Annotated in this window: 117 protein-coding genes and 1 pseudogene (2 of these 118 cut by a window edge); 56 read left to right on the top strand and 62 right to left on the bottom strand. The window is 66.0% G+C overall.

Annotation, left to right across the window (positions count from 1 at the left end; all coding sequences use genetic code 11):
• Together AC6UUM_RS05470 and arfB are read right to left on the bottom strand one after the other, a co-directional pair.
• Positions 1 to 192, bottom strand: the 5' end (the start) of a protein-coding gene (locus tag AC6UUM_RS05470) for an ElaB/YgaM/YqjD family protein (protein WP_500804326.1). Its footprint begins 195 nt before the window's first position; the window shows 192 of its 387 coding nt (coding positions 1-192); it begins with the start codon at positions 190 to 192; the stop codon falls past the left edge of the window.
• An 82-nt stretch (positions 193 to 274) separates the two neighbouring features.
• A complete protein-coding gene (arfB, locus tag AC6UUM_RS05465; RefSeq protein ID WP_500804325.1) occupies positions 275 to 682 on the bottom strand; it encodes an alternative ribosome rescue aminoacyl-tRNA hydrolase ArfB in 408 nt (135 codons plus the stop codon).
• A gap of 51 nt (positions 683 to 733) precedes the next feature.
• Between arfB and AC6UUM_RS05460 the strand changes: the two genes are divergently transcribed.
• Positions 734 to 1366, top strand: coding sequence for a glutathione S-transferase family protein (locus tag AC6UUM_RS05460; protein WP_500804324.1), 633 nt, complete (start codon positions 734 to 736; stop codon positions 1364 to 1366).
• Positions 1367 to 1369: 3 nt separating this feature from the next.
• Here the strand turns inward: AC6UUM_RS05460 and AC6UUM_RS05455 are convergent, their stop codons facing one another.
• From AC6UUM_RS05455 to AC6UUM_RS05425, 7 genes are all read right to left on the bottom strand, one after another.
• Positions 1370 to 2245: an EamA family transporter gene (locus tag AC6UUM_RS05455; protein WP_500804323.1), complete on the bottom strand. Its 876-nt coding sequence runs from the start codon at positions 2243 to 2245 to the stop codon at positions 1370 to 1372.
• Positions 2242 to 3471: a multidrug effflux MFS transporter gene (locus AC6UUM_RS05450; RefSeq protein WP_500804322.1), complete on the bottom strand. Its 1230-nt coding sequence runs from the start codon at positions 3469 to 3471 to the stop codon at positions 2242 to 2244. The genes AC6UUM_RS05455 and AC6UUM_RS05450 overlap by 4 nt, the downstream gene beginning before the upstream one ends.
• 55 nt (positions 3472 to 3526) lie before the next feature.
• Positions 3527 to 3919, bottom strand: a complete 393-nt coding sequence (locus tag AC6UUM_RS05445; protein ID WP_500804321.1) for a PIN domain-containing protein — start codon at positions 3917 to 3919, stop codon at positions 3527 to 3529.
• The gene (locus tag AC6UUM_RS05440) at positions 3916 to 4164 is read right to left on the bottom strand and encodes an AbrB/MazE/SpoVT family DNA-binding domain-containing protein (RefSeq protein ID WP_500804320.1); all 249 of its coding nucleotides are present in this window, start codon (positions 4162 to 4164) and stop codon (positions 3916 to 3918) included. The genes AC6UUM_RS05445 and AC6UUM_RS05440 overlap by 4 nt, the downstream gene beginning before the upstream one ends.
• 175 nt (positions 4165 to 4339) lie before the next feature.
• Positions 4340 to 6265 carry a 1-deoxy-D-xylulose-5-phosphate synthase gene (gene dxs / locus AC6UUM_RS05435; protein ID WP_500804319.1) on the bottom strand — a complete coding sequence of 642 codons (1926 nt, stop codon included), beginning with the start codon at positions 6263 to 6265 and terminating at the stop codon, positions 4340 to 4342.
• Between the two features lie 72 nt (positions 6266 to 6337).
• Positions 6338 to 6802 (bottom strand): Fur family transcriptional regulator, encoded by a 465-nt coding sequence (locus tag AC6UUM_RS05430; protein WP_500804318.1) that lies wholly within the window; start codon positions 6800 to 6802, stop codon positions 6338 to 6340.
• A 67-nt stretch (positions 6803 to 6869) separates the two neighbouring features.
• Complete coding sequence (locus AC6UUM_RS05425; protein WP_500804317.1) at positions 6870 to 7238, bottom strand: MerC domain-containing protein; 369 nt, start codon at positions 7236 to 7238, stop codon at positions 6870 to 6872.
• A 99-nt stretch (positions 7239 to 7337) separates the two neighbouring features.
• Between AC6UUM_RS05425 and AC6UUM_RS05420 the strand changes: the two genes are divergently transcribed.
• The 14 genes and pseudogenes from AC6UUM_RS05420 to AC6UUM_RS05355 all read left to right on the top strand — a co-directional run bounded on the left by AC6UUM_RS05420 (position 7338) and on the right by AC6UUM_RS05355 (position 20778).
• Entirely contained in the window at positions 7338 to 8150 is an 813-nt protein-coding gene (locus AC6UUM_RS05420) for a DUF4198 domain-containing protein (protein ID WP_500804316.1), read from the top strand.
• Positions 8151 to 8172: 22 nt separating this feature from the next.
• Positions 8173 to 9771, top strand: a complete 1599-nt coding sequence (locus AC6UUM_RS05415) for a M20/M25/M40 family metallo-hydrolase (protein ID WP_500804315.1) — start codon at positions 8173 to 8175, stop codon at positions 9769 to 9771.
• A 44-nt stretch (positions 9772 to 9815) separates the two neighbouring features.
• Complete coding sequence (locus AC6UUM_RS05410; protein ID WP_500804314.1) at positions 9816 to 10859, top strand: COX15/CtaA family protein; 1044 nt, start codon at positions 9816 to 9818, stop codon at positions 10857 to 10859.
• A complete protein-coding gene (locus AC6UUM_RS05405) occupies positions 10856 to 11221 on the top strand; it encodes a DUF2237 family protein (protein WP_500804313.1) in 366 nt (121 codons plus the stop codon). Before AC6UUM_RS05410 ends, AC6UUM_RS05405 begins: the two co-directional genes overlap by 4 nt.
• A complete protein-coding gene (locus AC6UUM_RS05400) occupies positions 11218 to 11667 on the top strand; it encodes an NUDIX hydrolase (RefSeq protein WP_500804913.1) in 450 nt (149 codons plus the stop codon). Before AC6UUM_RS05405 ends, AC6UUM_RS05400 begins: the two co-directional genes overlap by 4 nt.
• A 120-nt stretch (positions 11668 to 11787) precedes the next feature.
• Positions 11788 to 12264, top strand: coding sequence for a 50S ribosomal protein L13 (rplM, locus tag AC6UUM_RS05395; RefSeq protein ID WP_353199675.1), 477 nt, complete (start codon positions 11788 to 11790; stop codon positions 12262 to 12264).
• 11 nt (positions 12265 to 12275) lie between these two features.
• Complete coding sequence (gene rpsI, locus AC6UUM_RS05390; RefSeq protein ID WP_500804312.1) at positions 12276 to 12785, top strand: 30S ribosomal protein S9; 510 nt, start codon at positions 12276 to 12278, stop codon at positions 12783 to 12785.
• A gap of 1220 nt (positions 12786 to 14005) precedes the next feature.
• Positions 14006 to 14101 (top strand): annotated as a pseudogene (locus AC6UUM_RS05385) (PEPxxWA-CTERM sorting domain-containing protein); the annotation flags it as partial.
• A 77-nt stretch (positions 14102 to 14178) separates the two neighbouring features.
• Positions 14179 to 16263 (top strand): protein-disulfide reductase DsbD family protein, encoded by a 2085-nt coding sequence (locus tag AC6UUM_RS05380; RefSeq protein ID WP_500804311.1) that lies wholly within the window; start codon positions 14179 to 14181, stop codon positions 16261 to 16263.
• Between the two features lie 17 nt (positions 16264 to 16280).
• The gene (locus AC6UUM_RS05375) at positions 16281 to 16883 is read left to right on the top strand and encodes a thioredoxin family protein (RefSeq protein ID WP_500804310.1); all 603 of its coding nucleotides are present in this window, start codon (positions 16281 to 16283) and stop codon (positions 16881 to 16883) included.
• 289 nt (positions 16884 to 17172) lie between these two features.
• Positions 17173 to 18039 carry a DNA-methyltransferase gene (locus AC6UUM_RS05370; protein WP_500804309.1) on the top strand — a complete coding sequence of 289 codons (867 nt, stop codon included), beginning with the start codon at positions 17173 to 17175 and terminating at the stop codon, positions 18037 to 18039.
• 113 nt (positions 18040 to 18152) lie between these two features.
• A protein-coding gene (locus AC6UUM_RS05365; protein WP_500802114.1) for an IS5 family transposase occupies positions 18153 to 18922 on the top strand; the annotation gives its coding sequence in 2 pieces (ribosomal slippage) (positions 18153 to 18483 and positions 18483 to 18922; 771 coding nt in all).
• Entirely contained in the window at positions 18922 to 19485 is a 564-nt protein-coding gene (locus tag AC6UUM_RS05360) for a BglII/BstYI family type II restriction endonuclease (protein WP_500804308.1), read from the top strand. Before AC6UUM_RS05365 ends, AC6UUM_RS05360 begins: the two co-directional genes overlap by 1 nt.
• A gap of 321 nt (positions 19486 to 19806) precedes the next feature.
• On the top strand, positions 19807 to 20778 hold the full coding sequence (locus AC6UUM_RS05355) for an alpha/beta hydrolase (RefSeq protein ID WP_500804307.1): 972 nt from the start codon (positions 19807 to 19809) through the stop codon (positions 20776 to 20778).
• A 3-nt stretch (positions 20779 to 20781) separates the two neighbouring features.
• Here AC6UUM_RS05355 and AC6UUM_RS05350 read toward each other — a convergent pair whose 3' ends face one another.
• From AC6UUM_RS05350 to AC6UUM_RS05325, 6 genes are all read right to left on the bottom strand, one after another.
• Complete coding sequence (locus AC6UUM_RS05350; RefSeq protein WP_500804306.1) at positions 20782 to 21444, bottom strand: SOS response-associated peptidase; 663 nt, start codon at positions 21442 to 21444, stop codon at positions 20782 to 20784.
• Between the two features lie 162 nt (positions 21445 to 21606).
• On the bottom strand, positions 21607 to 23088 hold the full coding sequence (locus tag AC6UUM_RS05345; protein WP_500804305.1) for an amidase family protein: 1482 nt from the start codon (positions 23086 to 23088) through the stop codon (positions 21607 to 21609).
• Between the two features lie 72 nt (positions 23089 to 23160).
• Entirely contained in the window at positions 23161 to 24804 is a 1644-nt protein-coding gene (locus AC6UUM_RS05340; protein WP_500804304.1) for an amidohydrolase, read from the bottom strand.
• A gap of 13 nt (positions 24805 to 24817) precedes the next feature.
• Positions 24818 to 25345 carry a GNAT family N-acetyltransferase gene (locus AC6UUM_RS05335; RefSeq protein ID WP_500804303.1) on the bottom strand — a complete coding sequence of 176 codons (528 nt, stop codon included), beginning with the start codon at positions 25343 to 25345 and terminating at the stop codon, positions 24818 to 24820.
• The gene (locus tag AC6UUM_RS05330) at positions 25342 to 26211 is read right to left on the bottom strand and encodes an NAD(P)-dependent oxidoreductase (RefSeq protein WP_500804302.1); all 870 of its coding nucleotides are present in this window, start codon (positions 26209 to 26211) and stop codon (positions 25342 to 25344) included. Before AC6UUM_RS05330 ends, AC6UUM_RS05335 begins: the two co-directional genes overlap by 4 nt.
• A 36-nt stretch (positions 26212 to 26247) precedes the next feature.
• The gene (locus AC6UUM_RS05325) at positions 26248 to 26646 is read right to left on the bottom strand and encodes an acyl-CoA thioesterase (RefSeq protein WP_500804301.1); all 399 of its coding nucleotides are present in this window, start codon (positions 26644 to 26646) and stop codon (positions 26248 to 26250) included.
• Between the two features lie 116 nt (positions 26647 to 26762).
• On the opposite strand from AC6UUM_RS05325, the gene AC6UUM_RS05320 reads away from it, so the two are divergent.
• From AC6UUM_RS05320 to AC6UUM_RS05300, 5 genes are all read left to right on the top strand, one after another.
• A complete protein-coding gene (locus tag AC6UUM_RS05320; RefSeq protein ID WP_500804300.1) occupies positions 26763 to 28007 on the top strand; it encodes a threonine ammonia-lyase in 1245 nt (414 codons plus the stop codon).
• A gap of 109 nt (positions 28008 to 28116) precedes the next feature.
• The gene (locus tag AC6UUM_RS05315; protein ID WP_500804298.1) at positions 28117 to 28848 is read left to right on the top strand and encodes an arginyltransferase; all 732 of its coding nucleotides are present in this window, start codon (positions 28117 to 28119) and stop codon (positions 28846 to 28848) included.
• Between the two features lie 55 nt (positions 28849 to 28903).
• Entirely contained in the window at positions 28904 to 29185 is a 282-nt protein-coding gene (locus AC6UUM_RS05310) for a type II toxin-antitoxin system RelE/ParE family toxin (RefSeq protein WP_500804297.1), read from the top strand.
• Positions 29185 to 29487, top strand: coding sequence for a HigA family addiction module antitoxin (locus AC6UUM_RS05305; RefSeq protein WP_500804296.1), 303 nt, complete (start codon positions 29185 to 29187; stop codon positions 29485 to 29487). The genes AC6UUM_RS05310 and AC6UUM_RS05305 overlap by 1 nt, the downstream gene beginning before the upstream one ends.
• 137 nt (positions 29488 to 29624) lie before the next feature.
• Positions 29625 to 30359 (top strand): alpha/beta fold hydrolase, encoded by a 735-nt coding sequence (locus AC6UUM_RS05300; protein ID WP_500804295.1) that lies wholly within the window; start codon positions 29625 to 29627, stop codon positions 30357 to 30359.
• Positions 30360 to 30374: 15 nt separating this feature from the next.
• Here AC6UUM_RS05300 and pgi read toward each other — a convergent pair whose 3' ends face one another.
• Complete coding sequence (pgi, locus tag AC6UUM_RS05295; RefSeq protein ID WP_500804294.1) at positions 30375 to 31916, bottom strand: glucose-6-phosphate isomerase; 1542 nt, start codon at positions 31914 to 31916, stop codon at positions 30375 to 30377.
• A 154-nt stretch (positions 31917 to 32070) separates the two neighbouring features.
• On the opposite strand from pgi, the gene rnc reads away from it, so the two are divergent.
• Both rnc and era read left to right on the top strand, forming a co-directional pair.
• On the top strand, positions 32071 to 32796 hold the full coding sequence (rnc, locus tag AC6UUM_RS05290; protein WP_500804293.1) for a ribonuclease III: 726 nt from the start codon (positions 32071 to 32073) through the stop codon (positions 32794 to 32796).
• Positions 32793 to 33689 carry a GTPase Era gene (gene era / locus AC6UUM_RS05285; protein ID WP_500804292.1) on the top strand — a complete coding sequence of 299 codons (897 nt, stop codon included), beginning with the start codon at positions 32793 to 32795 and terminating at the stop codon, positions 33687 to 33689. Before rnc ends, era begins: the two co-directional genes overlap by 4 nt.
• On the opposite strand, the gene AC6UUM_RS05280 is transcribed toward era, so the two are convergent.
• Positions 33686 to 34483 carry a cistern family PEP-CTERM protein gene (locus AC6UUM_RS05280; protein WP_500804291.1) on the bottom strand — a complete coding sequence of 266 codons (798 nt, stop codon included), beginning with the start codon at positions 34481 to 34483 and terminating at the stop codon, positions 33686 to 33688. The two genes, era and AC6UUM_RS05280, sit on opposite strands and share 4 nt — an antisense overlap.
• A gap of 116 nt (positions 34484 to 34599) precedes the next feature.
• Here AC6UUM_RS05280 and recO point away from each other — a divergent pair, with 116 nt between their 5' ends.
• The 7 genes from recO (at position 34600) to AC6UUM_RS05245 (ending at position 39475) form a co-directional block, all read left to right on the top strand.
• On the top strand, positions 34600 to 35334 hold the full coding sequence (gene recO / locus AC6UUM_RS05275) for a DNA repair protein RecO (RefSeq protein ID WP_500804290.1): 735 nt from the start codon (positions 34600 to 34602) through the stop codon (positions 35332 to 35334).
• Positions 35335 to 35374: 40 nt separating this feature from the next.
• Positions 35375 to 37636 carry a DNA topoisomerase IV subunit A gene (parC, locus tag AC6UUM_RS05270; RefSeq protein WP_500804289.1) on the top strand — a complete coding sequence of 754 codons (2262 nt, stop codon included), beginning with the start codon at positions 35375 to 35377 and terminating at the stop codon, positions 37634 to 37636.
• 39 nt (positions 37637 to 37675) lie between these two features.
• Positions 37676 to 37819: a hypothetical protein gene (locus AC6UUM_RS05265; protein WP_500804288.1), complete on the top strand. Its 144-nt coding sequence runs from the start codon at positions 37676 to 37678 to the stop codon at positions 37817 to 37819.
• Between the two features lie 4 nt (positions 37820 to 37823).
• Positions 37824 to 37982, top strand: coding sequence for a hypothetical protein (locus AC6UUM_RS05260; protein ID WP_500804287.1), 159 nt, complete (start codon positions 37824 to 37826; stop codon positions 37980 to 37982).
• Positions 37983 to 37989: 7 nt separating this feature from the next.
• Positions 37990 to 38322, top strand: a complete 333-nt coding sequence (locus AC6UUM_RS05255) for a hypothetical protein (RefSeq protein WP_500804286.1) — start codon at positions 37990 to 37992, stop codon at positions 38320 to 38322.
• Between the two features lie 64 nt (positions 38323 to 38386).
• On the top strand, positions 38387 to 39277 hold the full coding sequence (locus tag AC6UUM_RS05250; RefSeq protein ID WP_500804285.1) for an SPFH domain-containing protein: 891 nt from the start codon (positions 38387 to 38389) through the stop codon (positions 39275 to 39277).
• Positions 39278 to 39280: 3 nt separating this feature from the next.
• Complete coding sequence (locus tag AC6UUM_RS05245; protein WP_500804284.1) at positions 39281 to 39475, top strand: type II toxin-antitoxin system antitoxin; 195 nt, start codon at positions 39281 to 39283, stop codon at positions 39473 to 39475.
• Between the two features lie 23 nt (positions 39476 to 39498).
• Here AC6UUM_RS05245 and AC6UUM_RS05240 read toward each other — a convergent pair whose 3' ends face one another.
• The 13 genes from AC6UUM_RS05240 to AC6UUM_RS05180 form a co-directional block, all read right to left on the bottom strand.
• Entirely contained in the window at positions 39499 to 40695 is a 1197-nt protein-coding gene (locus AC6UUM_RS05240; RefSeq protein WP_500804283.1) for a CCA tRNA nucleotidyltransferase, read from the bottom strand.
• Positions 40692 to 41285, bottom strand: coding sequence for a CoA pyrophosphatase (locus AC6UUM_RS05235; protein ID WP_500804282.1), 594 nt, complete (start codon positions 41283 to 41285; stop codon positions 40692 to 40694). Before AC6UUM_RS05235 ends, AC6UUM_RS05240 begins: the two co-directional genes overlap by 4 nt.
• Positions 41285 to 41845, bottom strand: coding sequence for a DUF1285 domain-containing protein (locus tag AC6UUM_RS05230; protein ID WP_500804281.1), 561 nt, complete (start codon positions 41843 to 41845; stop codon positions 41285 to 41287). Before AC6UUM_RS05230 ends, AC6UUM_RS05235 begins: the two co-directional genes overlap by 1 nt.
• A gap of 27 nt (positions 41846 to 41872) precedes the next feature.
• Complete coding sequence (locus tag AC6UUM_RS05225) at positions 41873 to 42388, bottom strand: GNAT family N-acetyltransferase (RefSeq protein ID WP_500804280.1); 516 nt, start codon at positions 42386 to 42388, stop codon at positions 41873 to 41875.
• A 143-nt stretch (positions 42389 to 42531) separates the two neighbouring features.
• On the bottom strand, positions 42532 to 43104 hold the full coding sequence (locus tag AC6UUM_RS05220; protein WP_500804279.1) for a F0F1 ATP synthase subunit B family protein: 573 nt from the start codon (positions 43102 to 43104) through the stop codon (positions 42532 to 42534).
• Positions 43101 to 43577 carry a F0F1 ATP synthase subunit B gene (locus AC6UUM_RS05215; RefSeq protein ID WP_500804278.1) on the bottom strand — a complete coding sequence of 159 codons (477 nt, stop codon included), beginning with the start codon at positions 43575 to 43577 and terminating at the stop codon, positions 43101 to 43103. The genes AC6UUM_RS05220 and AC6UUM_RS05215 overlap by 4 nt, the downstream gene beginning before the upstream one ends.
• 78 nt (positions 43578 to 43655) lie before the next feature.
• Positions 43656 to 43883 carry an ATP synthase subunit C-like protein gene (locus AC6UUM_RS05210; protein WP_017668976.1) on the bottom strand — a complete coding sequence of 76 codons (228 nt, stop codon included), beginning with the start codon at positions 43881 to 43883 and terminating at the stop codon, positions 43656 to 43658.
• Between the two features lie 33 nt (positions 43884 to 43916).
• A complete protein-coding gene (locus AC6UUM_RS05205) occupies positions 43917 to 44657 on the bottom strand; it encodes a F0F1 ATP synthase subunit A (protein ID WP_500804277.1) in 741 nt (246 codons plus the stop codon).
• Positions 44658 to 44663: 6 nt separating this feature from the next.
• Positions 44664 to 44960 (bottom strand): AtpZ/AtpI family protein, encoded by a 297-nt coding sequence (locus AC6UUM_RS05200; RefSeq protein WP_500804276.1) that lies wholly within the window; start codon positions 44958 to 44960, stop codon positions 44664 to 44666.
• A 134-nt stretch (positions 44961 to 45094) separates the two neighbouring features.
• On the bottom strand, positions 45095 to 48508 hold the full coding sequence (smc, locus tag AC6UUM_RS05195) for a chromosome segregation protein SMC (RefSeq protein ID WP_500804275.1): 3414 nt from the start codon (positions 48506 to 48508) through the stop codon (positions 45095 to 45097).
• Between the two features lie 7 nt (positions 48509 to 48515).
• Entirely contained in the window at positions 48516 to 49256 is a 741-nt protein-coding gene (locus AC6UUM_RS05190; protein ID WP_500804274.1) for a DsbA family protein, read from the bottom strand.
• Entirely contained in the window at positions 49253 to 49993 is a 741-nt protein-coding gene (locus tag AC6UUM_RS05185) for a thioredoxin domain-containing protein (RefSeq protein WP_500804273.1), read from the bottom strand. Before AC6UUM_RS05185 ends, AC6UUM_RS05190 begins: the two co-directional genes overlap by 4 nt.
• Positions 49994 to 50066: 73 nt before the next feature.
• Entirely contained in the window at positions 50067 to 50627 is a 561-nt protein-coding gene (locus AC6UUM_RS05180; RefSeq protein ID WP_500804272.1) for a DUF721 domain-containing protein, read from the bottom strand.
• Here AC6UUM_RS05180 and AC6UUM_RS05175 point away from each other — a divergent pair.
• Together AC6UUM_RS05175 and nudC are read left to right on the top strand one after the other, a co-directional pair.
• A complete protein-coding gene (locus AC6UUM_RS05175) occupies positions 50626 to 51708 on the top strand; it encodes an A/G-specific adenine glycosylase (protein WP_500804271.1) in 1083 nt (360 codons plus the stop codon). The two genes, AC6UUM_RS05180 and AC6UUM_RS05175, sit on opposite strands and share 2 nt — an antisense overlap.
• A complete protein-coding gene (nudC, locus tag AC6UUM_RS05170; RefSeq protein ID WP_500804270.1) occupies positions 51705 to 52601 on the top strand; it encodes an NAD(+) diphosphatase in 897 nt (298 codons plus the stop codon). The genes AC6UUM_RS05175 and nudC overlap by 4 nt, the downstream gene beginning before the upstream one ends.
• A 135-nt stretch (positions 52602 to 52736) precedes the next feature.
• On the opposite strand, the gene AC6UUM_RS05165 is transcribed toward nudC, so the two are convergent.
• Entirely contained in the window at positions 52737 to 55088 is a 2352-nt protein-coding gene (locus AC6UUM_RS05165; RefSeq protein WP_500804269.1) for a putative bifunctional diguanylate cyclase/phosphodiesterase, read from the bottom strand.
• Between the two features lie 132 nt (positions 55089 to 55220).
• Between AC6UUM_RS05165 and AC6UUM_RS05160 the strand changes: the two genes are divergently transcribed.
• Complete coding sequence (locus AC6UUM_RS05160) at positions 55221 to 57566, top strand: ATP-dependent helicase (RefSeq protein WP_500804268.1); 2346 nt, start codon at positions 55221 to 55223, stop codon at positions 57564 to 57566.
• 27 nt (positions 57567 to 57593) lie between these two features.
• On the opposite strand, the gene AC6UUM_RS05155 is transcribed toward AC6UUM_RS05160, so the two are convergent.
• Together AC6UUM_RS05155 and AC6UUM_RS05150 are read right to left on the bottom strand one after the other, a co-directional pair.
• The gene (locus AC6UUM_RS05155; RefSeq protein WP_500804267.1) at positions 57594 to 58763 is read right to left on the bottom strand and encodes a serine hydrolase domain-containing protein; all 1170 of its coding nucleotides are present in this window, start codon (positions 58761 to 58763) and stop codon (positions 57594 to 57596) included.
• 99 nt (positions 58764 to 58862) lie between these two features.
• Positions 58863 to 59201, bottom strand: coding sequence for a hypothetical protein (locus AC6UUM_RS05150; protein WP_500804266.1), 339 nt, complete (start codon positions 59199 to 59201; stop codon positions 58863 to 58865).
• Between the two features lie 101 nt (positions 59202 to 59302).
• Between AC6UUM_RS05150 and AC6UUM_RS05145 the strand changes: the two genes are divergently transcribed.
• Together AC6UUM_RS05145 and cysK are read left to right on the top strand one after the other, a co-directional pair.
• Positions 59303 to 60553: an MFS transporter gene (locus AC6UUM_RS05145; protein WP_500804265.1), complete on the top strand. Its 1251-nt coding sequence runs from the start codon at positions 59303 to 59305 to the stop codon at positions 60551 to 60553.
• An 84-nt stretch (positions 60554 to 60637) separates the two neighbouring features.
• Positions 60638 to 61558, top strand: a complete 921-nt coding sequence (gene cysK, locus AC6UUM_RS05140) for a cysteine synthase A (RefSeq protein WP_500804264.1) — start codon at positions 60638 to 60640, stop codon at positions 61556 to 61558.
• Here the strand turns inward: cysK and AC6UUM_RS05135 are convergent.
• The 9 genes from AC6UUM_RS05135 to hisI all read right to left on the bottom strand — a co-directional run bounded on the left by AC6UUM_RS05135 (position 61522) and on the right by hisI (position 72158).
• Positions 61522 to 62364, bottom strand: a complete 843-nt coding sequence (locus tag AC6UUM_RS05135) for a metallophosphoesterase (RefSeq protein WP_500804263.1) — start codon at positions 62362 to 62364, stop codon at positions 61522 to 61524. The genes cysK and AC6UUM_RS05135 overlap by 37 nt on opposite strands.
• Positions 62365 to 62366: 2 nt before the next feature.
• Positions 62367 to 63629: an NADH:flavin oxidoreductase/NADH oxidase family protein gene (locus AC6UUM_RS05130; protein ID WP_500804262.1), complete on the bottom strand. Its 1263-nt coding sequence runs from the start codon at positions 63627 to 63629 to the stop codon at positions 62367 to 62369.
• A gap of 177 nt (positions 63630 to 63806) precedes the next feature.
• Positions 63807 to 65990, bottom strand: a complete 2184-nt coding sequence (locus AC6UUM_RS05125; RefSeq protein WP_500804261.1) for a 3-hydroxyacyl-CoA dehydrogenase NAD-binding domain-containing protein — start codon at positions 65988 to 65990, stop codon at positions 63807 to 63809.
• 150 nt (positions 65991 to 66140) lie between these two features.
• Entirely contained in the window at positions 66141 to 67352 is a 1212-nt protein-coding gene (locus AC6UUM_RS05120; protein ID WP_500804260.1) for an acetyl-CoA C-acetyltransferase, read from the bottom strand.
• Positions 67353 to 67484: 132 nt separating this feature from the next.
• Positions 67485 to 69275, bottom strand: a complete 1791-nt coding sequence (locus tag AC6UUM_RS05115; protein WP_500804259.1) for an acyl-CoA dehydrogenase C-terminal domain-containing protein — start codon at positions 69273 to 69275, stop codon at positions 67485 to 67487.
• Position 69276: 1 nt separating this feature from the next.
• A complete protein-coding gene (locus tag AC6UUM_RS05110) occupies positions 69277 to 69789 on the bottom strand; it encodes a MerR family transcriptional regulator (RefSeq protein ID WP_500804258.1) in 513 nt (170 codons plus the stop codon).
• 82 nt (positions 69790 to 69871) lie between these two features.
• Positions 69872 to 70588 carry a Rossmann-fold NAD(P)-binding domain-containing protein gene (locus AC6UUM_RS05105; RefSeq protein ID WP_500804257.1) on the bottom strand — a complete coding sequence of 239 codons (717 nt, stop codon included), beginning with the start codon at positions 70586 to 70588 and terminating at the stop codon, positions 69872 to 69874.
• Positions 70573 to 71784: a cytochrome P450 gene (locus AC6UUM_RS05100; protein ID WP_500804256.1), complete on the bottom strand. Its 1212-nt coding sequence runs from the start codon at positions 71782 to 71784 to the stop codon at positions 70573 to 70575. The genes AC6UUM_RS05105 and AC6UUM_RS05100 overlap by 16 nt, the downstream gene beginning before the upstream one ends.
• Entirely contained in the window at positions 71781 to 72158 is a 378-nt protein-coding gene (gene hisI / locus AC6UUM_RS05095) for a phosphoribosyl-AMP cyclohydrolase (protein WP_500804255.1), read from the bottom strand. The genes AC6UUM_RS05100 and hisI overlap by 4 nt, the downstream gene beginning before the upstream one ends.
• An 86-nt stretch (positions 72159 to 72244) precedes the next feature.
• Here hisI and purF point away from each other — a divergent pair, with 86 nt between their 5' ends.
• Together purF and AC6UUM_RS05085 are read left to right on the top strand one after the other, a co-directional pair.
• A complete protein-coding gene (gene purF / locus AC6UUM_RS05090) occupies positions 72245 to 73711 on the top strand; it encodes an amidophosphoribosyltransferase (RefSeq protein ID WP_500804254.1) in 1467 nt (488 codons plus the stop codon).
• 46 nt (positions 73712 to 73757) lie between these two features.
• Positions 73758 to 74432: an SDR family NAD(P)-dependent oxidoreductase gene (locus AC6UUM_RS05085; RefSeq protein ID WP_500804253.1), complete on the top strand. Its 675-nt coding sequence runs from the start codon at positions 73758 to 73760 to the stop codon at positions 74430 to 74432.
• A 141-nt stretch (positions 74433 to 74573) separates the two neighbouring features.
• Here the strand turns inward: AC6UUM_RS05085 and def are convergent, their stop codons facing one another.
• Positions 74574 to 75131: a peptide deformylase gene (gene def, locus AC6UUM_RS05080; RefSeq protein WP_500804252.1), complete on the bottom strand. Its 558-nt coding sequence runs from the start codon at positions 75129 to 75131 to the stop codon at positions 74574 to 74576.
• 106 nt (positions 75132 to 75237) lie between these two features.
• On the opposite strand from def, the gene AC6UUM_RS05075 reads away from it, so the two are divergent.
• The gene (locus AC6UUM_RS05075; RefSeq protein ID WP_500804251.1) at positions 75238 to 76011 is read left to right on the top strand and encodes a glucose 1-dehydrogenase; all 774 of its coding nucleotides are present in this window, start codon (positions 75238 to 75240) and stop codon (positions 76009 to 76011) included.
• A 16-nt stretch (positions 76012 to 76027) separates the two neighbouring features.
• Here AC6UUM_RS05075 and AC6UUM_RS05070 read toward each other — a convergent pair whose 3' ends face one another.
• Positions 76028 to 76546, bottom strand: coding sequence for a DUF2306 domain-containing protein (locus AC6UUM_RS05070; protein ID WP_500804250.1), 519 nt, complete (start codon positions 76544 to 76546; stop codon positions 76028 to 76030).
• Between the two features lie 109 nt (positions 76547 to 76655).
• On the opposite strand from AC6UUM_RS05070, the gene rlmN reads away from it, so the two are divergent.
• The gene (gene rlmN / locus AC6UUM_RS05065) at positions 76656 to 77987 is read left to right on the top strand and encodes a 23S rRNA (adenine(2503)-C(2))-methyltransferase RlmN (RefSeq protein WP_500804249.1); all 1332 of its coding nucleotides are present in this window, start codon (positions 76656 to 76658) and stop codon (positions 77985 to 77987) included.
• A gap of 53 nt (positions 77988 to 78040) precedes the next feature.
• Here the strand turns inward: rlmN and AC6UUM_RS05060 are convergent, their stop codons facing one another.
• The 3 genes from AC6UUM_RS05060 to hrcA form a co-directional block, all read right to left on the bottom strand.
• Complete coding sequence (locus tag AC6UUM_RS05060) at positions 78041 to 79267, bottom strand: class I SAM-dependent methyltransferase (RefSeq protein WP_500804248.1); 1227 nt, start codon at positions 79265 to 79267, stop codon at positions 78041 to 78043.
• Between the two features lie 89 nt (positions 79268 to 79356).
• On the bottom strand, positions 79357 to 79899 hold the full coding sequence (locus tag AC6UUM_RS05055) for a nucleotide exchange factor GrpE (RefSeq protein WP_500804247.1): 543 nt from the start codon (positions 79897 to 79899) through the stop codon (positions 79357 to 79359).
• Positions 79896 to 80948: a heat-inducible transcriptional repressor HrcA gene (hrcA, locus tag AC6UUM_RS05050; RefSeq protein WP_500804246.1), complete on the bottom strand. Its 1053-nt coding sequence runs from the start codon at positions 80946 to 80948 to the stop codon at positions 79896 to 79898. The genes AC6UUM_RS05055 and hrcA overlap by 4 nt, the downstream gene beginning before the upstream one ends.
• 115 nt (positions 80949 to 81063) lie before the next feature.
• On the opposite strand from hrcA, the gene rph reads away from it, so the two are divergent.
• From rph to hemW, 3 genes are all read left to right on the top strand, one after another.
• Positions 81064 to 81780, top strand: a complete 717-nt coding sequence (gene rph / locus AC6UUM_RS05045; RefSeq protein ID WP_500804245.1) for a ribonuclease PH — start codon at positions 81064 to 81066, stop codon at positions 81778 to 81780.
• A complete protein-coding gene (gene rdgB, locus AC6UUM_RS05040) occupies positions 81777 to 82376 on the top strand; it encodes an RdgB/HAM1 family non-canonical purine NTP pyrophosphatase (RefSeq protein ID WP_500804244.1) in 600 nt (199 codons plus the stop codon). The genes rph and rdgB overlap by 4 nt, the downstream gene beginning before the upstream one ends.
• 100 nt (positions 82377 to 82476) lie before the next feature.
• On the top strand, positions 82477 to 83622 hold the full coding sequence (hemW, locus tag AC6UUM_RS05035; protein WP_500804243.1) for a radical SAM family heme chaperone HemW: 1146 nt from the start codon (positions 82477 to 82479) through the stop codon (positions 83620 to 83622).
• 2 nt (positions 83623 to 83624) lie between these two features.
• Here hemW and AC6UUM_RS05030 read toward each other — a convergent pair whose 3' ends face one another.
• On the bottom strand, positions 83625 to 84878 hold the full coding sequence (locus tag AC6UUM_RS05030) for a penicillin-binding protein activator (protein ID WP_500804242.1): 1254 nt from the start codon (positions 84876 to 84878) through the stop codon (positions 83625 to 83627).
• A 72-nt stretch (positions 84879 to 84950) separates the two neighbouring features.
• On the opposite strand from AC6UUM_RS05030, the gene rsmI reads away from it, so the two are divergent.
• The 4 genes from rsmI to gshB are packed head-to-tail and all read left to right on the top strand — an operon-like array spanning position 84951 to position 87888.
• Positions 84951 to 85757 carry a 16S rRNA (cytidine(1402)-2'-O)-methyltransferase gene (gene rsmI / locus AC6UUM_RS05025; RefSeq protein WP_500804241.1) on the top strand — a complete coding sequence of 269 codons (807 nt, stop codon included), beginning with the start codon at positions 84951 to 84953 and terminating at the stop codon, positions 85755 to 85757.
• A 31-nt stretch (positions 85758 to 85788) separates the two neighbouring features.
• Complete coding sequence (locus AC6UUM_RS05020; protein ID WP_500804240.1) at positions 85789 to 86112, top strand: YraN family protein; 324 nt, start codon at positions 85789 to 85791, stop codon at positions 86110 to 86112.
• A complete protein-coding gene (locus AC6UUM_RS05015) occupies positions 86112 to 86906 on the top strand; it encodes a transglutaminase family protein (protein WP_500804239.1) in 795 nt (264 codons plus the stop codon). The genes AC6UUM_RS05020 and AC6UUM_RS05015 overlap by 1 nt, the downstream gene beginning before the upstream one ends.
• Before the next feature lie 25 nt (positions 86907 to 86931).
• The gene (gene gshB, locus AC6UUM_RS05010) at positions 86932 to 87888 is read left to right on the top strand and encodes a glutathione synthase (protein ID WP_500804238.1); all 957 of its coding nucleotides are present in this window, start codon (positions 86932 to 86934) and stop codon (positions 87886 to 87888) included.
• Positions 87889 to 87894: 6 nt separating this feature from the next.
• On the opposite strand, the gene AC6UUM_RS05005 is transcribed toward gshB, so the two are convergent.
• The 7 genes from AC6UUM_RS05005 to AC6UUM_RS04975 all read right to left on the bottom strand — a co-directional run bounded on the left by AC6UUM_RS05005 (position 87895) and on the right by AC6UUM_RS04975 (position 92854).
• Positions 87895 to 88278, bottom strand: coding sequence for a hypothetical protein (locus tag AC6UUM_RS05005; RefSeq protein WP_500804237.1), 384 nt, complete (start codon positions 88276 to 88278; stop codon positions 87895 to 87897).
• 41 nt (positions 88279 to 88319) lie between these two features.
• The gene (gene gloB, locus AC6UUM_RS05000; RefSeq protein WP_500804236.1) at positions 88320 to 89042 is read right to left on the bottom strand and encodes a hydroxyacylglutathione hydrolase; all 723 of its coding nucleotides are present in this window, start codon (positions 89040 to 89042) and stop codon (positions 88320 to 88322) included.
• A 1-nt stretch (position 89043) separates the two neighbouring features.
• The gene (locus AC6UUM_RS04995; RefSeq protein ID WP_500804235.1) at positions 89044 to 89460 is read right to left on the bottom strand and encodes a VOC family protein; all 417 of its coding nucleotides are present in this window, start codon (positions 89458 to 89460) and stop codon (positions 89044 to 89046) included.
• The gene (locus tag AC6UUM_RS04990; RefSeq protein WP_500804234.1) at positions 89457 to 89891 is read right to left on the bottom strand and encodes an acyl-CoA thioesterase; all 435 of its coding nucleotides are present in this window, start codon (positions 89889 to 89891) and stop codon (positions 89457 to 89459) included. Before AC6UUM_RS04990 ends, AC6UUM_RS04995 begins: the two co-directional genes overlap by 4 nt.
• Positions 89891 to 90625, bottom strand: a complete 735-nt coding sequence (locus tag AC6UUM_RS04985; protein WP_500804233.1) for a hypothetical protein — start codon at positions 90623 to 90625, stop codon at positions 89891 to 89893. Before AC6UUM_RS04985 ends, AC6UUM_RS04990 begins: the two co-directional genes overlap by 1 nt.
• Before the next feature lie 86 nt (positions 90626 to 90711).
• Entirely contained in the window at positions 90712 to 91446 is a 735-nt protein-coding gene (locus tag AC6UUM_RS04980; RefSeq protein ID WP_500804232.1) for an alpha/beta fold hydrolase, read from the bottom strand.
• A 58-nt stretch (positions 91447 to 91504) separates the two neighbouring features.
• Positions 91505 to 92854, bottom strand: a complete 1350-nt coding sequence (locus tag AC6UUM_RS04975) for an aminopeptidase P N-terminal domain-containing protein (RefSeq protein WP_500804231.1) — start codon at positions 92852 to 92854, stop codon at positions 91505 to 91507.
• 161 nt (positions 92855 to 93015) lie between these two features.
• Here AC6UUM_RS04975 and thrS point away from each other — a divergent pair, with 161 nt between their 5' ends.
• The 5 genes from thrS (at position 93016) to AC6UUM_RS04950 (ending at position 98847) form a co-directional block, all read left to right on the top strand.
• Positions 93016 to 95019, top strand: a complete 2004-nt coding sequence (gene thrS / locus AC6UUM_RS04970) for a threonine--tRNA ligase (RefSeq protein ID WP_500804230.1) — start codon at positions 93016 to 93018, stop codon at positions 95017 to 95019.
• A 90-nt stretch (positions 95020 to 95109) separates the two neighbouring features.
• The gene (locus tag AC6UUM_RS04965; RefSeq protein WP_500804229.1) at positions 95110 to 95541 is read left to right on the top strand and encodes a c-type cytochrome; all 432 of its coding nucleotides are present in this window, start codon (positions 95110 to 95112) and stop codon (positions 95539 to 95541) included.
• 1 nt (position 95542) lies between these two features.
• On the top strand, positions 95543 to 96451 hold the full coding sequence (locus AC6UUM_RS04960) for a cytochrome c (RefSeq protein ID WP_500804228.1): 909 nt from the start codon (positions 95543 to 95545) through the stop codon (positions 96449 to 96451).
• Between the two features lie 224 nt (positions 96452 to 96675).
• On the top strand, positions 96676 to 98130 hold the full coding sequence (locus AC6UUM_RS04955) for a TolC family outer membrane protein (RefSeq protein WP_500804912.1): 1455 nt from the start codon (positions 96676 to 96678) through the stop codon (positions 98128 to 98130).
• A 102-nt stretch (positions 98131 to 98232) separates the two neighbouring features.
• Positions 98233 to 98847: an NAD(P)-dependent oxidoreductase gene (locus AC6UUM_RS04950; RefSeq protein WP_500804227.1), complete on the top strand. Its 615-nt coding sequence runs from the start codon at positions 98233 to 98235 to the stop codon at positions 98845 to 98847.
• Between the two features lie 172 nt (positions 98848 to 99019).
• Here the strand turns inward: AC6UUM_RS04950 and AC6UUM_RS04945 are convergent, their stop codons facing one another.
• From AC6UUM_RS04945 to AC6UUM_RS04930, 4 genes are all read right to left on the bottom strand, one after another.
• Positions 99020 to 101041 (bottom strand): S9 family peptidase, encoded by a 2022-nt coding sequence (locus AC6UUM_RS04945; RefSeq protein ID WP_500804226.1) that lies wholly within the window; start codon positions 101039 to 101041, stop codon positions 99020 to 99022.
• 80 nt (positions 101042 to 101121) lie between these two features.
• On the bottom strand, positions 101122 to 102024 hold the full coding sequence (gene argB / locus AC6UUM_RS04940) for an acetylglutamate kinase (RefSeq protein WP_353200220.1): 903 nt from the start codon (positions 102022 to 102024) through the stop codon (positions 101122 to 101124).
• A 10-nt stretch (positions 102025 to 102034) separates the two neighbouring features.
• A complete protein-coding gene (locus tag AC6UUM_RS04935; RefSeq protein ID WP_500804225.1) occupies positions 102035 to 102499 on the bottom strand; it encodes a hypothetical protein in 465 nt (154 codons plus the stop codon).
• The gene (locus tag AC6UUM_RS04930) at positions 102496 to 103365 is read right to left on the bottom strand and encodes a 3-hydroxybutyryl-CoA dehydrogenase (RefSeq protein WP_500804224.1); all 870 of its coding nucleotides are present in this window, start codon (positions 103363 to 103365) and stop codon (positions 102496 to 102498) included. The genes AC6UUM_RS04935 and AC6UUM_RS04930 overlap by 4 nt, the downstream gene beginning before the upstream one ends.
• A gap of 49 nt (positions 103366 to 103414) precedes the next feature.
• Between AC6UUM_RS04930 and AC6UUM_RS04925 the strand changes: the two genes are divergently transcribed.
• A complete protein-coding gene (locus AC6UUM_RS04925) occupies positions 103415 to 104194 on the top strand; it encodes an SDR family oxidoreductase (RefSeq protein WP_500804223.1) in 780 nt (259 codons plus the stop codon).
• Positions 104195 to 104272: 78 nt separating this feature from the next.
• Complete coding sequence (locus AC6UUM_RS04920; RefSeq protein WP_500804222.1) at positions 104273 to 104599, top strand: hypothetical protein; 327 nt, start codon at positions 104273 to 104275, stop codon at positions 104597 to 104599.
• A gap of 47 nt (positions 104600 to 104646) precedes the next feature.
• Here AC6UUM_RS04920 and AC6UUM_RS04915 read toward each other — a convergent pair whose 3' ends face one another.
• Both AC6UUM_RS04915 and AC6UUM_RS04910 read right to left on the bottom strand, forming a co-directional pair.
• Positions 104647 to 105030, bottom strand: coding sequence for a hypothetical protein (locus tag AC6UUM_RS04915; RefSeq protein WP_500804221.1), 384 nt, complete (start codon positions 105028 to 105030; stop codon positions 104647 to 104649).
• 8 nt (positions 105031 to 105038) lie between these two features.
• Positions 105039 to 106616 carry a long-chain-fatty-acid--CoA ligase gene (locus AC6UUM_RS04910; RefSeq protein ID WP_500804220.1) on the bottom strand — a complete coding sequence of 526 codons (1578 nt, stop codon included), beginning with the start codon at positions 106614 to 106616 and terminating at the stop codon, positions 105039 to 105041.
• A gap of 96 nt (positions 106617 to 106712) precedes the next feature.
• Here AC6UUM_RS04910 and AC6UUM_RS04905 point away from each other — a divergent pair, with 96 nt between their 5' ends.
• The 4 genes from AC6UUM_RS04905 (at position 106713) to AC6UUM_RS04890 (ending at position 109280) form a co-directional block, all read left to right on the top strand.
• On the top strand, positions 106713 to 107024 hold the full coding sequence (locus tag AC6UUM_RS04905) for a YggT family protein (protein ID WP_500804219.1): 312 nt from the start codon (positions 106713 to 106715) through the stop codon (positions 107022 to 107024).
• On the top strand, positions 107021 to 107890 hold the full coding sequence (folD, locus tag AC6UUM_RS04900; RefSeq protein WP_500804218.1) for a bifunctional methylenetetrahydrofolate dehydrogenase/methenyltetrahydrofolate cyclohydrolase FolD: 870 nt from the start codon (positions 107021 to 107023) through the stop codon (positions 107888 to 107890). The genes AC6UUM_RS04905 and folD overlap by 4 nt, the downstream gene beginning before the upstream one ends.
• Positions 107887 to 108549, top strand: coding sequence for a MarC family protein (locus AC6UUM_RS04895; RefSeq protein ID WP_500804217.1), 663 nt, complete (start codon positions 107887 to 107889; stop codon positions 108547 to 108549). The genes folD and AC6UUM_RS04895 overlap by 4 nt, the downstream gene beginning before the upstream one ends.
• Before the next feature lie 65 nt (positions 108550 to 108614).
• Entirely contained in the window at positions 108615 to 109280 is a 666-nt protein-coding gene (locus tag AC6UUM_RS04890; protein ID WP_500804216.1) for an SDR family NAD(P)-dependent oxidoreductase, read from the top strand.
• Positions 109281 to 109283: 3 nt separating this feature from the next.
• Here AC6UUM_RS04890 and AC6UUM_RS04885 read toward each other — a convergent pair whose 3' ends face one another.
• A protein-coding gene (locus AC6UUM_RS04885) for an argininosuccinate synthase (protein ID WP_500804215.1) crosses the window boundary here: on the bottom strand, positions 109284 to 110331 show its 3' portion. It continues 170 nt past the right edge of the window; only the last 1048 of its 1218 coding nucleotides appear in the window; its start codon lies off the right edge, out of view — the gene reads right to left on this strand; the stop codon is at positions 109284 to 109286.

Genomic DNA, 110331 nt, shown 5'->3' with positions numbered 1-110331 from the left:
CTTGTCATAGGCGGTGGTCGCGGCATCGCGCGCGGCATGGATCGCCTTGTCGGCTTGGCTCTTCACGTCATCCTTCAGCTTGGCCAGCTTGCCGGCAGCGTCATGGGCGGCCTGCTCGGCAGATTCGACGGCGTGGTGGACGGCATCGGTGGCAGCCGGAATGATGTCGGACGGTTCGTTGATGTTGGCCATGGGCTATTCCTTTCAGGTGGGACAATGACCAACCCAACATAGTGCGCGCGGTTCCCGATTTGAAGTGTGGGATTCCGCTAAGTCAGTCGTCGGGCGTGACCTTGCCCCGGCCGGCCTTGATTCCTGACCGCACCGCCTTGCCGACCAGCCGCCGTTGTTTCGATCCCAGCGTCGGCCGCGTCGCGCGGCGCTGCACCGGGCGCACCCAGGCTGCCGCCACCAGCGCGGCCAGCCGATCGCGCGCATCCTGGCGATTGCGCACCTGATCACGGAACCGCATCGCGCTGATCATGATGACGCCATCCGACGACGCGCGCCGCCCAGCCAGCCGCAGCAGCCGCAATTTCACCTCTTCGGGCAGGCTGGGCGAATTGACCACATCGAAGCGCAGTTGGACCGCCGAGGAGACTTTGTTGACATTCTGCCCGCCCGGTCCGCTGGCGCGAACGAACGATTCTTCCAGTTCCTCTTCGGGGATATTCGGGGCCATAGTGCGCCCATATCCGAATCGGCCAAGAACTTCCAATTTTGGGGAAACGCGATGATCATCGTCCACCATCTGAACAACAGCCGGTCGCAGCGCATCCTGTGGCTGCTGGAAGAACTGGGGCTGGACTATGAGATCAAGCATTATGCCCGCGATGCCGTGACCAATCTGGCGCCGCCGGAACTGAAGGCTGTGCATCCGCTGGGCAAATCGCCGGTGGTGGCGGAAAACGGCCAGATCATCTTTGAATCGGGTGCGATCACCGATTGGATCATCCGCACCCATGGCGGCGGCCGCCTCGCGCCGCAGCCGGGCACGCCAGCGCACGAAGCCTATCTGATGTGGCTGCATTTTGCCGAAGGTTCGGCGATGACCCCGTTCCTGCTGGCCCTGTACACGGCCCGGCTCGGCGAGGCCGCCGCGCCGCTGCAGCCGCGCATCCAGGAACAGATCGGATCGCATGTTGCCTATGTCAGCCAGTGCCTGGGCAGCAACGACTGGCTGGTGGACAATCAGCTTTCGGGCGCGGACATCATGATGAGCTTCATCGCCGAAATCGCTGCCATGCAGGGACTTGGCGCGCATTTCCCGAACATCTTGGCTTATGCAAAACGCATCCAGGCCCGCCCGGCCTGGCAGGCGGCGGCGGCAAAGACGGAGCCGTACAACTTCCGCTTGCCGGCATAAGGCTCAGGCGCGGCGCCCAGCGAGCAGGTTCAGCCCCAACCCGGCGATGATCAGCGCGGCGGCTGCCAGTTTCCACGGCGGCAAGGCCTCCCCCAGCACCACGGCGGTGGAGGCCATGCCGAACACCGGCACCAGCAGCGACGTGGGTGCCACGCTGGTCGCCGGATAACGCGCCAGCAGCCAGCCCCAGGCGCCATAGCCGAACAGGCTGTTGCCCACCGCCTGCCACGCCACCGCCAGCCAGATGCCGGGGGTTGCCGCGCCGATCGCCATGCGGATCGCCGGCCAGCCTTCGAACCACAGCGCGAGGCCCGCCAGCGGCGGCACCGCGAACAGCGACGACCAGGTGATGAAGCCCAGCATGTCCACCCGGCCGGCGGCGCGCTGGGCCATGTTGCCCAGTGCCCAGCCAAAGGCCGCGCCCAGCACCAGCGCGATGCCGGTGCCGGTCACATCACCGCCGATGTTGGCGCCGATCACTGCCACCCCCGCCAACGCCAGGGCCAGCGCTGCCCATTGCAGCGGTTGCAGCCGCTCGCCACTGAGAACCATGGCCATGGCGATGGTGAACACCACATGGGTTTGCACCAGCAGGCTGGCGAGGCCGGCAGCGATATAGCCATCGATGGCGATGAACATCAGCCCGAACTGCCCCACCCCGATGGCCAGGCCATAAAGCGCGAGGATGCGCCACGACACCGCCGGGCGGCGCACGAACAGGATCAGCGGGAACACCACCGCACCAAAGCGCAGCGCCGCAAACAGCAGCGGCGGCAGGCTGTGCAGCGCCGTGCCGATCACGGCGAAATTGCTGCCCCACACCATCACCACCGCCAGCGCCAGCAACAGCGCACGCGGTGGCATTGCCGCGCCGGTCATGCGGTTTCAGTGGCCCGCGGCGGCCGGGCCAGCAGATGATAGGCCGCCGCCCCGACCGCCATGGCCACCGCGATATTGATCGACAGCGGCAGCGCCGTGCCATCATAGATCGCCGCCGCCGCCGCCGAGGTGAGCGCGCCGATGCCGAAGTTCACGCCGCCCATCAGGCCGGACACCGCGCCGGCCCGGAGCGGATCGACACTGAGCGCCCCGGCCGAGGCATTGGCCGCGATCAGGCCATTGGAACTGAGCGCCACGAACAGCAGCGGGAAGATCACCGGCAACGGCGCCGACGCCAGCGCCGCCAGCAACAGCGCCGTGCCGGCAACGGCCGCCGCCAGGCTGCTGACGGCAAGGATGCGATCCGGGCTGTGCCGGCGCAGCAGGGCGCGATTGACCTGGCTGGCGCCAACGATGCCCACGGCAATCACCGCGAACACCAACCCGAACTGCTGATCGGAAAAGCCCCAGGTGCCCATCACCAGATCGGGCGAGGCAGCGATATAGCTGAACAGGGCGGTGCCATTGGCGGCCCCGACCAACAAATACCCGATCAGCCGGCGCTGCCGCAAAAGATCGCCATAACCGGTGAGCACCGAGCCTTGCCGCGCCGTGGCCGCCGTGGCGGGGCTGCGGCTTTCCTCCAACCGCAACGCCACCGCCAGCGTGACAGCGACGCCGATGCCGACAAACACCAGGAACACCGCGTGCCAGCCGACCGCCGCGGCAATCCAGCCGCCCACGGTGGGCGCCAGCAGCGGCGCGATGGCGAGCACCAGCATCAACAGCGAGAAAATGCGCGCCGAATCGCGCTCGTCATAACGATCACGCACGATGGCACGGCAAGTGACCATCGCGGCACAGCACCCCAGCGCCTGGAAGAACCGCCCCGCCACCAATGCTTCGATGGTTGGTGCCACCGCGCAGGCCAGGCTGGCGAGGATATAGACCGCGCAGCCGATCAATATGGTCGGCCGCCGCCCGATGCGATCCGACAACGGCCCGAAGAACAATTGCCCCACCGCCATGCCGACAAAGAACGTAGAAAGCGTCAGCTGCACCGCCGCCGGCGAACTGCCATAATCGCGCGCAATCGCCGGCAGGGTAGGCAGATACAGATCGATGGTGACGGCGCCAAACGCCGTCAACGATCCCAGCAACAGGATCTCGCCCAGGCCGGGCTGGCGGCCAATGGCCGCAACGGGTGGGGCAGTCGGGGCGTGCACGCGCCGGCTGTAGGCGGGCGGCGGCGCGAAGGAAAGCGCGCGATGCGCGCAGGGTTCAACCGAACGGATTGCGGATGGTCAGCCGGCCATCGATGACAAGGCCATCGGCCATGTCTTCGCTGTAGAAAATGGAGCAGCCGGCCTCAAGTGCGGCGGCAAGGAGCATGGAATCGCAAATCTGCAGTTGATACCGTCGGGCAATCAGCATCCCATTTTCATGTATATCGAGCGTCAACGGCACCGGAGTACGCAACTGTGAACGCAACATCGCCAGCGCTTCTTCAATGGCCTCCCAAGTCAAGCGCATCCGCCGCATCACAACAGTGAATTCATTGAGACTTTGTACGGAAACAACGTTGGCAGCACCGATCAACGCGCGCGCTTGATCGGCTTTTCCGTCGCTTCCCAATGCGTACACCAGAACATTGGTGTCAATGAAGGCCCTCACAGCAGGCGATCAACGCCGTTCATTTCGTCGCGGCTGAGCTTCCAACTGCCATCGGCGGGCAACTGCAGATCATAGGCCTTTAGCCGCGCCATCACTTCAGCGCGGGAAAGCTTGCGGGACAATTGGGCGCGGTGATCGTCCAGCGCCGTCACACTCACCTCATCCCCTTCCTTCAATCCCAATGCACGCGCCACATCAACGGGGATGCGGATGGCGAGGCTGTTGCCCCATTTGGAAACCTGCATGGCGATGGCCTTGATGGATATCTGTACAAGAAATTTGATATCAATTCAGTCGGCGGATATCAACGGAGGATCGACTCTTGCAGCCCTGCCAGTCCGCGAACCAATGAAAAAGGGGCGGGCCCGAAAGCCCACCCCCCCAGCATTCCCCAGCGCCGCAACGGCGCAATCCGCAGGTTCAGGCGCGCACGGCCCCGTCCGCCGCCACGCTGTTGTGGCGCAGCGCCTCCAGCACCGTCTTCACGATGGCGGCGGCATCCAGCCCGGCATCGGCATATTGCTTGGCCGGGTTGTCATGATCCTGGTACAGATCGGGCAGGCGCAGCGTGCGCAGCTTCAGGCCGGCATCGGTGAGGCCTTCATCGCTGGCCATGGTCAGCACATGGCTGCCAAAGCCGCCGATGGCGCCTTCCTCGATGGTGATCAGCACATCGTGGGTGGCGGCCAGCTTGCGGATCAGCGCCATGTCCAGCGGCTTGGCAAAACGCATGTCGGCGACCGTGGTCGAAAGCCCGCGCGCATCGAGATCGTCGGCGGCCTTCAGGGCTTCGGCCAGGCGGGTGCCCAGCGACAGGATGGCCACCTTGTGGCCGGTGCGCACAAGCCGACCCTTGCCGATTTCCATGCGCGTGCGCGCCTCGGGGATGGCGACGCCGGTGCCTTCGCCGCGCGGATAGCGCAGCGCGATCGGGCCCTCATCATGGAGGGCGGCGGTGTGCACCATGTCGGCCAGTTCGGCTTCGTCGCTGGCCGCCATCACCACCATGTTGGGCAGGGTGGCGAGATAGGCGATGTCGAACGAACCGGCGTGGGTGGCGCCATCGGCCCCGACCAGGCCGGCGCGATCAATGGCAAAACGCACCGGCAGATTTTGCAGCGCCACATCATGCACCACCTGATCATAGGCGCGTTGCAGGAAGGTGGAATAAATCGCGCAGAACGGCCGCATGCCCTGCGCCGCCAGGCCGGCAGCGAAGGTGACCGCATGTTGTTCGGCGATGCCGACATCGAAGGTGCGATCCGGGAAGGCCTTGTTGAAGCGATCGACGCCGGTGCCCGATGGCATGGCGGCGGTGATGGCGACGATCTTCGGATCGCGCTTGGCTTCCTCGATCAGCATGTCGCCAAAGACATTCTGATAGGCCGGAGCCTTGGGCTGTGGCTTGAACTGGGTGCCCGACACCACATCGAATTTCACCACGCCATGATATTTGTCGGCGCTGGCTTCGGCCGGGGCATAGCCCTTGCCCTTTTGGGTCACAACATGGATCAGCATCGGGCCTTCGGCGGCATCGCGGACATTTTCCAGAACCGGCAGCAGATGTTCGAGATTATGGCCGTCGATCGGGCCGACATAATAAAAGCCGAGCTCTTCAAACAATGTGCCGCCGCCCTGGGCGAGGCCGCGGGCATATTCATCGACGCGCGCGGCGGCCTTCTGCAGCGGCGGCGGCAGCACCCGGCCAGACACCTGCTTCAGATATTCGCGCAATTCCAGGAACTTGCGGCTGGAAAGCAGGCGCGACAGATAGGATGACAGCGCGCCCACCGGCGGCGCGATCGACATGTCGTTGTCGTTCAGGATCACCACCAGCCGGTTGCCGGCCTGCCGGGCATTGTTCATCGCTTCATAGGCCATGCCGGCCGACATCGAACCATCGCCGATCACCGCGATGCCCTTGCCCGGCTTGCCCTGCAATTTGTTGGCAATGGCAAAGCCCAGCGCCGCCGAGATCGACGTGCTGCTGTGCGCGGCGCCGAACGGATCATATTCGCTCTCGCTGCGCTTGGTGAAGCCGGACAGGCCGCCGGGCTGGCGCAGGGTGCGGATGCGATCCCGCCGGCCGGTGATGATCTTGTGCGGATAGGCCTGGTGGCCGACATCCCACACCAATTTGTCATCGGGCGTGTTGAACACATAGTGCAGCGCGACGGTGAGCTCGACCACGCCGAGGCCGGAACCCAGATGGCCGCCCGTGTAGGACACAGCGTGGATCATTTCCTGCCGCAGTTCATCGGCCAGCTGCCGCAATTGCCCGGGCTCCAGCTTGCGCAGGTCGGCCGGCACCTGAACAGTATCAAGCAGCGGGGTTTCAAGCATCATCGAGACGGCTCGCTTGGCGAAAGGTTAAGCCGCTGCCTTTAGCGGACTGGCAGCGACCTGTCATCAAAACTGTCATGAACATGCGGCGCACAGCCCGCGCACTTCGATCACCGGGCGCACCGGGCGGAAGCCGGCGGCGCTGGCGGCGGCGCGCACTTCGCCGGTGATGCGATCATCATCGATATGGGTGGCGCGGCCGCAGCGGTCACACACCAGAAAGATGCAATCATGCGGGCAATCGGGGTGGACATTGGCGATGAAGGCATTGGCGCTTTCGACGCGCGACGCGACATTGTTGGCCACGAACAGATCGAGGATGCGATAGACGCTGTTGGCCGCCACCCGCCGGCCGGTGGTCGCCGAAACCGCATCGGTGACATCATAGGCGGAAACCGGGCGATCAAATCCGGCCAGGGCGCCGAACACAGTGGCCCGCAGCGGCGTCCATTGTTCGCCGGCATCGATCAGGCGCGCCCGGGCGGCCGTGGCCAGATCGGCGCGGTTATCATGCTGGCCATGGGCGTGGACAATGGACATGGCGGCAATATCGGCAGTCAGCCGGGGTATGGCAAGCGCCAGCACGCCGCGCGGCAACATCGGCGCTTCAGGCGATCTGCAAGGCCCGCAAATTGCGCCAGTGCGCCAGCGCCAACAATGACACGCCGGCCATCGAAACCAGCATCTCTGTCAGATCGCCATGCTCCACCGCCAGCGAGCCGGCCATCACCATCAGGCCGGCCAGGCCGACGCCGGCAATCCAGCCGCGGCCATGGATGCGCCAGCCGCGCCACAGTGCCACCGCCGCCAGCGGCAACGCCAGCGCGAGGCCAACGACATGGACACGATGATCGAGCAGGTCACCACTGAGCGCAAACAGCGACAACAGCAGGACACCGGCCATGCAATGAAGCAGGCACAAGCCAGACAGGCCAATGGCGAGTCGATCGAGCAGGCTGTTGACAGGCCGGGACATATGATCGTGTTACATTATTACATACGTCAGCACAACTGGATTCTCCGACGCATTCCGGCAGCCGACTTGGCGGGCAGGCAGCGCGCCGCTATCAGCTTGATGATGCGTCTGCCTGTCTCCCTTGTCCTGCTCAGCCTGCTGCTGGCTGCCCCGGCTGTTGCACATGATTTCTGGATCCATCTGCCGCGCCACCGGCTGGCTGCCCCGGCGGAGATCGAGGCGCGCTTCGTCATCGGCGATCCGGCCGCCGCAGAGCCGTGGGAAACCAATTGGCAACGCATTGTCGCGCTGCGCCGCCATGGCCCGGATGGCGTGCATGATCTGCTGGCCGCCGTGCGCCTGAGCACGGCAACAGCGCCGGGCGGCGCAGCCCTGCCGCTGGCCGGGGCGGCGCGCGGCACCCACGTCATCGCCTTTGAAAGCAATCATGCTGCCATCGAGCTGCCGGCCGGCGAGTTCACCACTTATGCCGTGGACGAAGGCCTGGCGCTGCCGCTGGCGCTGCGCAAGCAGGCCGGCACCGAAGCCGCGCCCGGCCGGGAGATTTATTCCCGCCGCGCCAAGGCGCTGATCCAGATCGGCGCCACGCCGACCGCAGACGCCATCCGGCCCGTCGGCCACACGCTGGAGATCGTGCCGCTGGCCAATCCCTATGCCCTGCCCGCCGGCAAGCCGCTGGTGGTGCGCATACATTATCACGGGCTGCCGCTGGCCGGCGCCACCGTATCGCTGGAAAGCCTCGACAATCCGCGCCTGCCCGGAACGGCCTTGATCACCAACGCGCAGGGCGAGGCCAGTTTCCCGATCGACAAGACCGGCCGCTGGAAGCTCAATTGCGTGTGGAGCGCGCCGATCACCGACCCGCGCGCCGATTATGAAACGATTTTTTCCAGCCTGACCTTCGGCTATTGAGCCTGTGAACGGAGACAAACTGATGCGCCTTGCTGTTGCCCTGTTGCTTGCCGGCGTCGCCGCGCCCGCGCTTGCCGAACCCGATCTGGCGATGGTCGCCCGCATCACCGATGAAGCGATGAACCATGGTGAAGTGGTCGAAACGGCGGCGTATCTGACCGATCGCATCGGGCCGCGCATGACCAATTCGCCCGGCATGCGCGCTGCGGAGCGCTGGACGCAGGAGAAGTTCAAGGCCTGGGGCCTGACCAATGTGCACACCGAAGGCTTTGATTTCGGCCGCGGCTGGAGCATCGACAGCGCCAGCGTGACGATGCAGTCGCCGCGCCGCATGAGCCTGCGCACCCTGCCGGTGGCCTGGACTCCCGCCACGCCAGCAGGCGGCATCACCGCGCCGGTTGTGGTGGCACCGATGAGCAAGCCGCGCCACTTCGCCGACTGGGTCGGCAAGCTGAAGGGCAAGATCGTCGCCATCAGCTATCCGCGCCCCCCCCGCGATGCCGACAAGCCGGCATTCGAGCGGCTCGATGCCGAAGCCATCGGCAAGCTGGACGAATATGAGCAGCCGGTGACCGGGCCCGATGCCGGCGACGGCTGGCTGAAATATCTGCAGTTCGGCAAGCAGCTTGATGAATTTCTGGCCAAGGAAGGCGCGCTGGGCTGGGTGCGCATGAGCTATAGAGACAATGGCCTGCTGCACGGCGAAGGCTATCAGCACCGCGACACGCCCAAATTGCCGGGGCTGGAACTGACCGCCGAGGATTACCGCCGGCTGGTACGCCTGTCGGCCGGCGGCGAAGTGGTGCTGACCATCAATTCGCAGGTCAAATTCGATGACAGCGATCCCAACGGCTATAATGTGCTGGCCGATATTGCTGGCAGCGACGCCAAGGCCGGCTATGTCATGGCCGGCGCGCATCTGGACAGCTGGGTCGCGGCCGATGGCGCCGCCGACAATGGCGCTGGATCAGCAATCATCATGGAAGCCGCGCGCATCCTCAGCGCCCTGAAGGTCAAGCCCAAGCGCACCATCCGCTTTGCCTTGTGGTCAGGCGAGGAGCAGGGGCTTTACGGCTCGGCCAATTATATCGAGCGGCATTTCGCCAGCCGCCCGGCCAATCCCGATCCGGTGAAGGCCAAGCTCAGCTATGATTTCAAGCTGAACCAGTTCCCGATCGAGAAGAAGGCCGATTACAATCTGCTCGCCGGCTATTTCAACATCGACAATGGCGGCGGCAAGCTGCGCGGCATCCATGCCGAAGGCAATTTCGCTGCCGTGCCGGTGCTGCAGGGCCTGTTGTCACCCTTTGGCAGCATGGGCGCCGGTGCGGTGGTCGCCAGCCCGACCGGCGGCACCGATCATGAATTCATGTCGGCCATCGGCCTGCCGGCGTTCCAGTTCATCCAGGACCCGCTGGATTATGAAACCACCGTGCACCACAGCAGCGTCGATACGTTCGACCATCTGCGCCCCGAAGATCTGCGCCAGTCGGCGGTGATCCTCGCCTCGGTGCTGTGGGAAACCGCCAACGCCGAAAAACCGCTGCCGGCGCGGCCGCTGCCCACCAACCCGCGCCTGACCGACCCGTTCCACGTGGCTGATCCTGACAAGAAGGACTGACGCACCCGCTTTCGTGGGTTAGGAATTGGGCTTAGGGGGTTGCCATGGCCACTGCTGCTGCAACCCCCCTGCCTACCCGCGCGCGCGCGCAACCGCGCGCCATTGCCGCCTGGCTGCTTGGCGTCGCGGCGCTGGTGTTTGCCATGGTCGTGGTCGGCGGCATCACCCGGCTGACCGAATCCGGCCTGTCGATCACGCGCTGGGATGTGGTGTCGGGGACGCTGCCGCCGCTGAGCGAGGCCGAATGGCAGGCGCAATTCGCGCTGTATCAGCACTCCAGCCAGTATCAGTTGATGAACCAGGGCATGAGCCTTTCGGCGTTCAAGGGCATTTTCTTCTGGGAATATCTGCACCGCTTGCTGGGCCGGCTGATCGGCTTGGCCTTTGCGCTGCCGCTGGCCTGGTTCTGGATCGCGGGGCGGGTTCCGCAGGGGTATAAATTGCGCCTGCTGGCCCTGTTCGCGCTGGGCGGCCTGCAGGGCGCCATCGGCTGGTGGATGGTGGCCTCCGGGCTGGTCGATCGCACCGAGGTGGCGCCGGAACGGCTGGCCATCCATTTGTCGAACGCGCTGATCATCATGGCGGGCTGCATCTGGACCGCGCTCGATCTGCGGGATGGTGATGCGCCGCGCCCCAAATCGCTCAATCCTCGCCCCAGCGCATGGGTGTGGCCGCTGACGGCGTTGCTGGCGGTGCAGATTGTCTGGGGCGCCTTCACCGCCGGGCTGCGCGCCGGCCACGCGTCGGACACCTGGCCGTTGATGTTCGGCCAGTTGGTGCCCGACGGCCTGTTTGCCCGCGCTGCCGATCTGGTGAGCGATCCGATCACTGTGCAATTCGTGCACCGCAGCCTGGCCTGGGCCGTGGCCGCTGCCGTGCTGCTGGTGGCGTGGCGCCTGTGGCGCGCCGGGGCGGGCGTGCGCGCGCTGGCGCTGGGCTTGCTGGTGCTGGTGCAATTCGCGCTCGGCGTCGCGGTGATCATTGGCCATGTGCCGATCCCGCTGGGCGTGGCCCACCAGGGCGTGGCAGCCTTGCTGGTCGCGGCGACAAGCTGGGCTGCGCACTGGTCGCAGAGGGGACGCGCATGACGGCGAAGAACGTCCTGGGTGGCCCGTTGGCGTTGTGCTCGGCCGATCCGATGACGGGCTGGCAGCGCGACGGCTGCTGCAACACCGATGCGCACGACCATGGCCTGCACACGGTATGCGCCGAGGTGACCGAGGAGTTTCTGGCCTTCAGCCAATCCGCCGGCAATGATCTGTCGACGCCGCGGCCCGAATATGGCTTTCCCGGCCTCAAGCCCGGCGATCGCTGGTGCCTATGCGCCGGCCGCTGGGAAGAAGCCCGCCGTGCCGGCTTCGCGCCGGAGGTGGTGCTGGAAGCCTGCCACGAGAAAACGCTTGAGGTGACCTTGCTCGGCCATTTGCAGGCCCATGCGGTGCAGCCCTGATTGCCAGCTGGGATGGCGCGGATTTCACCGGTGCCAAGCTGGCCTGTCTGCTTGATGGCGGCATCCTTACTTATCGCCGCGACGACAAGCCCGGCATCCCGTGGCCCGGCCTGATCGATCTGCCTGGCGGCGGCCGCGAAGGTCGCGAGAGCCCGGCGCAATGCGCCCTGCGCGAACTGCACGAGGAATTCGGCCTGACCCTCCCCGAAAACCGAATCATCTGGGCGCAGGCGTTCCCGTCCATGCACCCGCCCGGCCGGACCGGCTGGTTGCTCGCGGTTCAGCTGGACGCGTCAGAACTGGCCGCCATCCGCTTCGGCGACGAAGGCCGCGATCCGCAATTGCTTGAAATCGGCGCGTTTCTGGCCGCACCGGATGCGGTCGCACCCTTGCAGGATCGGGTGCGCCGGCTGTTCGACGACCAGGTCCGCCAAGCGGTGTCTTGATACCACACCGGAAAAACGTCGCTTTTTCCTTGATCTGCCGGGCTTGTTGCACAATAGCCAGCGCCAACGCCGGGGCCTTGTCGCCCCGGCCGTTTCGTTTGCAACAATGGAATCCATGCCATGCTCACCCGGATCACCGACTCGGCCAAGCCCGCCGAAGTCGAAAAAAAATGGCTGCTGATCGATGCCGAAGGCCTCGTGGTCGGCCGCCTGGCCACCATCATCGCCAATCGCCTGCGCGGCAAGCACAAGGCCAGCTACACCCCGCACGTCGATTGCGGTGACAATGTCATCGTCATCAACGCCGAAAAGGTCCGCTTCACCGGCAACAAGGCGACCGACAAGGTCTATTATCGCCACACCGGCCACCCCGGCGGCATCAAGGAAACGACCCCGGCCAAGGTGCTGGAAGGCCGTTTCCCGGAACGCGTGCTGATCAAGGCGGTGGAACGCATGGTGCCGCGCGGCCCGCTGGGCCGCCAGCAGATGCGCAACCTGCGCGTCTTTGCCGGCACCGAGCATCCGCACGTGGCGCAAAGCCCCGAGGTTCTGGATGTGAAGTCCATGAACCGCAAGAACACCACGATCGCTGGTTGAGGAACTGACAGATGAACGACAATCGCCAGTCTTTTGCCGATCTCGCCGGCCTTGACGCCGATGCGCCCGTGAACACCGCCCACACCGGTGGCGGCGGCCCGCCGGCGCCGCTGCGGGAACAGGAAATCGATGCGCAGGGCCGCGCCTATGCCACCGGCAAGCGCAAGAACGCCATTGCCCGCGTCTGGCTGAAGCCCGGCACCGGCAAGATCACCGTCAACGGCCGCGACCAGACCGTCTATTTCGCCCGGCCCAGCTTGCGCCTGGTGATCAACCAGCCGTTCGATGTGGCCGAACGCCGCGATCAATATGATGTGGTGGCCACCGTGGTCGGCGGCGGCCTGTCCGGCCAGGCCGGCGCGGTGAAGCACGGCATCGCCCAGGCGCTGACGAAGTATGAACCGATCCTGCGCACCCCGGTGAAGCAGGCCGGTTTCCTGACACGCGATCCGCGCGTTGTGGAACGCAAGAAGTACGGCAAGGCCAAGGCCCGCCGCAGCTTCCAGTTCAGCAAGCGCTGATCCGGATTGCTGTTTTGCCGCTGCATCGCGCAGCGCGGACAGCTTGGCAGCTGCAAAAATTGGCGCCGCGCGGTTGGACCGCGCGGCGCCATTTTTCATGAAAAATCAGGCAAGGATTTGCGTCAGCACCGCTGACATAGTTACTGAGTCATTAACATAAATACCCTGTTAACCTTTCCTTAAGCCATTGAAAAAAAACGGACTTGACCGCCACTTTGGTAGATGGCTACACGTATCTTCACTTCGGATCGAACACGGTCCAAGGGGTCAAGATGATTAAACCACTAGTGGCATTCGGGTTGGCGTTGGGATTGGCCAGCAGTGCGTCGGCTGTGATCATGCCGAACGCGCTGCGCAACAACACACCTGGTACCGGTAATCTCGCTGATTTCCGCAGCGATCAGCGCTATGAATATTGGGATACCGACGGCACTGCCACGACGGCCATACTCAGCAACGGTCAGCAGGCCGGTTTTCTTGCCAGACGCTATAATCTGGCTCCGGTTGAACCGCCTGGCGCGGCAACATCAAATATCGTGTCCCCGCAACTGGAGCGTGCCGTCGTCGAGTTCCGTAGCGGATCTGACACCCAAGGTACCGATAATCGTACCTATGGCGTGCACACACCGAATGACTCGACCGGCCTGCCGGCAATCCTTGGCGGTGGCGGCGTTTACAGTCCGCTCAACAAGTCCACGACCCTCAACGCTGATAGCAGCACGGTGAGTACCGACAACCAGATCAACGTGCCCTGGGCGAATTTCCTGCAATCGAACGGCGCCGACCAGGTGAACATGCCGTCGCCAGTAGTGTTTTCGATCTCGCGGGTCGATTCGACCCTGACTGTGAAAATCGGCGACCAAAGCAGCAATTCTCCGTGGGACCATATCTGGTCTGCTACCAGCATCGGTTTCACTGAAATCAACGGCATCCAGTTGCGCTTGTCGGCCGGCGGTGCCAGCGCTTGGCGCGTCACCGATTTGCGGTTCAACGGCGATCTGCTGAATTCAACGGTCGGCAGCGGGCCAACAAGCATCTATCAGGCCGACACGCTGGATAGCACCGCAGCGTTCGCCGAGCGTGAAATTTTTCTGTGGGACAAGGTCGCCGGTGATTTTTCCCTGACCGGCAACCTCTTCCTTGGCTGGACAGAGGATAGCCTGCGGCCGACCAATTCGACCGCCAATCTTCAGTTCAAGCTGCTCAGCCTGCCTGCGCTTGCGCCGATACCCGAGCCGGCATCATGGGCCATGCTGATCGCCGGCTTCGGCCTGGTCGGGGCAACGCTGCGCCGCCGCCGCGCCGTGGCGGCCTGATCGCCAAAGCCGGGCTTTCGGGCCACATAGACGCGGCGGCCTTTTCTTGGGGCCACAGGGCTGGCAAAGGCGAAGGCATGATTCGCATCCTCACCCTGCTGCTTGCCGCCTTGCTGGCCCTGCCGGCGCTGGCCCAGTCGGTCAGTGACCAGCCGCACACCAAGGTGGAACTGATCGCCGCCAGCGCCGCGCCCGCGCCCGGCAAGCCGCTCACCATCGGCATCGCGCTCAGCCCCAAGGCCGGCTGGCATACATATTGGATCAACCCCGGCGATGCCGGCGCGCCGACCCGCGCCGAATGGACGCTGCCGGCCGGCACCGCTGCGCCTGCCGAACTTCAATATCCGGTGCCGGGCACGCTGGTCGTCTCCGGCCTGATGAACCACGTCTATGAAACCACCAATGTGCTGATCACCAGCGTGACGCCGCCGGCCGGCCTGGCGCCGGGCAGCGCGTTTCCGGTCACGGTGAAGGTGGATTGGCTGGTGTGCAGCCACGAACAATGTGTGCCGGAATCGACGACGCTCACCCTGCCGCTGACCATCGGGGATGGCGCCGCCGATGCCGTCATGGGCCCGCGCCTCGTCGCCGCCCGCGAAGCCTTGCCCAAGCCGCTGGCCGCCACCGCCAGCTGGGCGGTGCAGGGCAAGCGCTTCGTGCTCTCCGTGCCGTTGGCCGGCCTTGAAAATGTGCAGCGCGCCTGGTTCTTCCCGGCCGGCGATCTGGTGATCAACCATGTCACGCCGCAAGCCGTGACCCGCGCCGGCGACGCGCTGCGCATCGAGACGGATGTGGCCGATCCCGGCCCCAGCGGCGACGTCACCGGCGTGCTGCGCGTCGAAATGGCTGGCGAGCCGCCGATGGGCTTTGCCATCACCGCCAAGCCCGGAACCGTCCCCGGCCCCGGCGCGGCGCTGGCCACCGGCGCTGCCAGCGACAGCGGCGAAGAGGGCGAACCTGGCCTGGCGCTCATCCTGCTCGGTGCCGTGCTGGGCGGCCTGATCCTCAACATCATGCCCTGCGTGTTCCCGATCCTGTCGCTGAAGGCGCTGGCGCTGGCCAAGGGCAATGTCGATGCCGGCAAGGCCCGCGCCGAAGCGCTCGCCTACACCGCCGGCGTGGTCATCGTCGTCACCGCGCTGGGCGGCATGGTGCTGGCCCTGCGCGCCGCCGGCAGCCAGGTCGGCTGGGCGTTCCAGTTGCAGGACCCGCGGGTGATCAGCTTCCTGCTGTTGCTGGTGACGGCGATCGCGCTCAACCTCGCCGGCCTGTTCGAAGTGACGCTGACCAGCGGCAATCTCGGCCAGGATCAGGCACGGTCGGGCGGCGTGCGCGGCAGCTTCTTCACCGGCGCGCTGGCGGCGTTTGTCGCCACGCCCTGCACCGGGCCGTTCATGGCCGGCGCATTGGGTGCGGCGCTGGTGCTGCCAACCGTCCAGGCGCTCAGCATCTTTGCCGGACTGGGCTTCGGCCTCGCCTTGCCGTTCCTGTTGATCGGCTTCGTGCCCGCCCTGCGCCGCCGCCTGCCCAAGCCCGGCGCGTGGATGGCAAAGCTGCGCGCCATATTGTCGGTGCCGATGTTCCTCACCGCGCTGGCGCTGGCCTGGGTGCTGGGCCAGCAGGCCGGGGTGGACGGCATGGCGATGGGCCTGGCCGGCGCGCTGCTGCTCGGCCTGTTCCTGTGGTGGCTGGGCGCGCGCCAGCACGGCGGCAAATCGCTGCTGGTGCCCGGCGTGCTGAGCCTGGCGACCGTGGTGGCCGCGACCCTGTTGATCGACACCGGCACCCCGCCAGCCGGCGCCGCCGTTGCCAGCACCGCCGCCAGCGAACTGAACGCCGTGAAATATTCGCCCGCCGCGCTCGCCGACCTGCGCGCGCAGGGCAAACCGGTGTTCCTGTTCATGACTGCGGATTGGTGCCTGACCTGCAAGGTGAATGAGAAGGGCGCCATGGCGTCATCCGCCGTGGCGGAAAGCTTCAAGGCCAAGGGCATCATAGTGATGGAAGGCGACTGGACGCGCAGCGACCCCGAAATCTCGGATTGGCTGGAACAGCACAAGCGCGCCGGCGTGCCGGTCTATGTCTATTACGACGCCAAGGGCGGCGAACGCGAACTGCCGCAGATCCTGACCGTGGACGAACTGACCAGCCTCGCCGGCTGAGCCCGAGGAGCCCGACGATGCTGAAAGCCGCTGTTGCTGCCCTGATCGCCACCCTCGCCGCGCCCGCGATGGCCACGCCAATCAACGGCGTCGCCGCCCCGGATTTCACCGCCCGCGATGCCGACGGCAAACTGGTGAAGCTCTCCGATTTCCGCGGGAAAACGGTCGTGCTGGAATGGACCAACAGCGGCTGCCCCTTCGTCCGCGCCCATTATGACAGCGGCACCATGCAACAACGCCAACGCGAGGCCCGCACCGCCGGCGTCGTCTGGCTCTCGATCAACAGCGGCGCCCCCGGCAAGCAAGGCCATGTCAACGGCCCCGGCGCCAACGCCGAAATCGCCACCAACAAGGCCGCCCCGGCCCACTATCTGCTCGATCCCGCCGGCACCGTCGGCAAACTCTACGACGCCAAGACCACCCCCCACATGTTCGTCATCCGCCCCGACGGCACCCTCGCCTACCAGGGCGCCATCGACGACAAGCCCACCGCCATCGACGCCGACGCGCGCACCGCCACGCCCTGGGCGAAGAACGCCATCACCGCCGTCCTGGCCGGCAAGGCCCCTACGCCGGCGATCACCCGGCCTTATGGCTGCTCGATCAAGTACGCGGGGTAGTTCGCCCGCACGGGCACGGAGAACCAAGAAGCGGCCTCCGGCGGGCAGGGGTGACCCCTGCACCCATTTGTTTACAGGCGGTCCCCAACCTCATCACGTCGCCCCGTGCTCGACACGGGGTTGGGCTTGCGATGGTTGAAGAAATTCTGGGGGCAGCGGAGCTCCTGAACTGTGCTAAACCTGCTTGAAGGCGCTGTGTCAGGCTGAGAAGCGTTCTTCAAGTATGGTGGTTGACACTCGATTCCGCCCACCGGTACACCCACTATCACACGAAACTTTGAGGTCTGTGATGCGAGCGTCCACCGTTATCAAGCTCAAATCGGACCACTCGGCGGTGATGGCTTGCCAAGACAACTTGTCGTTCATGCGCCCGCTGCCTGATGGCATGATGGACCTCATAGTCACGTCACCGCCTTACAACATTGGCAAGTCATATGAGAAACGCTCCCCTTTAGCGGAGTATGTGAAAGGGCAAGCGCAGATCATATCTGAATGCGTTCGGCTGTTAGCCGATGGTGGCTCGCTATGCTGGCAGGTAGGCAACCATGTCCAGAACGGGGAAATCTTCCCGCTCGATCTGGTACTCTACCCGATCTTCAAAGAGCATGGTCTTCACCTGCGTAACCGCATCGTTTGGCATTTCGAGCATGGTCTGCATTGCAAAAATAGGCTGTCTGGCCGGTACGAAACAATCATGTGGTTCACCAAGGGCCACGACTACGCTTTCGATCTTGATCCTATCCGGGTGCCGTCGAAGTACCCAGGCAAGAAACACTTTAAGGGTCCCAAAGCTGGGCAATTGTCCTGCAATCCGCTCGGGAAGAATCCCGGCGATGTTTGGATCTTTCCCAACGTCAAATCTAATCATGTCGAAAAGACGATTCATCCCTGTCAGTTTCCGGTGGAACTCGTAGAGCGCTTGGTGCTGGCACTCTCCAAGCCGGGGGATAACGTCTTTGATCCATACATGGGCGTCGGCTCAAGCGTGATCGCGGCGATCAAACATGACCGCGTGGGCTATGGCTGCGACATGGTTAAAGAATATGTCGATGAGGCATGGAACCGTGTTCACCAACTGCGGGCTGGAACGCTTAAAACGCGTGCTATGGGACAGCCGGTGTACGATCCAGCGAAGCCGTATGGTGGTCACAAGTGAAGATTGTTGAGACATATTCGCACTTGAACGGCCTTGAATACCTAGGCCGTGTACCCATAAATGGGATTCCCAAGGCGGCGAGGTTCTGATTCAAGGTTTCCGGAAGGGAGCCTATGGTGAGCCGCTACGATCTGACGGAGTTTGAATGGCGTGTGATTGCGCCGCTGCTGCCGAACAAGCCGCGCGGTGTGGTGCGGGTGGACGACCGGCGGGTGTTGAATGGCATCTTTTGGGTGCTGCGTTCGGGTTCGCCCTGGCGTGATCTGCCGGAACGCTATGGCCCCTACACCACGTGCTACAATCGGTTCCGGCGCTGGACGAAGGCCGGCGTATGGGACCGGATCATGGATGCAATTACAGATGCTTACGGTGGCGACGTGCGCATGATCGACGGCACCAGCGTGCGTGTGCATCATGCCGCTGCCACTTTAAAAAAAGCCACCCAGATCGATGTCTTGGACGAAGCCGGGGCGGTCTTACTACGAAAATCCATGCTCTGACCGATGCCGATGGCCTGCCGGTGAAGATCGTCATCACGCCCGGCCAGACCCACGATATCAAGGCGGCTGCTGAACTGCTCGCCGATATCCGCCACGGCCAGATGGTGCTTGCAGACCGGGCCTATGATGCCGACTGGCTGCGCGCCATGGTGGCTGGTGGCGGTGGCTGGGCCAACATCCCACCCAAGCGCAACCGGCGCGATCCCGTCTGCTTCTCGCCCTGGCTCTACCGCCAGCGCAACCTCATCGAGCGGTTCTTCAACAAACTCAAATACTACCGCCGCATCGCCACCCGCTATGACAAGCTCGGCTCATCCTTCCTCGCAATGACCAAGCTGGCCTGCATCAGGCTACGCCTGCGCCATTATGAGTCCACGGCCTAATGGTGCATAAGCCTGGGCTTTGGCAGGAAATTCAAGATGTAATCACTGCGGTAAACGCAACCGCTTTCAAGACGAAGGTTTCCAAAGAAAAAACAATGATGGGTAAGCTGCTTTATGCTCCAAAAGAGATGAATGCCGCTATGAACAATGAGTTCAAGCTCCGTGGCTGGGCTGAATCTCGCACCTCGTACTGGGTAACGAAGGACGCAAAGGTTATTCGGCGCACAATGAGCTTGAGCGCCAAAGAGCAACGAGATGAGATCATAACCACGGGTGAGGTACCTATTTACTCATACAATCAGACTGACTTTGTGAAAGACAGGGTAGCAGTAGAGGTGCAGTTTGGCAAATACTCGTTCGTAGCCTACGATCTATTCGTTAAGCACATGGCCTTCTATGTAGGCGACGTCATCGACTTGGGTATAGAAATTTTGCCGATGAAGGCGCTACAAGCCGAAATGTCTTCTGGCCCTGGATACTATGAAGGCGAACTATACAATCTCATTCGGCAAGGTCGAGGTATCCCGGCTGTTCCGTTGGTCGTGGTTGGTGTTTGCCCATGAATTAGAAGTCAGGGGACAGAGAATTCTTCCAAAAGAAGCCATGCTGCCTGTCACCCAGAGCGGTCTTGATCAGACACGGCCTTCTTGCTTGTGGCGCGTGGTGGCGAGCTGATGCACGGCCTGTCCTACGCTACCAAAGCCTGTCATGATGGCGCTGCCCGGTGGTATGGCGCAATGCAATGGCGGGCGAAGGCGGGGCAAAGACTTTTGAAGACAGGCAATGAAAACAACGCTGAAACCCGTGCGATTCGTCCAATCTGGCAAAACTGCCGGGCAGGAATTTCCGATTGTGACAGGATTCAGCTTCAGGGGGAGACGATCATGCTGACCCGCCGTGAAACCCTTGCCGCCGCGGCCACGGCCTTGCTGGCAGCCGAGGCCACCAGCGCCGCGCCGGCCGCGAAGATCATCGCCAGCGACTATTGGGCCAGCAAGGGCGACGTGAAGCTTTACATCTACCGCAAGCGGCTTGCCGGCGCGGCGAAGCGCCCGGTCTTGTTTCTGGTGCATGGCTCCAGCTTTTCGGGGCGCGGCGGTTATGATCTGCAGGTGCCGGGGCGCAGCGATTATTCGATGATGGACTGGTTCGCAGCGCGTGGCTTCGATGTGTGGACGATGGACCATGAAGGCTATGGCCGATCGACCCGCACCGGCGGCTTTTCCGACATCGCATCGGGCGCCGACGATCTCGCCGCGGCCTTTGCCGTTGTGACGCGCGAAACCGGCGAGGCGGCGCCGATGGTGTATGGCCAATCCTCTGGCGGGCTGCGCGCTGGCCTGCTGGCGATGCGGCAACCGGGCTGCATCTCGCGGCTGATCCTGGATGGCTTTACACACACCGGGAATGAGGCGCCGGAAATCCTGCGCCGCCGCGCCAATGTCGCCCAGCTGCGCGCCAGCCCCTGGCGCGAGGCGACCGAGCAGACATACGTGGGCATCTTCAGCCGCGATGATCCATCCACCGCCGATCCGGCCGTGCCGGCGGCGCTGGCGAAGTACGAGCTGGCGCTGGGCAACCGCATCCCCAACGGCACCTATCTCGACATGGCGACGAAGATGCCGATGATCGATCCGGCGAAGCTGACCATGCCGGTGCAGATGACCCGCGCGGTCCACGACGGCAACGCCACCGAGGCCGACCTGCTCGATTTCTTCGACAAGCTGCCCTCGCCCGACCGCCAGTTCATCATCACCGATGGCGTTGCCCATATTGCGGTGCTGGGGATCAACCGGGTGCGCGTGTTCCACATGATGCACGCGTTCCTGACCATGCCGGGGTTGGGCGCAGCCTGAGGTTCACGCCAGCCGCAGCGCCCCGTCGGCCAGTGGCCGCTGCAAGGCCGCCGCATCGGCCCATTCCGCCGTCAACCAGCGGCGCTGGTCTTCGGCGATGGTCAGGATCACCGGCATCGCCTTGGGGTGATGCGGCGCGACATCGGCATTGGAGTCGCAGGTGAGGAAGCCGAACAGGGTGAGCGTCACTTCGCCTTCGGCCTTTTTGCGCACCCCGGTCCAGCGGGTGGCGATACCGGCGAAGCAGGCAAGCGTGTCTTGCTGGACCAGCGGGTTTCCCGCCGCCATTTCGAACCACAGCGGGGCGAAGCCGTTGTCGCCCTTCACATGTTCGGCGAAGGCGGTGAACGGCACCAGGCAGCGGTGCGCGGGGGCGAGCCAGCGGCGCCAGTGGGGGGATTTGGTGTTGCGGATGTTGGTGATGCCGCGATCAACCGTCTTGCCTTCCAGCGCGAAGGCCGGGCTGGGCATGCCCCAACGGGCATATTGCAGCACCGGGCCGGCTTCACTGCGCGACAGGCCGATGATCGGGGCTTCGCCATCGGGATAGATGCCGGGCAGCGCAGCGAGATTGCCGAGGTGATCCGTGACCGGCCCCAGTTCCAGCGCCCGCGCCAGATCACGCAGCGCCTGCTGGCCTTTGGTGAGGGCGAAGAGATTGCACATCAGCGCATTACAGCGGCGGCGGCGCAAGGCTCCAGAGCCAGACGAGATTGGCCAGGGTGCCCGTCACGCCGAGCAACAACCGGGAAGACCCACGCATCATGCCGGTAACGGCATGGCACGGCCGGGCCTGAAGATGCGCGGGCGGCGCGGTCCATCATGGCATCAACTGCGGCGGTCTCCGAACCAGATTGGCGGACGGCGCTGCGCCCAGGGGGCGGCGGCCTCCAGTTGGAAGGCAAGATCAAGCAGCCTTGCATCGTCGCCGCGCCGGCCGGCAAAGTGCATGCCCAGCGGCAGACCATTGGTCGCTTGCATGATCGGCACGCTCATCGCGGCAGCGCCGGTCAAATTCTGCACCGGCGTGTAGGCCACCAGCCGCATCATGTCCGCCATCAGCTCGGCCGGCGGGCGCGTGGGCGACAGGAAACCGATCGGCACGGCATGGCGCGACAGGACGGGGGTGAGCAGCAAATCATGATCCCGGAAACTGGCGTTATAGGCATCGCGATAGGCGGCCAGGCGCCCCATCAGCGCCTGCACATCGGCCGGCGCCATGGCCGCACCATTGCCGGCGAGATGACGCGTAAGCGGTTCCAGCTTGGCAACACCATCGGCGCCGAACGCCTTTTGCACCGCGCCAACCGCCTGCGCCGCGCCGAGCGACCAGAGCGCCACGAAATCGCGGGCGAATTCCACGGGCGGGATGGGCCAGGGCGCATCGATCACCGTGTGGCCCATGGATGCCAGCAGACGGCGGGTGCGATCGATGCCAGCCAGCACTTCGGCATCGGGCTGGGCGTTCTCGGGGCCGGCGGTGATCACCGCGATGCGGAACCGCGCGCCGGCCGGACCGTTCAGCCGCGGCACCGGTGCGCCCAGCCCATCGGCTGCCGGGCCTTGCAGCGCCGCCATGGTGAGCGCGGCATCGCGCACGCTGCGGGTGAGCACATGATCGACGGCGATTTCGGCGGGATCATCGGCCTTGCCCTGCCCGGCAAGACGCCCGCGGCTGGGCTTGAAGCCGAACAGGCCGCAGAGCGCAGCGGGAATGCGGATCGATCCGCCACCATCATTGGCATGGGCAATCGACACCACCCCGGCCGCCACCGCCGCCGCGCTGCCACCCGACGAGCCGCCCGGCGAAAATGCCGGGTTCCACGGATTGCGCGTCGGGCCGTGCGACAGCGGCTCGGTCACGCACATCAGGCCGAATTCCGGGGTTGCCGTCTTGCCGATCGGCAGGGTGTTCATCTGGGCAAAGGCATCGACAAAAGCTTCGTTCTTCGTGGCCGGCGGCACATTGGCGAACGCCCGGCTGCCGTTTTTGGTCGGCCAGCCCTTGTAGTCGTTCAGATCCTTGATGAAGGTCGGGATGGCCGGTTGGCGCTCATCCTTGGGCAGGCTGGCAATGGCACGGGGCCGATCGATCAGCACCGCGAAGTTCAGCTGCAGCTGCGCAGCATCGGCGCGGTCCAAAGCGGCCAGAACCTCGTCGCGCGCGCTGGCGGCGCCGCTGCGGATGCGCTGCGCCAGGCCGATGGCGTCAGCCGGGTCGGCTGCGCCGGTTTGCGCCAGCGCCGGTGCGGCGGCGAGCGCGGCCCCGCCAGCCAGCAGCGCGCGGCGCGAGATGTCGAGATCAGTCATGCTATGCCCTCCCCAGGTGCGGCGGCGAAGGTGGCATGGCGAGGGCAGGCGGGCAAGCGCGGTGCCCTCATTTCACTTGCGCTTGAACACCTGTTTCCCGGCCAGCCACGTTGCGGTCACCTTGATCCGCCACAGATCGCCTTCCGGTGCGGTGAACGGATCGCGTTCCAGCGTGATGAAATCGGCCCATTTGCCGGGTTCCAGCGTGCCGACCTTGTCTTCATTGTGGCCGGCGCGGGCCGCCCACAGCGTGAAACCGGCGAAGGCATCCTCGCGGCTCAATTTCTCCCACGGGCGCCAGCCGCCGGCGGGCAGGCCGTCGCGCGATTGCCGCGTCACGGCGGCGTGGATGCCGAACATCGGATCGGGCGGCTCCACCGGGAAATCGCTGCCCAGCGCCAATTGGGCGCCGCTCTTCTTGATCTGCTGCCAAGCATAGGCGCCGCCCAGACGACCTTCGCCGAGCCGGGCTTCGGCCATGCCCTTGTCCGATGTGGCGTGGGTGGGCTGCATGGAGGCGATGATCTTCAGTTCGGCAAAGCGACCGAGATCGGCCATGTCGACGATCTGCGCATGCTCGTTGCGGTGGCGCAGCTTGACGCGCTCGGCCAGCGGCACGGCGGCAAAGCCGTCCATCGTCGATCGATTGGCCTGATCGCCGATGGCGTGGACATTGACCTGAAAGCCATCCTTCGAGGCATCGGTGATATAGGTCTTCAGCCGGTCCGCCGGGGTGATGTCCAGCCCGCGGGTGTTCGGCATGTCGGCATAGGGCGCAATCAGATAGGCACCGCGGCTGCCGAGGGCGCCATCAGACACCAGCTTCATCGACTGCATGGCGATCAGGTCGTTCCAGCCCCAGGGGATCGGGCCACCCGGCGCGATGGCCTTGCGATTGTCCGGCCCGGCGGCCATCGCATAGAGGCGCGCCGTCAGCTTGCCGGCCTTGGCAAAGCGGACATAGCGGTCCCAGGTCGGCTTATCCATGCCGGCATCATGCGCGCCGGTCAGGCCGACTTCGGCCATGGTTTCCAATGACTTTTCCAGCACCAGGTCGAGCCGCCGTTCATCATCATCGGGGATGACACGGGTGATCAGTGCCATGGCCTTGTCCACGAACACGCCGGTCGGGTTGCCGGCGGCATCCCGGATGATCTCACCGCCATCGGGGGCCTTGGTATCGCGGGTGATGCCAGCGGCCTTCAGCGCCGCCGTGTTGGCCCAGCCGGCATGCCCATCGACGCGGGCAAACCAGGCCGGGCGGCTGCCGGTGACGGCATCAAGCTCGGCAGCGGTGGGGAAACGTCCGATCAGCTTGCCGTCCTGATACCAGCGCTCCTGATTCCAGCCGCGGCCCATGATCCACCCCGCTGCCGGCGCGCCGGCCTTGATGCGGGCCAGGGCTTCCGGGATGGAGGCGGTGTCGCGCAGATCAACCACCAGTTTCAACTCGCCCAGCCGCATGACATGGCCGTGGGCATCGATCAGGCCCGGCCACAGCGTGGCGCCAGCCAGATCGACGCGCGCGCCAGCGGGCAGTGCCGCCCCGGTCGCCATAGTGGCCTTCACCTTGCCGTCATCGCCCACCACCAGCGTCGCAAAACGATGCAGCACGCCCTTGGCGTCGAGCGTGTAGCCATTGGCATTGGTGTAAAGCGTGTCGGCAAGGGCCGGCGCGGCGGCAGACAGCAGCACGGCAAGCAGGAGTTTCTTCATGTTCGTCCCCAATTCAAAGGTCCCTGGCCATGAACACCCAGTTTTCGTGCATGACGGCCGGCACCTCGACCTCCGGATAGAGCGGAATGCGCGCAAAGCCCAGCCGTTCATAAAGGGCAATGGCCGTGATCAGCGTGGGCGCGGTATCGAGGAACATGGTGCGATAGCCAAAGCCGCGCGCCTCCGCCATCAACTGCTCGACCAGCGCGCGGCCCAGCCCCTGCCCCTTGGCGCTGTCGCGGATATAGACGCGCTTCATCTCGCAAATGCCGCTGCGCACCCGGCGGATGCCGCCCATGCCGATGGTGTGGCCGGCCTGTTCAACGATGTGGAACTGGCTTTCCGGCGGCCCCGGCCCCAGGGTTTTCGGCAGCGCGGCGGGCACATAGGCGCGAATATCGCCGCCGGGGAAGATGTCGGCCAACGAAACGCCATATCGCGCCGCAACGCCGGAAAACACATATTCCAGATACTCGGTGTTGAGATCGATCAGCAGCGCTTCATCATCGGGCAGACGGGCGCTGCGGGTGTGAAGGGTCACCGCACCAACCGGCGGATCAAGCTGCTGGTATCCTGCCGCGCGCCGCCCATGGCCTGCACATCGGCATAATATTGATCGACCAGCGCGGTGGTCGGCAACGGCACACCCAACCGCTTTGCCTCATCCAGCGCCAGGCCGAGATCCTTCCTCATCCAATCCACGGCAAAGCCGAAATCAAACTGGCCGCGAGTCATGGTGCGGGCGCGATTCTCCATCTGCCAGCTTTGCGCGGCGCCCTTGCTGATCACATCGACCACCGCATCCATGTCCAGCCCGGCCTTCATCCCCAGCGCCAGCCCTTCCGACAGGCCGGCGAGAATGCCGGCGATGCACAATTGGTTGACCATCTTGGTCAATTGCCCGCTGCCGGCCGGCCCCATGTGGCCGATGCGCAGCGCGTAAGCCTGCATGACGGGTTCCGCCGCTGCGAACGCCGCATCGCTGCCGCCGACCATGATGGTCAGCTTGCCATTTTCGGCGCCAGCCTGCCCGCCCGACACCGGGGCATCCACCACCAACAGGCCGCGCGCGTCGCCCTCGCTGGCCAGCCGGCGGGCGATGGCGGCCGACACGGTGGTATGATCGATGAACATCGTGCCGGGGCGCATCGCGGCAAAGGCCCCATCCGGCCCCAGCGTGACGGCCTCCAGATCGGCATCGGCGCCGACACAGGCGATCACCGCATCGGCGCCCTTTGCCGCGGCAGCGGCAGTGGCGGCGCTGCGCCCGCCGTGCGCAGCGACCCATGTATCGGCTTTCTGCGACGTGCGGTTGTAAACGGTCAAGCTGTGGCCCGCCGCGGTCAGATGCCGGGCCATGGGTGCGCCCATGACGCCCAGGCCAAGAAATGCGATATGTTTGCCCATGCGCGCGGCTCTAACGCCCCGCCGCGAGCCGCGCAATCAGAGGATGCTTTGCGAGGCCGGCAGGAACAGCGACACCACATCGCGCGCCAGCCGCGCCGGGCGCATGGTGGCGACATCGATGCAGCACCAGGTGCTTTTCACCTCCGCGATCACCTGTTCGCCGCGCTTGAACAGCGTGGTGAAGAACGCCCGCGCGCCCTGCACGCCTTCGGCAACCACGCTGGCGACCACATCGTCATTCAGAAACGCCGGCGTGCGGTAATTGATGTTGTGATTGAGCGCGACCCAAAGGTGATTGGCCACGGCTTCGGGCGGCGCGGTATTCTGCCAATAGGCCACCACCGCATCCTGCACCCAACGCAGATACACGGCATTGTTGACATGGCCCATATGGTCGATGTCGGCCGGATCGACGGCCACATCATGGCGGTACATGTGAAACACTCCCGATCAGGCAAACAACAGGATGGTCATGGCCGACGCGGCGGGTCAAGCCCGCTGGTCACTGCACGGCACTGGCGCGGCACAAGCTGCGGCGCTATGCAGCGGCGATGAACGCCACCGCACCCGCCGTGCAGGACAGCCTGCCGATCAGCCTTGATGATGTGACGGCCGCCGCCGCCGCCATTGCCGGCCAGGTGATCCGCACGCCCTGCTTGAAATCGGAAACGCTGAGCCAGATGACCGGCGCCGAGGTGTGGCTGAAGTTCGAGAATCTGCAGTTCACCGCCGCTTATAAAGAGCGCGGCGCGCTGAACCGGCTGCTCAGCCTGACGGCCGAAGAGCGCAGCCGCGGCGTGATCGCCGCATCGGCCGGCAACCATGCGCAAGGGTTGGCCTATCACGCGCGCCGGCTCGGCATTCCGGCGACCATCGTGATGCCGCAGTTCACGCCGATCGTGAAAGTGCAGCAGACCGAAGGCCATGGCGCCAATATCGTGTTGTTCGGCGAGAAATATGACGATGCCAGTGCCCACGCGCTGGAACTGGCCGAGCGCAAGGGGCTGGTTTATGTCCATCCGTTCGATGATCCGCGCGTGATGGCCGGCCAGGGCACGGTCGGCCTGGAAATGCTGGAGGATGTGCCGGAACTGGACACGCTGGTGGTGCCGATCGGCGGCGGCGGGCTGATTTCCGGGATCGCCACGGTCGCCAAGGCGCAAGGTCGGCACATCGACGTGATCGGCGTGCAGGCGGAGCTTTACCCGTCGATGCATGCCGCGATGCGTGGGACAACGGCGGTGTGCGATGGTGACACGCTGGCCGAAGGCATCGCGGTGCGCCAGCCGGGCCTGTTGACCCGTCAGGTGGTGCGCGCGCTGGTCGATGATATCGTGCTGGTGGGGGAACGCGATCTGGAACGCGCCGTGTCCCTGCTGCTCGGCATCGAAAAGACCGTGGTGGAAGGCGCCGGCGCGGCGGGCCTGGCGGCGTTGCTGGCGCATCCGCGGCGGTTCCGTGGGGCCAAGGTCGGCCTGGTGCTGTGCGGCGGCAATATCGATACGCGGCTGCTGGCCAATGTGCTGCTGCGCGATCTGGCCCGCCATGGCCGGCTGGCACGGCTGCGCATCCGCCTGAAAGACCGCGCCGGGCAATTGTTCGAAGTGGCGCGCATTTTCGATCAGCAGCAGGTGAACATCCTGGAGGTATATCACCAGCGGGTGTTCACCAATCTGCCGGCCAAGGGCCTGATCGCCGAAATCGAATGCGAAACCCGCGACCGCGATCATCTCGATCGCCTGATGGAGGCGCTCAGCGCCGCCGGTTACGATGTGCGGATGATCGAAGCCGACTGAACGGGCGTCGATTCGGCGACTCGCCAGCGGAGCAACTGCACGCTAGCGTGTCCGTTAAGGCTGGTGGGCATCAGCCGTGTGGCGGGGGCAGAAGGGCTAAAGGCGCGGCGTGACGGACCAGAGCTATCGTTTTCCGCGGTTTTTCGTGACCGCACCTTCGCCGTGCCCCTATTTGCCGGGCCGCACCGAACGCAAGGTCTTCGCCGAATTGAAGGGCGATGATGCCCAGGCCATGGCCGAAGCGCTGGGCCGCATCGGTTTTCGGCGCAGCCAGAATGTCGTGTACCGGCCCAGCTGCGATGGCTGCCAGGCCTGTGTGTCGGTACGGGTGCCCACCGCGCGCTTCGTGCCGGGCCGCAGCCAGCGCCGGCTGCTCGCCCGCCACGCCGATCTGGAGGTGCACGCCTGCGAACCCTGGGCCACCGACGAACAATGGCAATTGCTGCGCCGTTATCTGGCGGTGCGCCACCCCGGCGGCGGCATGGCGGCGATGGACGTGCATGATTTTGCCGACATGATCGAACAATCGCCGGTCGATACCGTGGTGGTCGAATATCGTGAGCCGGGTGTGGACGGCAAATTGGGCCGCCTGGTCGGCTGCTGCCTCACCGACAAGCAGGCCGATGGCCTGTCGATGATCTACAGCTTCTATGATCCCGAAAGCGCGGAGCGGCCGGGCATGGGCAATTTCATCATCCTCGATCATGTCGTGCGCGCCGCCCGCGCCGGCATGCCGCATGTCTATCTGGGATACTGGATCGAAGGCTGTGACCGCATGGCCTACAAGGCGAAGTTCAAGCCCGTCGAGGCGTTGATCGGCGGGCATTGGCGGGAATTGTGATGGCGGCGTCAACTCACGGTTGACATTGTCCCTCGTGTCGCCTAGAGGTTGACACGTGCAGATCGACAGCATCCGGCACAAGGCGCTGCGCCGGTTGGTGGAAACGGGCAACACCAAAGGCGTGATCGAGCCTGATCGGATCATCGACATGATCGCGTTCATTGCTGCGGCAAGTAGGCTGGCGGAATTGGCCACGCCACCGAATTTCGGCTTTCATGCCCTGTCCGGCGACCGCAAGGGCCATTATGCGATGACCGTCACGCGCAATTGGCGGCTGACGTTTACGGCGCTGGATGACAGCACGATCGCCGAGCTTGATCTGGAGGATTATCACTGATGGCCATCAAGATTCATGCGTCGATCCACGTCCACCCCGGCCCCTGGCTGAAGCGGCAGATCGTTGAACCGCACGGCATCAACGTGAAGGATCTGGCCGCGCATTTCGGCGTGTCCCGCCAGAATCTCAGCAATGTCCTGAATGGCCACACTGCCGTGTCGGCCGACATGGCGATCCGGTTTGAAAAGGCATTCGGCATCATGGCCGACACGGTGATGCGGATGCAGGTTGCGCATGATCTGGCCCTGGCGCGTCGCAACACCGCCGACTGCCAGATCGCGCCGCTGGCGACTGCAGCCTGAACTTGACAGTTCCGCCCGCACCAGAACGGTCCGCCCGGCGCATGTTGGCATTTCCCGCTGCCCACAGCTGCATTCGGCGCTTTGGCCGTGTCGGCGGCATGCCAGTCCTTTACTTTCACGGGTCCCCTGGAGCCGCGGTGGAGGCGGAGTTGATCGCGCCGGCCGCAGCGCATCAGGGCGTGGAAATCTGGGCGATCGACCGCGCCCAGCTCGCTGCCGCGTTTGAGACCACAGCCTATCTCGATCGTCTTGCCGGTCTGGTTCTGGAAATGCAGGCCGGTCGCCCGCTGCCGATACTCGGCTTTTCGATCGGTGCGGCACTGGCGTTGCGCGTGGCAGCCCGGCTGGGTCCGGATGCCGGCCCCTTGTTCCTGCTGTCGGCCGGTGGGCCGCTCGACGTGCCCGGCGCGTTCGACGGCATGGGCGCGGGTGCCCGCGTGTTCAAGGCGGCGCAGGCCAATGGTGCCGGCTTTGCCCTCACGATTGGCCTGCAAGCCCTGATGGCACGCCATAGGCCCGCCATGCTGCAACGCTTGCTGTTTGCCGGCGCGGATCAGGCGGATCGGGCGTTTGCCGCAACGCCAGCGGGCCGTGCGATCCTCACCGGCATTATCGCAAAGGCCTGGGACGCCAACGCCAGCGGCTATCGCGCTGACCTCATGGCCTATGTGGCGCCATGGTCAAACGAGCTACTGGCGATTTCGACGCCGGTGCAGCTTTGGCATGGCAGCAGCGACACATGGGCGCCGCTTGCCATGGGCCGCAGCATCGTGGAGCGGCTGGCAAGCGGGACGCTGAACATGGGCCCCGACGGGCATTATACGACGCTGATCAACAACGCCCCTGCTGCCCTGGCTGCGGCGGCTGGCTGAGCCGGCGATGGCCATTCAGGCGGTTATGGCCGTGCCTTGCAGCCCCGCCCGCGCCAGCAGAGCGGCGGTGGACGGGTCAAAGCCCAGATCGTCACCGGCCAGCATGGCGTTGGCCATTTCCTTGCCAAGTTCCACGCCCCATTGATCGAACGGGTTGATGCCCAGCAATACGGCGGCGACGAACACGCGATGTTCATAAAGCGCAATCAGCGCGCCCAGTGTGTGCGGATCGAGCCGATCCAGCAGCAGGGTGGATGAGGGCCGGTTGCCGCTGAAGGTCTTCGCCCGCGCCAGCGCCGGATCGCCGCCCGACAGGGCCAGAGCGACATCGAAGCTGCGGCCCTTCAGCAACGCGGCGCCCTGGGCGAAACAATTGGCCAGCAATTGTTGATGATGGGTGCCCGGCATGGCATGGCCGGGTTCGCGCACGGCGACGAATTCGATGGGGCCGATCACCGTGCCCTGGTGCAGCAATTGAAACACCGCGTGCTGGGCATCGGTGCCGGTGCCGCCCCAGGTGATCGGCGCGGTAGCGCCAACCATGGGTTCACCATCGCGGGTCACCGATTTGCCGTTCGATTCCATTTCCAGCTGCTGCAGATAGCTCGGCAACAGCCGCAGCCGTTCATCGTAACAGAACACGCCGCGCGTCGGCTGGCCCTGCACATGCGCGGCCCACACATCCGCCAGGCCAGCGAGCACCGGCAGATTGCCGGCGAACGGCGCACCGAGGAAATGCGCGTCCATCGCCGCCGCCCCGGCCCGCAATGCGGCCAGAGCCTCCGGCCCGCAGCGGATCGCCAGCGGCAGGCCGACGGCGGACCACAGCGAATAGCGCCCGCCGACGCTTTCGGCGAACGGCAGCACGGTGCCGGCGCCCCAGGCGACGGCGCGATCCGGGCGCGCGGTGATGGCGATGGTGTGCGCGCGGGCATCGGCGACACCCGCCGCCGCGAACCATTGCAGCGCCGTTTCGGCATTGGTCATGGTTTCGGCAGTGGTGAAGGTTTTGGAGACGACGACCAGCCGCGTGCGCGCCGGGTCGCAGACGCTGAAGGTGCGGGCGAGCGCTTCACCATCGATGTTGCTGACCACGTGCACCCGCGCGCCATCGCCGTCACGGCCCAGCGCATCAAGCAGCAACGCCGGGCCCAGCGACGACCCGCCGATGCCGATATGGATGACATCAGCCACCGCGCTGGCGCGGATTTCGGCAGCCAGTGCGGCCACTTGTGCAGCGGCGGCGGCGGCAGCGGCCACATCTTCGGACGTGCCCATGCCGCGTTCGGCCATGTGGGTGGCCGGGCGCTGTTCCGACAGGTTGACAATGTCGCCCGCCGCCAACCGCGTCCGCCAGCCGGCCAGATCGGCCGCGCCGGCCGCGGCCAACAGCTGATCGAGCATCGGCAACGGCAGCGCCAGGCGCGACAGATCAGCATGGATGCCCGCCACATCGAGGCTCAGCCGAGCCAGCCGATCCGGCTCGCTGGCGAACAGCTGCAGGATATCGACAGGCTGCGCAGCGTTCAGCGCGGTCACGGCGGCGAGACGGTCCATGGCATCGTTTTCCTTGGGCAGGCGGGGAAGTCCAGTGTCAAATAACCCATGCCGGTTTCAGAAGGACGACACCGGTTTGGAATGGGCCGGAAATGCGGCGGGCGATACGGCCGGGATTGACGGAACCGCCGCTTGCCGTCACGAAAAATCGCGCATGGCCCGAAAAATCATCTCCGGCATCGATGTCGCCGCCGCCCAAGCCGATCGCCATGCGCAGTTGGCGGCGTGGGCGCGCGATGTGCTGGGGCATGAGTTCGCCGATCTGGCGCTGATCGATCGCGCGCTCACCCACGGCAGCGCCAGCCGGGCGACGGCTGGCAGCTACCAGCGGCTGGAATTTCTGGGCGATCGCGTGCTCGGCTGCGCCGTGGCCAGTCTGCTCTATGGCCGGCACGATGAACCCGAAGGCCGCTTGACGGCGCGGCTGCATGCCATGGTCGAAGGCCCGGCCAACGCGCGGGTGGCGCGCGGCTGGAATGTTGGCCCATTGATCGCCATGGAGCCGGTGAGCCGCGGCAAGGGCCTGGCCGACAGCGAGAATGTGCTGGGCGATGTGGCCGAAGCCATTGTGGCGGCGGTGTTCATCGATGGCGGTTGGGCAGCGGCCCACGCCATCGTGGCACGCCATTGGGGGCCGTTGATGGCCGCAGACCAGCCCTTCCTGCATGATCCCAAGAGCAGCCTTCAGCAATGGGCGCTGAAACGCCGGCTGGGGATGCCCGAATATTTGGTGATCGGCCGCGACGGCCCGGATCATGCGCCGGTGTTCACCGTTGAAGCCAGTGTGCGTGGGCAGCCGCCCACGACCGGCAGCGGCCGTTCCCGCCAGGAGGCCGAAAAGGCCGCCGCCACCGCCCTGCTTGCGAGACTGGAATCATGACAGACACATGTTGCGGCACCGTGGCCGTGGTCGGCGCGCCCAACGCCGGCAAATCCACGCTGGTCAACGCCATGGTCGGGCAGAAAGTGGCGATCGTGTCGGCCAAGGTGCAGACGACGCGTCAGCGGTTGATGGGCATTGCCATCGATGGCGCCGCGCAATTGCTGTTGATCGATACGCCGGGCATTTTCCAGCCGCGCCGCCGCCTCGATCGCGCTATGGTGAAGGCCGCGTGGGACGGCGCCGCCGATGCCGATGTGATCGCGCTGGTGGTTGATGCCAAGACCGGCCTGCGCGGTGAAGTGCCCGATATCATCGCGGCCTTGGCCAAACGCCGGGAACCGAAGTTCCTGGTGATCAACAAGGTCGATATCAGCGTGAAGGAAAAACTGCTGGTGCTGGCGCAGGCTGCCAACGCCCTGCTGCCGTTCGACGAGATTTTCTTCGTGTCGGCCAGCACCGGCGACGGCGTGGCCGAACTGAAGACGGCACTCGCCGGCCGGCTGCCGCCAGGGCCGTGGCATTATCCCGAAGACCAGTTGAGCGATGCCACCACCCGCCTGATGGCCAGCGAGCTGACCCGCGAGCAACTCTACCAGCAACTGCACGCCGAACTGCCCTATGCTGCCACCATCGAAACCGAAAAATGGGAAGAGCGGCGCGACGGCAGCATCGCCATCCACCAGCAGATCGTGGTGGAGCGCGACAGCCAGAAGGCCATCGTGCTCGGCAAGGGCGGCGCGCGCATCAAGGATATCGGCGCCACATCGCGCGCCGCGATCAGCGAACTGACCGGCAAGAAAGTGCATCTGTTCCTGCACGTGAAGGTGCGGCCCGATTGGGGCGACGATCGCAGCCTGTATAGTTCGGTCGGGCTGGATTTCGTCGATTAGGCCGCAGCGCGCTTGCGCTGGCGGCGCGAGGCGGCCCCCACCAGGCCAAAGCCGCTGATCAGCATTGCCCAGCTGGCTGGTTCCGGCACCGGTTCGCTGCCCGTGTCGATTGTGCCGGTGCCCACACCGGAATTGCCAAATTTGCTTCCCGAAACCGACTGATAGCGGACGAAGAAGTCGAACAGGTCGAGGCTGGTGATCCCCTTTTCGAACGACAGGGTCATCACCTGGCTGGTGGCTGGAAACGGGTTGCCCTTGGTGGCCATGTCGAGACCTCCAACGCCGCCGCCACTGCAATTCTTGGTGGTACCACTGCCCGCCATGAAGCAGACATCGGCGACCTTGCCCAAGCCGGGCACAGTGGCGTTGGCACCAAGGCCCTTGTCTTCAAGCACCTGGCCGAACAACGGCTTTTCAGGCCCACCCTTGGCCTGCAAGGCCTTTGCCGCCGTGATCGCGATCGGCTTGTTCTTGCTGTCATAACCCTGAAAGCCCATGCCAAAGCCAGTGATGCGTGCCGCCGTCAGCGGCGATCCGGACTTATTGGTCATCGCCACCGTGAAGTTCCAGGTGCGGTTGGTATCGACCACGCTGTTGAGCGTGAACAGCATCGATGCCGACAGTCCCTCTTGCGCCTTGCCGTCAACCAGGCCGTTATAGTTGAGCTGGAACGTCGTGCCGATCGACTCCTTGGTTAGGCTGGCGGTGGTGCCGGTCAACTCCACGGTCGCAGCTGCCGGCGCTGCCAGGCTGGCAGCGACCAAGGCCGCGAACACAGAGAAATGTTGGTTCATATATATTAATTATTCCTTTCACTTGCGGCTGCTTTAATCCACAGCAACGGTTTGAGCAATCGAAACTTGTTGTTAATTAAAATGAACATGGTGATTTTTGCTGGTGCCGCTAATCTATGGCCATGCTCCGCATCGAACCTGCCCTCGTGGTCGCGCTGGCATCGCACGGCGAACATGGCGCGGTCGGGCAGTTCCTGTCGGCAGATCAGGGGCTTGTGGCGGCCTATATCCGCGGCGGGCGCGGGCGGCGGCTGCGCGGCGTGCTGGCTTTGGGAAATATCGTCGCACTGGAACTGACGCAACGCGCGCCGGGGCAGCTGGCCTTTGCGACCGTGCACCCACTCACCACCAACATGGCGATGATGCACGGGGCGGCGGCACTGGCGCTGGTGGATTATGTCGCGCTGCTGGCCGCCGCCACCCTGCCCGAAGGCGAAGCCCAGCCCGGCCTGTTCCCGCTGTTTGCCGCGCTGTTCGGTGCCGCCGGGGCCGGCGCCGATGCGTTGGCCAGCGGTGCGGCGCTCGTGCGCCTGGAGCTGGCGCTGCTCGCCGGGTTGGGGCTGGGGCTCGATCTGTCGAGCTGTGCCGCCACCGGCAGCAACGACGATCTGGCCTTTGTATCGCCCAAATCGCGCCAGGCGGTCAGCCGCGCGGCCGGCCAGCCCTGGGCGGCGCGCCTGTTGCCCCTGCCGGCGTTCCTGCGCGATGGCGGCGCGGCAACCCCCGATCAACTGGCCGATGGCCTCCATCTTTCCGGCCATTTCCTGGCCCGGGAATTGCTCGCTGGCCATCCAGCCGCGCTGCGATTGCAGGCGGCGCGGCAGCGGTTGGCAGGGTTGCTGCTCGGCTGATCCGCTTGCGGAGCCGGTCACCCACGTCTAACCCAGCGCAATGGCCAGCCTGCCCCCCGAAAACGATTATCCCGCCGAACCCGGCATCCTCAACACCCAGTTCGATATCGCGCTCGGCGATCGCTATCTGGTCTATGCCCTGTCCACCATCACCGCGCGATCCCTGCCCGATCTGCGCGACGGGCTGAAGCCCGTGCACCGCCGCCTGCTGTGGGCGATGCGCTTGCTGCGGCTGAATCCTGATCAGGGCTACAAGAAATGCGCCCGCGTGGTCGGCGACGTCATCGGCAAATATCACCCGCATGGCGACGCCTCGGTCTATGATGCGATGGTGCGATTGGCGCAGGATTTCGCGCTGCGCGTGCCGCTGGTCGATGGCCAGGGCAATTTCGGCAACATCGATGGCGATAACGCCGCGGCGATGCGCTACACCGAGGCGCGGCTGACCGATGCCGCCGTGCGCCTGATGGACGGGCTGGACGAAGAAGCCGTGCCGTTCCGCGCCACCTACAATGGCGAGGAGGAAGAGCCGGAGCTGTTCCCAGGCTTGTTCCCCAATCTGCTGGTCAACGGTGCCAGCGGCATCGCGGTGGGCATGGCCACCTCCATCCCGCCGCACAATCCGCCCGAAGTGATTGATGCGGCGCTGGCGCTGTTGCAGGCACCGGACACCAGCGATGAGCAGCTGATGAGGCATGTCACCGGCCCGGATTTCCCCACCGGCGGCGTGCTGGTCGAACCGGCGGCCAGCATCGCCGAATCCTATCGCACCGGGCGCGGCAGTTTCCGCCTGCGCGCCCGTTGGAGCATCGAGGATCAGGGCCGCGGCACCTGGACCATCGTGGTCAGCGAAATCCCCTATCAGGTGCTGAAGGGGAAATTGATCGAGCAACTGGCCGAGCTGATCACCGAGAAGAAGCTGCCAATCCTCGCCGACGTCGCTGACGAAAGCGACGAGCAGCTGCGCATCGTCATCACGCCGCGATCACGCAATGTCGATGCCGACATCTTGATGGAAAGCCTGTTCAAGCTGACCGATCTGGAAGTGCGGGTGCCGCTCAACATGAACGTGCTCGACCATGGCAAACCCGGCGTGCTGGGACTGGGTGCCGTGATCGGCAAATGGCTGGTGCACCAGCGCGAGGTGTTGCTTGCGCGCTCGCGCTATCGGCTGGGCCGCATCGATGCGCGGCTTGAGGTGCTTGGCGGCCTGCTCAAGGCCTATCTCAACCTTGATGAGGTGATCCGCATCATCCGCGAGGCCGATGAACCCCGCGCCGAACTGATGGCCGTGTTCGATCTCACGCATGTCCAGGCCGAGGCGATCCTCAACATGCGGCTGCGATCCTTGCGCAAGCTCGAAGAGATCGAGATCACCCGCGAGAACAAGGCGCTGACCCTTGAGGCCAGCCGGTTGCGCGACCTGATCGACAGCGGGCAAGCGCAGACGGCGCGGCTCGATGCCGATCTGCGGGCGCTGCGTGAGGCCTATGGCCCGACGACGCTGCTCGGCCGGCGCCGCACCACCATCGGCGCGGCGCCGCAGGTGCGGCATGTACCGATCGAAGCGATGATCGATCGTGAGCCGCTGACCATCATCTGTTCGGCGATGGGCTGGCTGCGCGCCATGAAGGGCCATCTCGATCTGGCCAGTCCCGATGCGATCAAGTTCAAGGAAGGCGACGGCCCGGCCTTTGCCTTCCACGCCCATACCACCGATCGGCTGATCCTGGCCAGCAGCGACGGGCGGTTCTACACGCTGGCCCCTGATCGCCTCCCCGGCGGCCGCGGTTTTGGCGAACCAGTGCGGCTGATGATCGATCTGGCCGAAGGCGCCAGCGTCGTGGCGTTGTTCACCCATCTGCCCGATCGGCGGCTGTTGCTGGCGGCCAGCGACGGGCGCGGCTTCCAGATCGAGGCCGGCGATGTGCTGGCCGAAACCCGGAAAGGCCGGCAGGTGATGAGTCCACGCGCCGGCGCCGTGTTGCAGGTCGTGCGCTGGGTCGGCCCCCAGGATGATGCTGTCGCGGTGATCGGCGAGAATCGCAAGCTGCTGGTGTTCGCGCTGGAGGAACTGCCGCACCTGCGCCAGGGCCAGGGCGTCGCCTTGCAGAAATACAAGGATGGCGGCCTGGCCGATGCACGCAGCTTCGTGATGGCCGAAGGCCTCAGTTGGCCGATGGGCGGTGCGTCCGGGCGCACCCGCACCGAAGCCGATCTGACCTTCTGGAAGGGCCCGCGCGCCAGTGCCGGGCGGCTGCCGCCCACCGGTTTCCCACGCGACAACAAGTTCACCGCCTGAAGCCTCGCCAGCCGGCGCGCGGACGGGTATGAAGCGGAAATGCTCGGCATCATCCTCATCGGCTTGCTCAACGTCGCCATGTTCGTGTGGTTCGGATATTTGGCCAGCAAGGATCCGGCCAATATCTTCAAGCGGCGGCGGCCGCCGGCCGACAACGGCACCACCCCGCCGCCACAGGAATGATGCCATGGTTGTGATCGTCCTCATATTGCTGTCGTTGGCCGTCGCGGTGTTCATCATGCTGACCGACACGCGCAAGAACGACAATTTCCGGGCACTTGAGAAGGCCGCCGCCGAACCGGTCGATCCGCCTGCTGCCGTGACAGACCCCGCCAAGGCTGACTGATCGGCTGATGGCCTGGTTGCTGATCCTGGGGGTGGCCATGCTGCTGCTGGGATTGGCGCTGCTGGCCCGCGGCAAGCCGCCTACCTCTCCCCCATTACCACCCCGCCGCCGCGATCCCGGCGGATCGGGCGTGTGGATTGATGATTACGGCCCGTCAGCTGGCCTGCAATTGGACAAGTTCGGTTATGCCGTCGATGCGGCCGGGCTGATCAGCGCTGACGACTCCAACTTTGATTCCGACTTCGAGCCGGGCTTTGAGCCAGGTGGGGGCAGTGGCGGCGGCGGCGGTGCCAGCGACAGCTGGGACGATGGCGGCGGTGATGGCAGTGGCGGCGATTGAGGCATCCGCTTGACCATCCCCATATTTCCGATATAAATATGATATCGTATTTATGGAGACTGCGATGACAACCGAACCACTGCGCCAGCCCAGCCGCGAACGCGCCGGCGCGGGCGGCAATGGCTTGCTGATGCTGCCCGTCGTATTGATGCTGCTATTGGTGATCGCATATGCCGTGATTGGCGGCATCCTCGATGGCAATCCTTCGTCACTGCTGGCCGGTGTCGGGTTCGGCGTGTTGCCGGTGTTCCTGCTCGCCGGCTTCTACAGCCTGCAACCCAACGAAGCCGCCGCCATCACCATGTTCGGCGATTATCGCGGCACCGATCGCGTCAACGGCCTGCGCTGGACCTGGCCGTGGATGGGCAAGAAGAAAATATCGCTGCGCGCCAACAACCTGATTTCACAACAGATCAAGGTGAATGACCAGCGCGGCAACCCGATCGAGATCGCGGCGCAGCTGGTGTGGCGCGTCACCGATTCGGCGCAGGCGTTGTTCGATGTCGATGATTATCGCGGCTTCGTCACCGCGCAGGTCGAGGTGGCGGTGCGCACCATCGGCGCGCGCTACCCCTATGATGATTTCGAGCACAAGGAGGTGACACTGCGCGGCGATCACGAGCGCGTGTCGGGCGAACTGCGCGCCGAATTGATCAACCGGCTCAGCGTGGCCGGCATCACCGTCGATGAATGCGGTTTCACCCATCTGGCCTATGCGCCGGAAATCGCCGGCGCCATGCTGCGCCGCCAGCAGGCCGCCGCCGTGGTCGCCGCGCGCGAAACCCTGGTGGCCGGCGCGGTCGGCATGGTCGAAATGGCGCTGGCCATGCTCAATGAGCGCCAGGTCGTCGAGCTGGATGAGGAGCGCAAGGCCGCCATGGTCTCCAACCTGCTGGTGGTGCTGTGCGGCGAACGTGACACCCAGCCGGTGGTGAACACGGGCAGTCTCTACTAGGCCGTGAGTGCGAAGAAGCCCTTTGCGCTCAGGCTCGATCCGGCGCTGCACGATGCGCTGGAACGAGCGGCGGCCGCCGATCTGCGCAGCCTGAATGCTCAGATCGAAGTGCTGCTGCGTGAAGCGCTCAGCCGGCGCGGCGTGAAGGTGGCGATCACGCCGGGGCCGCGGCGCGGGCGGCCGCCGACGGAGGGGTGAGCGGCGCGCAGCGTTCTGCGGCGTCAGCCGCGCGCTGCCGAGTCTAGCATGTCCGCAATGATCGCCGCATCACCCGGAAAGCCAGCCGCCACCCAGGCCCGTTCGAACACGCCCAGCCGTTGCGCCACCATCGGCCCCGGCGCGACGCCGCGCGCGATGATGTCTTTGCCCGATGCCGGCAGGCGCGGGCGCTGCCAGCCGATCAGCGGCCCCGCCGCATCGGGGTCCCCGGCGATCAGCAGTCGATCGATCACGGCCTCGGCACCATCGCCATAGGCCGATGCGGCATGCGGCGGTGGTGCCGGCGGCTGCACGGCGGCCACGATGCGCGCGCGTTGCGGATTGGACAGTTTCAGCCGCGCGCCGACATCGGCTGCGGTGCGCGTGTCGCCGGCGGGCAACAGCGCGGCCAGCCGCCGTTCCCACGCCACCGGCACGCCGGCCGCGGCTTCGGCGGCGATGGTGGTGGCCAGCACCGGCAGGCGTGCGGCGGCCAGTTCCGGCAGAACGGGTAAGAAAATGCCGGCATCGAGCATCACCGCCAGCATCGGCCCCGGATTGGGCAAGCCCAGCAACAGCCGCAATTCCATGGCGATGCGCTCGCGCGACAGGGCCATCAGATCATTGGCCCGCAGCGTGCAGGCGCTCAGCCCATCGGCATCGATCACCGCCGCAAAGCGCGCCGAGAAGCGGAAGAAGCGCAGGATGCGCAAATGATCCTCGGCAATACGCTGCAACGGATCGCCGATGAAGCGCACGCGACGCGCCTCCAGATCGGCCAGCCCCCCGCAATGATCATGCAAGGCACCGCCCGGCAGATCGGCATAAAGCGCGTTGATGGTGAAATCGCGCCGCGCCGCATCTTCCTGCCAATCATCGGTGAAGGCCACTTCGGCATGGCGGCCGAAACTCTGCACATCGCGGCGCAGCGTGGTGACCTCTGCCACCAGGCCCGCACCAACGGCCGTCACCGTGCCATGCGCAAGGCCGGTGGGTACCGCCTTCAGGCCCACCGCCTTCAGCCGCCGCATCACCTGATCCGGCGTCAGCCGCGTCGCCAGATCGATGTCGCCGCCGGCGATCCCCAGCAGTGCATCGCGCACCGCGCCGCCCACCAGCCGCGTGCTGCCGTTGCAGGCGTCCAGCGCCTCCAAAAGCGCGCGACCGGCCGGCGTTTGCGTCCATGGCTGCGTCGGCAGCAGGGCAGGCAGCGTGCTCACAACTGCTGCAACCGTCGCGCCAGCGCCACGATCATGCCGGCGGTAGCGCCCCAGATGACGTGGGAATCGTGGCGGATCGTCCAGAAATGCCGCGTCTCGCCCTGCCATTGCCCGCTCTGGCGCAGATGGTTGGCCGAATCGAGCGCGTGGGCGAGCGGCACGTGGAAAACCTCGGCCACTTCATCGGGCTGCGGGCGCAGGCTCAGGCCCGGCGGCACCACGCCAACCACCGGCGTGATCAGGAATCCGGTGCCAGTGCGATAGGGATCGAGCGTGCCCAGCACCTGGACCTGGCCGGGCGGCAGTGCCACCTCTTCATGGGCCTCGCGCAGCGCCGCCGCTACAACCGTGGCATCGCCGGCATCCACGCGCCCACCGGGAAACGCCACCTGGCCGGGGTGGCGCTTCAGATGCGCGGTGCGTTTGGTCAGCAGCAATTGCGGCTGCGCTTCCTCGGTGATTGCCATCAGCACGGCGGCCGGCATCAGGCCCTCGTCCGGCGGCGGCGAGCCCTGCATCAGATCCCAATCGCCATGCGGCTGCGGCGTGAACGGCCGCGCCAGCAGGCTGCGGACTTGATCCAGCGGCATCAGCGCGGCGCCGGCGCAAAGGCAAAAAATGCGCCATTGCTCCACAGGCCGGGCAGTTCGGCGCCTTCGTCCAGCGCCAGATCGGCGAGCCTGTAGAAAGTGGCGCGATTGACCAGCGCCTGCAGGCCGCCACGCACATGCAGATAGGGCCGCGGCGTGCCATCGGCGTCCACACGCACATCCAGCGCATGATCCGGGCCGCAGGCCACCACTTCATCAGTGTTCAGGCGGAACAGCAATTGCCGCCCCGGGCCTTCGCCCTGGCTGTCGGCATCAACCGCCAGGAACGGCGCATCCTCCACATCAATGTCGAGCTTTTCCGCCGGGGTCACGAGCACATGGCTGCCATCGGCTTCGCGGCGCAGGATCGAGGCGAACAGCCGGACCAGTTCCGGCCGGCCGATCGGCGTGCCTTCGTGGAACCAGGTACCATCCGCCGCGATGCGCATGGCGCTGTGGCCGCAATGCTTGGGATGCCATTGTTCCACCGGCAGCCGCTTGCCGCTGCCGGCCAGGGCCAGCAGTTCGGCGAAACGGGTTGCAGGCGATTCGATCCTCACCCTGCCTTCCATAGGCAAACCCGCCGGTCAGGCAACCTTGGCGGTGCGCGCATCGGCCTCCACCCAACCGAGGCGCGGCAGGTGGGGCGCTGTGCCGCGCAGCAACAGGCGGGCAGGGTCCACCGGCCCCGGCAATTGCCAGTGGCGTGTGGCGGGTGCAGCAAAGCCGAAGCGGCCATAAAAGGGCGCGTCCCCAATCAACAGCACCGGCGGCGCCCCTGCGGCATCGATGGCGGCCAGGCTGCCGCGCATCAGCGCCGAAGCAAGGCCCTCGCCCTCACGCTCGGCCGCAACGGCCACCGGCCCAAGCAGGATCAGGGGCTGGCGGCGACCGCTGAGGCCGCGCACCTGAATGGGCCAGCATTGCAGGCTACCGATCAGCCGATCGCCAACCATCGCGACAAGGGAAAACGCCGGCAGCAGATCGGCGCCGTCGCGCAAACGATAGGCGGTGCGATTGTGGCGGGCGGGGCCAAAGCGCTGGTCGAGCAACGCTTCAATGGCAGGAAGATGCTCGGCGACGAGCGGCACGATATCGATCACGGGGGAAAAGCTTTCTGCTGGCAGGACAACGAAAAGGGCACTGCACCAAACGCGGCGCAGTGTCAGATTCGTCGATCGTGTCGCAACAATATGCTCATAAGCGGCTGCATATCAGCCGCGTTGCCCCCGCGCAATGGCGGCGATTAATGCAGCTTGCGATCGAGACCGGCGATGGCTTCTTCGGTCAGGCGCGTTTTCAGCGCCGAATCGCTGCGCGCCGTGATGATGGCGGCGGCGGCGCGCGTCACCTGCACGGCAACTTCGGCCTTCAGTTCGGCAGCGGCAGCACGTTCAGCCGCGGCAATGCGGGATTCGGCGGCAGCGGTGCGGCGGGCGATGGCTTCGCTGGCGGCCAACTGACTCGCGGCGACCAGTTCGCTGGCTTCGCTTTGGGCGCGGGCGCGGATGGCGGCGGCATCGGCGACGGCGGCGGCTTGCCGGGCCTTGGCATCGGCCAGCAACACTTCGGCTTCGGCGCGCAGCACGGCGGCCTCATCAAGCTGCTTCTTCACCCCGGCAATACGGGCATCCAGCGCCTCGGCGATGCGCGCCGGCACCTTGCCGAGCACGATGGCCAGCACGATGAAGATGGCAACGCCGGTATAGACCCAACCTTCGGCATTCAGGCCGAGCAGCGTCGGTTCGGCATGCGCCTCACCACCGTGCGCGACGGTTTCGGCCATGGTTTCAACGGGGGTTTCAGCAGCTTGCATCATGCAGTCCTCAACGCGGCCGCCACATCGTCCGGCGTGACACTGATGCCGGTCAGGCGGGCCACGGCATCGCCGGTCAGATCGGCCACGGTGATTTCCAGGCTGCTGCGGGCGGCAGTGCGCGCCGTGTCCAGCCGGACCGCCGCTGCATCGGCATCGGCATCAAGCTGCGCCGCCAGTGCCTTCAACTGCGCATCGGCGGCCTTGGCGGCTGCGTCCTTGGCGGCGGCCACTTCGGCCTGCGCCGCGGCCTGGGCGGCCTTGATGCTGTCGTCATAGGCGGTGCGAACCGCATCGGCCTGGCCCTTGGCGGCTTCGGCACGATCGAGATCGCTGGTCACCTGGGCATCACGCGCGTCGATCACCTTGCCCAATTTGGGCAAAGTGGGCTTCACCACTGCAAAATACAGCAGCGCGAAGATCAGGCCGAACCAGAACAGCTGCGAGGCAAAACTGCTGGGATCAAACTGTGGCACGTGGTTTCCCCAGGCAAAGACAGATCAGGGCAGCGCCCGACCCCGGACAATGACGTGGGCCGGGCGCTGCAACCTGGCTCAACCGAAGGCCAGCGCCAGCGCGACGACGGCGGCGATCAGGCCCAGAGCTTCGGTCACGGCGAAGCCGAAGATCAGGCGGGCGCCCAGCTTGTCGGCAGCGGCCGGGTTGCGCAGCGCACCCTGCAGGAACATGCCAAAGATGATGCCAACGCCGATGGCGGCGAAGCCCGCGCCCATGGCAGCCAGGCCAGCACCGATCAGCTTGTAAGCAGCAACAGTTTCCATCGTTCGTCCTTTTATTGTAAGAGGTTGAATTGATTAGTGAAGATTGACGGCGTCGTTCAGATAGATGCTGGCGAGCAGCGCGAACACATAGGCCTGCACCACGGCAATCAGCAGTTCCAGCGCGGTGAGCGCCACGTTGACGCCCAGCGGGATGATGCCCAGCCCGATGTTGACCGCGCCCAGCGACACGACAAAGCCGCCGAACACCTTCATCAGCACGTGGCCGGCCGTCATGTTGGCGAACAGTCGGATGGCCAGCGTGAACGGACGCGACAGGAACGACAGGAATTCAATTCCGGCCACCAGCGGCGCCACGAACAGCGGCGTGCCTTCCGGCAGGAACAGGCTGAAGAAATGCAGGCCGTGGCGGGCAAAACCAACGATCACCACCAGGATGAACACGATCATCGCCAGCGCGAAGGTGACGGCGATATGGCTGGTCGGCGTGAAGCTGTGCACGAACGGCACCATGCCGAGCAGGTTGCAGGCCAGCACGAAGATGAACAAAGCGAAGATCAGCGGCGCATAGCGCAGGCCATCCTTGCCGACATTTTCACGCAGCATGTCGCGGATGAATTCGTACATCAATTCCGTCGCCGCCTGCATGCGGCCGGGCACCAGTTGCGGGCGCGCCGTGCCGATGAACAGGAAGGCCGCCACCGCGACCAGCGCCAGCAGCATCCACAGCGAGCTGTTGGTGAACGACAGATCAACCCCGCCCACCGCAAGGGGGGCGATCGTTTCGATCTTGAACTGTTCCATTGGATTGGCCACGGCCGTTCAGTCCTTATCCCGTTCCCGGTCGTCCAGTTTCCGCTGGCGTCTCAGCGACTGGTACAAACCGGTCACAAAGCCCAGCAACAACATCAGGATCAGCCCCCAGGGGCCGGTGCCCACCTGCCGGTCGAAAAACCAGCCGATGAAGCCGCCGGCCAGCATGGCGCCGATGAATTCGGACGCCGCCTGGAAACCGGCATTTTCGCTCGCCTTGGCGCCATCCTTCGCCTTTGATTCTGCTGCACGTGCCGCAGCGATGCGGCGCGCGAGGCTGTCCTCGTCGGCTGGTTGGTCGGCCAAGGTGAAAATCCCTGTCGTCTAACCCTGTTTCGCCTGCCCAATAAGACAGACGGTCCCGGCGGCAATGCCGTCAAGACTTGGCGCGCGTCCTAGAGGTGGGGTGGGCAGGTGTCAACCATTGTGCACTGCACACATCACACCGCAGCAACCAGTTTCTCGGCGGTTTGCAGATCCACGCTCACCAATTGGCTCACCCCCGGTTCGGCCATGGTGACGCCGAACAGGCGGTGCATGCGGCTCATGGTGACGGCATTGTGGGTGACAATCAGGAATCGCGTCGCGGTTTGCGTGGCCATGCGATCAAGCAGATCGCAGAAGCGTTCGACATTGGCGTCATCCAGCGGCGCATCGACTTCATCAAGCACGCAGATCGGCGCCGGATTGGCGAGGAACAGCGCGAAGATCAGGGCCGTGGCCGTCAGCGCCTGCTCGCCGCCCGACAACAAGGTCAGCGATTGCAGCTTCTTGCCGGGCGGCTGCGCCATGATCTCCAGCCCGGCTTCGAGCGGATCATCGGATTCGATCAACGCCAGCCGCGCCTCGCCGCCGCCGAACAGATCGGTGAAGAGGGTGCGGAAATGCGCATCGACGGCCGCAAACGCCGCCGCCAGCCGCTGCCGGCCTTCGCGGTTGAGGCTGCCGATCGAGCCACGCAGGCGGGCAATGGCGGTATCGAGCTCGGCTTTTTCGGATGCCGTCAATTTCGCCTGTTCTTCGAGCTCCTTCAATTCGATATCGGCGCGCAGGTTGACCGGGCCCAACCGCTCGCGCTCCATCACCAGCGCATCCAGAGCTTCGGCCAACGCGGCCGGATCGCCGGGTTCCACCGCGAATCCGAAGCGGCCGGGCAGCAAAGGCGGCGGGCACTGGAACCGCTCCCCGCACAGGCGCTCCACCTCGGCGCGTGCGGCATCCTGATGCTCGGCCTCGGCGCGCAGCGTGGCGCGCAGCTCGCGCGCCTCCGCAGTCTCGGCGTCGGCGCTGCGCAAGGCCGTGCTGATCGCGGCCAGCGCGGTTTCGGCACTGGCAAGCCGGTCGGCAGCAGCGGCGCGGGCCAATTCTGCTTCGGACGTGCGCGTGACGAGGCCGGCAAGATCGGCGGCAATCGCCCGGGTGCGGGCAGCAAGGCCGGCCTGCTCATCCTGCGCGGCAGCGCGGCGGCGGGCGAGTTCGCCCTGTTGGCCGCTGCTGGCCGCCACCCGCCGCTGCCAATCCGCCTGTTCGCCGGCCAGCGCCTGCCGCCGGCGTGTGGCGGCATCGGCGTCGCGGGTCTGCGCCGCCAGCGTGCCCAGAATCGCCGCCAGGGCGGCGCGATTGCGATCATTGGTGGCGCGCGCCGCCGCCACCTTGGCCGCCAGCCCGGCCGCCACATCGACATCCGGCACCGCCGCTTTTGCGACTTCGGCTTCGGCAGCGAAGCGTTCGGCATCGGCCGCCGCGCGGGTGGCGGCGCTTTGCAGGGTCGCTTCTTCGCCGGCGGCCCGGGCGGCAGCGGTTTGCACTGCCGCGAGTTTGGCACGGGCTTCGGCCAGCACGCGCGCCGCGTGATCACGCGTAGCCCGCGCCGCGCGTTCGGCGGCAGCAGCGGCGGCACTGGCCGTTTCAGCATCCCGCTGGCTGGCCGCGGCCTGTTCGACGGTGGTGGCGGCGGCGCTGCGTTCGGCCTCAAGCTCGGCGGCGCGGCGGCGGGCACGCAGGCGGGCCGCAGCGGCATCGGTGCGGCCACCTGCATCCACCAGCCCATCCCAGCGCCACAGCTGCCCCGTCCGGCTGACCAACCGCTGGCCAGGACGCAACGCCGCCAAAACTTCTGGGGACGGCGCGCCATCGATCACGCCGATCTGCGCCAGCCGGCGCGCCAGTTCGGGCGGCGCCTGCACCTGTTCCGCCAGCACCACAACACCCGCCGGCAGCGCCGGATCATCCGGCCGCGCCGCCGATCCGGCCCAACGGCGCGGCGCGGCCGAATCGGCCGGCGCGGCTTCCATATCCTCGCCCAGCGCCGCGGCGAGCGCGGCTTCGTAACCGGCGGCCGGGATCAGGCGATCGGCAACGCGCGGGCCCTTGCCCTGATCGGCTGCCAGCCGCCGCACCAGTGCCTGGGCTTCGGCCTCCAGCCCGGCCAGCGTAGCGCGCGCCGCAGACACCGCCGCCGCCGCTTCGGCCCGCGCCGTTTCCAGCGCCGGGCGCACGCGTTCCGCATCGGCGACGCCGGTTTCGCAGGCCGCCACCGCAACCGTCGCTGCCGCCTCCGCCGCCTGCAGCGGCGCCAGATCGGGGGCCGGCGCCAGCCGCGCCAGCCGCTGCGCCAGATCGGCGGCTTCGCTGCGCGCCCGGACCGCGCGGGCGGCGGCGGCGCTAGCGGCATCGGCGGCTGCCCGCGCGGCGCCTGCCGCAGCCGCATGTGCCGCCATCGCTTCGGCCAGCGCCGCTTCGGCATCGGCGGCAGCCATTCGGGCCGCGGCGGCCTGGGCCTCCACGGCCGGCGTTGCCCCCGCCAGCTCGGCCAGCCGCTCGGCTAACGCCGCCTCTTCGGCGGTCAGCCGCGCCTGCGCCGCGGCCGCATCCTCGGCCAGCGCCGCCTCGCGCTGGGCGTCGCGTTCGATGCTGGCGAGCAGCGCCGTCAGCGCGGCATCGCGGCGGGTGATGTCCTGCGCTTCGGCATCGAGCAGGGCGCGGCGCTGGCGCAGGGCCTGGACGCTGGCCGCGGCTTCGGCTTCGGCCGTGCGCAGCGCCGGCAGCCCGGCAATGGCGTCCGCCGCCTGCGCCGACAGGGCCGCTGCCAGGCGCGTCTTTTCCGCCGCGAGCGTCTCGGCCGCCACCGCGGCGGTGCGCGCCCGCTCGCTGGCCGCGACTGCACCATGCCAGCGCGCGTGGATCAGCGCCGCCTCACCGTGCCGAATCCGGTCGGACAGGCTGCGATAACGTTCCGCACTGCGCGCCTGCCGCTTCAAGGTGGCGGCCTGCGCCTCCAGCCCGCGAATCACATCATCCAGCCGCAGCACATTGGCTTCGGCGGCGCGCAGGCGGATTTCGGCTTCGCGGCGCCGCACGGCGAGGCCGGCAATGCCGGCGGCCTCCTCCAGCAACTGGCGGCGCTCGGCCGGCTTGGCGGCGATGATGGCGCTGATGCGACCCTGGCCGACGATCGCCGGGCTGTGCGCGCCGGTGGCCGAATCGGCAAACAGCAGCCGCACATCCTGGGCGCGGGCATCGCGGCCGTTCAGCCGGTAATCCGATCCGGCGCCGCGTTCGATGCGGCGCAGCACTTCCACTTCCTCGCCGGCGCTGCCGGCCAATTGCAGCGTCACGCTGGCAAATGCGCGGGCCGGGCGCGCGGCGGTGCCGGCAAAGATCACATCATCCATGCCGCCAGACCGCATGGATTTGGGGCTGGCCTCGCCCATCACCCAGCGCAGGGCTTCGAGCAGATTGGATTTGCCGCAGCCGTTGGGGCCGACCACACCAGTCAATCCCGGCTCGATCAGCAGATCAACCGGTTCGACGAACGACTTGAAGCCGGCAAGGCGAAGGCGGCGGAATTCCAAATTCGGGTTACCGCAGCGCCGTCTGCAGCTTGGCCTCCAGATCGGGCCAGGTGAACACGCCTTCCTGCACGGTGCCGTTGATGATGAAGCTCGGCGTGCCGGTCAGCTTGTATTCGTTCACCGCCTGGTTGCGCAGGTCGTTCACCGCCTTGGCCTGCGCCGGATCGGCGAGGCATTGATCGAACTTGGCGCGCGGGATGCCGCGCAGTTTCACATAATCGGCCAGCCCGCCCAGCTCGGCCATGCGGCGCACCTGCGCCTCTTCGGGCATCTTGCTGAGCGCTTCCTGATCGGGCTTGCTGATCCGGCCGAACGGTTCGGTCCAGCCGATCTGATCGGCGTAAAAGGCATCGAGCAGGCCAAAGAACGCGCCGGCGCCCTGGCAGCGCGCCAGGATGGTGGCGGCGAAATCCGGGCCGTTCAGCACGAAGTTCCTGTATTCATAACTCACATTGCCGCTGGCGACATATTTGTTCTTGATGGTCGCGGCTGCCGCCTCATGGAATTCGCGGCAGTGCGGGCAGGTCAGGCTGGCAAATTCCACCAGCTTCACCTTGGCATCCGGGTTGCCCATCTTGAAGCCGCCTTCGGGCGTGGCGGTGACGACTTCGGCCCAATTCTGCCCGGCCGGAGCGGAAACGGCGGCCGGCAGTGGCGCACCCGCATCGGCCGCCGGGCTCTTGCTGTCGTTGCAGGCGGCGAGCGCCAGCGGCAGTGCGGCGATCAGCAACAGGCGCTTCATCATCATTTCCTTGTGGCAGTCTTGAGGGCGGTGATCAGCAACGGCTCCAGCGCCGCCCAATCATAGGCATCGGTTTGCATCGTGCCGTTGATCAGGAAGCTGGGCGTGCCGGTGAGATTATGGGTCTGCACCGCATCGGCTCTGATCGCCATCAGCCGGTCCATACCCGGCTTGGCGGCGATGCAGGCATCATAACGCGCGCGCGGCACCCCGGCGGCGGCGGCATATTCCGGCAATTTGCCCAGTTCCGCCATGCGCGGGCCTTGAGCCGCCTGCGGCAGCGCGGCGATGCTGGCGCTGTCCGCCTCGCTGATGGCCTGGAACGGCTGCACCAGTTCGGCCTGGCGCGCATAGGTGCGGTTGACGAACTCCCACGCCTGCGGCGCGGCCAGGCATTGCATCACCATGCCCGCCATCAGATCGATACCGTTCAGACTGAACGGCCGATATTCGTAACTGACGCGCCCGGCGGCGAGATATTTCGCCTTGATGGCGGCCAAGCCGGTTTCGTGGAACGCCTTGCAATGCGGGCAGGTGAGCGAGCCGAATTCGACGATCTTCACCGCGGCGGCCGGATTGCCGAGCAGCACGCCGCCTTGCGGGGTGAGCGCGACGCGGGTTGCCCAGGCAACAGCTTTTGCAGGGGCAGTGGCCGGGGCCGGGCGCGCAACGGGCTTGGGCTGCGCCACCAGCGGGCTGGCGAGCACAAGTGCGGCGATGATGGGGAGTGCGCGACGTTGCATTTGCATTGTCTAACCGTGATCGCGACCGATTTGAAGCGGCTAACGCCCTACCCGTTGACCTTCGCGGATTGGCTCACCTGATCTTCGGCGGCCCGCTCGATCCGGCCAGCGCCTCGGCCAGTGATTGCAGGGTGGCGCGCAGTTCCGGATCGGCGATGGCTTTCAGCGTGGAGCGTGTGGCATCGGCCAAGGGCGGGGCGGGCCCAGGCGGCGGCGCCGGCAGCGGGGCCATCGCGCCCGTCGCCTGTTCAAGCACGATGCGGGCGACCGCGCCATAGCCGAGGATGCGGTTGGCGCGTTCGATGATCTGCGGTTCGACATGGCGCAGCATCGGTGCCAGCGCGCCGGTGGCGGCGATGGCCAGCGTGCCGCCCTCCTTTTTGCCCACCGGGAACTTCAGCCGCAGCGGCCGGCAGTGGCGGGCATATTGTTCACCGACGATCTCCACCCAGCGATCGATCAGCGCGCGCTGGGTGAAGCCGAAGCGCTTGAAGGCCTGGCCGCCGACATCGCCGACCAGATCGGCAATGGCGCGGGGGCGGTTCGTGCGCGCCGGGGGCGTAGCCGGTGTGGCAGCCAGTTCGGGCGCCTTGCGGACGCGCGGTTTTGCGATTTTGGGGGGCGTTTCCGGCATGGCGCGTCCATGCCATAGACGGGCCGTGACGCATAGTTGGCCCGCCCTGTTGATCGACTGGTATCGCGCCACCGCGCGGGTGCTGCCGTGGCGCAATCCGCCCGGCGCGGCGCTGCCCACCGGCGCGGATTGGCCCTATCGGGTCTGGCTGTCCGAAGTGATGTTGCAGCAGACCACCGTGGAGGCGGTGACTCCCTATTTCCACGCCTTCACCGCGCGTTGGCCCACGGTGGCGGCGCTGGCGGCGGCCGACGATGCCGATCTGATGCAGGCCTGGGCGGGGCTTGGCTATTATGCGCGAGCGCGGAACCTGCTGGCCTGCGCGCGCGCCGTGGTGGCGCTGCATGATGGGCGGTTTCCCGGTGACGAAGCGGCTTTGCGTGCCCTGCCCGGCATCGGCGATTACACGGCGGCGGCGGTCGCAGCGTTCGGGTTCGGCCGTGATGCGGTGGTGATCGACGGCAATATCGAGCGGGTTGCGACGCGGCTGTTCGGCATCAGCACTCCCCTGCCCGCAGCGCGCGGTGCGATTCGCGCGCGCCTGGGCGAAGTGTTGCCAGCGGGCCAGGCCGGGGATTTCGCGCAAGCCATGATGGATCTGGCGCGGCGCGTATGCACGCCGCGCGCGCCCAGATGCCTGGCGTGCCCGATTGCCGACGCCTGCACCGCGCGGGCAGCCGGCAATCCCGAAGCTTATCCGGTGAAGCCACCGAAGCGCGCGCGGCCGACCCGGCAGGGCACCGCGTGGTGGATCGAGGTGAACGGGCATGTGCTGACCATCCAGCGCCCGGCAAAGGGCCTGCTGGGCGGCATGCGGGCGCTGCCGAGCTGTGATTGGCGCGGCGGCCATGCGAAGCCGCCGGTGGATGGCGATTGGCAATTGCTCGGCGCGGTGCGGCATGGCTTCACGCATTTCGAACTGGAATTGAGGGTCGCGGCGCTGTGGCTGGATGTGCGGCCAGCGATTGATGGCGCCGATTGGGTGAAGGTGACAGATATGGCCGGCGCCGGGCTGCCAACGCTGTTTGCCAAGGCGGCGGCACTGGGGCAGAGCGCCAACAGGGGAGACGATCAGGCATGACGGGTTTCAGGGATGTGCCGGCCACCGGCTTCACCGGCAATCGGCTGGATCGGGCGGACGAGGTGCGCCGCGATCCGGCGGCGGTGATCGGTTTGCGCGGGCGATCCGATGCGCGCTGGCTGGTGATGGAAAAATTGAATCCCGTGGTGCGCCCCGGCGACACGCCGGCGATCCTGTGGGCCTATCGGTCCGATGTGCCGCACGATGCGCTTTCGATCTTTCTGGGGATGGACGGGGATGCCCCGCGCTTTGCCGCCGCGGCGTCCGGTGATGAACTGGTGGCGGATTTCGGCGGGCAAGTGCTGGACGCGCGCGCCGCCGGCGCCCTGCTGCCGGGCCATGAAGCCGCGATCGTGGCGCAGGCGCGCTCCATCCTCGATTGGCACCAGCGCCATGGCTATTGCGCGGTGTGCGGCGCGCCGACCTTGCTGGCCAAGGCCGGCTATGCCCGCCAGTGCACAGCGTGCAAGGCCGAACATTTCCCGCGCGTCGATCCAGTGGTGATCATGCTGGCGGTGAAAGACGATCACGCGCTGATCGGCCGGCAGCCACGCTTTCCCAAACGCTTCCTGTCGGCGCTGGCTGGCTTTGTCGAACCGGGCGAAAGCCTGGAAGAAGCCGTGCGCCGCGAATTGTGGGAAGAAGCTGGCATCACCTGCGGACGCGTCGATTATCTCGCGAGCCAGCCCTGGCCTTTCCCATCGAGCCTGATGATCGCTGCCTTTGCCGAATCCGATGGGTTCGAGGTGCGGCTGGATCAGGACGAGTTGGAAGAAGTGCGCTGGGTAACCAAGGACGAAGTGCGCGCCGCACTGGCCGGGGAAGGCGATTTCCTGGCGCCGCCGCCACTGGCGATTGCCCACACGTTGTTGAAGGCGTGGGTGGAGGCTTAGGCGCGCCTTAATATCCAAGCGCAGCACCCCTCCGTCTCGCTTCGCTCGTCACCTCCCCTAGAAGGGGAGGATCATGGTTCCTCCCCTTCTAGGGGAGGTGGCAGCCGAAGGCTGACGGAGGGGTAGCGCGTGTGGTCACGCCGCCACGCTCTGCGCCACCAGCGCGGTCGCCTCCTCCGGCGGCATCGGCCTGCCGAACAAAAATCCCTGAATCTGGGTGCAGCCCAGATCGCGGCACAATTCGAAAGCGGCGCGGGTTTCGGTGCCTTCGGCTGTCGTCTGCATATCCAGGCTGGCGGCCATGCGCACGATGGCCTGGATGATGGCGCTGGCTTCATCGCCCATGGCGGTGGCGCGGCGCACGAAGCTGCGATCGATCTTGATGCGGCTGAAGCTCGCCTTTTGCAGCGTGCCGAGCGCCGAATAGCCGGTGCCGAAATCATCGAGGGCAAAATTGATGCCCAGCGCCGTCAATTGCTTCAGCACGTCCACCACGCCGGGCTTTTCGGCCAGGAACAGGCTTTCGGTGATCTCCAGCTCCAGCCGCTGCGGCGGCACGCCGTGGCGGCGCAAGGCGCGCGCGATGCGGCCGGGCAGTTCTTCATCCTCCATCTGCAGCGCCGACAGATTGACCGCGATACGGATATGATCAGGCCAGCGCGCCGCCCACATCAGGGCCTGTTCGATCACCCAATGGCCGATCGGCACGATCAGCCCGGTTTCCTCGGCGAGCGGGATGAAGCGCAGTGGCGACACCGCACCCAGTTCGGGATGGTTCCAGCGCAGCAGCGCCTCAAAGCCGGTGATGCGTTCGTCGGCGGCATCGACCACCGGCTGGAACGCCAAGGACAATTGATCGCGTTCCAGCGCCAGGGCGAGTTCGCCTTCCAGCCGGCGGCGCTCGGCAGCGGCCTCGGCCATGTCGGCCGAAAAGCGCAAGGCCGCACCGCGCCCCTGTTCCTTCACCCGGTACAGCGCCAGATCGGCGGCCTTCAGCAGCGCTTCGGGCGTTTGGCCATCGGCCGGCGCCAGCGCCCAGCCCACCGACGCGCCGACAATCGCCGCCCCGGCGCGGCCTTCTTCCCCCAGCGGGAACGGGCGCGCCATGTCCTTCACGATGCGATGCGCCAGCTTTTCGGCGCGATCGCTGCTGCCATCGGGCAACAGCACGGCAAATTCGTCGCCGCCCAGCCGCGCAATCGTGGCGCTGCCCTTTACCAGCGCCTGCAAACGCTGCGCCACCTGGCGCAACAGCAGATCGCCGGCAGCATGACCAAAGCCATCGTTCACCGCCTTGAAGCGATCGAGATCGACGAACAGCAGCGCCGCCGGCTTGCGGGTGAGCACCGCCCGCTCCGCCACATCCTCCAGTTGTTCGCGAAACAGGCTGCGATTGGCCAGCCCGGTGAGCGGATCGAAGCGCGCCAGTTGCGCGATGCGTTCCTGGCTGCGCCGCACCTCCGTCACGTCCCGGCCAACCCCGCGAAAGCCGGTGAACATGCCGGTCGCATCCTGCTTGGGCGTGCCCGACAGCGCCCACCAGCGCAGATCACGGCCCAGCGGCACCGGCACCACCAGATCGCGGAACGGCTGGCGCGTCTTGATGGCATGGGCCAGCGCCGCCATCGTGGCCCCACCCTGCGCCGGATCGAGCAGCGCCAGCAACGGCTGCCCCAGCATGTCGCCGCGCCGCCGCCGCGCCACATCGGCAAAGCGCGTGGTGACATGCGTCAACTGGCCGGCGGCATCGAGCTCGAGCAGCCAATCCGAGCCATTGGCTTCATATTCATTCAGCAGCAGCCGCACCACCTCACCCTGATCGCTCAGTTCGGCTTCGATGCGCAGGCGGGCCATGGTGTGAAAGGTCGTCACCAGCGCGCTGCGCATGATGATCATCGCAAAGCTGACCAGGCCGAGCGCGACCAGCGGGCGATCGAGCGGCGCACCGGCGGGAATTGCATGCACCATGGCGCCGGCGGTGATCGCGCACAGCAGCAGCGCGCCGGCCGGCATCACCATCACCGCATGGCCGGCCGCCCCCAGAAACAGCAGCGAGATCATCAGCAATATGGCCTGCTCGGTGCCGGGCAGCACCGGCAGCAGCGTGGTGATCATCCCACCCCAGCACAGGGCAAAGGCGCCGATTTCGGCATTGACCTTCCAGAACCGCGCCCGCCCGGCCGGCGGCGCCTGGTCGAGGCGGCGGCTGCCAACCGATCGCAACGTCCACATCACGCACATGCCGGCCATCCCGGCCAGCCATGGCGCCAGCGCCGAAAAGGTGACTGCGCTGCCGAAATTGGCCAGCACCACGGCCAGATTGACCGCCAGCAGTGTGACATTGAACGGCAGATGACGCTTGAGTTGTTCCAGCTGCACGCCGCGCACATCGGCCCAGAAGCCCTGCTCCGCCTGGCCCAGACCCAGCACCTGCCGCCAGCCGACATCGCGCGCCATCAGCGCCGCCGGCTTTGCCATCACGCCCATGCCCGTCTCCTCCAACCGCCGCAGCGGGCCTTGAGGCATGAAACGGCCGCCATTGCAGCCGGTTGAGTCATGGCAGCGCACCGCCTGGAAATCGGCTTGGCAGGCGGCCGTTTGTTCCATACTTGTTCACAGATGCTGCCTGCCTTGACTCCCGATTCCCCCATCCAAGGCCGCTCTGCCGGCGAGCCGCCCTGGCTGGCCGGCCTGAACGCGCCGCAACGCGAGGCCGTGACCACCACCGAAGGCCCGGTGCTGATCCTGGCCGGCGCCGGGACCGGCAAGACCAAGGCGCTCACGGCAAGGCTGGCGCACATCTTGTTCAGCCGGCTGGCGTTTCCCAGCCAGGTGCTCGCCGTCACCTTCACCAACAAGGCGGCGCGCGAGATGCGCCACCGCACGGAGATGCTGCTTGGCAACATGGCGGAGGGCCTGCCTTGGCTGGGCACGTTCCACGCGCTGTCGGCCAAGATGCTGCGCCGCAACGCCGGCCTGGTCGGCTTGACCGCCGATTTCACCATCCTCGATACCGACGATCAGTTGCGCCTGCTGAAACAGGTGATTGCCGAAGCGAATATCGACGACAAGCGTTGGCCGGCCAAGCAACTTGCCAGCCTGATCGACCGCTGGAAGAACAAGGGCCTGGGGCCGGACATGGTGCCGGCCGGCGAATCCCATGGCTATGCCGACGGCAAGGGCGCGGCGCTCTATGCCCGCTATCAACAGCGATTGCAGGGCCTGAACGCTTGCGATTTCGGCGATCTGCTGCTGCACATGCTCAGCATCTTTCGCAGGCACCCCGATGTGCTGGCCGAATGGCAGCGGCGCTTCCGTTATGTGATGGTCGATGAATATCAGGATACCAACAGCGCCCAGCACCAGTGGCTGACGTCGCTGGTCGGCGCGCACCGCAACATCGCCTGCGTCGGCGATGATGACCAGTCGATCTACAGCTGGCGCGGCGCCGAGGTGAGCAACATCCTGCAGTTCGACCGGGATTTCCCCGGCGCGCGGATGATCCGGCTCGAACAGAATTACCGATCCACCCCGCATATCCTGGGCGCCGCCAACGCCCTGATCGCCCACAACAGTGGCCGCTTGGGCAAGGCGCTGTTCACCGCGCATGCCGCCGGTGAGCGCGTGGCTGTGACAAGCGTGTGGGACGGGCCGGAGGAAGCGCGGTTGATCGGTGACGAAGCCGAGAAGCTGGCGCGCGAAGGCGGATCATTGAACGACATGGCCATTTTGGTGCGCGCGCAGTTCCAGACGCGGCTGTTCGAAGATCGCTTCATCTCCATCGGCCTGCCCTATCGCATCGTCGGCGGCTTTCGCTTCTATGAGCGCGCCGAAATCCGCGACGCGCTGGCCTATCTGCGGCTGGTGGCGCAGCCCGATGATGCGCTGGCGTTTGAACGCATCGTCAACGTGCCCAAGCGCGGCCTGGGCGACAAGGCGATGGCGACCATGCACGGCGCGGCGCGGGCGATGAACATGTCGCTGCCGCGCGCGGCGCTGGCGCTGTGCGAGGCCGACGGCCTGACCCCGGCAGCACGGCGGGCGGTGAAGGCCTTCTTTGCCGATGTCGCGCATTGGCGTGAGCAGGCGGGCAATGTCGGCCATGCCGAGCTGGCCGAGATGGTGCTGGAGGAATCCGGCTATGTCGCCATGCTGCAAGCCGAGAAATCCACCGAAGCCGATGGCCGTATCGACAATTTGAAGGAACTGGTGCGGGCGATGGGCGATTACCCGTCGCTGACCAGCTTTCTGGAACATGTTTCGCTGGTGATGGACAATGAAAGCGCCGCCGATGGCGAGAAGATCACCATCATGACGCTGCACGCCGCCAAGGGCTTGGAATATGATCAGGTGTTCCTGCCCGGCTGGGAAGAAGGCGTCTTCCCCAGCCAGCGCGCCATGGACGAAGGCGGCACCAGTGCCCTGGAGGAAGAACGCCGGCTGGCCTATGTCGGGATCACCCGCGCCCGCAAACGCGCCCACATCATCAACGCCGCCAACCGGCAGGTCTATGGCCAATGGACCGCCGCCCTGCCCAGCCGCTTCATCGCCGAACTGCCGGAAGCCCATGTCGAAACCCGCTCGACGCTGTCCGGCGGCCCCAGCCTGTGGCGCGCGGCGCTCGAAGGCGGCGATCCGTTTGCGGACATGCAGCGCGGCACCGGCCGCGGGCCGGGCTGGGACCGCGCCAAGAGCCAGGCCGGCGGGTGGGCGGGCGGCAGCAATAGTGGGACCCGCGATTTCGGCCCGCGCACCCCCCCGCCGCGCGAACAAAGCTGGCGCGAAGCCCGCGTCAGCGCCGTCGCCCTCACCCCCGCGCCGGGCTATCGCCGGGGCACGAAAGTGTTCCACGCCAAGTTCGGCGAAGGCGTGGTGTTCCATGTCGATGGCAACAAGCTGGAAATCGACTTCCCGGCGGCCGGGCGCAAGCGGGTGCTGGATTCGTTTGTGTCGGTGGTGGTGTAGGGCGGCGGCGATCTGGCCAAACGCGGATCAGCGCAGGGTTGGTTTATCGAGCAAGTCCCAACCATAGGCAGCGGCAACACGGTCGAAAATCTCGGATGCGGCAGGCAGGCCGCCATCGCCATTGGCCATGATGACGATGCCATAGCCCTTGGCCACATGCGCCATGGCGAAGCTGCGAAAGCCCCAGTTTGCGCCGTTGTGCTTGAAATACCAGCCTTGACCGTCATGGACGATTTCGAAGCCGACCGCGTAGGGTCCGACGCCAACCGGCGTCACCATGTTTTGCATCGTCGCGCGGTCCAGCACCGTTGCCGATCGGCCCGCCAGGGTCTTCTGCACGTCAATCATGAACAGCGCATAGTCGGCGGCCGTGGTCCACAGCCCGGCGGCGGCCTGTTCGGGATAGACATGCCAGCGCACGCCCTTGCTTTTGCCGTCAGGGCCATGCGCACGAGCGGTGTTGGCTTGCATCGCGGGCGGCAGCGGTTGTTCGAAACTGGAATGGGTCATGCCTATCGGCGCCAGCACCCAATCCTGCATGATTTTGGCAAAGGGCATTCCGACTGCGTCCATCAAGGCCAGCTGCTGGATCTGCACCGCGCCGCCCGAATACTGGGCTGCCGTCAACGCCGGTCGCACCAGCTGAACCGGCCCGAGCAGCGAGGGCTTGGCGCCATCGAGGATCTGTTGCTGCGTCGGCAAAGCCGCACCGGGTTCATAGCCGGGGAAGCCGAAGCTGTCGCCGGTTCCCGACGTGTGGCTCATCAACATGCGCGGCGTGACCGCCACGCCGCCGCCAAACGGACTGCCCGGCAATTTCCAGCTTTTCAGGACGGTGTTCACATCCTGATCCAGTCCGAATTTTCCGATTTGCACGGCCTTCAAGGAGGCCATTGCCGCCACAGGTTTGCTTATCGAAGCGGCCTGGAACAATGTATCAGCGGTGATGGGTGCGCCCGTTTCAACATCGGCGACGCCGTAGGATTTCGTCCACAGCAGCTTGAAATCCTGAATGACGGCGATGCTGATGCCCGGCACATTGAATCGCGCCAAAATCTGCTGGAGGGTGAGCGGGTCGGTGCCTTGGCGATTGGGCGATTGTGGCCCCTCGATTCGCGCGATCTGATCGGCAACTGATTGGGCGCTGGCCGGCACAGACAATGCCACCATTGTGGCGAGAAACAGCCTGCTTGCCATGCGCTGGATCATTGCTCGCTCCCACGAATTTCATCGGATTCCTAATCTGAAAAGCTGACTCAGTCCAATCGGGCAAGAGTCGTTGCTTGCCCTCCCCGCTCACCGATCCGGTGTGTAGCGCTGCCCGACGTGGAAGCTCAGCCAACTGCGCATGATCCCGGCCGTACCAAAGATCATCGCCACCGCAGCCAGCGCGACGCTCTGCACCATCGACCAGTGCAGATAATCCTGCGCGAAGAAAAACGCCCCGGCCACGGCAAAGGCGTTGAAGCCGCCGAACCATGCCAGCACCAGCGCCACCAGCGCCCATGGCCAGCCGAAGCGATCGGCCCACCCGGCCCAGGCCACCAGCATCAGCGCCGCGCCGCGCCGCGCCGCGCAGACGATGGGCAATGCAAGGGCCAATACAAGCCCGGGAAGCTGCCGCACGCTGTTCATGACTGTCTTTGGTTACCATCGCGCCGCACACCGGCCAATTCGCCCGCCACCGACATATTCGCATTGAAGCCTTGCCAAACGCTTTCTATGCCGGGTGCACCGTGATCGCCCTGCCCGCCCCTTTTCAAATCCGCGACTATCGCGCCTTCTGGGCGTCGCGGTTCCTGGCGACGGTGGCCGGCATGATGCTGGTGATCGTGATCGGCTGGCAAGTGTACGACATCGCCCGCGAAACGATGAGCCGCGATGATGCCGCCTTCCTGCTCGGCATGATCGGGCTGGCGCAGTTCCTGCCCTTGTTCTGCCTGGCGCTGGTGGTGGGCGTGATCGCGGATCGGATGGACCGACGCTTTATCGCGCGCGCCGCGGTGGCGCTGGAAATCGGCTGTGCCGCGGTGCTGGGTGGGCTGGCGTTAGCAGGCGACATGCCGATGGTGGCGCTGTTCGTGGTGGCGGCGTTGCTGGGGGTGGCACGCGCCTTTCAGGGGCCATCGATGGCGGCACTCGCCCCCAATCTGGTGCCGCGCGAATTGCTGCCGCAAGCCATCGCGCTGAACAGCATCAGCTGGCAGAGCGGCGCGGTGATCGGGCCGCCGCTGGGCGCCTTCCTCTATGCCGTATCGCCGGCGACGCCCTATCTGGTCGCGGCGGTGCTGTTCGGCCTCACCTTCATCTGCCTGATGATCATCCGGCCGGTGCCGCTGCCGCCGCCGGCCACGGTCACGCCGTGGCGCAGCGTGATGGAGGGCATCAATTTCGTCCGCCACAACCGCGTCGTGTTGGGCGCGATCAGCCTTGATCTGTTTGCCGTGTTGCTGGGCGGGGCGACGGCGATGCTGCCGGTCTATGCGCGCGATGTGCTGATGGTCGGTGTGGAGGGGCTGGGGCCGCTGCGCGCCGCGCCGGCGCTGGGGGCGGCGATCACCGCGCTGATCCTGGCCACCAAACCGCTGCGGCGCAACGTCGGCCCGGTGATGTTCCTGTGCGTCGGGTTGTTCGGCGCGGCCACGGTGGTGTTCGGGCTTTCCACCAGTTACCCGCTGTCGATCGCGGCGCTGGTGGTGCTGGGCGCGGCCGACATGATGAGCGTGTTCGTGCGCGGCAGCCTGATCCAGTTGCACACACCGGATGACATGCGCGGCCGCGTCTCCAGCGTGTCGGGCCTCTTCATTTCGGCGAGCAATGAACTTGGCGAGCTCGAATCCGGGCTGGCAGCGCGGTTCCTCGGTGCGGTGCCGGCGGTGGTGGCCGGCGGCATCGGCGCGGTGATCGTGACCTTGCTGTGGGCATGGCGCTTCCCGGAATTGCGCACCGCCGATCGCTTCGAAGGGCCGGCGGACAAGTCGGGCTGACGCGCGGACAAGATTATCCGCGTTGGCGCAGGCCACGCTGCGCTTTAGGATGGCGCCGCAACACCGGAAAAAGGGCGCCCGCGCATGAAAGCCGAATCGATCCTCCACACCATCGGCAACACACCGCATGTGCGCATGGCGCGGCTGTTTCCCGATGCCGAGGTGTGGATCAAATCCGAACGCAGCAACCCCGGCGGCTCCATCAAGGATCGCATTGGCCTTGCCATGATCGAGGCGGCCGAAGCCGACGGCCGCCTGCTGCCCGGCGGGATCATCGTGGAGCCGACCAGCGGCAACACCGGCATTGGCCTCGCCATGGCGGCGGCGGTGAAGGGCTACAAGCTCATCCTGGTGATGCCCGAATCGATGTCGATCGAGCGGCGGCGGCTGATGCTGGCCTATGGCGCGACCTTTGATCTGACGCCGCGCGAAAAGGGCATGAACGGCGCCATCGCCCGCGCCGCCGAGATCGTGGCGACCACACCCGGCGCCTGGATGCCGCAGCAGTTCGAGAACCCCGCCAATATCGATGTGCATGTGCGCACCACCGCCGAGGAGATTTTCGCCGATTTCGCCGATGCGCCTATCGATGCGATCATCACCGGTGTGGGCACCGGCGGCCACATCACCGGCGTGGCGCGCGTGCTGAAACCACGCTGGCCAAAGCTGAAGATCTTTGCGGTCGAACCGGCGGCCAGCCCGGTGATTTCCGGCGGATCGCCCAGCCCGCACCCGATCCAGGGCATAGGCGCCGGATTCATTCCGAAGAACCTGGATGTGGCGCTGCTGGATGGCGTGGTGCAGGTGGATGCCGCCGATGCCAAGGCCTGGGCGCTGCGGTCGGCAACACAGGAAGGGATGCTGGTCGGCATCTCGTCGGGCGCGACGCTGGCGGCAATTGCCATCAAGCTGAAGGAGCTGCCTGCGGGCGCGCGGGTACTGGGGTTCAACTACGACACCGGGGAGCGTTATCTTTCGGTGCCGGAATTCCTGCCCGGCGGTTGAGCGCCACGCGGCCCGGGCACGAGTTCGATGACGACAATTTCGGGCGGCACGCCGATGCGCAGCGGCACGAAGGTGGTGCCCAGCCCGGCCGACACGATCATCTGCTGCCCGCGCGCATTGCCGAACCAGCCGCGCCGGTGCGATTCATAATAGGGGAACAGGCGCGGCAGGCCGAACACGCGAATCTGGCCGCCATGGGTGTGCCCGGCCAACAGCAGCGCCACATTCGCCGGCAGCACGCGGAAAAAATCCGGTTCATGGGCCAGCGCAATCACCGGCTTGGCGGGATTGGTGCGGGCAGCGGCGCGGTTCAGGCCCGCCACCGGATCGGAGCCGAGGATCATGTCGTCCACGCCCACCAGCTGCACCGGGCCAAGATCGACGGACGCGCTGGTGAGCAGGTTCAGGCCAAGCAAGCGCATCACCCGGCGTGTCCAATAGGGATCATCATGGTTGCCGGGCACGTTCCACACGCCCAGCGGCGCCCGCAGCATCTGCAACGGGCGCAGCGTCGCTTCCAGCGGCATGGGCGGATTCCATAATTTGCTGGCGTGGAAATCGCCCGTGATCACCACGGCATCGCCGTGCAGCGCGTTCACCTGCGCCACGATGCGGGCGATGCGCACCTCTGGCATGTCCCACGGGCTGCCGTGAATGTCGGACAGTTGGACGATGCGCAGCTTCTGCTTCAGGCCCGGCAGGATGACCTGATAACGCACGACAATCGGATCCTGGATGGCGCCAAGATAACCAATCCACGCCAGAAACAGGCCGACAAAAGCCAGCACCCAAGCACTGCGCCGCATGATCAGAGCCGGGCCTTGTTCTCACGCTGTTCGGCAAGAAACGCCTTGAACGGGTTCAGCTTTTCCGCTGCGCCACTGGCAGCCAACCGACGCAGTTGCTGATAATACCAAGCCTGGGCGGCAAAGCCATTGAGCGTGCGCGCCAGCTTGAACGGCGAGCCTGGACCGAGCCAACCGGGACCAATCGCCAAATTGTCTTCAAAGCGCGGCAATTCTTCCGACGCACCCGCCAGCAGATCGGCGACACAGTCCGGTTCAGCGCACAACGGCCGGCCGACACCGATCAGGCTGATGCCGCTGGCCACGGCATCCTCCATCGCCGCCAGGCTGCGGAAGCCGCCGGTCACCATCAGCGGCGGGGTTTTTGCGGCCAGCAGCGCCTTGGCGAGCTGCACGAAATAGGCTTCGCGGGCCCGCGTCGATTGTTGTTTGGGCTCCTCGCGCGGGGTCAGGCCGTCCATGTCCATCATTGCCGGCTGTTCATAGGTGCCGCCCGACAATTCCAGGCAATCGACGTCCAGATCGGCCAGCCAGCCGGCGACGGTGAGGCAATCGTCGAAGCCAAAGCCGCCCTTCTGGAAATCGGCACTGTTCAATTTGACCGCAACGGTGAAATCCTTGCCGACCGCCGCGCGCACCGCCTTCACCGTCTCCAGCAGGAATCGCGCGCGGTCTTCCAGGCGGCCGCCCCAATCATCGTTCCGGCGGTTGGCCAATGGCGAGAGGAACTGGCTGAGCAGATAACCATGGGCAGCGTGGATCTGCACGCCGGTGAAGCCCGCATCGCGAGCGACCACCGCAGCATGGGCAAAGCGGGCAATCAGATCATGGATTTCCACGTCGGTCAGCGGATCGGGCATGCCGAACTGCCCGCCGGGCAGTGCCAGCGCAACGGCGCTGGGCGCCTTGGGGTGCGGATTGACGATCTTCTGGGTCTGGCGGCCGGCATGGCTGATCTGCACCCAGGCCTTGGTGCCCTGTTCGGTGGCCGCGGCGGCCCAGCGTGCCCAGGCCGCCCTGGCATCGGCGGACAGCGGCCCATCGACGATGACATTGCCCGGCCGTTCAAGATGCTGGCGATCGATCTGGACATTGCCGGTCAGCAACAGGCCACAGCCGCCCGCCGCCCAGCGGCGATAGAGCGCTTCATGGGTGGCATTGGGCAGGCCATCCTTGCCGGCCAGCCCCTCGGTCATCGCCGCCTTGGCGATGCGGTTGTTGAGGCGCTGGCCATTGGGCAGCGTGAAGGGGGCCGAGACGGTCATGACGGCAACGTGCCGTGGCGGGAGCGCTGGTGCAAGCTGCCATTGTTTTGCGCGTATGTGCAGCAGGGACTCGCTGCGCCCCTCCCGCTTGCGGGAGGGGCTGGGGGTGGGCTTCGCAGTCGGGCGCTGGCGGGGAGACCCACCCCCGGCCCCTCCCCTAAAGGGGAGGGGGGAGGCTCAGGCCGCCCGCTTTGCCGCTACCCCATAGAAGCTCTCGCCAGCCGCCGCCATGTCACGCAGCAGTTGCGGCGGCGCAAAGCGGGCGCCGTGGGCCTGCGCCAGCCGGTCCAGCGTCGCCACGACATTGGCGATGCCCACCGTGTCCATATGGCTGAACGGCCCGCCGGTGAACGGCGCAAAGCCCCAACCGAAGATGGCGCCCAGGTCGCCATCCTGCGGGGTTTCCAGCACGCCTTCGGCAAAGCAGCGCGCGCATTCGACGAGCTGGCGATAGAGCAGGCGTTCCTTCACCTCGGCCGGTGTCGGCTGGGCTTCGGCAAGGCCGCCGGCGACGGTTGCCGACAGTTCGGGCCACAAATACTTCTTGCCGCCTTCGGGATAGACATAGAATCCCTTGGCATTCTTGCGGCCCTGGCGGCCGAGCTCGTGCATTTTCGTGATCACACCATCGGCCGGGCCGGCGACATAGGCATCGCCCAGATCGGCGCGGGTCTGCTGGCCGACCTTGTACGACAGGTCGAGGCCGACTTCATCGTTCACTGCCAGCGGGCCGACCGGCATGCCCATCTGCTTGCCGATATTCTCGATCAGCGCCGGGGTGGTGCCTTCACCCAACAGCGACAGGCCTTCCTGAACATAGGTGCCAAAGCAGCGTGAGGTGTAAAAGCCGCGGCTGTCATTCACCACGATCGGCGTCTTGCGGATCGCCGCGACATAATCCAGCGCCTTGGCGATGGCGGCGGAGCCGGTTTCCTTGCCGACGATGATTTCGACCAGCGGCATTTTTTCCACCGGCGAGAAGAAGTGGATGCCGATGAAATTCGCCGGCTTGCTCCACGCCTTGGCCAGGCCGGTGATCGGCAGGGTCGAGGTGTTGGAACCGAAGATGACATCGGGGCCGACCACGGCTTCGGTGGCCTTGGTCACGTCGGCCTTGATCTCGCGGGTTTCGAACACCGCTTCGATGATCAGATCGCAGCCGGCCAGATCGGCATAATCGGCAGTGGGGTGGATGCGATCGAGAATGGCCTGCGCCTTGTCGGCCGGCATTTTCTTCTTGGCGAGCCGGTCGGCCGTGTACTGCTTGCCCTTTTCGGCCGCGGCCAGATCGCGGTCGAGCAGCACCACCTCGATACCGGCCTGCGCCGTGACCATGGCGACGCCGGCACCCATCAGGCCAGCGCCGAGCATGGCGATCTTCTTGGTGGGCATCGCGGGCACGCCAGCCGGGCGGCGCGCGCCCTTTTCGGCGGCCTGCTTCGACACGAACAGGCTGCGGATCATGTTGCCGGCCTGCGGATCAGACACCACCTTGGCGAAATACTTGGATTCGATGCGGATGGCGAGGTCCATCGGCACCTGCATGCCTTCGTAGACAGCGGACAGGATCGCCTTGGGCGCGTTCATGTTGTCGCCGGCATTCACGTGCGTCATCGCGGTGCCGCCGACGAACATCTGCGCGAAATTCGGGTTGAGCGCCGTCGCCGGGCCGCCGGGCATCTTGAAATTCTTGGTATCCCAAGGCTGCACGCCGCCCTTGGGATTGGCCTTCACCCACGCCTTGGCGCGTTCGACGATCTCGGCCGCCGGCGCGATTTCCTGCGCGACGCCGAAGCCGAGCGCTTCCTGCGGGGACATGTTCTTTCCCTGCAGCAGATACATTAGCGCCGGCTGGATGCCCATCAGCCGCGGCAGGCGCTGCGTGCCGCCTGCCCCTGGGAACAGGCCGACCATGATTTCGGGCAGGCCGAGTGTGATCTTCGGATTGTCGGCAATGACGCGATAATGGCAGGCGAGGATGAATTCCAGGCCGCCGCCCAAGGCGAGGCCGTTCACCGCGACCGCCACCGGCTTGCCGCAGGTTTCCAGATCACGCAGCAACTTGTTGAGGCCGAACACGCCGTCGAACAGCGCGGCCATTTTGGATTTGCCTTGCGGCAGGCTGCCGCCGCCGAACAGCGCGCCCATGCCCTTCAGGTCCGCGCCGGCCATGAAGCCCGATGGCTTGCCGCTGGTGAGGACGGCGCCCTTCACGGCATCGTCGGTTTTCAGCCGTTCGATGGCAGCGGCGAGATCGGCCTGCACTTCGGGCGTGATGACGTTCATCGATTGGCCGGGCACGTCGATGGTGAGCAGGAGGATGCCGTCGGCATCGAGTTCGGTGTGGATGGCGGTGGTCATGGTGGTTCCTCTAATCTCCCCTCCCTGCAAGGGAGGGGCCGGGGGAGGGTGCGTGCCGCAAGGGACACCCGTGAGATTCAAAGCTCTAAGCCAGGCGGGGAGGACCCTCCCCCAACCCCTCCCTGCAAGCAGGGAGGGGAGCAACTGGCTTTACAGCCGTTCGATGATCGTGCCCGTGCCCATGCCGGCGCCGACGCACAGGTTGATCAGCGCGGTGCCCTTGCCGGTGCGCTCAAGTTCATCGAGCACGGTGCCCAGGATCATGGCACCGGTGGCACCCAGCGGGTGGCCCATGGCGATGGCGCCGCCGTTCACGTTGATCTTGTCGTGGCTGATGTTGAACGCCTGCATGTAACGCAGCACGACGCTCGCAAACGCCTCGTTCAATTCGAACAGGTCGATATCGTCCTTGGTCATGCCGGCCCGGGCCAGCACCTTGGCGGCGACGAACTCCGGCCCGGTCAGCATGATCATCGGCTCGCTGCCGATGCTGGCCATGGCGCGGATACGGGCGCGCGGCTTCAGGCCGTATTTCTCGCCCATGGCCTTGTTGCCGATCAGGATGGCCGATGCGCCATCGACGATGCCCGACGAATTGCCGCCGTGGTGGACGTGATCGATCTTCTCCACCTCCGGATAGCGCATCAGCGCGATCGCATCGAAGCCCGGCATCTGTTCGCCCATCACCTGGAAGGCCGGGGCGAGGCCGCCAAGGCTCTGCATGTCGGTCTGCGGGCGCATATGTTCGTCATGCGCCAGCACGACTTCGCCGATCACGTCCTTCACCGGCACGATCGAGCCCTTGAAGCGGCCTTCCGCCCAGGCCTGTGCGGCGCGGCGCTGCGATTCCATCGCGTAGGCGTCCACGTCGGCGCGGCTGAAGCCATATTTGGTGGCGATCAGATCAGCACCGATGCCCTGCGGCGCGAAATAGGTTTTCCACGCCACGGCCGGGTCCATGGCCCAGGCGGCGCCGTCGCTGCCCATCGGCACGCGGCTCATCGATTCGACGCCGCCGCCAATGGCAAACATCGCTTCGCCGGTCATCACCTTGGCAGCGGCCATGTTGGTGGCTTCCAGGCCCGACGCGCAGAAGCGGTTGATCTGGACGCCCGCCGTCGTCTCGGCATAATCGGCGTTCAGCACCGCAACGCGGGCGATATCGCTGCCCTGTTCACCCACTGGGGAGACGCAGCCGAGCACGACATCATCCACATCCGCCGTGTCGATGCCGGTCCGGTCGCGCACCGCCTGCAGCACCTGGGTGGCGAGCTGGATCGGCGTGATCTCGTGCAGCTTGCCGTCCTTGCGGCCCTTGCCGCGTGGGGTGCGGACGGCGTCGTAGATATAGGCTTCGGTCATTGGTCGGGCCTTTCTTCTTCCCCCCTCCCTGCTTGCAGGGAGGGGTTGGGGGAGGGTTTGTGGGGCTTGGGGACAGTCCTTGCGGCCCGCACCCTCCCCCGGCCCCTCCCTTTCAGGGAGGGGAGAGGTGGTTCAAAACATCTCGGCCGGCAGCGCCATCACGGTTTCGGCGCCGGCCTCAAGCTGCGCGCGCAGGCCGGACGTTTCAGGCAGCACGCGCGCCGCGAAGAAGCGGGCGGTGGTGAGTTTTGCAGCCATGAAATCCGGATCAGCGGTACCGGCATCGAGCGCCGCCAGCGCAGCGCCCGCCATTTTCAGCCACATGTGGCCCAGCGCGACATGGCCCATCATTCGCATGAAGGCGGTCGCACCGGCGCCGGCATTGTCGGGATTGACCATGCCGTTCTGCAGCAACCACAAGATGCCGGCCTGCACATCACCCAGCGCGGCCGACAGCGGCGTGGTGATGAAGGCCAGCCGATCATCCGTTGCCGCGCCGATATCGCTGCCAACCTGCGCCAGCCAGGCCTGGGTGCCCCGGCCCTGCTTCGCGCCCAGTTTGCGGCCGACCAGATCGAGCGCCTGGATGCCGTTGGTGCCTTCATAGATCATCGCAATGCGCGCATCGCGGACGAACTGATCCATGCCCCATTCGGCGATATAGCCATGGCCGCCGAGCACCTGCTGGCAATTGGTCGCCACCTCGTATCCGCGATCGGTGCCATAGCCCTTGATGACGGGCGTGAGCAGGCTGATCAGATCGTCGGCCAGTTCGCGCGCCTCGGCATCCGGCGACTTGCGGGCGAGATCGACGCGGATGGCGCTCCACAGCACCAGCGCGCGCATGCCTTCGGTATAGGCGCGGGCGTCCATCAACATGCGGCGCACATCGGGGTGGACGATGATCGGATCTGCCTTGCCTTCCGGGTTTTTCGGCCCCGTAAGGCTGCGGCCCTGCTGGCGGTTCTTCGCGTAATCCACGGCGTTCTGATAGGCGGCGTCGGCCTGCGCCAGGCCCTGGATGCCCACGCCCAGCCGCGCCGCGTTCATCATGATGAACATGGCGGCCAGGCCCTTCATCTCCTCACCCAGCAGATAGCCGGTGGCGCCATCATAGTTCATCACGCAGGTGGCGTTGGCGTGGATGCCCATCTTGTGTTCGATGCTGCCGCACGAAACGCCATTGCGGAGCCCAAGCGAACCATCGTCGTTCACGAGGAATTTCGGCACCAGGAACAGGCTGATACCCTTCACGCTGTCGGGCGCGCCCGGCGTTTTCGCCAGCACGAGGTGGATGATGTTTTCGGCCAGATCATGTTCACCGGCGGAAATGAAGATCTTGGTGCCGGTGATCGACCAGCTGCCATCGGCCTGCGGTTCGGCGCGGGTGCGGATCAGGCCGAGGTCCGTGCCGCAATGCGGTTCGGTCAGGTTCATCGTGCCGGTCCAGCGGCCCTGTACCATCGGCGGCAGCCATTTGGCCTTCTGCTCGGGGCTGCCGACCACTTCGATCGACGCCTGCGCGCCTTCGGACAGGCCGGGATACATGCCGAACGCCATGTTGCTGGCGGCGATATATTCCTGCAGCACGGCGCCAATGGTATAGGGCAGGCCCTGGCCGCCGTGGTGTTCATCCGCGATCAGCCCGCCCCAGCCGCCGTCGCAGAACTGCTTGTAGGCATCACGGAAGCCATCGGGCGCAGTGACACTGCCATCGCCATGGCGGGTGCAACCCTGCCGGTCGCCGGGCAGATTGAGCGGGGCGAGCACTTCGGCACAGAACTTGCCGCCTTCGTTCAGCACGGCCTCGACCAGATCGGGTGACACGCTGGCAAAGCCGGGCACATTGCCGTGGTGATAGAGGCCGACAACGGCATCGAGCACGAACAGCGTGTCCTTCACTGGCGCGGTATAACGCGGCATCTCAGCGTCCTTTCGTGGCCGTGCGGGCGGGCTCTGCTTCTGCCGACTGTTGTATCCGCAGCGATCCTTCGACGATCGCACAGAAATTTTGCAGTTCGGCGATGGTCGCATCGATATCGGCGCGCTGTTCGGCGAGCAGCGCCATACGGGCGCGGCATTTTTCCAGCGTGACCCGCTTCTGCGTCTGGCGATGATCGCCGACGTCATAAAGATCGATCATCTCGCGGATCTCGGCGAGGCTGAAGCCGACATTCTTGGCGCGCAGGATCCACGCCAGCCGGGCGCGATCCCGCCTTGAATAGATGCGGTTCTGGCCCTGCCGCTCCGGCGTGATCAGGCCCTGATCTTCATAGAATCGGATGGCGCGCGGGGTGACGTTGAAGGCCAGCGCCAGTTCGGTGATCGAAAACTGCTGGGCATCGCCGGGCACCGGCGGCGCGGGTGCCGTAGCAAACGCGTGAAGCAGCTCGGCGGCAAGCAGATCAACCACAGGGGGCTGGGCCAGTTCGTTCATGGCCGATCCGGGTAGGTGACGTTTACGTAAAGGTCAAGCAAAGGCCATCGGGTATGCTGCGCGAGCGGCGGCTTGCGGTCTGCTATGCCGTCAAGGCCCGGATGGCGCGGTTGGTGTGGCGGAACACGCCGGGCGCGCTGCGCTGCGTCAGCGCCATTATGGCGCCGGCCACGGTCTCGGCCGGGATGCTGCCGATGTTGCGCGGCAGGGCGAGGTCCATGGCGGGCGCTGCCCATTGCAGGAAACGCTCCACCGGCCGCCGCTCATTGCGGGGTCCGATGATCAGGCCGGGTTGCAGGATGTCGAGACGGGCAAATCCCATGGCCGACAGCGCCGCCTCCACTTCGCCCTTGGTGCGCGGATAGAGCAGGCTGGCCTTGGCGTTGGCCCCGACGCTGCTCACCAGAATGAAGTGGGTCACACCGGCGTCTTGCGCAGCGCGGGCAAAGGCCAGCACCGCATCGTGATCGACCGCGCGAAACGCCGCGTCGCTGCCGGCCTTGGCGCGGGTGGTGCCGAGCGCGCAGATCGCCACATCGGCGGGCGGCAACGGCGGCAGATCATCGAAATCCGCGACGACGCCGGGATGGCCGGGGATGGGGCGGCGGGTGACGGGGATGAGTTCGATCTGTCCAATATCACCCGTCACCCCGTGCTTGACACGGGGCTTGGCTGACTTGTCGGACAGCGAAAAGCCAAGCCCCGTGTCAAGCACGGGGTGACGGTAAAAATGTTCGAGCACCAGCCCACCGACAAGGCCGGTGGCCCCGGCGATCAAGATGGTCAGGGCCGCACCCACAATTGTTGCACGCCGTTGAACGCCGCCGAGATGTTGCGCTCGATCGGTGCGCCGGTGAGCGCCAGACCGGGGAAGCGCGCGAACAGCTTGGTCAGCGCGATATCGGCCTCGGCGCGGGCCAGCGGCGCGCCCAGGCAGAAATGCACGCCGCCGCCAAAGGCGAAGTGCGTCTTGTCGGCCCGGTCGATATCGAAGCGCAGCGGGTCTGCGTGCAACGCCGGGTCCTGGCTGGCGGCCATCAGGAAGGTGGTGAGCGCTTCGCCGGCGCGCACCGGGCAGCCGCCGATTTCGCGTGGTTCCAGCGGGATGCGCAGGCTCTGCATCACCGGCGGATCGAGCCGCAATGTCTCCTCGATGGCGTCCGCCATGCGCGCCGGATTGGCTTTCACCGTCGCCAATTGATCGGGATGGCGCAGCAGCGCCAGCGTCGCATTGCCGATCAGATCGGTGGTGGTGAGATTGCCCGCCAGCAGCAGCAGATTGCACATGGTGACAATCTCCTGCGTCGAAAGCGTGTCGCCGCCCTCCTCCACCGCAATCATCGCGCTGATCAGATCGCCGCGCGGGTGCGCGCGCCGTTCGGCAATGGCGCGTTCGAAATAGGCGCTCAATTCATCGGCATTGGCCTTCAGCGCCGCCAGGAATTCTGGCGAGCGGATCGGCGAAAAGACATTGGCCAGCGCCTTCGACCAGCGCCGGAAATCGCCGACATCCGCCGCATCGACGCCCAGCATGGTGGCGATGACGATGATCGGCAGCGGCGAGGCATAGGATTCGATCAGATCGAACTCCGCCTCGCCCATGACCGCATCGAGCAATTCATCGGCAACCTCCGCCACGCGCGGCTTGATCGCATCGATGGCGCGGGCATTGAAGGCGTGCGTCACCAGCCGGCGCAGGCGGGCATGATCGGGATCATCCAGCACCAGCATCGATCGCGGCGCCTCGCGGTCCTGCAAGCTGGTCAGCCGCTGCACGATGGTATCGGGCGCGGCGTTGCTTTGATCGACCGACAGCGTGCGATCCTTCAGCACCGCGGCCACATCGGCAGCGCGGGTGAGCAGCACGCGGCCGAGCATCTTGTCTTCATGCACCGGATCGGCAGCGCGCAGCGCGGCGAAGCGTTCGCTGGGGCGGTTGCGGAAAATCTCGTCAAACACCGTCATCTGCAGGCCGGTGGGGATATCCTCGCTCATGACGCCTTCTCCGCTGCGACGGGTTCCAGGCCGGCGCTGCCCAGCCGGCGATAGAAACAGCTCTGGCGGCCGGTATGGCATGCCGGGCCGGCCGGCTCCACCTGCAACAACAGGCAATCCTGATCACAATCGACACGGATTTCCACCACGCGCTGAATGGCGCCACTGGTCGCCCCTTTGTGCCAGAGTAAGCGGCGGGATCGGCTCCAGTAATGCGCCTCGCCGGTGGCGATGGTCGCGGCCAGCGCATCCGCATTCATGTGGGCGACCATCAGCACGGTGCCGGTAGCGGCATCGACTGTTACCGCAGTGATCAGGCCATCTGCGCCCCAACGGGGCGTAAACGCCGAACTTTCGTCCAAGGTTGCATTCATGTGACAATTTCCGTCGCAAAAGGGCAGACAAAGGCCCCGCCCGGCCCTATATGGCGCGACATACGCCCATTGACAAAGGCAAGCCCATGGACGCGATTCTGACGACCGACCCGTGGGAACAGGATCATCTGCACGAGGAATGCGGGGTGATCGGCGTCTATGGCGCGGAAGGCGCTGCGGCACTGACCGCGCTTGGATTGCATGCATTGCAGCATCGCGGCCAGGAAGCAGCCGGCATCACCACCTTTGACGGCAAGGAATTCCACACCCACCGGGCGATGGGGCATGTCGCCGGCAATTTCGACAAGGATTCGGTGATCAATGCGCTGAAGGGCGAGATTGCCATCGGCCACAACCGTTATTCCACCAGCGGCGAAACCGCGCTGCGCAATGTGCAGCCGCTGTTTGCCGAACTGGCCAGCGGCGGTTTTGCCGTGGCGCACAACGGCAATATCTCCAACGCCATGACCCTGCGCCGCGAATTGGTACGGCGCGGCAGCATCTTCCAATCGACCAGCGATACCGAGGTGATCATCCACCTGGTCGCCACGTCGGCCTATCGCACCCTGCTCGATCGCTTCATCGATGCGCTGAAGCGGGTGGAAGGGGCCTACAGCCTGCTCTGCCTCACCTCCGAAGGCATGCTGGCCTGCCGCGATCCGCTCGGCATCAGGCCGCTGGTGCTCGGCCGGTTGGGCGATTCCTATATTCTGGCGTCGGAAACCGTAGCGCTCGACATGGTGGGGGCGACCTTCCTGCGCGCCGTGGAGCCGGGCGAGTTGATCATCATTACGGCACGCGGCCTGCGCTCGATCCGGCCGTTTGCGGCGCAGCGCCCGCGCCCGTGCATTTTCGAACATGTCTATTTCAGCCGGCCCGATTCGATGGTCGATGGATCGTCGGTCTATCAGGTGCGCAAGCGCATCGGCGCCGAACTGGCGCGCGAAAATCCGGTGGAGGCCGATATCGTGGTGCCGGTACCCGACAGCGGCACCCCGTCGGCCATCGGCTATGCCCAGGAAAGTGGCATCCCGTTCGAACTCGGCATCATCCGCAGCCATTATATCGGCCGCACCTTCATCCAGCCGGGCGATCAGATCCGCAACTTGGGCGTGAAGCTGAAGCACAATGCCAACCGCGCCATGATCGCCGGCAAGCGCGTCGTGCTGATCGATGACAGCATCGTGCGCGGCACCACCAGCGTGAAGATCGTGCAGATGCTGCGCGAAGCCGGCGCCGAGGAAGTGCATATGCGCATCGCCAGCCCGCCGACTCGCCACAGCTGCTATTACGGGGTGGACACGCCTGAGCGATCCAAGCTGCTCGCGGCGCAGATGGATGTCGAGCGCATGCGCGATTTCATCAAGGTGGACAGCCTGTCGTTCCTGTCAATCGAAGGCCTGTACCGCGCCGTGGGCGAAGCCACCCGCGAAGACAGCGCGCCGCAATATTGCGACGCGTGTTTCACCGGCGATTACCCGACACGGCTGACCGATCAGGAAGATGCCGAAGTGCCTGACCAGCTGAGCTTGCTGGCGGAGCGAGTCATCTGACGCCGCAACGCTTGCCCCTGCCGGATTGCGCCCCTAATCACGCGCCATGACTGGCAGCGCAGACAAACCCCTCGCCCTGATCACCGGCGCCAGCCGCGGCATTGGCGCTGCCACCGCCGAATTGATGGCGGCGGCCGGCTGGCATGTGATCATCACCGCCCGCACCGAAAAGGCCCTGGCCGAGGTGGATGATCGCATCCATGCCGCCGGCGGCACTGCCACCATCGCGCCGTTCGATCTGGCGGATTTCGATGCCATCGATCGGCTGGGTGCCGCGATCGGCGCGCGCTGGGGGGCGCTGGATGCGCTGATCCTGAATGCCGCGCTGCTCGGCACGCTGGCGCCGGTGCCGCATCTCGATCTGAAGGAATGGGACAAGTTGGTCGCCATCAACCTGACCGCCAACATGCGCCTGATCCGGGCCGCCGATCCCTGGCTGCGCCAGTCGCGCGCTGCCAGCCTGGTGGCGATCACCTCGTCAGTGGCGAGCGCCCCACGCGCCTATTGGGGCGGCTATGCCGCGACCAAGGCGGCGCTGGAAAATCTGGTGCACACCTATGGCGCCGAAGTGCGCAACATCAGCGCCATCCGCACCCACATCATCGACCCCGGCGCCACCCGTACCAAGATGCGCGCCGCCGCCTATCCCGGCGAAGACCCGGCCCGGCTGAAGCCGCCCGAGGATGCTGCACGGATAATCGTGGCGGCGGTGACCGGCTGAAAACCCTCTCTCCTTGTCGGAGAGGGCGAGAGACGCCGAAGGCGGCCCGGGGTGAGGGGTGATCGCGGGTGGCAACACATACACCCCCTCACCCCGCTCGCCTTTGGCGAGTCGCCCTCTCCCGCGAGGGGAGAGGGAAAATCAGGCCGCCCGGCCTGTCCGCCGCATTTTCTCCAGCTTCTTCAGCAGCATGTCGCGCTTCAGCCGGGAGAGGTGATCGATGAACAGCACGCCGTTCAGATGGTCCATCTCGTGCTGCAGGCAGGTGGCGAGCAGGCCGTCGATTTCCTCATCATGGCCGGCGCCCTGATCATCGAGCCAGGTCACGCGGATGCGAGCCGGGCGGGTGACGTCGGCATACATCTCCGGCACCGACAGGCAGCCTTCCTGATAGACGCTGTGTTCCTCCGACGCCCAGGTGATTTCCGGGTTGATGAACACCCGCGGCTGCTTCACGCGCACGATGGTTTCGGGATCGGCATCGTCCGGCGTATCATCGGCTTCGGGCTGCAGATCGATCACCAGGATACGTTCCGGCACGCCGACCTGGATGGCGGCGAGGCCGATGCCGGGTGCGTCGTACATGGTTTCGAACATGTCGGCGATCAGCGTGCGATGCGCATCGGTGACAGCAGCAACCGGCGTACTGATCTGCTTGAGCCGCGCGTCCGGCGTTTCGATGATGGGGAGGATGGCCATGCCTGCGAGGTATGGCGCGCACAAGCCAGCGTCAAGAGTATCAGCTTGCCCTGACGCGCGCGGCGGGGCAGCGTAGATGCAAATTCAGCAATCGGGAGACACGACGATGAACCGCATGGCAGGCAAGGTGGCCCTGATCACGGGCGCAGCGCAGGGCCTGGGCGAAGCGATGGCGCGACGCATGGCGGAAGAAGGCGCGCGGCTGATCCTGACCGACATCAACGAAGCCGGCGTCGCGGCCGTGGCGGCCAGCATCGGCGATGCGGCCGTGGCCTGCCGCCATGATGTGACCAGCCCGGAGGATTGGGCGGCCGCCATTGCCTTTGCGGAAGAAAAATGGGGCGGCTTCAACGTGCTGGTCAACAATGCCGGCATCGCGGCGGGATCGACGGTGGAGGCCACCGATTTCGACACCTGGAAACGCGTGCACAGCATCGATCTGGACAGCGTGTTCCTGGGCTGCAAACTCTCTTTACCCACCATGGCGCGCTTCGTGCGCGAAACCGGTGTGCGCGGCAGCATCATCAACCTCAGCAGCATCGCCGGCGTAATCGCCGCGCACAACAGCGCCGCCTACAACAGCGCCAAGGCCGCCGTGCGCCACCTGACCAAGAGCGTCGCCCTGCATTGCGCCAAGCAGCAATATCGCATCACCTGCAACAGCATCCACCCGGTGTTCATCGACACGCCGATCCTCGATGGCATCACCAGCCGCATGGGCCGGGAAGAAGGCCTGGCCAAATTGGGCCGGCAGATCCCGCTGGGCGCGGTGGGCGAACCCGACGATATCGCCTGGGCCGCCGTGTATCTGGCCAGCGACGAAGCCAAGATGGTCACCGGCCACGGCCTCTATGTGGATGGCGGCATCAGCGCGATGTAGCGCACCGGGCCAGGGGTCAGCCCATCAGCCAGCTCCCCAGCAGCCGCCCGAACGGCAAGGTGAAGAAACCGGCAATCAATAGGCTGCCGATGACCAGGCCGCGCATGGCCGATTCATGGCCGGCGCGGTCATGGCGGCGGGCGCGGATCACCGCCACCGGCACCATCACCATCACGAACAGGCTGAGCGCGTGAATGGGGGACCAATCGCCGACGAACACGCCGCCGGGCGGATGGCCGCGCCCGACGTTGAAAAACAGCGTGATGATGGCATTGCCCCACATCAGCCCGGCCCAGATGCGCCCCAGCAGGCGATGGCGCGGCGTGCCCTTGGCGCTGAGCAGCACCGGCACGGTCAGCGCCATCACCGCCATCATGCTGAGCAAATGAAGCTGCACCAGCAGCGGCAGCGCCATGAGGCCGCCCCCACCGCGCACGACGGCGACGAGCACCACCGCCAGCAACAGCGCCGTGGCATAGGCCAGGTTGCGGTTGGACAGGATGCCGCTGCTTTCGTTGATCGCCCGTGTCGCCATAAGCCTTTGATCCCCCGCTTTGCAGTAGACAGTCGCCGTGCGGCTGGACCCATGCAAGCGGTTTTCGCTGCCGGTTTTCGCTGGGGCGCTTTTGGTCTATGGCCCGGCGATGACCAACGAAACCATTCCGACCGATGCTGAGGCGCAGCCCGCTGCGGTTATGCCCATCCCCGGACCGTCCGATCCCATGGTGCTGCCGCGCAAGGCCGGCGCGCGCGCCGACGGCAAGCGTGTGCTGATCGGCCTGTCGAAACCCGAACTGCGCAACGCGCTGGCCGATATCGGCGTGCCCACCAAGCAGATCAACATGCGCGTCAGCCAGTTGTGGCACTGGCTCTACAATCGCGGCGTGACCGAAATTCAGGCGATGGCCAATATTTCCAAGGATATGCGCAGCGTTCTCGACCAGCATTTCGTGGTCGGCCGCCCGGAGGTGGTGACGGCGCAAGTGTCGAACGACGGCACGCGCAAATGGCTGCTGCGCTTTGACGATGGCGAGGAAGCCGAATGCGTGTTCATCCCAGACGCCTGGCGCGGCACGCTGTGCGTGTCCAGCCAGGTCGGCTGCACGCTGAACTGCCGGTTCTGCCACACCGGCACGATGAAGCTGGTGCGCAATCTGACCGCGGCGGAAATCGTCGGCCAGGTGATGCTGGCGCGCGATGCGCTGGGCGAATGGCCCAATGGCACCGCCAGCCTGCCCGCCCTGCCCGATACGGACGATGACGATGAGGACCGGCCCTACATCCCCGGTGCCCACAACCCCGGCAACAATTACACGCCGGAGGGGCGCATGCTCACCAACATCGTGATGATGGGCATGGGCGAGCCGCTGTATAATTTCGACAATGTCCGCAATGCTTTGCAGATCGTGATGGATGGCGATGGCCTGGGCCTGTCGAAACGGCGCATCACGCTTTCCACCAGCGGCGTGGTGCCGATGATGGCGCGCGCCGGCCACGAGATCGGCGTCAATCTGGCGGTGTCGCTGCACGCGGTCACCAAGGAGATCCGCGACGAAATCGTGCCGATCAACAAGAAATACGGCATAGAGCAGTTGTTGCAGGCCTGCGCCGATTATCCCGGTGCAAACAACGCGCGGCGCATCACGTTCGAATATGTGATGCTCGATGGCAAGAATGACAGCGACGAAGATGCGCGTGAACTGGTGCGGTTGATCCGCCGCTATCGCCTGCCGGCCAAGGTGAATTTGATCCCGTTCAACCCATGGCCGGGCAGCGCCTATACTTGCTCCCCTCCCGAACGCATCCGTGCCTTTTCCGACATCATCTTCCATGCCGGCATTTCCGCCCCGGTGCGCACCCCGCGCGGCCGGGACATCATGGCCGCCTGCGGGCAGCTGAAATCAGCATCAGAGAAGATCAGCCGGGCGGAGCTGGACCGGCGGGCGGCGGAGAAGGAACTGGGCTGGGTGGATTGAGGCGTTTCCCCTCCTGGCTGCGGGAGGGGTGCAGATTGTCCCAGGGGGTGGGTTCAGTCCACCACCCCACCCGGCAAACCGCGCTCCACTTCCCCCATATACCCCCGCGTCAAGGGCAGAGCATCCCGCCGCTTGGTCAGTTGAATCTGCACATTCATATGCCCATCATGGACGAAGGCGCACCAGGCCGACGCCAGATAGAACATCCACATCCGGTAAAAACGCGCATCATAAAGCCGGGTGATCTCCGCCTCCTGCGCGGCGCAACGATCATACCAGGCTTTCAGTGTGTGGGCATAATGCAGGCGCAGCACTTCGATATCGGAAACCCAGAGCCAGGCATTTTCGATGTGCGGCACGATCTGTGACACGGCCGGGGCATAGCCACCGGGGAAGATATATTTGGCGGTCCACGGATCGGTGGCGCCCGGCCCGTCGGCCCGCGCGATCGTGTGGATCAGCGCGACGCCATCGGGTTTCAGCAGCCGTTCGACCGTGTCGAAATAGGCCCGATAATGCGGCGGGCCGACATGTTCGAACATGCCGACCGAAACGATGCGATCGAACTGGCCCGTCACTGCGCGATAATCGATGAGCTGATATTCCACCCCGGTCAGGCCAGCCCGCGCGGTTTCGGCCCGCGCATATTTCAACTGCTCTTCCGACAAGGTGACGCCCAGCACGTTGGCGCCCGACACCTTGTGCAGGTATCGCGCCAGCCCGCCCCAGCCGCAGCCGATATCGAGCACGCGCATCCCCGGCTTCAGATCAAGCTTGGCGGCGATATGCGCCAGCTTGGCCTCCTGCGCGGCTTCCAGCGTCGTCACCCCCGGCGCCCAATAGGCGCAGCTGTATTGGCGGTGCGGATCGAGGAACAGATCGTACAGCCGATCATCCAGATCATAATGATGCGCAACATTGCGCTTGGCGCGGGCTGCGAAGTTGATGCCATCCCACCAGGCCGCGATGCGCGCCTGCCGCCACAGCGCAAAGCGCACCGGATTGTCGCGTTCCCACCGCAGGTTGAAGATGATCAGATCGAGCAAGGCAAGGATATCGCCCTGCTCCAGCAGGAGCCGGCCATCCATATAGGCTTCGCCCGCGCCCAACGCCGGGTTGAGCGCGATGGCGCGGGCGGTGGCACGGTCGGTCAACCGCACCTGCACGGCCGCATGGCCGCCGCGTGGCTGCCCATATCGATGCGTCGTCCCGGCCGCATCGATGACGATCAATTCGCCATCGCGCACGACACGTCGAAAAAATTTATCCAACAACCACATGAACTCGCTCCCGAAACGGAAACAAGCCAAAGGGTCGCCCCCCGAACCGCTTGCCGCCTGCTGCCGGTTCGCAGCAGAGCGGCCCGCGGTTACCCGTCGGCGCGTGCCACGCTCACCATCGCCGGCCGCAACAGGCGGTCGCGGATCGTCCAGCCACTGGCCAGTTCTGCCACCACGCTGCCGGCGGGCAGGTCGCTGGGCACTTCGATCATCGCTTGGTGGCGATTGGGATCGAGCGGCTGCCCGGCGGTGATCTCGATGCGGGTGATGTTCTGGCGGCCGAAGATGGCGATCAATTCGCGTTCGGTGGCTTCGATGCCGGCGCGCACGCCGTCAAAGCCCTCGGCGGGCAGCGAGGCGACGGCACGACGCAGATTTTCTGCCACCGCCAGCATGTCGCGGGCAAAGTTGGTGACGGCATATTGCGTGGCTTCGGCCTTGTCGCGCTCCAGCCGACGGCGGGTGTTTTCCACATCGGCCAGCGCGCGCAGCACGCGATCCTTCAGATCGGCGATTTCCTGGTCCTTGGCCAGCAGCGCTTCGGCAAGATCGGGGGCCAGATCCATTTCCGGGCTGGTGTCCGGGGCTTCCGGGGCTTCGGGGATATCCTGTGTGTCGATATTGTCAGTCATGATACCAATCTGCTCAAGGTTCGGGCGGTGTAATCCACCATGGGGATGACACGCGCATAGTTCAACCGCGTCGGCCCGATAACCCCTACAACGCCGATCACCCGGCCATCGTTGCCGCGATAGGGTGCCGCAATCACGCTGGAGCCCGAAAGCGAGAATAATCGCGATTCGGCGCCGATGAAGATGCGGGTGGCGTCTGCCCCGCGCGCCATGTCGAGCAGGCGGATCAGTTCGGCCTTGTCCTCCAGATCGTCGAGCAACTGGCGCACCTTATCAAGGTCCATTTCGCCTTCGATCAATTGCGCCTGCCCGCGCACGATCAGCACCGGGCGCGCGGTGGCATCGGCCGACCATACCGCCAGCCCTGCGGCCACTGCCGCCTGGGTGATGGCATCCAGCGCCGCACGATGCCCGGCGATTTCCTGTTCCAGCCGCACCATCGCTTCGGCCAGCGTCAATCCGGCCAGCCGGGTGCTGATATAGTTGGCGGCGGCTTCCAGCGTGGCCGGCAGCACGCCGATGGGCAGATCGAGCAGGCGATTTTCCACGCTGCCATCGGCGCCGACCAGCACCACCAGCGCGCGTTGCGGGGACAGCGGCACGAAACTCAATTGCCGGATGATCATCTCGCGCGCCGGCACCAGCACCAGCCCGGCGCAGTGCGACAGGCCAGACAGCGCCGCGGTGGTGCGGCTGAGCGCATCCTCCATCGCCACGCCCCCCGCCAGCCCTGCCGTCAGCCCAGCCTCCAGCGCGGCCCGTTCATCTTCTGACACTTCGGCGGCCTGCATCATGCCATCGACGAACATCCGCAGGCCCAGTTCGGTCGGCAGGCGCCCAGCCGACGTGTGCGGCGCGGCGAGCAGGCCCAATTCCTCCAGATCCTGCATGACATTGCGGATCGAGGCCGGCGACAGGCCCAGCCCGCCGCCCTTGGCCAGCGTACGACTGCCCACCGGCGCACCGGACAGCAGATAGGCATCGACAATCTGCCGGAAAATGGCGCGCGCACGATCGTTGAGTTCGGCCAGCGACGGGGTCTGCTGCATGGCACGAGTGTATGGCGGCAACGGGGTGGGCGCAATGGGCGGCATTGGGGGGCCCTTCCCTTCCGGGTCGCCAGGCAATAAGGCCACGGTTGCTGACTATTGAAAGGCTTTATCCATGCGCCCATCCGGCCGCGCCCCCGACCAGATGCGGTCGATCGAGATGATCCCCGGTTTTTCGGCCCACGCCGAAGGATCGTGCCTGGTCAAATTCGGCAACACCCATGTGCTGGTCACCGCCAGCGTCGAAGAACGGCTGCCGCCCTGGCTGCGCGGCCAGGGCAAGGGATGGGTGACAGCCGAATATGGCATGCTGCCGCGTGCCACCCATACCCGCGGCAGCCGCGAGGCCGCCAAGGGCAAGCAATCGGGCCGCACCCAGGAAATCCAGCGCCTGATCGGCCGGTCCTTGCGCGCCGTCACCGATCTGGTGGCGCTGGGCGAACGGCAGATCACGCTGGATTGCGACGTGATCCAGGCCGATGGCGGCACCCGCACCGCGGCGATTTCCGGCGCCTGGGTGGCGCTGCGGCTGGCCATCGATCATATCCATGCCAAGACCGCGCTGGCCGCCGATCCGCTCACCACACAGGTCGCCGCGATCAGCTGCGGTGTGTACAACGGCAATCCGGTGCTCGATCTGGATTATATCGAGGATTCGAACGCCGGCACCGACGCCAATTTCGTGCTGACCAACCAGGGCGGCATCGTCGAGGTGCAAGGCACTGCCGAAGGTGAGCCCTTCGATGAAGAAACGCTGCTGCGCCTGCTGCGGCTGGCCCGCATCGGCTGCGGCGAGGTGTTTGCCGCGCAGCTGGCTGCGGTGGGCCGATGAGGCGGCTGGCACCGGGCCGGCTGGTGCTGGCCACGCATAATCCCGGCAAGGTGGTGGAGCTGGCCGAGCTGCTTGGCCCGCATGGTCTGGACGTGGTGTCGGCGGGCGAGCTGGGGTTGCCGGAGCCCGAGGAAACCGAAGACAGTTTCATCGGCAATGCCCGGTTGAAGGCGCTGGCCGCAGCCACGGCAAGCGGCCTGCCGGCGATTGCCGATGACAGTGGGCTTTGCGTGGCGGCGCTGGGCGGCGCGCCGGGGATTTATTCGGCGCGCTGGGCCGGCGAAGCCAAGGATTTCGGCGCGGCCATGGCGCGGGTGAACGCCGAACTCGGCGAGCGCCCACGCGATGCCCATTTCATCTGCGCGCTGTGTGTCGCCTGGCCCGATGGCCACACCGAGGTGGTGGAAGGCCGGGTGGACGGCAGACTGGTATGGCCACCGCGGGGCGGCAACGGCTTCGGCTATGACCCGATGTTCCTGATGGAAGGCCGGACCCAGACCTATGGCGAGATGGCGCGCGCCGACAAGGAAGCCGACAATCACCGGGCGCGGGCGTTCCGCCTGCTGGTGGGATTGTTGCCGGCGATTGCGCGGTGACCACACCCCACCCCCAGCCCCTCCCGCAAGCGGGAGGGGAGCAGATTGTGCGTGGACCAAACGGCTCCCCTCCCGCTTGCGGGAGGGGCTGGGGGTGGGCGTGACAGGCACCGAACCCCTCGCCCTCTACGTCCACTGGCCGTTCTGCGTCACCAAATGCCCCTATTGCGATTTCAACAGCCATGTCCGCGCATCGGTCGATCAGGCGCAGTGGCAGGCCGCCCTGCTCGCCGATCTGGCGTTCGAAGCCGCGCGGCTGCCGGGGCGCAAATTGGCCAGCATCTTCTTCGGCGGCGGCACCCCCAGCCTGATGCCGCCCGCAACCGTCGCCGCCATCGTCGAAGCGGCCTGCCAGCATTGGGCACCCGATGGCGACATCGAAATCACGCTGGAAGCCAACCCTTCCAGCGTCGAAGCCGCGCGTTTTGCCGGCTTTGCCAGCGCCGGGGTCAACCGGCTATCATTGGGCGTGCAGGCGCTGGATGATGCGGCGCTGAAGCTGCTTGGCCGCCCGCATGATCTGGCGGCGGCGCTGGCCGCGCTGGATGTGGCGCAGGCCACATTTGCCCGCGTCAGCTTCGATCTGATCTATGACCGGCCCGGCATGACGCGGACGAGCTGGCAAGCCGAACTCGCCCGCGCCATCGGCTTCGGCACCAGCCATTTGTCGCTTTATCAGCTCACCATCGAGCCCGGCACGCGCTTTGCCGCCCTGCATGCGCGGGGGCAGTTGGTGATGCCCGATGAGGATACCAGTGCCGATCTGTTCGCCATCACGCAGGCGCAGACGGCGGCGGCGGGCATCCCGGCCTATGAAATTTCCAACCACGCGCGGCCCGGCCAGGAAAGCCGGCACAATCTGGTGTACTGGCGCTATGGCGATTATGCAGGCATCGGGCCGGGCGCGCACGGCCGCCGCCATGGCGTGGCGACGCTGCGCCGCAAGAAGCCGGAGGCCTGGCTGAACAGCGTCACCGAACATGGCCATGGCATGGAAAGCGAGACGCCGCTGACGATCGCGGAGCGGACCAGCGAAGCGCTGGTGATGGGCCTGCGCCTCGCCGAAGGGCTGAACGCCACACGCTTCGCGGCGCGCGCCGGCGTGACCCTGGCCGAGGCGGTGAAGCCCGATGCGGTGGCGCGGCTGGCAACGCAGGGCCTTGTCACCGCCGACACAAACGGTCTGCGCCTGACGGCCACCGGCTGGCCGCTGGCCAACGCGGTGCTGGCGGAGATCGCGCGCTGACCTCAGAATGACGTCGGTGCCGGCGAAACCGTGCCGGTGCCGATCTGGTCCACTTCCAGCGCGCGTTCGGCGACGCGGGCAGGCGTGAAGCGGAAGGCGCCATCGATGCCGGAAAAGCCATCGGGCGCCAGCAGCGCCGCGCGCGGGAACGGCTGGCCCAGCGGCCAGCGCGCCGCCAGGCTGTGGGCCAGCAGCACCGCATCATAGCCCAACGACGCCAGCCGTGACGGGTTGCCGCCGTGCTTGGTGCGATAGCGCACCGCGAGACTGTTGAAGCGCGCATCGGCCACGGTGGCATAGAGCGCGCCCTTCAACGCCGGCACGCGGGCCAGGCCGGGTTCGTTGTTCCACAATTCCGTGCCCAGGATCACCACCTGGCCGGGCGCGGCGCCAAAGCGCGCCAGCGGCGGCAGGAAGCGCAGCGCGGCATTGCCCGAATCGGCGATCATCAGCGCCTGGAACGGCACCGGCGCGAGCGCACCGGCGACGCGCGCCACCGTGCCATCCGGGCGGATCACCGGCTTGCCACTGGCGCGCAGGCGGGCATCATGGTTGGTGACCTGGCGCGCCGCCGCCAGCAATTTGTCCGGTTCACGGCCATAGCTGACCACTGCGGTCGAGCGGCCACCGGCATCGTTGACCGCCTTCACAAAGGCCAGTTGCGCGCGCTGGCCATAGGCGCCTTGCGGCACCAGCGCCGCGAAGCGTTCGATGCCGCGGCTGCGCACATAGGCGATGACGCGGTTGATGGCCTGGCCGGGTTGAAAGCCCATGACGAAGACATCGCCGCCGGCCACCCCGGCATCATTGGAGAAGGACAGGATCGGCACCGGCCGCCCCGCCACCGCCGCGCTCACTGCCGGCACATCGCTGGCCAGCAGCGGCCCCAGGATCAGGCCGGCGCCTTCGGCCACGGCCCTGGCTGCGGCTTCCCCGGCACCGGGCGCGCTGTCGTAGGTGATCAGCTGCACCTGCGGCTTGCCCAGATCGGTCATCGCCATGGCCGCGGCATTGGCGATCGATTCGCCCAGCGCGGCGTTGGCGCCCGACAGCGGCACCAGCAGCGCGACCTTGTTGAGCCGGGCTTCGGGCAGCGGCGCCGGCCGGGGGGCGACCACTTGCGGCGGTGGCGGCGGCGGCGCGACCATGACGGGCACCTTGCGCGCCGGCGTGCAGGCAGCCACCACCACGGCAAATGCCAGCACGGCAGGCCGCAAGACTTGCCAGTTGCGGCCAAGACCGCTCTTGATAGCCATGTGCACGAACTTCCTTCTTCCGAACCGGACTCCCCACAGGAGCCAGCCAGCCTCGCGCCGGGCCTATACATTGTGGCCACCCCCATCGGCAATCTGGGAGACATGACCACGCGCGGCGTGCGGGTGCTGAACGGCGCCAGCCTGATCGCCTGTGAAGACACACGGGTGACCGGCCGGTTGCTCAACCATTTCGGCATCGCCACGCGCATGCAGCCCTATCATGATCACAACGCCGCGGCGGTGCGCCCGGCGCTGATCGCGCGGGCGCTGATCGAGCCGGTAGCGCTGGTATCCGATGCCGGCACGCCGCTGATTTCCGATCCGGGCTATAAATTGGTCGCCGATGCCCGCGAGGCCGGGGTGAATGTCGTGGCGGTTCCGGGCGCCTGCGCGGCGATCGCGGCGCTGTCCATCGCCGGCCTGCCCACCGATCGCTTCCTGTTTGCCGGGTTCCTGCCTGCCAAGGAAAAAGCCAAGCGCGATGCGATTGCCGAACTGGCGGCGGTGCCGGCGACTTTGGTGTTCTACGAATCGGGGCCGCGCCTCGCCGCAACGCTCACCGCGCTGCACGAGGGGCTGGGGGATCGGCCGGCCGGCATGGGGCGTGAACTCACCAAACGCTATGAGGAGATGGTGACCGGGCCACTGTCAGACCTCGCCGCACGCTGGGCCGATGCGCCGCCCAAGGGCGAGATTGTCGTGCTGGTCGGGCCGCCCTTGCCGGCAGCAGCGGCAACAGCGGCTGACCTCGATTCGGCGCTGCAGGCCGCGCTGGCAACGATGAAAGTGAAAGACGCAGCGCGCGCCGTGGCCGAGGCGCTGGGCGTGTCGCGATCCGACGCCTATGCCCGTGCGCTGGTGATCAAGCATGGCGAATAAGCAGCGCCAACGCCGGGAGCGGTGGGGCCGCATGGCGGAACGAATCGCCGCAATCTGGTTGATCGCCAAAGGCTATCGCCTGATCGGCCAGCGCCTGAAAACCCCGGTGGGGGAGATTGATTTGCTGATGCGCCACAAGGACACTTTGGTGTTCGTGGAGGTGAAGGCACGGCCCGCTCTCGACACTGGCGTCACGGCGCTGCATCCTGCGGCGGCGCGGCGCTGCAAGTCCGCCGCCCGCTGGCTGGCACCGCGCCATGGCTGGCCGGGTGCGGTGATCAGGCACGACGCGGTGGTCATCAGGCCGTGGGCGCTGCCCGTGCATCTGGTGGCGATCTGGCGGGATGGATGGTGATGGAACTCGGTACAATCGGCCTGATGGATGATGGCGATATCGATCTGATCGAGGCCAGCATCGCGCTCAGCCTGGCGGATCGGCCACGCGGCGATGCCATGCGCCTGCGCCGCCTGATGCAGAATTGGGCGATCAGCCTGCAACGCGATCTGGCGCCGGCCACGGGGCAGGCTCGCGCGCTGCGCCTGGCCGGGCTGATTGCCGGTGAAGGCGGCTTCAGCGGCGATGCCCAGGATTATGAAAATCCGTTGAATGCCGATCTGGTCGCGGTGGCATCGCGCGGCTGCGGCCTGCCGATTGCACTGTCGATCCTTTATGTCGCGCTCGCCCGCCGGGTCGGCTGGCGTGCCGAGGCGCTGTCCCTGCCCGGCCATGTGCTGGTGGAGGTGCATGGCGGCGGCACCCCGGCGCTGATCGATCCCTTCGACCATGGCAGCAGCGTGACGCAGGCGCGCGCGGCCGACATTGCCCGCCAGGGTGGCGGCCTGCCGATCGGCGGGCGCTTTCCGGTGCTGGGCAACCGCCAGATGCTGGTGCGGCTGGTATCGAATCAGGCCAGCCGGGCGCAATTGGCCGGCGATGTGACACGGGCGCTGACGCTGTATGAACGGCTGACCATCGTGGCACCGCGCCTCAGCGCCTTGTGGTGGGAACGATCCCGGCTGGAACAGCGATTGGGCCGCATGGCCGCGGCGCGCGCCAGCCTGACCGCGATGCTGGAAACCACCCACGATCCGGCGCTTGGGGCCCGCATCCGCACCACGCTGGCGGCGTTGGCCCGTTCCGATAATTGATGTCCGACAACTGAAGGCAATCCTCATGTCCATGCGCGTCGCGGTCCAGATGGACCGGATCGAAACCATCAATGTCGCCGGCGATTCGACCTTTGCCTTGATGGAGGAAGCGCAGGCACGTGGGCACACGCTGTTCCACTATCTCGCCGATGATCTGTCGGCGGAAAACGGCCGCGTGCGCGCGCTGGCGCGGCCGCTGCGGGTGATGAACCAGATCGGCAATCATTTCGAATGGCTGGGGGACGCGCGCAGCATCGATCTGGCCGATGATGCGGATGTGGTGCTGATGCGGCAGGATCCGCCGTTCGACATGGGTTACATCACCGCCACCCACCTGCTCGAACAGGTGCAGCACGCGACGCTGGTGGTGAATGATCCGGCCGAGGTGCGCAACGCACCGGAAAAACTGTTCGTGCTGCGCTTCCCCGATCTGATGCCGCCAACGCTGGTGACCAGAAGCCTGGCCGAAGCCATGGATTTTCGTGCCCGCCACGGCGCCATCGTCGTCAAGCCGCTTTATGGCAATGCCGGCGCGGCGGTGTTCCTGATCGACAGACAAGACGGCAATCTGCCGGCGCTGGTCGAATTGTTCGGCAGCGTGTGGCGCGAACCCTTCATGGTGCAGGCCTTCCTGCCCGACGTGGCATTGGGGGACAAACGCATCGTGCTGGTGGACGGCGTGCCCACCGGCGCCATCAACCGTCTGCCCAAGCAGGGCGAAATCCGGTCGAACCTCGCCGCCGGCGGCAGCGCCCAGCCCACCGAGCTGACCCCGCGCGAGCAGGAAATCTGCGCGCGCATCGGGCCTGAATTGAAGGCGCGCGGGCTGATCTTCGTCGGCATCGATGTGATCGCCGGCTGCCTGACCGAAATCAACGTCACGTCGCCGACCGGCCTGCGCGCCATCGATCGCTTCAACGGCACCAACACACCGGCGCGCATCTGGGATGCCATCGATGTGCGCCTTGCAGCCCGGGGCTGACCCGGCCTATTTCGCCTTTGCCGCTTTGCCCGGCGGGCCATCGACCTGTTCCCAGCCACCCATGCCGCAGCCGCCGAAGCTGATGCCGCCAAGCGTGAAATCCACCACCTGAACGATATCACCACGGCACTGGCTGCCGATCGGGCTGACATGCACCAGCGCGCGGCCCGGGGCGAGGCCGGGGCATTCCATATTGTTGCGATACCATTTGCCGTCGCGGGTGCGGGCATACCAATGCCGGTCCTTCGCGGCTTCGGTTTGCGAGATGCTGCGCGTCTGAAGGCAATCAACCGGCTTCGCCAGCGATTTGGGTGCATCTTGCGCCAGGGCTGGCACGGCCGCGGCAGCAGCAGACAGAGCCGCTGCCAAAAGAATTTTCCTGATCATCATGCCATTCTGTGCCCCAGCAGCTTTCTGCAAAATGAACAGCCTCAGCCGCGGAAGCTGTCCTTGGCGGCGCGGCGGCGGGCGAGTTCGGCGACGCTGCCGGCGCGGACGAACGGATTGGTCGCCGCCTCCATCGCCAGGCTGAACGGCACGGTGGGTTCCCCGCGCTCGCGCAGGCGATCCACGGCTTGCGCCCGGTTGACCAGCGCCATGTTGTCAGGCTCCATGGTCAGCGCAAAGCGGGCGTTGGATTGGGTATATTCATGCGCGCAATAGACCAGGGTGCGCGGCGGCAACGCCATGAACTTGGCGAGCGCGCCATGCATCTGTTCGGCGGTGCCTTCGAACAGGCGGCCGCAGCCCATGGCAAACAGCGTGTCGCCGGCGAACAGCGCGCCTTCAAAGGCATAGGCGATATGGCCGGCGGTGTGCGCCGGGCAATCGATCACCCGGCCGATGTGGGCGCCGATCTGCACCGCGTCCCCTTCGCCGACCGCGCGCCCGATCAGCGGAATCTTTTCGGCTTCACCGCGCGGGCCGGTCACCTTGGCGCCGGTGGCCGCCACGATCACGGCGTTGCCGCCAACATGATCGGGGTGCCAGTGGGTGTTGAGAATCTGCGTGATCGTCCACCCGCGTGCGTTGGCCACCGCCAGCACCGGTTCGGCCACCGCCGGATCGATCACCGCCGTTTCGCCGCTCACTGCATCATGGGCCAGCCAGACATAATTGTCGGAAAGCACCGGCACGCCGATGATGTCGAGCATCTCACCAGCTCCCGACATTGGGCATCGAAGCCCAGGGCTCGGCCGGCGGCAGCGCCGGGCCGGCCTGGAGCAGTTCCACCGAAATGCCATCGGGGCTGCGCACGAATGCCATGCGGCCATCGCGCGGCGGCCGGTTGATCACCACGCCGCCATCGTGCAGCCGCTGGCAGGCGGCGTAGATATCATCGACTGCATAGGCGACATGGCCGAAATTGCGCCCGCCGCCATAGCCGGCCTCGTCCCAATTGTGGGTCAGCTCGATCTGCGCGTCCTCATCGCCTGGCGCCGCCAGGAAGATCAGGCTGAAGCGCCCGGCTTCATTGTCGATGCGGCGCAGCTCCTTGAGGCCGAGCAGTTCGAAAAAGCGCAATGTTTCCGGCACATCCGACACGCGGACCATGGTGTGGAGATATTTCATTTGAGCGCGCGTCCTTCATAGGCTTCGAACAGGGCAATCACCGCATCGGGCACCGGCGACGGCCGGCCGCGCGGCTCATTCACATGCACCTGCACTTCGGTGCCGCTGGCGCGCAGATCCTCGGCACCTTCACCATGCACTTCAAAGGCGAAGGTCAGCGAGGTGCGGCCGATCTTCTCGCAGCGCACGCCGATCACCATCATCTCATCGAGCAGCACCGGCGCATGATAGACCACTTCGGCCTTCACCACATGCAGATCGGGCGCGCCTTGCAGATTGGGCTGCGGATAGAGGCCGACGTCACGAAAATACTCGGTGATCCCGATATCGAAATATTCGAGATAGCGGCTGTTGAACACCACCGCCTGCGCATCGACCTCGGCAAAGCGGGCGCGTTGCATCCAGACGAATTTGAAATCTGCTCTTGCCATCAGCGCGGTGTAGCAGGCAGCAGGCTGTCCGTCAGCGGCTTTTGCGCGGCTTCGGGGGCCAGCAGCTTTTGCGCTGCGGGGCCCATGCGGCCCAGCGCGGCACTGGCCGCAGCACCGGCCGGCGTGTCCGGGCCATCGCTGGCGGCGGCTTCCCAGGCTTGCCGCGCCAGCGCCGTATCGCCCTTGGCCAGGGCGATGTTGCCGGCTTCTAGTTCGACATCTGGCGAATCGGGCGCCAGCGCCGCCGCTTTCAGCAGCGCGGCTTCGGCCGCCGCCAGATCGCCGCCGCGCCGGGCCAGCGTGGCGCGCAGCAGCCACGGCGTGAAGCCATCGGGGGCGAGGCTGGTGGCGCGCGCCAGATCGGCCATGGCCGCTTCCGCCTTGCCCGCTTCCACCAGCGCTTCGGCGCGCAGCACCAGCAGATCGGCTTCGGCGCGCGGCGACAGTTCCAGCCCGCCCGGCTTGCCGAGCGCGCGCGTCAGGAAGCGCACGGCCGTATCCGCCTGGCCGACGATCAGCGCGGCATCGGCGGCTTGGCGCCACAGCGCCACCGCCTGGCCATCGCGCGCCGCCTCACTGGCCTGTCCGGCCGCTTCATAGCTTTTCAGCGCGGCATCATGGTGGCGGGCGTGCATCTGCGCCACCGCCAGGCAATGTTGCGCCGCGACGCCGCCGCCTTCGATGCGCCAGCCATAGGCCATCTGCAGGGCGCGGGCCGGGTCTTTGGGTGCCATTTCCAGGCAGGCTTTGTACCGCGTCGGGTCAGACGGCGCAGCGAGCGCCGGGGCGGCGCACAGAGCCAACAAAAGCACAAACCGCTTCACACCATTTCCTCGATCAGGCCGACCAGCGCGGCGATATCCGCCTCCCGCGACAGCCGATGATCGCCATCCTTGATGAGCCGCACCTGAACATCGTCGCCGGTGATGCGCGCCGCGATATCCAGCGCCAGCCGCCACGGCACCGCATCATCGCACTGGCCGTGCAACAGCCGCACCGGCGCGTCGATGCGGATCAGCCCGTCCATCAGCAGATGCGCCGGCGCATCCTCGATCAGCGCGCGCGAATAACGATAAGGCGCGCCATAATCCGACTTCCGGGTGAAACAGCCATCGGTTTCCAGATGGTGGCGATCCACTTCGCTGATCTTCAGGCCCCAGCTGGTGAAATCCGGCGCAGCGGCAATACCGACCAACCCGGCCAGCCGCTTTTTCAACCGCTGGCCTGCCAGCAGCGCAATCCAGCCGCCCATCGACGACCCGACCAGCAGCACCTGCCCGCTCGGCCAGACATGATCGATCAACGCCAGCACATCGCCCGTCCAGCGCCCGATGCTGCCATCCAGAAAATCGCCACCACTCGCCCCGCAGCCCGAGTAATCCAGCCGCAGCCGCGCCCGGCCCTGCGCCCGTGCCCAATCCGCCACCGCCGTCGCCTTGCCGCCGGTCATGTCGCTCATGTAACCGGGCAGGAACACGATCAGCGGGCCATCACCGGGGGCAAAGCGATAGGCGAGGGAAGCGCCGCCGTGCGGAAATTGCTGCGGAATGGGCATGGCGATGGGTTGTAGGCCAGCCCCGGCAGGCTGGGAAGGCTTGGGAATTCTTCAAGCCCTATTTGCCGGCGCCGCGCATGAACGCTTCGATTTCGGCAGCACTGTGCGGAATGCCGGCAGACATCCGCTCCGAACCGGTTGCGGTCACCAGATACTGGTCCTCGATCCGGATGCCGTAATTTGCCGACTGGACATACAGGCCCGGCTCGATGGTGATGACGGCATTGGCCGGGATGGGTTTCGTCCGGTCAAAGGCATCGTGGACATCAAGGCCGACATAATGGCCGAGCCCATGCGGGAAATCATCGATGGTGCCGGCGCGGCGAAACACGGCTTTCGCGGCCTCTTCGAGTTCCTGATACATCACCCCGGCCTTGAGCTTGGCTGCCGCCGCCGTTTGCGCCTCCAGCACCAGATCATACAGACGGCGCTGCTGCGCGGTGAAGCGCCCATTGGCCGGAAAGGTGCGGGTGACATCGCAGCTGTAGCCATCGACAGAAGCCGCTGCATCGATCAGCACCAGATCGCCGTCCCTTATGGGACCGTTCTGCACGACATAATGCAGCGACGCCGCGTTGCGCCCGGCGCCGACAATGCTGCTGTAAGCCAGGCCGGTTCCACCGGCTGCGGCAAAGGCGGCTTCGAGCACGCGGCCCAATTCCCGTTCCGTCATGCCCGGCTTTACCCCCCGCATGGCGGCCAAGTGCCCGGCGCGGGTGGCAGCCATGGACTTGCGCATCAATTCCAGCTCGCGCGGCTCCTTGACCGTGCGCAGCGCCGTCAACAGACCGGATTGATCACGGATGCTGGTGCCCGGCACCCGGCTGGCGATCTTGCCATAAAGCTCCAGCACCTCCGGCACGGGCGCGTCGGCCGAAACAACCGGCCCCAAAAAGTGCAATTCCTTGGCGCGGCTGGCGAGCATGGTGACCAGGCCGCCGAGCGCACCGATGCGGCTGACGCGCTGCACACCGGTCCGCTGCTCCATGATCGAACCCAGCGGCAGACGTTCCACATCCCAGCGTTCGGCTTCGACATTGCGCGAAGGCAACAGCAACCATTCCCTCACGTCGGCCTCGCCCGGCGCCAGCACCAGCACAGCGCCGGGTTCATCCCTTATGCCCGTCAGCCAGGCAAAATCACCATTCTGCTGAAAGGGTGCAGCGATGACATTGTCGACCGACGGCGGCGGCCCGGCCCCGTAGATGACGGCCAAGCCGGTTTTCAATTGCGCCATCACCTGCGCCCGGCGCGCACGATAGACGTCCGGCGCGAAGGGGCTGGTGCCGATCGGCGTGGCAAAACCCGGCCCGGGCAGGACTTGCGCTGCCGCGCCAGCCAGCGGCAGCAAGGCAGAAGCGCAAGCCCCGCCTGCCAGAAGTTCGCGGCGACCCAGCAACATGTTCATTCCCCCACAAGCCGTAAAATGCTGGCAGACACGCGCGCATCCGTCCAGCGCGATCATCCCGGCCAGCCCCGGCTGCAAGTTGGGGTGGCGACGACGGGCATTTTTGATTAGGCACGGCGTGCTGCCGATCGTGGCGGCAACCTGATTGCACAAAGGCCACCATGTCCGATCTCATCACCCTCACGCTGCCCGATGGTTCCACGCGCGAAATGCCGCGCGGGACCACTGGCGCCGCGGTGGCGGCGAGCATCGGGCCGGGGCTGGCCAAGGCGGCGATTGCCGCCAAATTGGATGGCGAGCTGGTTGATCTCAGCCGGCCGATCGACGCCGATGCGCGCCTGGCGCTGGTGACGGGCCGCGATGAGGCCGAGGCGCTGGAGCTGGCGCGCCACGATTTCGCCCACGTGCTGGCCGAGGCGGTGCAGGGTCTGTTTCCCGGCACGCAGATCACCTTTGGCCCATCCACCGACGATGGATTTTATTACGACGTCGCGCCGCCCACGACGCGTGGCCCCTTCACCGAGGACGATCTGCCGGCCATCGAGGAGGCGATGCGCGCCATCATCCGCGCCGACAAGCCGCTGCGCCGCGAAGTGTGGAGCCGGCAGGCGCTGATCGAGCGCTGGGCGTCGCAGGGCGAGACGTTCAAGGCCGAATGGGCGGCAGCCCTGCCTGAGGGCGAGGAATTGAGCATCTATTGGTCCGGTTCCGACTGGATGGACATGTGCCGCGGCCCGCACTTGCCTTCCACCGGCAAGCTCGATCCGGCCGCCTTCAAGCTGACGCGCGTGTCGGGCGCCTATTGGCGCGGTGACCAGAACAACGCGATGCTCAGCCGCATCTATGGCACCGGCTGGCTGAACAAAAAACAGCTCGATGCGCATCTGCTGCGCCTGGAGGAGGCCGCCAAGCGCGACCATCGCAAGCTGGGTGCGGAGATGGACCTGTTCCATCTGCAGGCCGAAGCGCATGGCAGCGTGTTCTGGCATCCGCGCGGTTTCGTGATCTATCGCGCGCTGGAGGCCTATATGCGCCGCCGGCTCGATGCCGCCGGCTACAACGAAGTGAAGACGCCGCAGATCATGGACCTGCGCCAATGGGAGCAATCCGGCCATTGGGGCAAATACAGCGAAAACATGTTCGTCATCCCCGACGAGATGCCGGAGGCCGGCGAAGATGGCCCGGTCGTGTCCAAGGGTGCCGACTGGATGGCACTCAAGCCGATGAACTGCCCGGCGCACATCATGATTTTCCGCCAGGGCATCAAATCCTATCGTGATCTGCCGCTGCGCATGGCCGAAATGGGTTGCTGCCACCGCAACGAACCGCACGGCGCGCTGCACGGCCTGATGCGGGTGCGCCAGTTCACCCAGGACGACGGCCACATCTTTTGCCGCGAAGACCAGATCGTCGATGAAGTCGCACGCTTCTGCGATCTGCTCGATGCGGTGTACAAGGATCTTGGCGGGTTCAAATATGCCATCAAGCTGGCGCTGCGCCCGGAAAAGCGCTTCGGCAGCGATGCGATGTGGGACTGGTCCGAACAATCGATGCGCGACGCGGTGAAGGCCACCGGGCGCGACAACGCCGAATGGGGTTGGGAAGAACTGCCCGGCGAAGGCGCGTTTTACGCGCCCAAGCTGGAATTCCACCTGACCGACGCCATCGGCCGCACCTGGCAGGTCGGAACCATCCAGACCGATACGGTGCTGCCCGAACGGCTGGATGCGTCGTTCGTGGGGGAAGATGGCAATCGCCACCGCCCGGTGATGCTGCACCGCGCCATCCTGGGCAGCTATGAACGCTTCATCGGCATATTGATCGAACATTTCGCCGGCTGGTTCCCGGTGTGGCTGGCGCCGGTGCAGGCGGTGGTCGCCACCATCGTGTCGGACGCGGATGACTATGCCGGCCAGGTGGCCGCCACGTTGCGCGCCGCCGGCATCCGGGTGGAAACCGATCTCAGGAACGAGAAGATCAACCTGAAGGTGCGTGAACACAGCCTGCAGAAAGCGCCGTACATGCTGGTCGTCGGCCGCCGCGAAGCCGAAGAAGGCACGGTGGCGCTGCGTGAGCTGAACGGCGGCGGGCAGAAGGTGGTGCCGCTGGCCGAAGCCGTGGCGCTGCTGGTGGCGCAGGCGACCCCGCCGGATTTGCAGGTCTGAAAGCTTTTCTGCGCCAATTGGGCCATTGGCCGATCGGCGCGGCGGGGGATAAGAAGGATATAGCCGTAAAGGCCAACGAGGGAGATTCACATGCGCATGCTTGCTGCCGTTCTGGCCACCGCCATCATCCTGCCCACCGCCGTGTTTGCCGGCCCCCTGGAAGATCGCCAGGCGATCATGAAGGGCAATGGCCGCGACACCAAGATGGGTGGCGACATGCTGAAGGGCGTCACGCCGTTCGACGCCGCCACCGCCAACAAGATCCTCGCCAATTATGTCGCCGCCGCCAAGGCGTTCCCGGCGCATTTCCCGGCCGGCAGCAACGCCGGCGATACCGAAGCCTCGCCGGCGATCTGGAGCAAGCCGACCGAATGGAAGGCCGCCACCGCGAAGTTCCAGGCGGATACCGTCGCCGCCGCCGCGCTGAAGCCCACCGATGCGGCCGGCTTTGGCAAGGCGTTCGGCATGGTCACCGCCAATTGCAAGAGCTGCCACGAAGGCTTCCGCATCAAGAAGGACTGACATGCGGCGCTTGCTTGGTGCCCTTGCGGGCCTGGCGCTGTTGGGCGCGGTGGCGGGTTTCATTGCCACCACGCCACAGCGCTTGCCCGAAAACGAAGTCGCGCAGGGTCCCGGCGATGCTGCGCGCGGCGCCCGCATCTTCTGGGCCGGCGGATGCGCATCCTGCCACGCCGCCAAAGGCGCCAAGGGCGATGACCGGTTGAAACTGGGCGGCGGTGCCGTGCTGAAAACCGCGTTCGGTGATTTCCAGCCGCCCAACATCTCATCCGGCGCCGACGGCCTCGCCGGCTGGACGCTGGCCGATTTCGACAATGCCATGCGCCGCGGCGTGTCGCCTGATGGCCGCCATTATTACCCGGCCTTTCCCTACACCAGCTATGCCCGCATGCAGCCTGCCGACATCGCCGATCTGTTCGCTTATCTCAAATCCCTGCCGGCGGTGGCGGGCAAGCCGGCCGAGGGGACCGTGGCCTTCCCTTTCAATATCCGGCGCGGCATCGGCTTGTGGAAGCGCGTCTATCTGGACCCCGCACCCGTGGTGGCGTTGCCTGCCAATGCCCCTGCCGACGTGCGCGCCGGGCAATATCTGGTGGAAGGGCCGGGCCATTGCAGCGAGTGCCACAGCCCCCGAGACCAGTTCGGCGGCGTGGACAAGGCCCGTTGGCTGGCCGGCGCGCCCGACCCTGAGGGCGTTGGAGAATCAGGGGGGGGCAAGATCCCCAACATCACGCCCGGCAAGCTCAGCTGGAGCGCCGCCGAAATTGCCGACTATCTCAAGACCGGCTTTACCCCGGATTATGATTCGGTGGGCGGCACCATGGTGGAGGTGCAGGCCAACATGGCGCAATTGTCCGTTGCCGATCGCGCCGCCATCGCCGCCTATCTGAAAGCCGTGCCGCCCGTGAAGTGATGTGAAATGAGCGACAATTTGGTCGTTGCTCAAATTTGCCGGCCGCGCCTCTTGGCCCGGCTGTGTCTTGCCTCTATATGGCACCCGCGGGGGCGCCGGCAGGCCGTGGTGTAACGGCTGGTCTGAATGAAGGAATGAAGTGAATGCAGACGCATAGCGCATCGGGGGGCCCAGTGGCGCGCTCGGGGGGGGGCACGCCAGCCCGCACGCCCGCCCGCACCCGCATGATCGCCGCGCTGATTGCCGGCACGATGCTGTCGTTGCCCGCCGCAGCCGAAACCCTGCAAGGCGCGCTGATCAAGGCGTATCAGACCAATCCGACGATCAACGCCGCGCGCGCCAACCAGATGGCCACGGATGAGAACGTGCCATTGCAACACGCAGCCGGCCTGCCGTCGTTGCAGTTGAACTCCACCTTCAACGAAAATGTGCTGATCCCGGGCGGCCAGTTCATCGTCATTCCGCGCAACGCGCAGACCCAGATGCAATTGAGTGTGCCATTCTATCAGGGCGGCCTGGTGAAGAACGGCCTGAAGGCGGCGGATGCCCGGGTGCAGGCCGGCGAGGAAACGCTGCGCGCCACCGAAGCCAGCGTGTTCAGCCAAGTGGTCGCCGCCTATAATGACGTGATCCGCGACATGGCAATCGTCGAGCTCAATCGCGCCAATGTCAGCCAGCTTGATGTCAATCTGCGCGCCACCAAGGACCGCTTCGAGGTCGGTGACCTGACCCGCACCGATGTCGCCCAATCCGAAGCGCGGTTGAGCCAGGCCCGCGCCGATCTGCGCAATGCCGAAGCCAATCTGATCGCATCAAAGGAACGCTATATCCAGCAGGTCGGCGATGTGCCCACCGATCTGGCCACGCCGCCGCCGTTGCCCAATTTGCCGGCCGACGTAACCGAGGCGGTGGAAACTGCGATCAAGGAGAATCCGGACATCGCTGCCGCCACCAAGAACAGCGAAGCCGCCGGTTTCGATGTGAAATCGGCACGCGCCGGCCGGCTGCCGACACTGTCCGGCTTTGGCACGGTTAGCCGGAGTGACAATTTCGGCGGTGCCATCGTGCCGCCGGGCTTCCCGAAACAGCCATCCTCGCAAACCTCCGCCGTGGTGGGGGCCCGGCTGGCGCTGCCGCTGTATCAGGGCGGCCGGCCAGCCGCGCAGATCCGCCAGGCCCAGGCGCGCCGCACCGCCGCGATGGAAAATCAGATCGGTACCGAACGCAGCGTCATCCAACAGGTGCGCGCGGCCTTTGCCAGCTGGCGCGCCAGCCTGGACGTGATCAAATCGGCCGAAGCGGCGATTGCCGCCAACAGCCTGTCGCTGGAAGGCGTGCGCGCGGAAAATGGCGTGGGCAACCGCACCATCATCGAAGTGTTGAACGCCGAACAGGAACTGATCAACGCCCGCGTCACGCTGGCCACCGCCAAGCGCAACGCCTATGTCGCCGGCTTCACGCTGCTGGCGGCGATGGGCAATGCCGAAGCGCGCGATCTCGATCTGGAAGGCCTGAAACTTTATGATTCGGGCGCGAATTATCGATCAGTGCGCGGCAAGTTCCTGGATTGGCAGGATCGCGATGCGCCGATGATCCGCTCCACCCGCACCGTTTCCACGCCGGCCCAGGATGCCACGCCGGCGGCCGGTTCCGCCACGCCGGTGCCGCCACAAGACTGACAAAAACGCTGGGTCTGCCGGCGGGGGCTTGCGTGCTGCACCGCACCATGCGACATAATCGCGCAGGGGCATCCCCCTGAGGTACGAATCGTGCGGCTGTTGGTGATCGGGGCCTCAGGCCAGCTTGGCCGAGTGATCGTGGAAACGGCGTTGACCCGTGGCCACCATGTGTCAGGGCAAAGCCGGCATGCGGCACGGGTGCCGGCCGGTGCCGCGCCGGTCGCAGCCAACCCGGACGATGTCGATCGTCTGCACAAGGCGCTGCCCGGCCATGACGCAGTGATTTTCGCGCTACGCGCCGGCCGTGCCACCCCGGACACGCTGTTTTCCGATGCCACCCGCGCGCTGGTGCCTGCGATGAAAGCCGCCGGCATCCGGCGGCTGGTGGCCATTACCGGCGCCGGCAACAGCGAAACCTGTGCGCAGGCCGGCTGGCTGTACAACCGTCTGATCTTTCCGCTGGTGGCCCGCCCCCGCCATCCCGACATGGCGGTGCAGGAAGAATTGATCGCCGCCAGCGACCTGGATTGGACGATCATACGCCCTGCCCCGATCACCGAAGGCCCGTTGAAGGGCGGCCTGCATGCCGTCTGGCCAGTGCCGGCCCATGTGCGCGTCGCCGCCGTCACCCGCGCCGAAGTTGCCGAATTCGCGCTGGACGCCGTTGAGCAGCAGCGCTGGCAGCGCGGCCGCCCGTTGGTCGGGCATTTCGCCTAGACTCGATTGCAGTTTGATTGAAGCGTCCCGGCTCCCTCCCTTCAAGGGAGGGTGACTCGGCGCCAGCCGAGCGGGGTGGGTGAGCCCGCCTGTGGCCAAATTAGACACCCACCCCGGGCCTCGCCTGCGGCTCGTCTCTCGCCCTCCCCTGAAGGGAGGGAGCCAATAGGCATCAGCGCGCCGCTGGTGCCGCCAACCGCGGCTTCAGCCAATCCACCCAGCGCCGCCACACATCGCGGGCGCGGATTGGATCGGCGGGGCTGTGGCCGGGCACCGGATAGGCGACGAACTTCACCGGCACATTGTTGTCGCTCAGCGCGCGATACAGTTTGTAGGCCTGCGGGATGGTCACCCGCCAATCGCCGACATCGGCCATGATCAACGTCGGCGCCTTCGCTTTCCAGGCAAACTGGATCGGCGACTGTTTGGCATAGCTGGCCATATTGTCGCCCACGAACGGTGACGGGCCATATTGGCCGGCGCGGGCACGATTATTGTCGGCAGTGGTATATTGATCGAGCACGTCGGTCACTGGTGCCCCCGCCACCGCCGCTGCCCAGGCATCGGGATAATTGCCGATCAGCCAGCTGGTCATCATGCCGCCATAGGACCAGCCGGACACCGCCATGCGGCTGCGATCAATCAGGCCGCGCTGTTCAAGGCTGGCCACGCCCGCCATGATATCGCGCCCCGGCCCGGCGGCGGCATCGCGGATGATGGCTTCCTGAAACACATGGCCGCGGTTGTTGCTGCCGCGATAATTGGGCTCCAGCACCAGCCAGCCCTGCGCGGCGAGAATATGCGCCGAGGTGCTGAAGCTCTGCCGCGATGCCGCCACCGGCCCGCCGTGGATATAGAGCACCAGCGGCAGTTTCGTGCCCGGCTGGTAATCTGGCGGGTAGGTGATGACGCCATCGGCAGTATAGCCGTCGCTGGCCCAGGTGATGCTTTCCTGGCGGCCGAGCGTGATGCCGTCCATCGCCGTTTGCACCTTCGTCAGCCCAACCGGCTTGGCCTTGATCGTCGGCATCACGAACAGTTCAGATGGCCGGTCCGCAGTGGTCGCGGTAAACACAATCGCGCCGCCCTGCACCGCTGCGGTCACCGGATCGAGATCACCCAGATCGAGCCGGGTCGCCTTGCCGCCGCGCGCCACCCACAGGCCGCCGCGCGTGCCATCGGTGCCGCTCAGCAGCAGCGACTGGCCATCGCCCAGCCAGCCGACCAGATCGACATCGACATCGAGATCGGGGGCGGCGTCCGTGGCCGCGCCGCCATTCACTGCCGCCACCATCACCCGGCTTTGCTGCGCGGCAATGCCGCCGCGCGGGGAGACGAAGGCGACGCTTTTGCCATCGGGCGAAAGGCGCGGCCCAGATTGGCGCGCGCTGCCCGGCAACAGCGCCCGCACCGCGCCGGTCGCGACCTCGACGCTGGCCAGCCGGCTGCTGTCGGCATCGCCGGTGGCGGCGGTGCTGGCCTGCTCGAAGATGATGCTGGTGCCGTCCGGCGACCAATTGAGCTGCGACGGCGGGCCGGACGGTGCCAGCCCGACCGGAATGGATTGCGGCCCGCTGGTCACCCGTTTGGCGACGGCGTCGGCAAGCGTCACCGTCCAGATATGGGTCGGCCGGCGCGCGGCGCGATCGAGATAGGAGTTGTTGCCCACTTCGAACGCGTCTTCAAACTTCGCTTCGCCAGTGCGTTCCGGTTCGTCATCGGCGGCGGCATAGGCCAGCGCTGTGCCATCGGGGCGCCAGGCAAGCTGGGTGATCGTCGTCTTGTGGGCGGTCAACTGGCGGGCTTCGCCGCCGCCCATCACCATCACATGCACCTGCGCACGGCCGGCACTGTCGTTGGCCAGAAAGGCGAGGCTGCGGCCATCGGGTGACCAGCGCAGGCTGCCAACGCCACGCCGATCGACGGTGAGCATGCGGCTCGCCTTTGTGGCGACATCGATCAGGACAAGCTGCCCATCCCAGCGATTTTCCATCATGTTGGCGCGGCCGATCACCACCGCCACCGATTTGCCATCGGGCGACAGCTGCGGATCGGACAGGCGCACGATCCGGGGTAGATCATCCGCCGAAAAGCGCCGCGCTTGCGCCAGCGCCGGCTGCCCGATCAGCAGCGCCGCGCAGGCAAAGGCCAACAGCCGGTGCAACACGCGAAGCGGCGCGATGGTGATGTGCATGAAATCCCCCCCGTTTGGCGGGATGCTAGCAGCGCAGCCTGGCCACAGCAATCGGGGGACGCGGCGGCGTGTGGCGGTATTCAGCCCGCCCGCACCAAGGTGCCCGCCCCCTTGCGGGTGAAGATTTCCAGCAGCAGCGCATGCGGCACGCGGCCATCGAGGATCACCGCGGCGTCCACCCCGGCGGCCACCGCGCTCACGCAGGTTTCCAGCTTGGGGATCATGCCGCCCGTGATGGTGCCATCGTCGATCAGGCCGGCAATGGCCGCCGGCGACAGATCGGTTTTCAACGTGCCATCCTTGCCGAGCACGCCGGCGACATCGGTGAGCAGGAACAGCCGGGCCGCGCCCAGCGCGCCGGCAATGGCGCCGGCCATGGTATCGGCGTTGATGTTGTAGGTGTGGCCATCGGCGCCCACCGCCACCGGCGCGATCACCGGCACGATGCCGGCCGCCACCAGCGTGTCGATGATGCTGCGATCGACGCTGGCCGGTTCACCGACAAAGCCCAGGTCCACCGCCTGCTCGATGGCGCTGCCGGGGTCTTTCACCGTGCGCTCCACCTTGGTGGCGGTCACCAGCCCGGCATCCTTGCCGCTGATGCCCACCGCCCGCCCGCCGGCCTGGGCGATATGGGCGACGATTTCCTTGTTGATGCTGCCGGCCAGCACCATTTCGGCGACTTCAGCCGTCGCCGCATCGGTGACGCGCAGGCCATCGACAAAGCGGCTTTCGATGCCGAGCCGTTTCAGCAGATTGCCGATCTGCGGCCCGCCGCCATGCACCACCACCGGATTGATGCCCACCGCCTTCAGCAGCACAATGTCCTCGGCGAAATCGCGGGCGCGTTCGGCATCGCCCATGGCGTGGCCGCCATATTTCACCACGAAAATCTTGCCGGCATAGCGTTGCAGATAAGGCAAGGCCTCGATCAGCGTCTCGGTCTTGGCCAGCATGTCTGGGTGGGGGGCATGTGCGCTCATCGGCTTGGCCTTATTGGGGATGGCTGGGCATTTCCAGCAGCAATTGCCCGCCCACCGGCACCGCCGCCCACTGCACCGAGACATCGGCAATGCGCGCCCGGATCGCCGCCAACAGCGCGCCGGTGATCGGCAAGGGTGTATCGCCGCGTTGTTCGCAGGTGACGGCATAGAGCGCGATGAACTCGGCATCCGGCAGCGCCGTCTGGCTCCAGCCTTCGCCCTGGAACATCTCGACCAGCCGCTCGACACTTTCAGCCGACGCGATGCCCAGCGCGGCGCGCTGCCCGCTGTCGCCGCCTTCGGCAATCAGCCGCAGGAATCCGGCGGCCGCGATTTCGGATTCCACCGCCCAATGCACCATGTCATGCGGGATGATGCCCTGCTTCGGGCAATCGATGGCCGGGCGCGGACCGTCGCTGGCCACGATGTCCAGCCGGTCATATTTGCCGCTGCCCTTGGTGAAGGTCAGTCTCATCGCGTCGGTACGGGTTCCGGGCCGGAATAATCATAAAATCCGCGGCCCGATTTGCGGCCCAGCCAGCCGGCCTCGACATGTTTCACCAGCAGCGGCGCCGGGCGATATTTCGGATCGCCAGTGCCGGCCTGCATCACCTGCATGATGCTGAGCAGCGTATCGAGCCCGACGAAATCGGCCAGCGCCAGCGGCCCCATCGGGTGATTGGCGCCCAGTTTCAGCCCGGCATCGATATCGGCAACACTGCCGACCCCGTCGCCCAGCGCAAAGATCGCCTCGTTCAGCATCGGGCACAGCACGCGGTTGACGATGAACGCCGGCGCGTCGCCGGCCAGGATCGCCGTCTTGCCCAGCCGCCCGGCAAAGGCCTGCATGGTGGCGGTGGTCTCGTGCGATGTGGCGAGGCCGGGGATGATCTCCACCAGCGCCATCAGCGGCACGGGGTTGAAGAAATGCAGCCCGCAGAAACGATCCGCACGGCCGGTCGCCGCCGCCAGCCTGGTGATGGAGATGCTGCTGGTGTTGCTGGCCAGCAGCGCGTCGGCTTTCAGCACGTCCTTCAGCCCGGCAAAGATCTTGCCCTTGATCGCCTCATTCTCGGTGGCGGCTTCGATCACCAGATCGGCGGCGGCGAAATCAGCGTTGTCGGTGGTCAGGCGGATGCGGGCAATCGCGGCGTCGGCCTCTGCTTGCGTCAGCACGCCCTTGCTCACCTGCCGGGCCATGTTCTTGGCAATGACGGCGCGCGCCGCTTCGCAGCGTTCGATGGCAACATCAGACAGGATCACATCGTAACTGGCCTGTGCCGCCACATGCGCAATGCCATTGCCCATGAGCCCTGCGCCAATCACCCCGATGGTCTGCATGGATATGTCCTGTCTTGAGTTGCGTGTTCGTCGGCGCGATAGCAGGCACATGACCAGACTGGAAGGCAAGACCGCACTGATCACCGGCGCCGCACGCGGCATTGGCGAGGCGATTGCCCGGCGCTTTGCCGCCGAAGGCGCATCCGTGTGGGTAACAGACATCGATCCCGCCGGCGCGGCGGTGGCCGCCAGCATCGGCGGGCGCTTTGCCGTGCTGGATGTGCGCGATGAAGCGGCGTGGGATGCAGTGATGGCGGACGTCGGCCCACTTGATATCCTGGTCAACAATGCCGGCGTCACCGGATTTGAAGGCGCGCCTGCGGCCCATGATCCCGAACATGCCAGCCTGGCCGATTGGCGCGCCGTGCATGCGGTCAATCTGGATGGCACGTTCCTGGGCTGCCGCGCTGCGATCCGCGCGATGCGCACCAAGGACACCGGCAGCATCATCAACATCTCGTCGCGTTCCGGCATCGTCGGCATCCCGGCAGCGGCGGCCTATGCCAGTTCCAAGGCGGCGGTCAGGAACCACACGAAAAGCGTGGCGCTGTGGTGCGCGAGCCAAGGCCTCGCCATCCGTTGCAACTCCATCCACCCCGCCGCGATCCTCACCCCGATGTGGGAGCCGATGCTCGGCACCACGCCGGCCGAACGCGAAGCCGCCACGCGTGCCTTCGTGGCCGACACACCGCTCAAACGCTTTGGCACCGCCGATGAAGTCGCCGCCATGGCCGCCTATCTGGCCAGCGATGAAAGCGCCTATGTGACGGGCAGCGAATTCCACATCGATGGCGGCATCCTCGCCGGGTCGGCCGCATCGCCGGGCTGAGGCTGGCAGAAATTTCTGGCTGGCCCTGGAACCATTGCGCCCAAGCGCTGTTTGCTTGCACCAGAGGAGTGCAAGACCATGACGTTCAACACCAATATCGCCCGTTTCCTGATGCTCGCTGCCCTGCCGGTGGCGCTCGCCGCCTGCTCGCAGACCACCAAGGAAGAAACCAACAAGGCCGCAGAATCAGCCGCCGCTGACGCCGCCGCCAACACCAAGGCCGCTGGTGACGCAATGGAGAAATCGGCTGAAAACGCTGGCAACGCCATGGAAAATGCCGCCGACAAGGCCGGCAACGCCATGGAACGCGCTGGCGACAAGGCCGAAGCCGCTGCCGCGGACGCCAAGCAGAACACCGGCGAAAAGCTGGAAGAAGCCGGCAAGGACATGCAGAAGCCGAACTGAGGCTGTTGCCTGACGGACAGACAAGGGGCGGCCCGGCAAGTGCCGGGTCACCCTTCTCTATGCCGCCTGCCCCACGCCGCTGGCGCCGTCACGACAACAAAGAGCAGAAACGCGATCTGACTGGCCACCAACAGATTGGCGATTGCCATGCCGCCAGCCCCGATCGGCGAGATAACCACCAAATTGTGCGCCACGTTCGTCGTCATCAGCACAAGGATGGCAACAATTCCCAGCCGTGGCCGCCAGAACAGCAACGCCGCCACCAGCGGATCGATCAGGGTCAGGCTCGTCCAGTAGAATGCGCTGGCCGGGCCGATGCCACCATAATCACAGGACAGGCCGCAGCGATACAGGATCAGCCCGTGATTGGCCGTCGCGCCAAGCAGGCACGCCGCCCATATGACACGGATGATCAAGCTGCGGCGGCGCACCCAGACACTCAATTCACCTTGCGCTCGCGCCCGGCCCAGAATGGCTCGCGCAGGTCCTTCTTCAATATCTTGCCGCTGGGATTGCGCGGCAGCGCGTCGATGAAATCCACGCTTTTGGGCACCTTGAAACCGGCGATGCGCACGCGCGCAAATGCGATCAGCTCGGCGGCGGTCACCGCGCCCTTTTTCACCACGATGGCCTTCACCGCTTCGCCCCAGCGCTCATCGGGCACGCCGATCACCGCGCAATCCAGCACCAGCGGATGTTCGTGCAGGGCATTTTCCACTTCGGCGGGATAGATATTCTCGCCGCCCGACACGATCATGTCCTTCACGCGGTCGTGGATATAGAGATAGCCATCGTCGTCGACATAGCCGGCATCGCCGCTGTGATACCAGCCATCCACAACCGCCTTGGCCGTGGCCTCGGGCTTGTTCTGATAGCCGCTCATCACACTGACGGATCGGATGCAAATCTCGCCGACGTCGCCCGCTGGCAGGGTGCGGCCATCGCCATCGATGATCTTCACCTCGTTGCCCGGCAGTGGTTTGCCGCAGCCGCGCATGCGGGCGTTGCCGGCGGGATCATGATCGGAAGGAAACAGGCTGACCACGGTGCCGCAGGTTTCGGTGGCGCCATAGCATTGGACAAATCCGGCATTGGGAAAGGCCCGCATCGTGCGGCGCAGCACATCCAGCGGGATCGGCGACGCGCCATAGTAAAGCTCGGTAAGCGACGTGAGATCCGCTGGCGTGGTTTCGATATGGTTGCAGATGGCGAGCAGCACCGCCGGCACGGCAAACATGCGGGTGATGCGTTCGCGTGCGATGGCTTCGACCATGCCAGCAACGTCAGGGCGCGGCAGGATCACCATGGCGGCGCCGGCCTCCAGCGCGTGCAGCGCCCAGCCGGTGCCGCCGATGTGGAACAGCGGCATGGCGACCAGCGCGACATCGTTGGCATCCCACCGCCCCCAGGCCTCGCCGGTCAACTGGCCTTTCTCGATGGTGCCGAGCAATTGCCGGTGGCTGAGCAGCGCGCCCTTGGGAAAGCCGGTGGTGCCGCTGGTATAAAGTTGCAACGCCACATCATCGGGCGAAATCGCCGGCATGGCGGCATCGGGCGCGTGGGCGGCGACCAGATTTGCGAAGGCCAGGCGGCCCTGGTGACCGGCATCGAGCAACACGACATGGGCCAGGCCGGTGGCGGCTTGCGCGTCTTCCACCAGTGGCAGGAAGGCGGTTTCCGACACGATCACCTCGATGCCGGCGTCGGACAGCACATAGGCAATTTCGCGCGCCACCAGCCGGGCGTTGATCGCCACCAGCACCGCGCCCAGCCGGAAACAGGCGCACATCAAGGTGAGATAATCGGGATGGTTCAGCGCCAGCCAGCCAACGCGGTCGCCAGGCGCCACCCCCAGGCCGCGCAGCATGGCGACGGTGCGCAGCACGCGATCATGAAATTGCGCCTGGCTCCACACCGCCCCGTCTCCTGAAGCTTCCACACGGATGGCGGGCCGGTCTGGCGTCGTGGCGGCAAAATGCGCGCTGATCTCGGCCAGCGTGGCAAAGCGGGTTCCCATGGCAGTTCCTCCCCGGCGCATGTTGTGCCGCGTGCCCGGCACTTTGGCCAGAGTTTCAATTGCGGCGCAGGCGCCTGCACGGTAAAGCCGTCGCCCATGGCCAACACCACCCTTGCGCTCGTCAACATCTTCATCATGATCACCCAGGTGCTGATCTGGGGGCTGGTGGTGTGGGCGATTTCCAGTTGGCTGGTCGCCTTCAACATCATCAATGCCTATAATCCAGTGGTGCGCGCCATACTGAACGGGCTGGACCGCGTCTATGGCCCGCTGGTGCGCCCGATCCGCCGCATCCTGCCGGATTTCGGCGGCATCGATCTGTCGCCGGCCGTGCTGTGGCTGATCCTGGCCGGCCTGCAGCAACTGGTGCCGGCGCTGGTGATGGATAGCGGGCTGCTGCTGCAGTGAGTGCCATCCTGATCGACGGCAAGGCGCGCGCCGCAGCGCTGCGTGCGGAGGTCGCCGCTGGCGTGGTGCAATTCGTCGCCGCGCATGCCCGCGCGCCGGGCCTGACGGTCGTGCTGGTCGGCGATGATCCGGCCAGCGCGGTCTATGTCGGTTCCAAGGGCAAGGCGTGCCGCGAGGCCGGCATGATTTCGGGCGAGCATCGCCTGCCGGCAAACACCGGTGAAGCCGATCTGCTGGCGCTGATTGCCGCGCTCAATGCCGATCCGGCCGTGGATGGCATATTGGTGCAGATGCCGCTGCCGGCGCATATCGACAGCGACCGCGTGATTGCCGCCATCGATCCGGCCAAGGATGTCGACGGTCTGCACCCGATCAACACCGGCCTGCTGGTCAGCGGCCGCCAGGGCCTGGTCCCATGCACGCCGTCGGGTTGCCTGCGGCTGATCTCCGAAGCGCTTGGCAGTATCTCCGGCGCCGAGGCGCTGGTCATCGGCCGCTCCATCCTGGTCGGCAAACCGATGGCGGCGCTGCTCACCAACGCATCGGCCACGGTCACCCTCGCCCACAGCCGCACCCGCGATCTGGCGGCGCATGTTGCCCGCGCCGATATCGTGGTGGCTGCCGCCGGCGTGCCACATCTGGTGCGCGGCGAATGGATCAAGCCGGGCGCCTGCGTGATCGATGTCGGCATCCACCGCGTGGACGCCGGCGGCGGCAAGACGAAGCTGACTGGTGATGTCGATTATGATGGCGCGGTCAGCCGCGCCGGCTGGATCACGCCGGTGCCGGGCGGCGTCGGGCCGATGACCATCGCCTGCCTGCTGGCCAACACCCTGGCGGCCGCCACGGCGCGCGCTGCATCATGATGGATGGCCCGCTCTTCCAGCTGTTCATCTCGGCCTTTGTCACGCTGTTCGTGGTGATCGATCCGCCGGGCTGCGTGCCGATCTTTTCCAGCCTGACCGCCGGCACCAGCAGCGCGCATCGCACCCAGATGGCGATCCGCTCCAGCCTGATTGCCGCGGGCGTGCTGGTGGCCTTTGCGCTGGGCGGTGAAGCCTTTCTGTCGGCGCTGGGCATTACGCTGCCCGCCTTCAAGATTGCCGGCGGCATCATGGTATTCGTGATCGCCATCGACATGGTGTTCGAAAAGCGCACCCAGCGCCGCGAAAACCGCGCCGAGGAGGTGAAATCATCGGCCGCGGCATCCGGCAAGCCCCTGGAAGAAGAGGATATCAGCGTCTTCCCGATGGCGATCCCGATGCTGGCCGGGCCGGGATCGATCGCGTCGGTGATGCTGCTCAGCGCGCGCACCGGCGGCGATGTCGCCAGCGAAATTGCGGTGCTGGCGGCGCTGCTGGCCGTGCTGGTGCTCACCTTCCTGTCGCTGCTGGCGGCCGGGCCGCTGATGAAGCTGATGGGCGCCAAATTCGAAGGCGCGCTGACGCGCTTGCTCGGTGTCGTGTTGGCGGCGCTGGCCGCGCAGTTCGTGGTGGACGGCATCAAGCAGAGCTTTGGCCTGTAGCCGCATTGCTCGACACGCCGGCACGCGCGGGCCACTATCGGAACAACCTGAAGGAGACCTGATCCATGCCATCCGCCCTCATCATCGGTGCCTCACGCGGCATCGGCCTTGGCCTGACCGCCGAATTGATGGCCCGCGGCTGGACCGTGGTCGCCACCCACCGCAGCGCCGCGCCCGAACTGGTCGCCACCGGCGCAACAACCGCGGTGGTGGACATGGACGATGCCGACAGCGTTGCCGCGCTGGCCGTCGCCCATGCCGGCGCGACGTTCGATCACATCCTGATCAACGCCGGCGTCAGCGGCGGGCTGGGTTCAACCGCCACCAACGCCACCCGCGACGCGGTGACCGCGCTGTTCTGGACCAACGCCATCGCACCCATTCGCGCCGCACGCATCCTGCTGCCGCTGGTCAAGGATGGCGGCTCCATCGGCTTCATGACGTCCCGGCTGGGCAGCGTCGGCAGCCGCAACCATGGCTATGCCGAGCTCTACAGCGCGTCGAAAGCCGCGCTCAACAGCCTGACGCGCGGTTTCGCCGTGCAGGATGTCGGCAGCCGTGACGTGGCGGTGATCAACTTCCACCCCGGCTGGGTGAAGACCGACATGGGCGGCGAAGGCGCCGATATCGACGTGGCCACCAGCGTCAAGGGCCTGGCGACCCAGATCGAAACCGTGCGCGGGCCGGGCCAGCGCTACATCGATTACACCGGCGCAACGATCCCCTGGTGAGGCTCAGCGCCCGTCGCGCCGCCCCAGCAGCCGCAGGCGCAGCGCGTTCAGCTTGATGAAGCCAGCCGCGTCGCGCTGATCATAGGCGCCGCGATCATCCTCGAAGGTCACGATGCCGGCCGAATAGAGGCTGTTGGGCGATTTGCGGCCCACCACGCTGGCACTGCCCTTGTACAGCTTCAGCCGCACGGTGCCGCTCACCTTGGCCTGGCTGTGATCGATCGCCGCCTGCAACATCTCGCGTTCGGGGCTGAACCAGAAGCCGTTGTACAGCAGCCCGGCATATTTGATCGCCAGCTCGTCCTTCAGATGCGCCGCACCGCGATCGAGCGTGATCTGTTCGATGCCGCGATGCGCCAGGTGCAATATGGTGCCGCCCGGCGTTTCGTACATGCCGCGTGATTTCATGCCGACGAAGCGGTTCTCGACCAGATCGAGCCGGCCGATGCCATGGCGCTTGCCCAGCTCGTTCAGCCGCGCCAGCAGCGTGGCAGGCGACAGCGCATCGCCATTCACCGCCACCGCATCGCCGCGTTCGAAATCGACGGTGATATATTCCGCCTCGTTTGGCGCGTCCTCCGGGTGATCGGTGCGGCTGTAGACATAGTCCGGCACCTCTTCCCACGGGTCTTCCAGCACTTTCCCTTCCGACGACGTGTGCAGCAGATTGGCATCGGTGCTGAACGGGCTCTCGCCGCGTTTGTCCTTCGAAACCGGGATCTGATGCTGTTCGGCAAAGGCGATCAGCGCTTCGCGGCTGGTGAGGTTCCATTCCCGCCACGGCGCGATGATGCGGATATCGGGCGCCAGCGCATAATAGCCCAGCTCGAACCGCACCTGATCATTGCCCTTGCCAGTGGCGCCGTGGCTCACCGCATCGGCGCCCACCAGCTTGGCGATCTCGATCTGGCGCTTGGCGATCAACGGCCGCGCGATCGAGGTGCCGAGCAGATATTGCCCTTCATACAACGCGTTGGCGCGCATCATCGGGAACACATAATCGCGCACGAACTCCTCGCGCAGATCATCGATGAAGATATTCTCCGGCTTG

This window comes from Sandarakinorhabdus sp., from assembly GCF_987265915.1.
The sequence above is the reverse complement of the archived record's forward strand: the minus strand, read 5'-3'. Positions and strand labels throughout refer to the sequence as shown.

Bases quoted from the DNA above. Each gene is read 5' to 3' on its own strand.
- AC6UUM_RS05440 (WP_500804320.1), bottom strand. From the start codon at position 4,164: ATGCAGGTTTCCAAATGGGGCAACAGCCTCGCCATCCGCATCCCCGTT.
- era (WP_500804292.1), top strand. From the start codon at position 32,793: ATGACAGACACATGTTGCGGCACCGTGGCCGTGGTCGGCGCGCCCAAC.
- AC6UUM_RS05415 (WP_500804315.1), top strand. From the start codon at position 8,173: ATGCGCCTTGCTGTTGCCCTGTTGCTTGCCGGCGTCGCCGCGCCCGCG.
- AC6UUM_RS04980 (WP_500804232.1), bottom strand. From the start codon at position 91,446: ATGCCCATTCCGCAGCAATTTCCGCACGGCGGCGCTTCCCTCGCCTAT.
- AC6UUM_RS04955 (WP_500804912.1), top strand. From the start codon at position 96,676: ATGATCGCCGCGCTGATTGCCGGCACGATGCTGTCGTTGCCCGCCGCA.
- AC6UUM_RS05280 (WP_500804291.1), bottom strand. From the start codon at position 34,483: ATGAACCAACATTTCTCTGTGTTCGCGGCCTTGGTCGCTGCCAGCCTG.
- AC6UUM_RS05320 (WP_500804300.1), top strand. From the start codon at position 26,763: ATGAACGCCACCGCACCCGCCGTGCAGGACAGCCTGCCGATCAGCCTT.
- AC6UUM_RS05190 (WP_500804274.1), bottom strand. From the start codon at position 49,256: ATGATGATGAAGCGCCTGTTGCTGATCGCCGCACTGCCGCTGGCGCTC.
- AC6UUM_RS05030 (WP_500804242.1), bottom strand. From the start codon at position 84,878: ATGGCTATCAAGAGCGGTCTTGGCCGCAACTGGCAAGTCTTGCGGCCT.
- AC6UUM_RS05135 (WP_500804263.1), bottom strand. From the start codon at position 62,364: ATGCGGCGCAGTGCTTGGGTGCTGGCTTTTGTCGGCCTGTTTCTGGCG.
- AC6UUM_RS05325 (WP_500804301.1), bottom strand. From the start codon at position 26,646: ATGTACCGCCATGATGTGGCCGTCGATCCGGCCGACATCGACCATATG.
- AC6UUM_RS05340 (WP_500804304.1), bottom strand. From the start codon at position 24,804: ATGAAGAAACTCCTGCTTGCCGTGCTGCTGTCTGCCGCCGCGCCGGCC.
- AC6UUM_RS05345 (WP_500804305.1), bottom strand. From the start codon at position 23,088: ATGACTGATCTCGACATCTCGCGCCGCGCGCTGCTGGCTGGCGGGGCC.
- AC6UUM_RS05120 (WP_500804260.1), bottom strand. From the start codon at position 67,352: ATGACCGAAGCCTATATCTACGACGCCGTCCGCACCCCACGCGGCAAG.
- AC6UUM_RS05055 (WP_500804247.1), bottom strand. From the start codon at position 79,899: ATGACTGACAATATCGACACACAGGATATCCCCGAAGCCCCGGAAGCC.
- purF (WP_500804254.1), top strand. From the start codon at position 72,245: ATGGACGCGATTCTGACGACCGACCCGTGGGAACAGGATCATCTGCAC.
- AC6UUM_RS04895 (WP_500804217.1), top strand. From the start codon at position 107,887: ATGATGGATGGCCCGCTCTTCCAGCTGTTCATCTCGGCCTTTGTCACG.
- rlmN (WP_500804249.1), top strand. From the start codon at position 76,656: ATGACCAACGAAACCATTCCGACCGATGCTGAGGCGCAGCCCGCTGCG.
- AC6UUM_RS05020 (WP_500804240.1), top strand. From the start codon at position 85,789: ATGGCGGAACGAATCGCCGCAATCTGGTTGATCGCCAAAGGCTATCGC.
- hisI (WP_500804255.1), bottom strand. From the start codon at position 72,158: ATGAATGCAACCTTGGACGAAAGTTCGGCGTTTACGCCCCGTTGGGGC.
- AC6UUM_RS05005 (WP_500804237.1), bottom strand. From the start codon at position 88,278: ATGATGATCAGGAAAATTCTTTTGGCAGCGGCTCTGTCTGCTGCTGCC.
- AC6UUM_RS05455 (WP_500804323.1), bottom strand. From the start codon at position 2,245: ATGACCGGCGCGGCAATGCCACCGCGTGCGCTGTTGCTGGCGCTGGCG.
- AC6UUM_RS05255 (WP_500804286.1), top strand. From the start codon at position 37,990: ATGGCCTGGTTGCTGATCCTGGGGGTGGCCATGCTGCTGCTGGGATTG.
- AC6UUM_RS05260 (WP_500804287.1), top strand. From the start codon at position 37,824: ATGGTTGTGATCGTCCTCATATTGCTGTCGTTGGCCGTCGCGGTGTTC.
- dxs (WP_500804319.1), bottom strand. From the start codon at position 6,265: ATGATGCTTGAAACCCCGCTGCTTGATACTGTTCAGGTGCCGGCCGAC.
- AC6UUM_RS05220 (WP_500804279.1), bottom strand. From the start codon at position 43,104: ATGATGCAAGCTGCTGAAACCCCCGTTGAAACCATGGCCGAAACCGTC.
- AC6UUM_RS05265 (WP_500804288.1), top strand. From the start codon at position 37,676: ATGCTCGGCATCATCCTCATCGGCTTGCTCAACGTCGCCATGTTCGTG.
- AC6UUM_RS04925 (WP_500804223.1), top strand. From the start codon at position 103,415: ATGACCAGACTGGAAGGCAAGACCGCACTGATCACCGGCGCCGCACGC.
- AC6UUM_RS05180 (WP_500804272.1), bottom strand. From the start codon at position 50,627: ATGCCGGAAACGCCCCCCAAAATCGCAAAACCGCGCGTCCGCAAGGCG.
- AC6UUM_RS05410 (WP_500804314.1), top strand. From the start codon at position 9,816: ATGGCCACTGCTGCTGCAACCCCCCTGCCTACCCGCGCGCGCGCGCAA.
- AC6UUM_RS04920 (WP_500804222.1), top strand. From the start codon at position 104,273: ATGACGTTCAACACCAATATCGCCCGTTTCCTGATGCTCGCTGCCCTG.
- AC6UUM_RS04960 (WP_500804228.1), top strand. From the start codon at position 95,543: ATGCGGCGCTTGCTTGGTGCCCTTGCGGGCCTGGCGCTGTTGGGCGCG.
- AC6UUM_RS05125 (WP_500804261.1), bottom strand. From the start codon at position 65,990: ATGACCACCGCCATCCACACCGAACTCGATGCCGACGGCATCCTCCTG.
- AC6UUM_RS04985 (WP_500804233.1), bottom strand. From the start codon at position 90,625: ATGGCACCCAAAGACCCGGCCCGCGCCCTGCAGATGGCCTATGGCTGG.
- AC6UUM_RS05380 (WP_500804311.1), top strand. From the start codon at position 14,179: ATGATTCGCATCCTCACCCTGCTGCTTGCCGCCTTGCTGGCCCTGCCG.
- AC6UUM_RS05420 (WP_500804316.1), top strand. From the start codon at position 7,338: ATGATGCGTCTGCCTGTCTCCCTTGTCCTGCTCAGCCTGCTGCTGGCT.
- arfB (WP_500804325.1), bottom strand. From the start codon at position 682: ATGGCCCCGAATATCCCCGAAGAGGAACTGGAAGAATCGTTCGTTCGC.
- gshB (WP_500804238.1), top strand. From the start codon at position 86,932: ATGTCCATGCGCGTCGCGGTCCAGATGGACCGGATCGAAACCATCAAT.
- AC6UUM_RS05070 (WP_500804250.1), bottom strand. From the start codon at position 76,546: ATGGCGACACGGGCGATCAACGAAAGCAGCGGCATCCTGTCCAACCGC.
- cysK (WP_500804264.1), top strand. From the start codon at position 60,638: ATGAAAGCCGAATCGATCCTCCACACCATCGGCAACACACCGCATGTG.
- rdgB (WP_500804244.1), top strand. From the start codon at position 81,777: ATGAGGCGGCTGGCACCGGGCCGGCTGGTGCTGGCCACGCATAATCCC.
- AC6UUM_RS05330 (WP_500804302.1), bottom strand. From the start codon at position 26,211: ATGGGCAAACATATCGCATTTCTTGGCCTGGGCGTCATGGGCGCACCC.
- def (WP_500804252.1), bottom strand. From the start codon at position 75,131: ATGGCCATCCTCCCCATCATCGAAACGCCGGACGCGCGGCTCAAGCAG.
- argB (WP_353200220.1), bottom strand. From the start codon at position 102,024: ATGAGCGCACATGCCCCCCACCCAGACATGCTGGCCAAGACCGAGACG.
- AC6UUM_RS05015 (WP_500804239.1), top strand. From the start codon at position 86,112: ATGGAACTCGGTACAATCGGCCTGATGGATGATGGCGATATCGATCTG.
- AC6UUM_RS05085 (WP_500804253.1), top strand. From the start codon at position 73,758: ATGACTGGCAGCGCAGACAAACCCCTCGCCCTGATCACCGGCGCCAGC.
- AC6UUM_RS05425 (WP_500804317.1), bottom strand. From the start codon at position 7,238: ATGTCCCGGCCTGTCAACAGCCTGCTCGATCGACTCGCCATTGGCCTG.
- AC6UUM_RS05250 (WP_500804285.1), top strand. From the start codon at position 38,387: ATGACAACCGAACCACTGCGCCAGCCCAGCCGCGAACGCGCCGGCGCG.
- thrS (WP_500804230.1), top strand. From the start codon at position 93,016: ATGTCCGATCTCATCACCCTCACGCTGCCCGATGGTTCCACGCGCGAA.
- AC6UUM_RS05100 (WP_500804256.1), bottom strand. From the start codon at position 71,784: ATGAGCGAGGATATCCCCACCGGCCTGCAGATGACGGTGTTTGACGAG.
- AC6UUM_RS04905 (WP_500804219.1), top strand. From the start codon at position 106,713: ATGGCCAACACCACCCTTGCGCTCGTCAACATCTTCATCATGATCACC.
- rph (WP_500804245.1), top strand. From the start codon at position 81,064: ATGCGCCCATCCGGCCGCGCCCCCGACCAGATGCGGTCGATCGAGATG.
- AC6UUM_RS05210 (WP_017668976.1), bottom strand. From the start codon at position 43,883: ATGGAAACTGTTGCTGCTTACAAGCTGATCGGTGCTGGCCTGGCTGCC.
- AC6UUM_RS05355 (WP_500804307.1), top strand. From the start codon at position 19,807: ATGCTGACCCGCCGTGAAACCCTTGCCGCCGCGGCCACGGCCTTGCTG.
- AC6UUM_RS05375 (WP_500804310.1), top strand. From the start codon at position 16,281: ATGCTGAAAGCCGCTGTTGCTGCCCTGATCGCCACCCTCGCCGCGCCC.
- rnc (WP_500804293.1), top strand. From the start codon at position 32,071: ATGGCCCGAAAAATCATCTCCGGCATCGATGTCGCCGCCGCCCAAGCC.
- AC6UUM_RS04945 (WP_500804226.1), bottom strand. From the start codon at position 101,041: ATGCACATCACCATCGCGCCGCTTCGCGTGTTGCACCGGCTGTTGGCC.
- hrcA (WP_500804246.1), bottom strand. From the start codon at position 80,948: ATGCAGCAGACCCCGTCGCTGGCCGAACTCAACGATCGTGCGCGCGCC.
- AC6UUM_RS05460 (WP_500804324.1), top strand. From the start codon at position 734: ATGATCATCGTCCACCATCTGAACAACAGCCGGTCGCAGCGCATCCTG.
- AC6UUM_RS05115 (WP_500804259.1), bottom strand. From the start codon at position 69,275: ATGCCGCGTTATACCGCGCCAGTGAAGGACACGCTGTTCGTGCTCGAT.
- AC6UUM_RS05185 (WP_500804273.1), bottom strand. From the start codon at position 49,993: ATGCAACGTCGCGCACTCCCCATCATCGCCGCACTTGTGCTCGCCAGC.
- AC6UUM_RS04975 (WP_500804231.1), bottom strand. From the start codon at position 92,854: ATGAACATGTTGCTGGGTCGCCGCGAACTTCTGGCAGGCGGGGCTTGC.
- AC6UUM_RS04930 (WP_500804224.1), bottom strand. From the start codon at position 103,365: ATGCAGACCATCGGGGTGATTGGCGCAGGGCTCATGGGCAATGGCATT.
- pgi (WP_500804294.1), bottom strand. From the start codon at position 31,916: ATGGACCGTCTCGCCGCCGTGACCGCGCTGAACGCTGCGCAGCCTGTC.
- AC6UUM_RS04990 (WP_500804234.1), bottom strand. From the start codon at position 89,891: ATGGCAAGAGCAGATTTCAAATTCGTCTGGATGCAACGCGCCCGCTTT.
- nudC (WP_500804270.1), top strand. From the start codon at position 51,705: ATGACGGGTTTCAGGGATGTGCCGGCCACCGGCTTCACCGGCAATCGG.
- recO (WP_500804290.1), top strand. From the start codon at position 34,600: ATGGCCATGCTCCGCATCGAACCTGCCCTCGTGGTCGCGCTGGCATCG.
- AC6UUM_RS05370 (WP_500804309.1), top strand. From the start codon at position 17,173: ATGCGAGCGTCCACCGTTATCAAGCTCAAATCGGACCACTCGGCGGTG.
- AC6UUM_RS04935 (WP_500804225.1), bottom strand. From the start codon at position 102,499: ATGAGACTGACCTTCACCAAGGGCAGCGGCAAATATGACCGGCTGGAC.
- rpsI (WP_500804312.1), top strand. From the start codon at position 12,276: ATGAACGACAATCGCCAGTCTTTTGCCGATCTCGCCGGCCTTGACGCC.
- AC6UUM_RS05360 (WP_500804308.1), top strand. From the start codon at position 18,922: ATGGTGCATAAGCCTGGGCTTTGGCAGGAAATTCAAGATGTAATCACT.
- AC6UUM_RS05155 (WP_500804267.1), bottom strand. From the start codon at position 58,763: ATGGCAAGCAGGCTGTTTCTCGCCACAATGGTGGCATTGTCTGTGCCG.
- AC6UUM_RS05350 (WP_500804306.1), bottom strand. From the start codon at position 21,444: ATGTGCAATCTCTTCGCCCTCACCAAAGGCCAGCAGGCGCTGCGTGAT.
- gloB (WP_500804236.1), bottom strand. From the start codon at position 89,042: ATGCTCGACATCATCGGCGTGCCGGTGCTTTCCGACAATTATGTCTGG.
- AC6UUM_RS05075 (WP_500804251.1), top strand. From the start codon at position 75,238: ATGAACCGCATGGCAGGCAAGGTGGCCCTGATCACGGGCGCAGCGCAG.
- AC6UUM_RS05430 (WP_500804318.1), bottom strand. From the start codon at position 6,802: ATGTCCATTGTCCACGCCCATGGCCAGCATGATAACCGCGCCGATCTG.
- AC6UUM_RS05165 (WP_500804269.1), bottom strand. From the start codon at position 55,088: ATGGGCGTGATGGCAAAGCCGGCGGCGCTGATGGCGCGCGATGTCGGC.
- AC6UUM_RS05160 (WP_500804268.1), top strand. From the start codon at position 55,221: ATGCTGCCTGCCTTGACTCCCGATTCCCCCATCCAAGGCCGCTCTGCC.
- AC6UUM_RS04890 (WP_500804216.1), top strand. From the start codon at position 108,615: ATGCCATCCGCCCTCATCATCGGTGCCTCACGCGGCATCGGCCTTGGC.
- AC6UUM_RS05110 (WP_500804258.1), bottom strand. From the start codon at position 69,789: ATGAACGAACTGGCCCAGCCCCCTGTGGTTGATCTGCTTGCCGCCGAG.
- rplM (WP_353199675.1), top strand. From the start codon at position 11,788: ATGCTCACCCGGATCACCGACTCGGCCAAGCCCGCCGAAGTCGAAAAA.
- AC6UUM_RS04995 (WP_500804235.1), bottom strand. From the start codon at position 89,460: ATGAAATATCTCCACACCATGGTCCGCGTGTCGGATGTGCCGGAAACA.
- AC6UUM_RS05060 (WP_500804248.1), bottom strand. From the start codon at position 79,267: ATGTGGTTGTTGGATAAATTTTTTCGACGTGTCGTGCGCGATGGCGAA.
- AC6UUM_RS05175 (WP_500804271.1), top strand. From the start codon at position 50,626: ATGGCGCGTCCATGCCATAGACGGGCCGTGACGCATAGTTGGCCCGCC.
- AC6UUM_RS05305 (WP_500804296.1), top strand. From the start codon at position 29,185: ATGGCCATCAAGATTCATGCGTCGATCCACGTCCACCCCGGCCCCTGG.
- AC6UUM_RS05150 (WP_500804266.1), bottom strand. From the start codon at position 59,201: ATGAACAGCGTGCGGCAGCTTCCCGGGCTTGTATTGGCCCTTGCATTG.
- AC6UUM_RS05405 (WP_500804313.1), top strand. From the start codon at position 10,856: ATGACGGCGAAGAACGTCCTGGGTGGCCCGTTGGCGTTGTGCTCGGCC.
- AC6UUM_RS05235 (WP_500804282.1), bottom strand. From the start codon at position 41,285: ATGCCGCTGGATCAAGTCCGCAGCCTGCTGGCGCGGCCGTTCACGCCG.
- AC6UUM_RS04910 (WP_500804220.1), bottom strand. From the start codon at position 106,616: ATGGGAACCCGCTTTGCCACGCTGGCCGAGATCAGCGCGCATTTTGCC.
- AC6UUM_RS04965 (WP_500804229.1), top strand. From the start codon at position 95,110: ATGCGCATGCTTGCTGCCGTTCTGGCCACCGCCATCATCCTGCCCACC.
- AC6UUM_RS05130 (WP_500804262.1), bottom strand. From the start codon at position 63,629: ATGACCGTCTCGGCCCCCTTCACGCTGCCCAATGGCCAGCGCCTCAAC.
- parC (WP_500804289.1), top strand. From the start codon at position 35,375: ATGGCCAGCCTGCCCCCCGAAAACGATTATCCCGCCGAACCCGGCATC.